General features: G+C 36.9%; 105 protein-coding genes and 1 tRNA gene (1 of these 106 running past the window's edge). 89 read left to right on the top strand and 17 right to left on the bottom strand.

The window, feature by feature from the left end; translation table 11 throughout:
* Both EGI26_RS12495 and EGI26_RS12490 read left to right on the top strand, forming a co-directional pair.
* Positions 1 to 256, top strand: a 256-nt coding sequence (locus EGI26_RS12495; RefSeq protein ID WP_255078766.1) for a tyrosine-type recombinase/integrase, incomplete at its 5' end; no start/stop codon positions are given.
* A complete protein-coding gene (locus EGI26_RS12490; protein WP_255078764.1) occupies positions 249 to 1,448 on the top strand; it encodes an IS91 family transposase in 1,200 nt (399 codons plus the stop codon). The genes EGI26_RS12495 and EGI26_RS12490, both read left to right, overlap by 8 nt.
* A 356-nt stretch (positions 1,449 to 1,804) precedes the next feature.
* Here EGI26_RS12490 and EGI26_RS12485 read toward each other — a convergent pair whose 3' ends face one another.
* From EGI26_RS12485 to EGI26_RS12460, 6 genes are all read right to left on the bottom strand, one after another.
* Positions 1,805 to 2,434, bottom strand: a complete 630-nt coding sequence (locus EGI26_RS12485; protein WP_255078763.1) for a type 1 glutamine amidotransferase domain-containing protein — start codon at positions 2,432 to 2,434, stop codon at positions 1,805 to 1,807.
* The gene (locus EGI26_RS12480; RefSeq protein ID WP_255078762.1) at positions 2,431 to 3,360 is read right to left on the bottom strand and encodes an NAD-dependent epimerase/dehydratase family protein; all 930 of its coding nucleotides are present in this window, start codon (positions 3,358 to 3,360) and stop codon (positions 2,431 to 2,433) included. The genes EGI26_RS12485 and EGI26_RS12480 overlap by 4 nt, the downstream gene beginning before the upstream one ends.
* 60 nt (positions 3,361 to 3,420) lie before the next feature.
* A complete protein-coding gene (locus EGI26_RS12475; protein WP_255078761.1) occupies positions 3,421 to 4,002 on the bottom strand; it encodes a Crp/Fnr family transcriptional regulator in 582 nt (193 codons plus the stop codon).
* A gap of 412 nt (positions 4,003 to 4,414) precedes the next feature.
* On the bottom strand, positions 4,415 to 4,804 hold the full coding sequence (locus EGI26_RS12470) for a hypothetical protein (protein WP_255078758.1): 390 nt from the start codon (positions 4,802 to 4,804) through the stop codon (positions 4,415 to 4,417).
* 108 nt (positions 4,805 to 4,912) lie between these two features.
* Positions 4,913 to 5,137 carry a hypothetical protein gene (locus EGI26_RS12465; protein WP_255078755.1) on the bottom strand — a complete coding sequence of 75 codons (225 nt, stop codon included), beginning with the start codon at positions 5,135 to 5,137 and terminating at the stop codon, positions 4,913 to 4,915.
* A gap of 67 nt (positions 5,138 to 5,204) precedes the next feature.
* The gene (locus EGI26_RS12460; RefSeq protein ID WP_255078753.1) at positions 5,205 to 7,556 is read right to left on the bottom strand and encodes a PQQ-binding-like beta-propeller repeat protein; all 2,352 of its coding nucleotides are present in this window, start codon (positions 7,554 to 7,556) and stop codon (positions 5,205 to 5,207) included.
* A 648-nt stretch (positions 7,557 to 8,204) separates the two neighbouring features.
* Here EGI26_RS12460 and EGI26_RS12455 point away from each other — a divergent pair.
* From EGI26_RS12455 to EGI26_RS12430, 6 genes are all read left to right on the top strand, one after another.
* Positions 8,205 to 9,650 carry a GntP family permease gene (locus EGI26_RS12455; protein ID WP_255078752.1) on the top strand — a complete coding sequence of 482 codons (1,446 nt, stop codon included), beginning with the start codon at positions 8,205 to 8,207 and terminating at the stop codon, positions 9,648 to 9,650.
* A 41-nt stretch (positions 9,651 to 9,691) separates the two neighbouring features.
* Complete coding sequence (garD, locus tag EGI26_RS12450) at positions 9,692 to 11,320, top strand: galactarate dehydratase (RefSeq protein WP_255078750.1); 1,629 nt, start codon at positions 9,692 to 9,694, stop codon at positions 11,318 to 11,320.
* Positions 11,321 to 11,453: 133 nt separating this feature from the next.
* Positions 11,454 to 11,837, top strand: a complete 384-nt coding sequence (locus EGI26_RS12445; protein ID WP_255078747.1) for a four helix bundle protein — start codon at positions 11,454 to 11,456, stop codon at positions 11,835 to 11,837.
* Between the two features lie 210 nt (positions 11,838 to 12,047).
* Positions 12,048 to 13,346, top strand: a complete 1,299-nt coding sequence (locus EGI26_RS12440; protein WP_255078746.1) for a glucarate dehydratase family protein — start codon at positions 12,048 to 12,050, stop codon at positions 13,344 to 13,346.
* Between the two features lie 112 nt (positions 13,347 to 13,458).
* Positions 13,459 to 14,364 carry a 5-dehydro-4-deoxyglucarate dehydratase gene (gene kdgD / locus EGI26_RS12435; protein ID WP_255078745.1) on the top strand — a complete coding sequence of 302 codons (906 nt, stop codon included), beginning with the start codon at positions 13,459 to 13,461 and terminating at the stop codon, positions 14,362 to 14,364.
* Positions 14,365 to 14,590: 226 nt separating this feature from the next.
* On the top strand, positions 14,591 to 15,844 hold the full coding sequence (locus EGI26_RS12430) for a site-specific integrase (RefSeq protein WP_255078744.1): 1,254 nt from the start codon (positions 14,591 to 14,593) through the stop codon (positions 15,842 to 15,844).
* Here the strand turns inward: EGI26_RS12430 and EGI26_RS12425 are convergent.
* On the bottom strand, positions 15,821 to 16,591 hold the full coding sequence (locus EGI26_RS12425) for a helix-turn-helix domain-containing protein (RefSeq protein ID WP_255078743.1): 771 nt from the start codon (positions 16,589 to 16,591) through the stop codon (positions 15,821 to 15,823). The genes EGI26_RS12430 and EGI26_RS12425 overlap by 24 nt on opposite strands.
* Positions 16,592 to 16,698: 107 nt before the next feature.
* Between EGI26_RS12425 and EGI26_RS12420 the strand changes: the two genes are divergently transcribed.
* The 4 genes from EGI26_RS12420 to EGI26_RS12405 all read left to right on the top strand — a co-directional run bounded on the left by EGI26_RS12420 (position 16,699) and on the right by EGI26_RS12405 (position 19,440).
* Entirely contained in the window at positions 16,699 to 16,959 is a 261-nt protein-coding gene (locus tag EGI26_RS12420) for a helix-turn-helix domain-containing protein (RefSeq protein ID WP_255078742.1), read from the top strand.
* Between the two features lie 90 nt (positions 16,960 to 17,049).
* On the top strand, positions 17,050 to 18,894 hold the full coding sequence (locus EGI26_RS12415; protein WP_255078740.1) for a hypothetical protein: 1,845 nt from the start codon (positions 17,050 to 17,052) through the stop codon (positions 18,892 to 18,894).
* Positions 18,895 to 19,128, top strand: a complete 234-nt coding sequence (locus EGI26_RS12410) for a hypothetical protein (protein ID WP_255078739.1) — start codon at positions 18,895 to 18,897, stop codon at positions 19,126 to 19,128.
* A gap of 15 nt (positions 19,129 to 19,143) precedes the next feature.
* A complete protein-coding gene (locus EGI26_RS12405; protein WP_255078738.1) occupies positions 19,144 to 19,440 on the top strand; it encodes a hypothetical protein in 297 nt (98 codons plus the stop codon).
* Between the two features lie 153 nt (positions 19,441 to 19,593).
* Here the strand turns inward: EGI26_RS12405 and EGI26_RS12400 are convergent, their stop codons facing one another.
* Complete coding sequence (locus EGI26_RS12400; RefSeq protein WP_255078737.1) at positions 19,594 to 19,743, bottom strand: hypothetical protein; 150 nt, start codon at positions 19,741 to 19,743, stop codon at positions 19,594 to 19,596.
* Positions 19,744 to 19,906: 163 nt separating this feature from the next.
* Here EGI26_RS12400 and EGI26_RS12395 point away from each other — a divergent pair, with 163 nt between their 5' ends.
* The 10 genes from EGI26_RS12395 (at position 19,907) to EGI26_RS12350 (ending at position 32,716) form a co-directional block, all read left to right on the top strand.
* Entirely contained in the window at positions 19,907 to 21,520 is a 1,614-nt protein-coding gene (locus tag EGI26_RS12395) for a type I restriction-modification system subunit M (RefSeq protein WP_255078736.1), read from the top strand.
* Between the two features lie 73 nt (positions 21,521 to 21,593).
* Entirely contained in the window at positions 21,594 to 22,622 is a 1,029-nt protein-coding gene (locus EGI26_RS12390) for a YhcG family protein (RefSeq protein ID WP_255078728.1), read from the top strand.
* A complete protein-coding gene (locus EGI26_RS12385) occupies positions 22,619 to 23,797 on the top strand; it encodes a restriction endonuclease subunit S (protein ID WP_255078725.1) in 1,179 nt (392 codons plus the stop codon). Before EGI26_RS12390 ends, EGI26_RS12385 begins: the two co-directional genes overlap by 4 nt.
* Entirely contained in the window at positions 23,794 to 24,342 is a 549-nt protein-coding gene (locus tag EGI26_RS12380) for a hypothetical protein (protein WP_255078723.1), read from the top strand. Before EGI26_RS12385 ends, EGI26_RS12380 begins: the two co-directional genes overlap by 4 nt.
* A 3-nt stretch (positions 24,343 to 24,345) precedes the next feature.
* A complete protein-coding gene (locus EGI26_RS12375; RefSeq protein ID WP_255078722.1) occupies positions 24,346 to 27,216 on the top strand; it encodes a type I restriction endonuclease subunit R in 2,871 nt (956 codons plus the stop codon).
* A gap of 1,007 nt (positions 27,217 to 28,223) precedes the next feature.
* The gene (locus EGI26_RS12370) at positions 28,224 to 29,327 is read left to right on the top strand and encodes a rhodanese-like domain-containing protein (RefSeq protein WP_255078720.1); all 1,104 of its coding nucleotides are present in this window, start codon (positions 28,224 to 28,226) and stop codon (positions 29,325 to 29,327) included.
* 7 nt (positions 29,328 to 29,334) lie between these two features.
* A complete protein-coding gene (locus EGI26_RS12365) occupies positions 29,335 to 30,543 on the top strand; it encodes an MFS transporter (RefSeq protein WP_255078771.1) in 1,209 nt (402 codons plus the stop codon).
* 246 nt (positions 30,544 to 30,789) lie between these two features.
* Entirely contained in the window at positions 30,790 to 31,317 is a 528-nt protein-coding gene (locus EGI26_RS12360) for a hypothetical protein (RefSeq protein WP_255078716.1), read from the top strand.
* Positions 31,318 to 31,905 (top strand): Crp/Fnr family transcriptional regulator, encoded by a 588-nt coding sequence (locus EGI26_RS12355; protein ID WP_255078715.1) that lies wholly within the window; start codon positions 31,318 to 31,320, stop codon positions 31,903 to 31,905.
* 58 nt (positions 31,906 to 31,963) lie between these two features.
* The gene (locus EGI26_RS12350; protein ID WP_255078713.1) at positions 31,964 to 32,716 is read left to right on the top strand and encodes a sterol desaturase family protein; all 753 of its coding nucleotides are present in this window, start codon (positions 31,964 to 31,966) and stop codon (positions 32,714 to 32,716) included.
* Between the two features lie 98 nt (positions 32,717 to 32,814).
* On the opposite strand, the gene EGI26_RS12345 is transcribed toward EGI26_RS12350, so the two are convergent.
* The gene (locus EGI26_RS12345; protein WP_255078712.1) at positions 32,815 to 33,207 is read right to left on the bottom strand and encodes a MerR family DNA-binding protein; all 393 of its coding nucleotides are present in this window, start codon (positions 33,205 to 33,207) and stop codon (positions 32,815 to 32,817) included.
* A 79-nt stretch (positions 33,208 to 33,286) separates the two neighbouring features.
* Between EGI26_RS12345 and EGI26_RS12340 the strand changes: the two genes are divergently transcribed.
* The 7 genes from EGI26_RS12340 to EGI26_RS12310 all read left to right on the top strand — a co-directional run bounded on the left by EGI26_RS12340 (position 33,287) and on the right by EGI26_RS12310 (position 36,244).
* Positions 33,287 to 33,568, top strand: coding sequence for a hypothetical protein (locus EGI26_RS12340; protein WP_255078711.1), 282 nt, complete (start codon positions 33,287 to 33,289; stop codon positions 33,566 to 33,568).
* A gap of 11 nt (positions 33,569 to 33,579) precedes the next feature.
* Positions 33,580 to 33,909 (top strand): YnfA family protein, encoded by a 330-nt coding sequence (locus EGI26_RS12335; protein WP_255078709.1) that lies wholly within the window; start codon positions 33,580 to 33,582, stop codon positions 33,907 to 33,909.
* A gap of 27 nt (positions 33,910 to 33,936) precedes the next feature.
* On the top strand, positions 33,937 to 34,317 hold the full coding sequence (locus EGI26_RS12330) for a hypothetical protein (protein WP_255078708.1): 381 nt from the start codon (positions 33,937 to 33,939) through the stop codon (positions 34,315 to 34,317).
* 33 nt (positions 34,318 to 34,350) lie between these two features.
* Positions 34,351 to 34,926, top strand: a complete 576-nt coding sequence (locus EGI26_RS12325; protein WP_255078707.1) for a redoxin domain-containing protein — start codon at positions 34,351 to 34,353, stop codon at positions 34,924 to 34,926.
* A 111-nt stretch (positions 34,927 to 35,037) separates the two neighbouring features.
* On the top strand, positions 35,038 to 35,412 hold the full coding sequence (locus tag EGI26_RS12320; RefSeq protein WP_255078706.1) for a metalloregulator ArsR/SmtB family transcription factor: 375 nt from the start codon (positions 35,038 to 35,040) through the stop codon (positions 35,410 to 35,412).
* On the top strand, positions 35,409 to 36,026 hold the full coding sequence (gene merTP / locus EGI26_RS12315) for a mercuric transport protein MerTP (protein WP_255078705.1): 618 nt from the start codon (positions 35,409 to 35,411) through the stop codon (positions 36,024 to 36,026). The genes EGI26_RS12320 and merTP overlap by 4 nt, the downstream gene beginning before the upstream one ends.
* Positions 36,026 to 36,244, top strand: coding sequence for a GDCCVxC domain-containing (seleno)protein (locus tag EGI26_RS12310; RefSeq protein ID WP_255078704.1), 219 nt, complete (start codon positions 36,026 to 36,028; stop codon positions 36,242 to 36,244). The genes merTP and EGI26_RS12310 overlap by 1 nt, the downstream gene beginning before the upstream one ends.
* A 123-nt stretch (positions 36,245 to 36,367) precedes the next feature.
* Here EGI26_RS12310 and EGI26_RS12305 read toward each other — a convergent pair whose 3' ends face one another.
* Complete coding sequence (locus tag EGI26_RS12305) at positions 36,368 to 37,384, bottom strand: YncE family protein (protein ID WP_255078703.1); 1,017 nt, start codon at positions 37,382 to 37,384, stop codon at positions 36,368 to 36,370.
* A 291-nt stretch (positions 37,385 to 37,675) separates the two neighbouring features.
* Here EGI26_RS12305 and EGI26_RS12300 point away from each other — a divergent pair, with 291 nt between their 5' ends.
* The 27 genes from EGI26_RS12300 to EGI26_RS12165 all read left to right on the top strand — a co-directional run bounded on the left by EGI26_RS12300 (position 37,676) and on the right by EGI26_RS12165 (position 68,332).
* Positions 37,676 to 39,853, top strand: a complete 2,178-nt coding sequence (locus tag EGI26_RS12300) for a TonB-dependent receptor domain-containing protein (RefSeq protein ID WP_255078702.1) — start codon at positions 37,676 to 37,678, stop codon at positions 39,851 to 39,853.
* 155 nt (positions 39,854 to 40,008) lie between these two features.
* Positions 40,009 to 40,338 (top strand): DUF6660 family protein, encoded by a 330-nt coding sequence (locus EGI26_RS12295; protein ID WP_255078701.1) that lies wholly within the window; start codon positions 40,009 to 40,011, stop codon positions 40,336 to 40,338.
* 98 nt (positions 40,339 to 40,436) lie between these two features.
* Positions 40,437 to 44,780 (top strand): CusA/CzcA family heavy metal efflux RND transporter, encoded by a 4,344-nt coding sequence (locus EGI26_RS12290; protein WP_255078700.1) that lies wholly within the window; start codon positions 40,437 to 40,439, stop codon positions 44,778 to 44,780.
* Positions 44,781 to 44,791: 11 nt separating this feature from the next.
* Entirely contained in the window at positions 44,792 to 46,030 is a 1,239-nt protein-coding gene (locus EGI26_RS12285; protein WP_255078699.1) for an efflux RND transporter periplasmic adaptor subunit, read from the top strand.
* Positions 46,031 to 46,048: 18 nt separating this feature from the next.
* Positions 46,049 to 46,414, top strand: coding sequence for a DUF3703 domain-containing protein (locus EGI26_RS12280; protein WP_255078697.1), 366 nt, complete (start codon positions 46,049 to 46,051; stop codon positions 46,412 to 46,414).
* 149 nt (positions 46,415 to 46,563) lie between these two features.
* Positions 46,564 to 47,241, top strand: a complete 678-nt coding sequence (locus EGI26_RS12275; RefSeq protein ID WP_409035368.1) for a HupE/UreJ family protein — start codon at positions 46,564 to 46,566, stop codon at positions 47,239 to 47,241.
* 13 nt (positions 47,242 to 47,254) lie between these two features.
* Positions 47,255 to 47,893 carry a hypothetical protein gene (locus EGI26_RS12270; RefSeq protein ID WP_255078695.1) on the top strand — a complete coding sequence of 213 codons (639 nt, stop codon included), beginning with the start codon at positions 47,255 to 47,257 and terminating at the stop codon, positions 47,891 to 47,893.
* A 25-nt stretch (positions 47,894 to 47,918) separates the two neighbouring features.
* A complete protein-coding gene (locus EGI26_RS12265; RefSeq protein WP_255078693.1) occupies positions 47,919 to 48,260 on the top strand; it encodes a heavy metal-binding domain-containing protein in 342 nt (113 codons plus the stop codon).
* A 45-nt stretch (positions 48,261 to 48,305) separates the two neighbouring features.
* Positions 48,306 to 50,354 carry a heavy metal translocating P-type ATPase gene (locus EGI26_RS12260; protein WP_255078692.1) on the top strand — a complete coding sequence of 683 codons (2,049 nt, stop codon included), beginning with the start codon at positions 48,306 to 48,308 and terminating at the stop codon, positions 50,352 to 50,354.
* A 163-nt stretch (positions 50,355 to 50,517) separates the two neighbouring features.
* Positions 50,518 to 51,711 (top strand): di-heme oxidoredictase family protein, encoded by a 1,194-nt coding sequence (locus tag EGI26_RS12255; RefSeq protein ID WP_255078691.1) that lies wholly within the window; start codon positions 50,518 to 50,520, stop codon positions 51,709 to 51,711.
* A gap of 87 nt (positions 51,712 to 51,798) precedes the next feature.
* Positions 51,799 to 52,242: a ubiquinol-cytochrome c reductase iron-sulfur subunit gene (locus EGI26_RS12250; RefSeq protein WP_255078690.1), complete on the top strand. Its 444-nt coding sequence runs from the start codon at positions 51,799 to 51,801 to the stop codon at positions 52,240 to 52,242.
* Positions 52,243 to 52,246: 4 nt separating this feature from the next.
* Positions 52,247 to 53,473, top strand: coding sequence for a porin (locus tag EGI26_RS12245; protein WP_255078689.1), 1,227 nt, complete (start codon positions 52,247 to 52,249; stop codon positions 53,471 to 53,473).
* Positions 53,474 to 53,676: 203 nt separating this feature from the next.
* The gene (locus tag EGI26_RS12240) at positions 53,677 to 54,048 is read left to right on the top strand and encodes a hypothetical protein (protein ID WP_255078688.1); all 372 of its coding nucleotides are present in this window, start codon (positions 53,677 to 53,679) and stop codon (positions 54,046 to 54,048) included.
* 78 nt (positions 54,049 to 54,126) lie between these two features.
* On the top strand, positions 54,127 to 54,993 hold the full coding sequence (locus tag EGI26_RS12235) for a DUF3347 domain-containing protein (RefSeq protein ID WP_255078687.1): 867 nt from the start codon (positions 54,127 to 54,129) through the stop codon (positions 54,991 to 54,993).
* Between the two features lie 80 nt (positions 54,994 to 55,073).
* A complete protein-coding gene (locus tag EGI26_RS12230; protein ID WP_255078686.1) occupies positions 55,074 to 56,504 on the top strand; it encodes a multicopper oxidase family protein in 1,431 nt (476 codons plus the stop codon).
* A gap of 3 nt (positions 56,505 to 56,507) precedes the next feature.
* Positions 56,508 to 57,068, top strand: coding sequence for an AraC family transcriptional regulator (locus EGI26_RS12225; protein ID WP_255078682.1), 561 nt, complete (start codon positions 56,508 to 56,510; stop codon positions 57,066 to 57,068).
* Positions 57,069 to 57,167: 99 nt separating this feature from the next.
* Entirely contained in the window at positions 57,168 to 57,473 is a 306-nt protein-coding gene (locus tag EGI26_RS12220) for a four-helix bundle copper-binding protein (protein ID WP_255078681.1), read from the top strand.
* 85 nt (positions 57,474 to 57,558) lie between these two features.
* Positions 57,559 to 57,972: a hypothetical protein gene (locus EGI26_RS12215; RefSeq protein ID WP_255078680.1), complete on the top strand. Its 414-nt coding sequence runs from the start codon at positions 57,559 to 57,561 to the stop codon at positions 57,970 to 57,972.
* A gap of 297 nt (positions 57,973 to 58,269) precedes the next feature.
* Positions 58,270 to 58,824 (top strand): 5-fold beta-flower protein, encoded by a 555-nt coding sequence (locus EGI26_RS12210; RefSeq protein WP_310587958.1) that lies wholly within the window; start codon positions 58,270 to 58,272, stop codon positions 58,822 to 58,824.
* A 4-nt stretch (positions 58,825 to 58,828) separates the two neighbouring features.
* On the top strand, positions 58,829 to 61,339 hold the full coding sequence (locus tag EGI26_RS12200; protein WP_255078679.1) for a heavy metal translocating P-type ATPase: 2,511 nt from the start codon (positions 58,829 to 58,831) through the stop codon (positions 61,337 to 61,339).
* Positions 61,340 to 61,372: 33 nt separating this feature from the next.
* Positions 61,373 to 62,104 (top strand): PepSY domain-containing protein, encoded by a 732-nt coding sequence (locus EGI26_RS12195; protein WP_255078678.1) that lies wholly within the window; start codon positions 61,373 to 61,375, stop codon positions 62,102 to 62,104.
* 18 nt (positions 62,105 to 62,122) lie between these two features.
* A complete protein-coding gene (locus EGI26_RS12190) occupies positions 62,123 to 62,683 on the top strand; it encodes a DUF2911 domain-containing protein (protein WP_255078677.1) in 561 nt (186 codons plus the stop codon).
* Positions 62,684 to 62,756: 73 nt separating this feature from the next.
* Complete coding sequence (locus EGI26_RS12185; protein ID WP_255078675.1) at positions 62,757 to 62,963, top strand: heavy metal-binding domain-containing protein; 207 nt, start codon at positions 62,757 to 62,759, stop codon at positions 62,961 to 62,963.
* 3 nt (positions 62,964 to 62,966) lie between these two features.
* Complete coding sequence (locus EGI26_RS12180) at positions 62,967 to 65,207, top strand: multicopper oxidase domain-containing protein (RefSeq protein WP_255078674.1); 2,241 nt, start codon at positions 62,967 to 62,969, stop codon at positions 65,205 to 65,207.
* 168 nt (positions 65,208 to 65,375) lie between these two features.
* On the top strand, positions 65,376 to 66,569 hold the full coding sequence (locus tag EGI26_RS12175; protein WP_255078672.1) for a di-heme oxidoredictase family protein: 1,194 nt from the start codon (positions 65,376 to 65,378) through the stop codon (positions 66,567 to 66,569).
* A gap of 87 nt (positions 66,570 to 66,656) precedes the next feature.
* A complete protein-coding gene (locus tag EGI26_RS12170) occupies positions 66,657 to 67,100 on the top strand; it encodes a ubiquinol-cytochrome c reductase iron-sulfur subunit (protein ID WP_255078671.1) in 444 nt (147 codons plus the stop codon).
* A gap of 5 nt (positions 67,101 to 67,105) precedes the next feature.
* Positions 67,106 to 68,332, top strand: a complete 1,227-nt coding sequence (locus EGI26_RS12165; protein ID WP_255078665.1) for a porin — start codon at positions 67,106 to 67,108, stop codon at positions 68,330 to 68,332.
* Positions 68,333 to 69,166: 834 nt separating this feature from the next.
* Here EGI26_RS12165 and EGI26_RS12160 read toward each other — a convergent pair.
* From EGI26_RS12160 to EGI26_RS12150, 3 genes are all read right to left on the bottom strand, one after another.
* Positions 69,167 to 69,251 (bottom strand) — tRNA-Ser (locus EGI26_RS12160).
* A gap of 38 nt (positions 69,252 to 69,289) precedes the next feature.
* On the bottom strand, positions 69,290 to 70,357 hold the full coding sequence (locus tag EGI26_RS12155; protein WP_255078662.1) for an asparaginase: 1,068 nt from the start codon (positions 70,355 to 70,357) through the stop codon (positions 69,290 to 69,292).
* Positions 70,350 to 70,676 (bottom strand): tetratricopeptide repeat protein, encoded by a 327-nt coding sequence (locus EGI26_RS12150; RefSeq protein WP_255078659.1) that lies wholly within the window; start codon positions 70,674 to 70,676, stop codon positions 70,350 to 70,352. The genes EGI26_RS12155 and EGI26_RS12150 overlap by 8 nt, the downstream gene beginning before the upstream one ends.
* A 120-nt stretch (positions 70,677 to 70,796) precedes the next feature.
* On the opposite strand from EGI26_RS12150, the gene EGI26_RS12145 reads away from it, so the two are divergent.
* From EGI26_RS12145 to EGI26_RS12035, 23 genes are all read left to right on the top strand, one after another.
* A complete protein-coding gene (locus tag EGI26_RS12145) occupies positions 70,797 to 71,531 on the top strand; it encodes an electron transfer flavoprotein subunit beta/FixA family protein (protein WP_255078653.1) in 735 nt (244 codons plus the stop codon).
* Between the two features lie 21 nt (positions 71,532 to 71,552).
* Positions 71,553 to 72,515, top strand: a complete 963-nt coding sequence (locus tag EGI26_RS12140; RefSeq protein ID WP_255078651.1) for an electron transfer flavoprotein subunit alpha/FixB family protein — start codon at positions 71,553 to 71,555, stop codon at positions 72,513 to 72,515.
* Between the two features lie 203 nt (positions 72,516 to 72,718).
* On the top strand, positions 72,719 to 74,800 hold the full coding sequence (locus EGI26_RS12135; protein ID WP_255078650.1) for an OmpA family protein: 2,082 nt from the start codon (positions 72,719 to 72,721) through the stop codon (positions 74,798 to 74,800).
* Between the two features lie 25 nt (positions 74,801 to 74,825).
* Positions 74,826 to 75,803: a glycosyltransferase family 2 protein gene (locus EGI26_RS12130; RefSeq protein ID WP_255078649.1), complete on the top strand. Its 978-nt coding sequence runs from the start codon at positions 74,826 to 74,828 to the stop codon at positions 75,801 to 75,803.
* The gene (locus EGI26_RS12125) at positions 75,800 to 77,527 is read left to right on the top strand and encodes a glycosyltransferase family 39 protein (RefSeq protein WP_255078648.1); all 1,728 of its coding nucleotides are present in this window, start codon (positions 75,800 to 75,802) and stop codon (positions 77,525 to 77,527) included. Before EGI26_RS12130 ends, EGI26_RS12125 begins: the two co-directional genes overlap by 4 nt.
* A complete protein-coding gene (locus EGI26_RS12120) occupies positions 77,527 to 78,453 on the top strand; it encodes a glycosyltransferase (RefSeq protein WP_255078647.1) in 927 nt (308 codons plus the stop codon). The genes EGI26_RS12125 and EGI26_RS12120 overlap by 1 nt, the downstream gene beginning before the upstream one ends.
* Entirely contained in the window at positions 78,453 to 78,641 is a 189-nt protein-coding gene (locus EGI26_RS12115) for a hypothetical protein (protein ID WP_255078646.1), read from the top strand. The genes EGI26_RS12120 and EGI26_RS12115 overlap by 1 nt, the downstream gene beginning before the upstream one ends.
* 128 nt (positions 78,642 to 78,769) lie before the next feature.
* Positions 78,770 to 81,193 (top strand): heavy metal translocating P-type ATPase metal-binding domain-containing protein, encoded by a 2,424-nt coding sequence (locus EGI26_RS12110; protein ID WP_255078644.1) that lies wholly within the window; start codon positions 78,770 to 78,772, stop codon positions 81,191 to 81,193.
* A 2-nt stretch (positions 81,194 to 81,195) separates the two neighbouring features.
* Entirely contained in the window at positions 81,196 to 81,357 is a 162-nt protein-coding gene (gene ccoS, locus EGI26_RS12105; RefSeq protein WP_255078642.1) for a cbb3-type cytochrome oxidase assembly protein CcoS, read from the top strand.
* 201 nt (positions 81,358 to 81,558) lie between these two features.
* Entirely contained in the window at positions 81,559 to 81,942 is a 384-nt protein-coding gene (gcvH, locus tag EGI26_RS12100; protein WP_255078636.1) for a glycine cleavage system protein GcvH, read from the top strand.
* A 102-nt stretch (positions 81,943 to 82,044) separates the two neighbouring features.
* Positions 82,045 to 83,328: a dihydroorotase family protein gene (locus tag EGI26_RS12095; protein ID WP_255078635.1), complete on the top strand. Its 1,284-nt coding sequence runs from the start codon at positions 82,045 to 82,047 to the stop codon at positions 83,326 to 83,328.
* A complete protein-coding gene (locus EGI26_RS12090; RefSeq protein WP_255078633.1) occupies positions 83,325 to 83,837 on the top strand; it encodes a DUF4199 domain-containing protein in 513 nt (170 codons plus the stop codon). The genes EGI26_RS12095 and EGI26_RS12090 overlap by 4 nt, the downstream gene beginning before the upstream one ends.
* Positions 83,838 to 83,841: 4 nt before the next feature.
* The gene (locus EGI26_RS12085) at positions 83,842 to 84,357 is read left to right on the top strand and encodes a DUF4199 domain-containing protein (protein WP_255078632.1); all 516 of its coding nucleotides are present in this window, start codon (positions 83,842 to 83,844) and stop codon (positions 84,355 to 84,357) included.
* Positions 84,358 to 84,367: 10 nt separating this feature from the next.
* Positions 84,368 to 85,093, top strand: a complete 726-nt coding sequence (gene gldF, locus EGI26_RS12080) for a gliding motility-associated ABC transporter permease subunit GldF (RefSeq protein ID WP_255078629.1) — start codon at positions 84,368 to 84,370, stop codon at positions 85,091 to 85,093.
* Between the two features lie 64 nt (positions 85,094 to 85,157).
* Positions 85,158 to 85,874 (top strand): PhzF family phenazine biosynthesis protein, encoded by a 717-nt coding sequence (locus EGI26_RS12075; protein WP_310587957.1) that lies wholly within the window; start codon positions 85,158 to 85,160, stop codon positions 85,872 to 85,874.
* A gap of 2 nt (positions 85,875 to 85,876) precedes the next feature.
* Positions 85,877 to 86,011, top strand: a complete 135-nt coding sequence (locus EGI26_RS12070) for a hypothetical protein (protein WP_255078628.1) — start codon at positions 85,877 to 85,879, stop codon at positions 86,009 to 86,011.
* Positions 86,012 to 86,087: 76 nt separating this feature from the next.
* Positions 86,088 to 87,140 carry a tRNA preQ1(34) S-adenosylmethionine ribosyltransferase-isomerase QueA gene (gene queA, locus EGI26_RS12065; RefSeq protein WP_255078626.1) on the top strand — a complete coding sequence of 351 codons (1,053 nt, stop codon included), beginning with the start codon at positions 86,088 to 86,090 and terminating at the stop codon, positions 87,138 to 87,140.
* A 66-nt stretch (positions 87,141 to 87,206) separates the two neighbouring features.
* On the top strand, positions 87,207 to 87,887 hold the full coding sequence (locus EGI26_RS12060) for a 2-C-methyl-D-erythritol 4-phosphate cytidylyltransferase (RefSeq protein WP_303626745.1): 681 nt from the start codon (positions 87,207 to 87,209) through the stop codon (positions 87,885 to 87,887).
* Positions 87,884 to 88,414 (top strand): inosine/xanthosine triphosphatase, encoded by a 531-nt coding sequence (gene yjjX / locus EGI26_RS12055; RefSeq protein ID WP_255078624.1) that lies wholly within the window; start codon positions 87,884 to 87,886, stop codon positions 88,412 to 88,414. Before EGI26_RS12060 ends, yjjX begins: the two co-directional genes overlap by 4 nt.
* Positions 88,414 to 89,403, top strand: a complete 990-nt coding sequence (meaB, locus tag EGI26_RS12050; protein ID WP_255078623.1) for a methylmalonyl Co-A mutase-associated GTPase MeaB — start codon at positions 88,414 to 88,416, stop codon at positions 89,401 to 89,403. Before yjjX ends, meaB begins: the two co-directional genes overlap by 1 nt.
* A gap of 190 nt (positions 89,404 to 89,593) precedes the next feature.
* Positions 89,594 to 91,864, top strand: a complete 2,271-nt coding sequence (locus EGI26_RS12045; RefSeq protein ID WP_255078622.1) for an RND family transporter — start codon at positions 89,594 to 89,596, stop codon at positions 91,862 to 91,864.
* On the top strand, positions 91,854 to 92,456 hold the full coding sequence (locus tag EGI26_RS12040) for a tRNA-(ms[2]io[6]A)-hydroxylase (protein ID WP_255078621.1): 603 nt from the start codon (positions 91,854 to 91,856) through the stop codon (positions 92,454 to 92,456). Before EGI26_RS12045 ends, EGI26_RS12040 begins: the two co-directional genes overlap by 11 nt.
* 101 nt (positions 92,457 to 92,557) lie before the next feature.
* Positions 92,558 to 93,595, top strand: a complete 1,038-nt coding sequence (locus EGI26_RS12035) for a hypothetical protein (RefSeq protein WP_255078620.1) — start codon at positions 92,558 to 92,560, stop codon at positions 93,593 to 93,595.
* A 92-nt stretch (positions 93,596 to 93,687) separates the two neighbouring features.
* Here EGI26_RS12035 and sprA read toward each other — a convergent pair whose 3' ends face one another.
* The 3 genes from sprA to EGI26_RS12020 form a co-directional block, all read right to left on the bottom strand.
* Positions 93,688 to 101,124, bottom strand: coding sequence for a cell surface protein SprA (sprA, locus tag EGI26_RS12030; protein ID WP_255078619.1), 7,437 nt, complete (start codon positions 101,122 to 101,124; stop codon positions 93,688 to 93,690).
* A 91-nt stretch (positions 101,125 to 101,215) separates the two neighbouring features.
* Complete coding sequence (ruvA, locus tag EGI26_RS12025) at positions 101,216 to 101,809, bottom strand: Holliday junction branch migration protein RuvA (protein WP_255078616.1); 594 nt, start codon at positions 101,807 to 101,809, stop codon at positions 101,216 to 101,218.
* 125 nt (positions 101,810 to 101,934) lie between these two features.
* On the bottom strand, positions 101,935 to 102,633 hold the full coding sequence (locus tag EGI26_RS12020) for a thioredoxin domain-containing protein (RefSeq protein WP_255078615.1): 699 nt from the start codon (positions 102,631 to 102,633) through the stop codon (positions 101,935 to 101,937).
* A gap of 208 nt (positions 102,634 to 102,841) precedes the next feature.
* On the opposite strand from EGI26_RS12020, the gene eno reads away from it, so the two are divergent.
* The 4 genes from eno (at position 102,842) to EGI26_RS12000 (ending at position 105,655) form a co-directional block, all read left to right on the top strand.
* Positions 102,842 to 104,119 carry a phosphopyruvate hydratase gene (gene eno, locus EGI26_RS12015; RefSeq protein WP_255078612.1) on the top strand — a complete coding sequence of 426 codons (1,278 nt, stop codon included), beginning with the start codon at positions 102,842 to 102,844 and terminating at the stop codon, positions 104,117 to 104,119.
* A 171-nt stretch (positions 104,120 to 104,290) separates the two neighbouring features.
* On the top strand, positions 104,291 to 104,614 hold the full coding sequence (locus tag EGI26_RS12010; RefSeq protein WP_255078611.1) for a septum formation initiator family protein: 324 nt from the start codon (positions 104,291 to 104,293) through the stop codon (positions 104,612 to 104,614).
* Between the two features lie 8 nt (positions 104,615 to 104,622).
* Entirely contained in the window at positions 104,623 to 105,135 is a 513-nt protein-coding gene (locus EGI26_RS12005) for a low molecular weight protein-tyrosine-phosphatase (RefSeq protein ID WP_255078609.1), read from the top strand.
* A 37-nt stretch (positions 105,136 to 105,172) separates the two neighbouring features.
* Positions 105,173 to 105,655, top strand: a complete 483-nt coding sequence (locus EGI26_RS12000; protein WP_255078608.1) for a hypothetical protein — start codon at positions 105,173 to 105,175, stop codon at positions 105,653 to 105,655.
* Here EGI26_RS12000 and EGI26_RS11995 read toward each other — a convergent pair.
* Positions 105,633 to 106,064: a MarR family winged helix-turn-helix transcriptional regulator gene (locus EGI26_RS11995; protein WP_255078605.1), complete on the bottom strand. Its 432-nt coding sequence runs from the start codon at positions 106,062 to 106,064 to the stop codon at positions 105,633 to 105,635. The genes EGI26_RS12000 and EGI26_RS11995 overlap by 23 nt on opposite strands.
* Before the next feature lie 143 nt (positions 106,065 to 106,207).
* Here EGI26_RS11995 and EGI26_RS11990 point away from each other — a divergent pair, with 143 nt between their 5' ends.
* The 6 genes from EGI26_RS11990 to EGI26_RS11965 all read left to right on the top strand — a co-directional run.
* Positions 106,208 to 107,539, top strand: coding sequence for a neutral/alkaline non-lysosomal ceramidase N-terminal domain-containing protein (locus tag EGI26_RS11990; RefSeq protein WP_255078603.1), 1,332 nt, complete (start codon positions 106,208 to 106,210; stop codon positions 107,537 to 107,539).
* A gap of 188 nt (positions 107,540 to 107,727) precedes the next feature.
* Positions 107,728 to 108,093: a hypothetical protein gene (locus EGI26_RS11985; protein ID WP_255078600.1), complete on the top strand. Its 366-nt coding sequence runs from the start codon at positions 107,728 to 107,730 to the stop codon at positions 108,091 to 108,093.
* Between the two features lie 95 nt (positions 108,094 to 108,188).
* Positions 108,189 to 110,693, top strand: coding sequence for a YbcC family protein (locus tag EGI26_RS11980; RefSeq protein WP_255078599.1), 2,505 nt, complete (start codon positions 108,189 to 108,191; stop codon positions 110,691 to 110,693).
* A gap of 1 nt (position 110,694) precedes the next feature.
* Positions 110,695 to 112,563, top strand: a complete 1,869-nt coding sequence (locus tag EGI26_RS11975) for a proton-conducting transporter membrane subunit (protein WP_255078597.1) — start codon at positions 110,695 to 110,697, stop codon at positions 112,561 to 112,563.
* Between the two features lie 36 nt (positions 112,564 to 112,599).
* A complete protein-coding gene (locus tag EGI26_RS11970) occupies positions 112,600 to 114,189 on the top strand; it encodes a SulP family inorganic anion transporter (RefSeq protein WP_255078595.1) in 1,590 nt (529 codons plus the stop codon).
* A 75-nt stretch (positions 114,190 to 114,264) separates the two neighbouring features.
* Positions 114,265 to 114,446 carry the beginning of a DUF2490 domain-containing protein gene (locus EGI26_RS11965; protein ID WP_255078592.1) on the top strand. It continues 574 nt past the right edge of the window, so 182 of the gene's 756 nt are visible here — the first part of the coding sequence; the start codon lies at positions 114,265 to 114,267; its stop codon lies beyond the right edge, outside the window.

The following is a 114,446-nucleotide window of genomic DNA, read 5'->3' as shown; positions in this document are numbered from 1 at the left end:
GCCGCTACATTCACGCAGTTTACAAACCACAGTAAATGCCGCCATGGAAAACGCTGGATTGGGCGGAAAAAGCTACACGGCTCATACTTTACGGCATAGTTTTGCAACTCATCTACTGGACGACGGGGTGGATTTACACACTATAAAAAGTCTTTTGGGTCACAGTAAAATCGAAACCACGATGGTTTATCTGCACCTGACCACTACCCGAAGGTCAACGTTGGTCTCGCCGCTCGACCGCCTGAAAAATGACTGAGGTAGCCCAAAAACTCCAGCAGGTGGTGTTTAACAAGGCAAGCAGAATGGTGAGTAATCAGTACAGCCGCAACATCTTCAAAAAACTGACCGATTGCCACACGGGCAATATGGGGGTGCATCACTACCGCTGTGAGAGTTCTGACTGTGGACATGAACGATACCAGTTTCATTCATGCGGAAACAGACATTGCCCTAACTGCGGAGGAACTAAACGTGACCAATGGATAGCCAACAAAGAAACAGAACTGCTACCTACTGCATACTACCACATTGTTTTCACTCTTCCACATGAGCTAAACGGTCTGATAATGGGCAACCGAGTGGCGATGTACAATCTGCTTTTTGAGTCCAGCAGCTATACGCTGCTCAAGCTCGGAGCCGACCCGAAGTTTCTGGGTGCTAGACCAGGGATAATAAGTGTGCTGCATACTTGGGGTCAAAACTTGAGTTTTCATCCACACATACACTGCATAGTGAGTGGTGGTGGCGAGAATAATGGCGAATGGGTGTCAGACAAGTCCCAAAACCAGAGCTATTTGTTTCCGAAGCCCATTATGCAGAAGATATACAAGGCGGTTTTTTTGAAAAACCTCAGAGCATTATTGGCATCAGGTAGCCTTCAGGTTGGTGAAACTGACACCACAAAGCTCATTGACGAAGTAGGCAAGAAACATTGGAATGTATATGCCAAACGCCCATTCAGTGGACCAAAAACGGTGCTAGAGTATCTTGGGCGTTACACGCATAAAACGGCCATAACACCGCACAGGATACTGGAAATCAACGAAAAAGAAGGAACTGTAACATTTAAATACAAAGACTACCGCTACCGAGGCACCGATGCCGAGCACAAAGAAATGACGATAAGCATTGATGAATTTATCAGGCGGTTTGAGCAGCACATATTGCCGTTCCGATACGTACGCATTCGTCATTTCGGTTATTTACAAAACCACGGCCGAGGCAAAAGGCTTAAAGAATTGTTTGAAAAACTCAATCTACCCGCACCACCCGCCAAGATGCGGATACCGGTGTATGTGACCATCAGAGAAAAGTACGGCATTGACATAAGAGTTTGTCCAAAATGCAAAGAACATCATCTGGAGTTGGTAGCCACGCATTACAGAAGTGGCGGAACGATTTCAATTGGAGAAAAACCCAAAAACAAAGCTTCGCCAATAGAGTTTTGAGGGTTCACACAACAGAAATAATAAAATAACTCAACTCATTCAATTCATTGGGTAAGGGAAGATTTATGCTTTTTTGAATAAAAAACGCAGCTTTTTAATAGAAAAACAAAAACGGAACTACAAAACCAGCTACTTATACACCTACAGACAATGCCGCTGAAATCTAATGAGTGTCTACTTTACGGACTTTGACACCGCACCAGTTTCGCCGAACACCAAATAGCAAAAAGACCCCAAATATAAAGGGGTCTTTAGTGGGGTCTTTCTTCTATTCTGCTAAATGTTGGCGGCTGCTTTTATTTTGTCAGTTGTCGCATTACCACTTTCGCAATTTCTTTTGAACTGAATGGATTTTGTCATGTTATCAAATTGCCGTCCACAAGCACTTTTGATGTCATTGGTATGAATGCTTTTTTGTAGTTTGACTTTCTCTTTTTCAGTTCTGCTTCAAGGTTGAAAGGCACTTCTTTTTTTCGTCTTGCTAAACTTTCTTCAAACCAATTAAATCCTGTAATTGTCTTGTCTTTGATTAAATATTCTCCGTTTGACAACTTCACATTTAAAAGTCCGCCAACTCCGTGACAAACTGCCGAAACTATTTTGTTGTTTTCGTAATGTTGTCTGATAATTTCTTGCAAAGTTGTGTCGTTAGGAAAGTCATACATAGTGCCGTGTCCGCCAGCCAAATAAACAACGTCAAATTGCTGTTCTGCAACTTCGCTCAAACTTTTTGTATGTTTCAGCAACTCTCTAAATGAACTGTCTGCCCAATAATTTTTGGTCATTTTATCCAATACCATTGGTTTTAGACTTTCGGGGTCAATAGGTGTGTTTCCACCTTTTGGACTTGCAATCGTTATATCATACCCTTGCTTTTTGGCAAGGTCGTAAATATGTGTCAGTTCGCTAAGCCACAAACCTGTTTCCAATTTACCGTTTTCATACATTGAAACGCTGGTAACTATAATTAAAATTTTCATCATCATTGTTTTTGTTCTTTTAAAATATGTGTAATGGCTTCCTGATAGGTTGTGATTTTGAAATCGGGAAATTGTTTTTTGAATTTATCGGAAATAAAAATGTTGTCATACTTGTATCGTGGCAAAAGTTCTTGCAATTCTTTTGCTTGTTTGTTGAACAAACTGCCCAACTTGAATTGCCACATTTTTATGACAGAATAATTAAGCTCTTTCTGGTAAATTTTTGAAGTAAGCTTTATCATTTCTTTGTAGGTAAACCTGTTGTCATCAGAAGGTAAGTGCCATGTTTGGTTATAGGCATTTCGCGTGTTTCCGATTAACGCCATTGCACGACTTGCGTCTGGTGTAAAAATTAAAGTCCTTTTTGTATTGTCTTTGATTGGAACTTTTAATTTTTTGCCTTGTTTGATGTTGTCAAAAATCAAAGTATTTGTTATGCTTTGCGTTTTTCCTGTTCCGTAAAATTCAGGTGCTCGGCAAATAACCGCTTCAATATTTTTTTTATTCATCTCGTCTAACAACATTGTTGCCATTTTTGCTCTCACGGTTGATTTTTGCCCAACAGGAACAAACGGACTTTCTTCGGTTTGCGGTTTGTTGTTTTTGGCATACATATAAGTATTGTCAAAAAATACCAACTTGGTTTTATGTTTTATACAGGCATCAATTACGTTTTTCATCATAATAGGAAATTGTTCTTCCCACATTTTAGCATTCATTGGTAAACCAACGGTTAGGTAAGCAATTTCGCTACCTGCAACGGCTTTGTCTGTTGCTTCTTTGTCCAATAAGTTTGCAGTAAACAGTTGGTCTGTTTCATTTATTTTTTTAGGATTTCTGCCTACCAACCGAATATCAGTTGTGTAATTTCTATGCAGTTCCTTTGCCAATTCGTCTGCTATTTGTCCGTTTGCTCCAAGTATTGTTTGCATATCTATTTCGTTTTGGTTGCAAAGGTCAAACTATTTGTAAGATGAAACAATGAACCCAAGTTAATAAATTCGTTTTCGTATTCTGCTCAATGCTTGCGGTGTAACACCAATGTAGGAAGCAATGTATTTCAGCGGAATTTGTTCTATAAGTTTTGGTTGTTCGCTGAATAAGTTTAGGTAACGTTGTTCGGCTGTGAGATTTAAAAGCGAAAGTTCCCGTTTTTGTTTTTTCAAAAATAATTCTTCGCTTGCTTGTCTGCCGATGATGTTTCCAAATTCTGTTTCGTTGTATATGGTTTGCAAGTCGTTGTATGTAAGTCGCAAAAGAGTAGTGTCCGTCAATGTTTCTATGTTATACGTTGATGGCTTTTGCGTTAAAAAAGAGTCGTAAGCACTTAAAAAACCGTTGCTGAAAACGATATTAAAAGTCAAGTCGTTTTCTTCTTTTGGAATATAAAATCGGGCAACTCCTTTTAGAATAAAATTGAGATAGTTTTCGGTTTGTCCTGCTTTCGTAAGAATTGTCTTTTTAGGAAAATCTTGTCTGACAAATTTCGACAAAATGATTTCCCAATCTTTTTCAGTCGGATTGTGTTCTGTCAGACGTGAATTGTCTTTTAAGTATGCTTTAAGTTCTTCCATTCTTGTCTATGCACACGGTTCGTTAAAGTTGCCGCCAACGAGTATGTTAACGAAACACATTTTCAGAGTTTCGTTAATATCGTTATTAAATTTTGATTGATTTTATTGTTAATGTGTTGCTAATGAGTGATTTGAGAAAACAGGGGAGTTTCGTTAATATTTTCATGTGCGTATTTGTGTTTTGATTTTTGTGTTTTACAAAATCAAATATATCGTCTAATGTTCTACTTTCCAACTATTCACTTGAGTTTTAATTTGTCCAAAGGACTAACTATTCGATCAAAGCCTTTGGTGGTTATATGGGTGTAGATTTCGGTAGTTTTGGAGCTTCAATAATCGAATAAAGATTAAAGACGTCTGAAGTCAGTTTCATTTTATATATAAAGACAATCTTTAGATCTAGTACGTAGGATTAAGTCATAGAAATTATGAAATTCGAACAGAAATTCGTCAAAATTGAACACAAAATCGTGAGCGGAACGCCGCCCGAATTGAGCACAAAATCGCCGACGGAACGCCGCCCGCTGTTCATCTCGACATCGCCGATGTTCATCTTGACATCGCCAATGTTGATGTTGACATTGCCAATGTTGATGTTGACATCGCCAATGTTTATCTTGACGGAGCCGATGTTGAGCTTGACATCGTCGATGTTGATGTTGACGGAGCCGATGTTGAGCTTGACATCGCCGATGTTGAACACAAAATCATGGATGTTGAACACAAAATCGCCGATGTTTAACACTAAATCGCCAATGAAGCATCGCCCTTGTTGAATCGGAAATGTGCTACCAAAAAACACCTCCTATAGAGCAAACGTAAATTCGACGAATTCGAGATCAAAATCGAGGAATTTGACATCAAATTCGTGGAATATGAGATCAGATTCGTGGAATCTGACATCAAACTCCTAGGCTACGATGTCAGATGAGGGTAATCCGACATCAAATTCAAGGAATCCAACATCAGATTCGGCTACTTTGCACACGCTTGGGGGGTAGTTTGATGTTAGATTCGAGGAATTCGACATCAAATTCATGGAATCTGAGAACATATTCGACACAAAGAGATAGCCCAAACGCACTCCAAACGATTCAGAAATGAGGAATATACCGTCGTCTCTGGCTTTCAACATAGATTTGTTGCCTATTCTTCGGTACGTGTATTTTCTGAACTAAATTGTCAGCGGGCGGCTGACATTTTCACAACGACAAAGCCACCAACTCTCCCGGATGGCCAACGGCTCCAACGGCTACTATGATGTACTGTTTGCCGTTTATGGAATAGGTCATCGGTACGCCTGTTTGGTTGGCAGGTAGGTTTATCTCTGAAATTATCTTCCCTGTGGCTTTATCATGGGCTCTAAAAACCTTGCCGCCACCGCCGTCAGAAGCATACAAGCCTGAGCCTTCACCAGCAAATAGTAGCGATTTGGTAAGCAACATGCCCACCCGCTCGGGAGAACCGGTTCTCGGTATCTTCAGCCCTTTGAGTGCCGGTATGTTCTTTACCCATTCGGGCGTGTCGGAGTTGGGTACCATCCATTGGTGTTCGCCTTTGTTGAGGTCTATTGCCGTTATTCTGCCATAGGGCGGCTTCACCAAGGGCAAGCCATAGGGCCCAATGCGTGAGGCACCCAAAAACGCCACATAATCCATGTCCCCAGCTCCTTTGGGTGCGGGTTCTATGCTCATGGGCCGCAAAACAGTACTCGAAGACACATATAAAACGCCTGTTTCGGGGTCAAAAACACCACCTTGCCAGTTGGCTCCGCCTACGGCGTCGGGTATCATCAAAGTACCCAGTTCTTTCGGTGGATTATATAGATTTACAGGCGTGTACAATGGCCCTTTGTGAAACTTGGCCGCAATCTTCTGGGCTTCTTTTTTTATTTCTGGCGTAAAATCCACCAGAATGTCGTCGGAATAACCTTGTCGGTCAAACGGAGCCGGCTTGGTGGGAAACGGCTGCGTAGGAGAGGTGATTTCGCCCGGTACTGTGCTTTTGGGTACAGGCTTTTCTTCTATTGGCCAAACTGGCTGCCCTGTAATTCTATCAAAAACAAAAGCAAAGGCCTGCTTGGTGACTTGCACCACGGCCTTTATAGGTTTTCCATCTACATTAATGTCAGCCAAAATGGGGGGAGCGGGCAAGTCATAATCCCAAATGTCGTGATGCACCAACTGATAATGCCAGACCCTTTCGCCAGTTTTGGCATTGAGGCAAACCAAACTCTGCGAAAACAGATTGTCTCCTGGACGATGACCGCCATAAAAATCGCCCGTAGGAGCTTCTATCGGCAGATATACATAGCCCAAGTCTGGGTCGGCGGTAAGGGGAGCCCATGCTCCGGCATTGCCCGTGTATTTCCAGCTTTCCGCTTTCCAAGTGTCGTTTCCTGCCTCGCCAGCCTGCGGAATGGTGTGGAAAGTCCAGATTTTTTTGCCTGTTTTTATGTCATAGCCCAAAATATCGCCTCGTACCTGACTTTTAGAGGTAGGAGCCAGTCCAACAGGAAAACTCGAACCTATCACGATAACATCATTCACGATAATGGGCGGTGAGGTAGAGCCAATGGTGGAGGTCAGGGGATCTATTTGGCTGTCCAAACCTTTTTTTAAATCCACAATGCCATTTTCACCAAAATCATTTACCAAATGACCTGTTTTGGCATCCAAAGCCACGAGCTGAAAACTGGGCGATACAAACACAATCTTGTCTAGACCGTTTACTTTGTCTTCCCAATAGGCCACGCCTCGGCCAGAGTTTTGCCTAGGCACGTAGGCTTTTCGTTCTTTTTCGTCAAGTCTAAAGGTCCAAAGTGTTTCGCCAGTTTCGCCATCTATGGCTGCCACACTTCTGCTCAAGCCCGCCGTGGTGTACACTATACCTTTGACCATCAGGGGTGTAGATTTAAAATAAAACTCAGGATTTGGGCCAAAATTGTCGGTTTTCCACCGCCAAGCTATTTTCATTTGACTTACGTTGCTTTCATTTATTTGGTCAAGCGGCGAATAGTTGGTGCTCGCAAAATCTCCCCGATGCTGTTTCCAATCTGCTTCTATGGTTTTGGGCCTGGTGTTTACGAGGGCAGGCTTGAAACCCATACTCACCCGCGACGGCGGAGCCATGCCCATCATAATTTTCTCCGAAGGATTCCTAAAGCTCAAAGGTTTTTCACCAGCCGGAAATCCGTTGGCGTTCAAAATGAATGCGATGAGTGCAGTATATGTTTTTTCGTCGAATGAGTTGGGTTGTGTTTTGGGCATGGTGGTTTTGGTATAAACATACAATTCCCTTAGGGTTTTGTTTTTCCATTTGCTTTGAAATCTCTCGCCCACCAAAGCCGTTCCGCCCTCGCTTCCTCTCAAATCTCTTCCGTGGCAAGCTGCACAGTTGTTGGCATATATTTCTGAGATAGCCGCCACCTGTTCGGTACTAAAGACGCCATTCAGAGCCGTTGGCAATTCGGGTTTTGTAGCAACTTTGACTTGTGAAAAGGCGATGATTTTGGCCAAAAACAAACAAAGGAACAGCATTATAGATCTCTTCATAGCAAGATTAGAGTTTGAACGTTTTCCAAAAATAGTAATAATGTCTGTGAATTGAAATGATTTATTTCGTTCTAAATAGCTCATGAATAATTTCATCAATTGAACTTAGCTTCAATTATTTGTTAAAGTTCATTTCCAAAATACTGTCATCCGACTAAAAATATTAATAAAATAATGATTCCTTATATCGCTCAGCACTGTTTGAACGCGGTCAAAATTCTGGTCTAGAATTTTTATTTTAACTAGTAGATATACAGAATTTTGACTGCGTGAGTTTGCTGATCGGACCGCCGATGCGGTGCAGTTTTTTTTGGTTCGTTTTTTCGACTGGGCCGGCAACCCGGAAAAAATGAACGCCTAGGCGGCAGCCGACACAAAGTTTAGATTGTAGGTGTTTTTTGAAAAACAAAAAAATAGGCCTTGAATGTTATTTAAGTTAGCTGTTTTTATCATTATTGTTTTTAGTCGGATGCCAGTATTTCCAAAATCACAAAAAGGATACTTTTTGCACGAAAAACATTTTCTAGGTTTATCATTCCGTAACAATAAATTTTATAAACCGAAAAAGTACCATATTTTGGCATTATATCAATAGTAAACAGGATTAAGTTTATATAATTTTGCTTTCTCAATCTATTCCTTGAATCTATGACTGACCCTATACTTATCATGCTCATCGGAATGTCCATCGTTGTGGGTGGCATTATAAAATTTAAGTTACATCCGGTACTTTCTTTGCTTTTAGCAGCTATAGCGGTGGCATTACTAACGCCAGTGGAATCTGTAGAGCAATTTTTTATTTCAAAAGGCGGTTTGGAGGCCGACGCCTTAAAAGCCGCCCACAAAAGTATTGGAGAGCGAATAGGGATAGAATTTGGCAATACTTGTGCTAAAATTGGTATTTTGATAGCCATGGCGGCCATCATAGGCAAAGCGATGCTCGACAGTGGTGCAGCCGAGAAGATTATCCGAGCCATGCTCAAAGTTACGGGCGAAAAAAATGCCCCTATCGGTTTTATTCTAAGTAGCTTTTTCCTGACGATTCCCGTTTTTGTAGATACCGTTATTTTCTTGATGATGCCGCTGGCCAAAGCCATGGGAATGCGATTAAAGAAAAATTATCTGCTTTTAGCACTTTCTGTAATTGCCGGAGCAGTGATGGCCAACTCTTATGTGCCGCCATCGCCTGGACCTTTGTATTTGATAACTGCCATGAACGTACCTATTGGCCTCATGATGGTTTGCGGCTCACTTCTTGGACTTTGTACCATCACAGTTGGTTATTTGATAGCAGTTTATCTGAATAAGAAATTTGATATTCCACTTCGAGATTCGCCCGATGCTCGTTTAGAAGACATAAAAGCCATTGCCGAAAAAGACGATAAAGAATTGCCTGCTTTGGGCTGGGCTTTACTACCCGCTCTGTTTCCTTTGGTTACTATTTGTATTCGTTCAGGTGTGGAGGCTTTTCACAAATCTGATGCACCACTAACAAGTTTTTCTATCATCAATAGCTTAATAGATTTCGTTTTATTCTTTGGAGATAAAAACATTGCCATATTGATGGGGGCTATTTTTGCATTGTTGGTTTTAGCCAGTCAGAAAAAAACTACCAAAGAGAAGCTAACCGCATTTGTAGGGACAGCTTTAATGAGCGGCGGAGGAATTATTTTAATTACAGCAGCAGGAGGTGCTTTTGGCGGAATGTTGCAGCAAACAGGTATCAGTAGCCGCATTGCCGATTTGACAAAAGACTACCAAATGGCTTTGATTCCTTTGGCGTTTTTTATCACGATGGTGGTGCGTACGGCTCAAGGCTCAGCAACGGTGGCCTTGATAACTGCTTCAGGCATTTTGGCAGGAATGGCTCAAAATGCAAACTTAGGTTTTCATCCAGTTTATTTATGTTTGGCCATCGGAAGCGGTGCAAAACTAATTCCGTGGATGAACGACGCAGGTTTTTGGATTATGTGTAAAACCTCTAACTTAACTGAGCAAGAAGCCCTAAAAACTATAGCCCCAATGCAAAGTTTAATGGGTCTGGCTGGGGTAATACTGACAATGATAGCTGCTTGGATTTTTCCGATGGTGTAAAGCCCCCTGACCCCCAAAGGGGGGATTTTAAACAGATAATTATGAATTTTAATACTCAATCAAATAATACTCAAACTCCCCCATCGGGGGTCGGGGGGCTTGTAATAAAAACAAACCCAAACGACAACGTAGCCATCGTAGCAAATCCAACAGGTTTGAAACGAGGTGCTATTGTATTGAATTCAATTGTTCTTGAAGAAGATATTCCGATGGGGCATAAAGTGGCTTTGCAAACTTTGAATGAGGGTTGTGAAGTGGTTCGCTACGGTCAAGTGATTGGCTATGCAAATAAAAACATTGAAAAAGGAAGTTGGATTAACGAAGGCAATTTAACAATGCCACAGCCCCCAAACTTAGAAGAAATTAAATACAGCCCCCTAACCCCCAATGGGGGAACTAAATCAGTTCTAAAAACTCCCCCATCGGGGGGCGGGGGGGCTCTTTTTCAGGGCTATAAAAACTCCGATGGAAGTGTAGGTACAAAGAACATTTTGGGCATAACTACAAGTGTTCAATGCGTGGCTGGCATTACAAATTTTATTGAAAACAAAATAAGAAAAGAGCTTTTACCACTATACCCAAATGTGGATGATGTGGTGGTTTTTAATCATAGTTATGGGTGCGGCATTGCGATTGATGCACCAGCCGCGATGATTCCGATTCGTACCATCAAGCACATCGCCCAAAACCCAAATTTTGGCGGTGAAATTATGATTATTGGTTTGGGTTGTGAGAAATTGAGGCCTGAAAGACTAGCCCCCCAACCCCCAGTGGGGGAGAATTTAGCACCCCCTTTGGGGGCGGGGGGGGCTTCTATTCTCTATCTCCAAGATGAATCTTTCGAGGGTTTCTACGAAATGGTGGACGGAATCATGGAAATGGCTGAAAGACATCTTAAAAAACTCAATCAGCGAAAAAGAGAAACTTGCTCGGTGGCTGATTTGGTGGTGGGAATGCAATGCGGAGGAAGCGACGCTTTTTCGGGTTTGACAGGAAATCCAGTTTCAGGTTTTGCCGCTGACTTGATTGTAAAAGCAGGTGGAACGGTGTTTTTCTCAGAAGTTACCGAAGTCCGTGATGCTGTACATTTGCTCGTTCCTCGCTGTGAAAGTGAAGAAGTTGCACAAAAACTCAAAGAGGAAATGGCATGGTACGATAATTATTTAAATCAAGGCAAAGCCGATAGAAGTGCCAACACAACCCCAGGAAATAAAGGCGGTGGATTGAGTAATATTGTAGAAAAAGCCCTCGGTTCGGTCGTGAAATCTGGTACAAGTCCGATTGTAGATGTGATTTCACCAGGGGAAAAGATTCGTAAAAAAGGATTGAATTTTGTGGCAACGCCCGCCAGTGATTTTGTCTGCGGAACACTCCAATTGGCGGCTGGAATGAATATGCACGTTTTTATCACAGGTCGAGGCACACCTTATGGTTTAAATATGGTTCCTGTCATAAAAGTAAGTTCAAACACAAAACTCGCCAACCGATGGCACGATTTAATAGATTTTGATGCTGGCCCAGTGGCTTTCGGACAAAAAACTATCGAAGAAATGGGCTGGGAATTGTTCCACCTAATTCTCGAAATTGCGAGTGGAAACCAAAAAGTGGCAACTGATAAACTGGGGCTTTATAATGATTTGGTTTTGTTTAATCCTGGACCTTTGACGTAATTGGTTATTGGTATACTGGTTACTAGTTACTAGTTACTGGTGTATTGGTTATTGTGTACTGGTTACTGTCAGATTATGTGGTGGGAAAAATGAAAGATAAATTAAAGAAACGGCGAATAATAAATTAACACATATGATAAAGAATTTCACAGACTTAGAGGTTTATAAAGAATCTCGACAATTACGAATTAGTATTTCAGTTCTGGTTAAAACTAAATTTCCAATTGAAGAAAAATACAAATTAGCCGACCAAGTACTAAGAAGTTCAAGAAGCTTAACAGCCAATTTAGCTGAAGGATTTGGTAGATTTTATTATAAAGAGAATATTCAGTATTGCCGTATTTCAAGAGGTTCATTGAACGAAACCTTAGAACATTTAATTACAGCATTTGATGAGAAATATATGAATGAAGATGAATTAATGAATTTTAAAACAAAAATTGACTCATGTGGGAGGTTACTCAACGGATACATTAATCACCTAAGAAAAACTCAAAAACCTAGAGAAGAGGATTAGGTAATTTTAGTTATTAGTTACTGGTAAATTGGTGATTGGTTTAAATGTTACTGACAAATAGATATTTTCTATTTCAAGTGTTAGATCTAGCCAATTTCCAGTCACCAGTTTACAAGTAACTAATCCACCAGAACCAATAACCAATAACCAGTCACCAATAACCAGTCACCAATAACCAGTCACCAATAACCAGTCACCCTTATTAACAAAATGCAACACTTTCCAAAAATCAAAGAATTCCATATCACACCCATTGCGGTGGTAGACCCTCCATTGCTCAATGCCGCTGGGCTTCATGCACCTTATGCTTTGCGAACAGTGGTAGAACTCGTAACCGAAGATGGTATAAGTGGCGTAAGCGAAATACCGGGCAATATCGAAATAGATAAAGCCCTCGAAAAAAGCCGACGGTTTGTAATAGGCCAAGACCCATTTCAACTGAATCAAATTCGGGATATTCTGTCCGCAAATTTCGATTCGGAAGATACCATCAAAAGAGGCGATACTCCTTGGGACCAACGTACTTTAGTCCATATTTTTAGCTCGATTGAGGTAGCTTGTTTGGATATTGTCGGTAAAATTATCAATCGTCCAGTAGTGGATTTATTGGGTGGCAAACGCCGTGACCGAGTGCCATTTTCGGCTTACCTTTTTTATAAATACGAAGGTGCTGGTGGCGAACTGGCATTCGGAACAAACCCCAACGCCACAGGTTGGGATGCTGCTCGACAAGCAAGTGCTTTGAACCCTACAGAGATTGTTGCCCAAGCAAAAGCCATGTGCAAAGAGTTTGGTTTTCAGTCGATTAAACTAAAAGGCGGCGTTTTTGAACCACGCCAAGAAGTAGATGCGATTTTTGCTCTATATGAAGCTTTTGGAAAAGATACACCTCTAAGAATTGACCCAAATGCCCTTTGGACAGTAGAAACTTCTATCAAGTACGGTAAAGAAATGGAAGGCGTTTTGGAATATTTAGAAGACCCATGTCGTGGTCAAGAAAACATGGCTGCAGTAAGAAAAGCCTTGAAAACGCCACTGGCGACCAATATGTGTACGACTTCGTTTGAAGATATTCCAAGAAGTATTCAATTAGGTGCGGAAGATATTATTTTATCCGACCATCATTTTTGGGGAGGCTTGCAGTCGTCAATGACTTTGGCGGGCGTTTGTCAGACTTTCGGGCGAGATTTATCTATGCACTCTAATTCTCATTTGGGTATTTCGTTGGCGGCAATGGTACATTTAGGAGCAGCCATCCCAAATTTTAGCTATGCTCTTGATACGCATTATCCGTGGCAATCTGACGAAATTATCGTTGGCGGACGCATGAAATTTGAAGACGGAGCAGTTGAAGTTCCGAAAGGCCCAGGTCTCGGTGTAGAACTCGACCGAGTAGCTTTAGCAAAACTGCACGAAAACTATAAAATGTGCGGTCTAACCAAACGGAATGACGAAATAGAAATGCAAAAAGTACAACCAGACTGGAAATTTAAAGCAACGAGGTGGTAGCCCCCCTGCCCCCAATGGGGGAGTTTATAGGGCGGGTTTATCAAAAAAATAGATGTTCATTTTTTAATTATTAAACTTTAATTTAATTCCCCCAATGGGGGTCAGGGGGCTTATGGAACTATCAAAAATCAAATCATCGCTCGAAGACGGGCTTCTTTCTTTTCCAATCACCGATTTTGATGAAAACGGTGAGTTTAATGCCAAGACCTTCGCTGACCGTGTAGAATGGTTTGTGAGCCATGATGTATCATCGGTATTTGTAGCAGGTGGAACTGGTGAGTTTTTCTCAATTACAGCGGCAGAATATGAGCAGATTGTAAATATTTCAGTCAAAGTTGTGGCCGAACGAGTGCCTGTAATAGCGAGTGCAGGGAAAAGTGTTGCCGAGGCAAAAATATTTACAAAAATTGCTGAAAAAGCAGGCATCCATGCCATTTTACTTTTTCCACCGTATCTGACCGAATGCCCCCAAGATGGCGTGTATGAATATGCCAAAGCCATCATGCAAAACACCTCATTGCCAGTCATTTATTATAATCGAGGCAATGGCGTTTTATCGGCAGATTATATAAAAAAATTGGCCGATGCTTGCCCGAATTTCATTGGTTTGAAAGACGGCACAGGCAATATGCAAGACCTCAACGATACCATCAAAACAGTTGGCAAACGACTTTCATACATTGGTGGAGTGCCTACGGCTGAAATTATTGCGGAGGCTTATTTGTCAATTGGTGTAAATACGTATTCATCGGCAGCTTTCAATTTTGTACCAGAATTGGCCAATAAATTCTATAAAGCTTTACGTGCAGGCGATAAAACGACGGTGGACGAAATCACGAAGAAGTTTTATATTCCTTTAGTCCGATTGCGTGGCAAAAAGAATGGTTATGCCGTAAGTTTAATCAAAGCAGGGGCAAAGTTGATTGGTAAAAGTGCCGGTGATGTACGTCCGCCACTTACGATGCCGACAGATGCTGAGGTTGATGAGTTGAAAAAGATTATTGATCAGAGTAGATAAAATAAAGATAAACCAAACACAGATAATAATAAAAGCCTCTTGAGATTAATCAAGAGGCTTTTTGGCAGAGAGGAAGAGATTCGAACCTGCTATAATTTGTAATAAAATACCGGTTAAATGTGCTTTATTATTACATTTAAGCCATATATTTGACCTATATTATCTCAATTAATTACAAAGTGTGGGGATAATGTGGGGATAGTATAAATTTCTAGAAATATAAAACATGGCATCATTAAGTTTTAGAATCAAAGGGAAAGGGGAGGTTGTACCAATCTTAGTTAGGTTTAGACCCTCAAGAGACACAGAGTTCTCAGCTGTGACACCATTTACCATAAAGCCTGAAAATTGGGACTCAGCGACAGGGTTTCCTGTCGAAAAGAAAACATCATTATTATCTCTAAAATCTAATCTATGGAAAATAAAAACAAGCATTCTTGAAAAATTCAAAGTGGACAGTGGTAAGATTAGAATTGATAAGGCTTGGCTTGAGGATGTTATTTCTTACAAGCCCGAAACCGAGATAAAAAGATCTGGGCCGTCTTCTGACTTAGTTGAATACTTTGACTTTTTTCTTAGTAAAAAGAAGCTTGAACTGACGTTAAGGTCTTACCAAAAGTATAGTGTAATAAAAGGGAATGTTATAAAATATGAGAACATAACAGGAGAGAAGCTAAAAGTGTCGGATGTTGGATTTGTATTTGCTGAGAAATATAAGAATATCATGTTGTCTAAAGGATATTCACCAAACACAGTTGAAAGGTCGATTATTTTCGTAAAGACCGTTTGTCGACATGCAAATAAACATGGACTAACACTCAGTAAAGATTTTATGGACATAAAGGTTCAAAGTCATAAAGTTACTTGGCCCTATTTAAGCTTTGATGAGATTGAGGCGATTGAAAATGCCATATATCCACACGATTATTTGCAAAATGCAGCTGATTGGCTGGTAATTAGTTGCAATACAGGGCAAAGAGTTTCTGATTTTATGAAATTTAGGAGGAAGGATTTGTTTATGGATATTGATAAAGATATTTCCATAAAAATGTTAGATATTACACAAAAGAAGACTGAGGTTCAAGTCCACGTACCAATTTTGCCAGCTGTTGAGCGAATTCTTGCTAAGAGAAACGGAGACTTTCCTCGACCAATTTCAGCTCAAAAGTATAATTTATATATCAAAGAAGTTTGTAAAATTGCTGGGCTAAACGAAAAAATAAGTGGTGCTATACGAGACCCAGTCACAGGAAAAAATATTGAAGGCGTGTTTCATAAATATGAATTGGTGTCATCACATATTGGAAGAAGGTCATTTGCTACCAATTATTATCTAAAAGGCAAATTTGATCTGAGGAATATGATGGAAATTACAGGACACACTACTGAGAAAGCCTTTTTGCAATACATCGGAAAGAAAAATAAAAGTGGTGCCAGAGGATTTTACCATAGCTATCTAGAACAGTTTGGTTCTTTGTAATTTAGAGCCATACTTTTGTTTTAGGGCTTGAATTCGGAAGCTTTGTAGTAAAGCAGTGTTTATTCTTTTGAATCTTTCTGTAAATCTTGGGTATTTATTTTTACAAAGGTCGTTTTCAAGAATTTGATAAACAATTTTACCTTCGGTCGAATTTAGTAGGTCATTTCCATTAAAAACGATCAATTCTTCTTCATCGCTAAGATATAAATAAATTTCGGTGCCTGGGTTTAGCAAGTAGGTATTTTGGTATTCTATCTTTACTACCTCCAAGCTAGATAGGTTTGAGATCCTAATTTCTTTTTCAAGAGTGTTTGTATCTTCATTTATTACTTTTAAGCTGCCTATTTTAAGCCTAAACATAATACTCATCATGAGTTCCTCGAATAAAGATAAAGTGAAGCTTTGATAGGTGACAAATTTTTGATTAGCATATTCTAGTAATTGGTCTTTATCCGCTAGTGTGCTTTTCGTTGCTCTTAACTCTTGTGTTAATACTTCATTCTTTGATATTAGCTCAAAATAGGAGCTTTCGGTTATTTCACTTGAGCTCGATTTGAAAACGATTATATCTTTTAAATCTACCTGAAGAGCTTTGGCGATACTTTCTATTTGTTCAATAGATAGTTTATTTCCTCTTTTTTCCAGTCTACTATAGCTTGACTGGTCTAGATTCATCCTATTTGCCATTTCCTGTTGAGAGATACTGTGCTTCTCTCTCAAGCTTTTTATGTTGTTTTTAATATCCATAATGCAAATATAGCAAATATTTTAAAAAAAATATTGTTAATGATTGTTAATGAATGTAAATATAATCATTTTTATATGCACATTTGTGCATAAATAAAAAAACAAAAATGAACTTATCAGCATTGTTCTCTCAAGAAATGGAGAATGTTATGTTAGAAACCTTTAAAAAAATTATAAAAGAAGCGGCTATTCAGCTCGCTGAGGAAAACTCCAAGCCATTAAGCCGAAAAGAAGCTGCTAGGTTTTTGGGAGTAGACGAAAGTAGTCTCAATAGGTATGAGCTTCAAGGAATCTTGAAGTTCCATTATCTAGGTGGGAAGAAATTGTATCTGAAGTCAGAATTGATTTCAGCCATAATTCAAAGCTGAGTAGGTGGGTTTTTTACGCCCTCTATATAGTTCGTTTATCTTAACATCGATTCTAAGTTTTTTTCATAACATTTTTAAATATCACCCCAAATGAGTTTTGACATATTCGGAAACCGCCTTCCTGAGCCTAAGAAGCCACTTTTGAGCCGCAAACAAGAGCTAGAAGCTCGTGCCGCAAAGATTCAGGCAGCCATAGAAGCCAAAGCGGCCAAGAAGAACGCCATCATGAATGGAATGGCCGAACGCACCACTACGCAGATAGCCACCATAGAGACAACGGCATCTTTCCGTAACCGTGGTTTGGTCATGGTTGATATTTATCGCAGAGAATCATCAGCTCCAATAAACCCAAATGCCGAAAAAAACCTGAACAACCTGAACGGCAACGATTCGGCATACAACGGATACCTATCACCAGCCACTAGGAGATATGTGGAACGCATGATGTCGGTTTGGCTCACAAGCATAGAGCTAAACAACGAACTCAGGAAAGGTAAAAAAGAAGTAAACCTAGAGAAAGTATTTCCAACGTTTGTAACGCTCACTTTGCCATCAGCTCAGGTGCATACAGACAACACCATTAAGGAAAAAGTGCTAAATCCTTTTATAAAATGGATTACAGCAGATTCGAGTGAAACTTATAAACAAGGTCCTAAAAAAGGACAAAAAATGGGGTTTGGTGTATCCGTATATTTTTGGAGAGCCGAACCCCAAAAAAACACAAACTTACACTTTCATATCATTGCCGACAAATATGTGCCTTGGGAGGCTATTCGTGAAAGGTGGAATCACTACTGTGAAAAGCTAGGTTATGTTAGCCGCTATGCATTGGTTCAAAAACGCAAATTCAAAGATGGCTTTGTGGCAGATCAAACAAAAGCTGCAGAAGATATGAAGTTGCTAAAGTCTATTTCAGAAACAGCACTAGCCACTGGCGAAATTCCCAACGACCTTAACGAAACATTTGCAAAGTACTTAGAAATATCTCTCAAATTCAAAGAGCCGCTTAACGATGCCATTTTAGCACAAGCAGCTCACGAAAAGCAAAAAGTCATATACGATAAAGCAGAAGCATGTGGCTTTATCAACCCACCATCTACCGAAATCAGAGCCATTCAGCATTTGGATATCGTAACGGCCTACGTGATAAAATACGTAGCAAAAAAACCCACCCAAAAGCCACTAAAGCCCAATCAAGAAGTAAAGTTCAACGAAACCCTTAACCGTGAATGTGTCTATACCTACGAAACCAAAGTAAATAATCTAACCGGAGAAGCAGAAAAAGTAGAAGTGGACATGCAGTACTACACTCCTACAGCCGAAGAAATGAAAAACAACCCAGCTGCTTGCTACAAAATTGAATTTGAAGAACGCAAGGTAAATGGCCGAATTTGGGGCTGTTCTGATAAGCTTCGTGGATTTAAACCAGCCGATGATGTAATAACCGAAACTGACGAAATAGGCCGCACGTATATTACAGGCCGAATAATAAAAGAAACCGACGCAGATGGCCAAGAGCATACCACAATGGTACCGACCGAGAAAATAGCGGTACCAGTAATGAAATACTTCACCAAAATAGTCAATTACCGAGAAGTGATATTGACAGAGCAGGAAGGTAAAACAAACATATTTGTATCAAACCCTATGGACGAAGACCAGGAGACCATGAAGTACATCGATAAAATAGTAAACTACATAGGTAAAGACGAAGTGGACCGTATCAGCAAAGAAGTTGGAGCCAGTTTTGAGAAAATGCGTGGTAAAATAATACCATTCAGACCCGAAAAAATGGGCTACCCCAAGAAACCAAATGGTAAACCAGCCGTGGTCAAGCATGCAAAGGTACTGCAGGATAACAGTCCTGAGCTATATCGCCAGTACATGTTGTATTTCACTCATATTTTCAATTGTTTATATAATCAAGCAGCATAAATGGAAAACCAAAAATTATTAGGAGGTATTTGGGTAGTTGAGAACAATGGCCATATGAAATATTTCCTTGATGGAAATATTCACTTCGATATAGAACCTGCATTATTGCCAAATCCTAACAGGTATCATGAATTTGCATGTATGGGAACTATAGATATGAAGGAATATCTAGATAGCTTCATTACAGCTTGTACTAAAAGTGGCTTAGATACAATAACTTTCAATTTAAAATAACTGAAACAGAAAATTATGCTTAACAAAAACGAAAAACTCAGTATTAGGCTTTCTAGTGACCTAAAAGACAAAATCATAAACCACTCCATGGAGAAGGAGATTTCAGTATCTAAGTTTCTAGAGCAAGTTCTAGAGGGTTATTTTGAACCTCCAGTTACCGAGAAGAAAGAAGAAATAGTTGCCAAAGATGAAGCAGGAACTCCGCAAGTGGAATCTTCAAAACCTAACTTTTGGGCTTGGTTGATTTCTTTGGGTTTTATCTCATTTATCTCAATTTTACTGGTGAAATTCTCCAAGAAAAAAGGGTTTTGAAGCCATCAAAACCTTTTTTCTTGTTTTTTCAGATCTACATAAAAAAAATGTCCGACAATTTGTGATACTGCCACTTTTCGTTGTTTACAAAAATGATTACATTTTCAAAACACCACCTGTTTACACCATAAACACCCCAAATTAAGCACCTGTTTACACCATGTTTACTCCCCTGTTTACACTGGTGTTTACGCCCTTCCAGTGCAATCTGAGGGTGTTTACACTATTTTTCTCAAAAGAAGAAGTATAGGTGTAATCAGCTTCCATGCAACATAGGTGTCCTACAAGACCCAAAAAGACCATTTTTTTGCTAAAAATTCTGAAACTAGCCCATCGTTGAGCTGAAAATATTAGGCATTTCCATATCAAACTAATCAATGGCTACCAAGGTCGGTTTCATCTGGCTCATTATTTTCTTATATTTGCCCAAAGCCTTACAAAATCATTATTTTTACAGAAAGAACCCATGTCAATTGACCAAAAAAAACAACTTGAACAGCAACTTTGGAACATCGCCAATACGCTCCGTGGCCTTATGGATGCTGATGAGTTCCGAGACTATATCCTAGGCTTTATTTTCTACAAGTATTTGTCCGAAAAAATGGAGCTTAATGCCAATAAAATTCTATCAGAATCTGGTGAAACTATCAAATACCGTGAAATCAACGAAAATACACTGGATGGTCAAGAGTTTCTTGAGGCCATAAAAGAGGAAACCGTTGAATCATTGGGCTATTTCCTTAAACCTAGTGAGCTTTTTAGCCAAATAGCTGCCCGTGGTAGCCAAAATGAGGAAGCAAGTGAAACAGATAATAATAATGCTTCTGAAAACAGCTCAGAAAGCTTTATTTTGGGTGATTTAACCATAATTCTTAGGAATATCGAGCAAAGTACTGCTGGTACTGACTCCGAAGACGACTTCAATAAGCTTTTTGAAGACCTTGACCTCACTTCTACCAAACTTGGAAGAACAGAGAAAGACAAAAACAAGGTAATTTCCAAGATTTTAGGGCATTTAGATAAAATTGACTTTGAACTTGAAAATACCGAATCTGATATTTTGGGTGATGCATACGAGTATCTGATTGGTCAGTTTGCTAGTGGAGCTGGTAAAAAGGCTGGTGAGTTCTATACTCCGCAAGAAGTTTCCAAAGTTCTCTCAAAAATCGTAACCACTGGTAAAACCAAGCTTAGGTCTGTATATGACCCAACGTGTGGTTCTGGGTCATTGCTATTGCGAGTAGCCAAAGAAGTGCAAGACGTGGCCTTTTTCTATGGCCAGGAGCGAAACCGTACTACGTATAACTTGGCTCGAATGAACATGATCCTTCATGATGTGCATTACTCCAAATTTGACATCAGAAAAGAGGATACTCTAGAAAGACCACAGCACCTTGACAAGAAATTTGAAGCAATTGTGGCTAATCCTCCATTCTCGGCTCAATGGTCGGCCAATGTTTTATTTCAAACTGACGATAGATTTAGCCAATATGGCAAATTAGCACCAGGAAGCAAGGCAGATTTTGCATTTATCCAGCACATGATTTATCAACTGGATGAAAACGGTGCCATGGCGGTAGTTATGCCACATGGTGTGTTGTTTAGGGGTGGTGCAGAAGGCCACATCAGACAATATTTGATTGAAGATTGCAATTATCTAGATGCGGTTATTGGCCTACCAGCCAATATTTTCTATGGTACTAGCATCCCTACCAGTATTTTGGTATTCAAAAAATGTCGTGAGAACCCCGATGATGTGCTTTTTATAGATGCGAGTCAACATTTTGAGAAGGTAAAAACCCAAAATATCCTCCAAGAAGAGCATATCGACAAAATAGTAAGTACTTACCGAGAACGAAAGCCCGAAGAAAAGTACAGTTATGTGGCCAAAATAAGCGAAATTAAGGAGAATGACTTCAACCTTAACATTCCTCGTTATGTGGACACTTTTGAAGCCGAAGAAAGCATTGATTTAGCCGAAATAGCTCAAAAATTAAAAGCAGTGGACAGTTCCATGTTAGAAATCGACAATACTATTTCGGCTTTTTGTAAAGAATTGGGCATTGAAACGCCGTTTTAAAAAAGCTTTTCTTAATCAATCGTTTGCTTGAGGTCAGGAAAACGTTATTTATACTAAAATCAAGGTTTTACAAATGAACTTAGAAGTATTACAGAACCAGTTTATTACCGATATCAAACTCAAGGTTAGGCAAGCTCAATATGAGGCTCTTAAAGCTGTAAATGTGCAGCTAATAAGCTTGTATTGGGAACTTGGCATGGCCATTGCCGAAAAACAAACCTTGGGTTGGGGAAAATCAATTGTTCCTACACTTTCAAAGGAACTTCAAAACGAGTTTCCTGAAATGTCAGGTTTTTCAGAAGGTAATTTATGGTTAATGGCTCAATTTTTTAATGAATACCACGTAGATGAAAATCTCGTACCATTGGTACGAGAAATTAGTTGGAGTAAACATATTGTCATTTTAAAAAAATGCAAAGACTCTCAAGAACGCCTTTTCTATACTGTTGCCACAAAAAAGTTTGGTTGGACGAAAGATGTACTGGTGCATCAAGTTGAAAATAAAACATATCAAAAGTATTTGCTCAATCAAACTAACTTTGATGAGGTTTTGCCCGAAAGCATAAAAAAACAAGCCCACTTGGCCGTAAAAGACCATTACAATTTTGAGTTTTTAGCAATGGCCGATGAACACAGCGAATACGAACTTGAACAGGCACTCATCAAAAACATCAGAGAGTTTTTGCAAGAAGTAGGTGCCGATTTTAGTTTTATTGGCAACCAATACAAAATCTATGTGGGTGCCAAAGAGTATAAAATAGATCTGTTGTTGTTTCATCGGAAATTGCAGTCACTGATAGCCGTGGAGTTGAAAATTGGAGATTTTGAGCCAGAATATAAGGGCAAAATGGAATTTTACTTGTCGGTATTGAACGATACCGTAAAACAGCCTCACGAAAACCCAGCAATTGGCATAATAATATGTAAAAGAAAAGATCGAACAGTAGTGGAATACGCACTAAAAACCAGTACAATGCCAATTGGTGTGGCTACTTACTCCATCACAGATAAACTTCCTGAAGAATACAAGGCTTTATTGCCAGCCACAGAAGAAATTAGTCAGAAATTAATGTCTCTGTACCAAAACCATGAAACCAAATGACCACACAAATACCAAAATTGCGTTTTCCTGAGTTTTCTGATTTAGGAAATAAATCGAACATAAAACACTCTTTCAGTGATATATTCCTTTTCTCTACGGGTAAAAACATAAAACAAAATGAAGCATCTCCAGATTTTGAAACCCCTTGCGTGAGATATGGAGAGTTGTATTACATGTATAATGAGGTAATTACTAAAGTTTTTAATAAAACAAACCTTGATAAATCTGAGCTACTACTAAGTAAAGGTGATGAGATTTTATTGCCATCTGCAGGCGAAGACCCACTTGATATTGGGTCAGCTTCAGCTTTAACAATTGAGAACGTTGCTATTGGTAGAACTATAAATATATTAAAACCATCTAAGAATAATGTTTACAGTCAAATTTATGTGGCTTACTATATCAATCATAAACTTAGAAAAAAGATTTCCACTTTAGCTAAAGGCTCAAGTATTAGTAATGTCTATAATTCTGATTTAAAAACGCTTGAAATTATACTTCCTACTCTTGCAGAACAAACAAAAATAGCCAATTTCCTAACCACTATTGAAGAAAAAATACAAGCATTAAAAGAAAAGAAAAGGCTCTCGGAAGAATACAAAAAAGGCTTGATGCAAAAGATTTTTAGCCAAGAAATTCGCTTCAAGAAAGATGATGGGTCTGATTTTGATGATTGGGAGCAGAAGAGTTTGGGGGAGATAGCATTAAAAAAATCCTCCAGTATTTCGGCAAATAAAATTGAAGAAAACTTTGGTGATTTTATTATTTATGGAGCATCTGGGGTGTTAAAAAGAGTTGATTTTTATGAAGAAGAAAATGATTATGTTAGCATTGTTAAAGATGGTGCAGGAGCGGGAAGGTTATTATTTTGTAAAGGGAAGTCTTCTGTTTTAGGAACAATGGAGATAATCAAACCAAAACTCAGCGTAAACACATATTTTCTTTTTTACCTATTAAGCACGTTTGATTTTACTAAATACATAACTGGAAGTACAATTCCACATATTTATTTCAAAGATTATTCTCTTGAATTATGCGAACTTCCATCAAGAGAAGAACAGGATAAAATAGCCCATTTTCTAACAGCAATTGATGAAAAAATTGAAAAGGTTATACACCTAATCGAAGAAGCCCAAACTTATAAAAAAGGACTTTTACAGCAGATGTTTGTATGAAAAATAGTAAACATGTATTTCTTGAGTCTCAATATTGGATGATGAGTATTCAAGCGGCATTTCAAAGGGCTAGCATTTATAACTCGGATGCAAGCGAGACATCGAAGAAAGCATTCCGAGATTATTTACATACTGTATTAATAGACATTTCATCTAATTATGAAGGGTTAGTTACTGAAGATGAGCATATTAAGAATATTGAAACAATATTAAACAGCTCTGTAGATAGCGAAGTTTTATCGGAAGGTCGACTCAATTTTGGAGTTTGCCAAAAAATACTGAATTTGTATTTGAAATACCTATGGTGTGCTGGATGGATACAAACCCCGCCGCATTTTCCAGTAGATCGTTTAATTCAAGAAAAATTAGGTTTCAAAGAAAGTGAAATTGTTTCATGGACAAATGGAATTCATTCAAGATTCAAATATATGGCAATCATTGATAGAGCAAAACGAATTTTAGTCAAAACTAACATACAATCATTGGCAGAGTTGGAACTAGAAATATATACCCATAGCAATCTAAAAAAAATTCTTACAAAATAGCTTATGCCACAACCCGAAGCCGAACTTGAAAACAAACTCATAGATGCACTTGTAAAACAAGGCTATAGTTTCGTGAATATTGGAAATGAAACCGACCTAGTGGCTAATCTCAAAACCCAAATAGAGAAGCATAATGGCGTTTCTTTGACTCAAAAAGAGTTTGGCCAAGTGATGGTTCACCTCAACAAAGGTAATATTTGGGACAGAGCCAAAATACTTCGTGACAAAATGCAGCTCACCAAAGAAGATGGCACCAGCGTGTATTTGGAGTTTATCAATCAAGAGTTTTGGTGTCAAAATCAATACCAAGTATGTAGCCAAATCAAAAACGAGGGCGATTATAAAAACCGTTACGATGTCACCATTTTGATAAATGGCTTACCACTTTGTCAAATCGAACTCAAACGCCGAGGATTGGAGCTAAAAGAAGCATTTAACCAAACTCACCGCTATCAACGACATTCTTACAGTGCCAATTATGGTTTGTTTCAATACATTCAGGTATTTGTGATATCAAACGGTGTGAATACCAAATATTACAGCAACAACCTCAAACAAAACTTCAAACAAACCTTTTATTGGTCTGACAAAAATAATAAACTCATCACCGACCTGTTCGCTTTTACCGATGATTTCCTAGAGCCTTGTCATTTATCAAAAATGATAACTCGTTACATAGTTCTTTCAGAAAAAGATAGCACATTGATGGTTTTGAGACCTTATCAGTACTTTGCAGTTGAGGCTATTTTAGACCGAGTTAAAAATACGCCAGCCAATGGGCCAACTAAAAACGGATACATTTGGCATACCACAGGATCAGGAAAAACTTTGACATCGTTCAAAGCTAGCCAAATATTGGTGACTAATCCAAACATACACAAAGTGGTGTTTGTGGTGGATAGAAAAGACCTTGACTACCAAACTACCAAAGAGTTCAATAGTTTTTCTGACGGAAGTGTCGATGGCACCGACAACACCCAGAAGCTCGTTGAGCAGTTTACCAATGACACCAAACTGATAGTAACCACCATCCAAAAGCTCAATACGGCCATTTCGAAAATCCGTCACTTGAGCCAAATGGAGAAGTTGAAAGATAAAAGAATCGTTTTCATCTTTGACGAATGCCACAGAACACAGTTTGGAGAAACCCATGCTCGGATAAAGAGCTATTTTACCAACAACCAAATGTTTGGTTTTACAGGGACACCCATTTTTGAGCAAAACGCAGCATCATTGGATGGACGTAAACGAACCACCAAAGAGCTTTTTGAGGAATGTTTGCACAAATATGTGATTACAGATGCCATAAAAGACGAAAACGTGTTGAAGTTCTCGGTGGAATATGTGGGTCGATATCGCCAAAAAGAAAGCCAGAATGAGCTTGATATAGAAGTCGAGGGCATTGACACCCAAGAACTGTTAGAGTCGCCCAAAAGGCTAGAAAAGATAGCTGATTACATCATAGTTCACCACGACCAAAAAACACACTCAAGAGCCTATACGGCTATGTTTTGTGTTGGTTCGGTGGATATTCTTACTCAGTATTATGACATTTTTGCCAAAAAGAAGTTAGAAGGTAAGCATAATTTGAGAATTGCTACTGTTTTCAGCTATGTGGCCAACGAAGATGTAAAAGATAGCAATGACAACATAGAACTGGATGAGCTAGATAACTTTGATTTCAACAAAGTGGCTGAGCCAGAAGAAAAGTACCAAAAACTAAGCTTGCACAACAGAGACAAGTTGGAAAAGTACATTGGGGACTACAATAAAATGTTTGGTACGAAACATACTACCAAAGACAGCCAATCTTTTTACAACTATTACAACGAGATATCAAAGCGAGTAAAGAACAAGGAGATAGACATTTTGTTGGTTGTAAACATGTTTTTGACGGGTTTTGACAGCAAAACGCTCAATACACTGTTTGTTGATAAGAATCTCAAGTACCATGGCCTAATTCAAGCCTTCTCACGCACAAACAGGATACTGGACGACAAGAAGTCGCATGGAAATATTGTGTGCTTCAGAAACCTTAAAAACGCCACAGATGACGCCATTGCTTTGTTTTCAAACAAAAATGCAAAGGAAGACATCATTCTGAAACCTTATGGAGACTATATTAGTCGTTTCAATGAGGTTTATGCCGAACTATTGAAAATAACTCCCACGGTAGACAGCGTAAATGATCTAGCATCAGAGGACGATATTTTAGAGTTTGTGCAGAAATTCAGAGAGCTGATACGGATAAAAAACACGCTCAGCACCTTTGCGGACTATGAAGAACAAGACTTAGTGATGCCAAGTCAAGATTTTGAAGATTACAAAAGCAAATATCTAGACATACACGACCGAGCCAAGATATCAGCAAAAGAAAAGGTATCGATCCTCAATGATGTAGATTTTGAGCTGGAGCTTATACACCGTGACGAGGTAAATGTGGCCTACATCTTAATGCTCTTGGCCAAACTCAATATTGGCACTACAGAAGACCTAGAGAAGAAGAAAAGGGAAATAAAGGAGCTATTAGAAGGTCAAATACAGCTAAGAAGTAAAAAAATACTGATAGAGAAATTTATCAACGAAAATCTCCCAAACATAACAGAGGCAGACCAAGTAGAAGGCCAATTTGAGGAGTTCTGGAGCCTAGAAAGAGCCAATGCACTAATTACTCTATCGAAAGCCGAAAACCTCGATTTAACGAAGCTTCAGGAGGTTATTGCTGAGTATTTGTTCTCACAAAAGCTACCTTTAGTAAACGAAATCAGGCCAATGCTAACAGTAATGCCAGGTCTAAAAGACCGAAACACCACCTTCACACGCATCAAAGACAAGATTTTAGGGTTTATAGAGACTTTTATTGAGGGGGTGTAGGGTTGTGTCGAAAATTAATAGGCATATTCCAGTAAAAAGTGAGCCTGCATATTCCATTGAAAGTGAACTACTTAAGTTGAAATATTTATCCTTATTTAAACTTGTGGGACTTCAAATGTTTTTGTTTTTTTAATGATGACCTTTGGCATCAACTTTTTTCTCCAAATTCTTATCTATTTCGGATTCTATCACTTGTATTTTTTTTTAGATTGTCTTAATCATCTGCATTTTGTCCGACAATCCAGTTGTGTGCAGGTTATGCTTAGTGTGTGAGGTTTCTAAAAATGGAGTGTGTGCGGCTAATTTTGCCATTTGCACACATTGTTTGTTCGGGGTGTGTGCAAAAGTGTGTGCATGGTGTGTAGGTCATTTTGAGCCGTATTTGGGGTGAACACACTGGGTGTGTGCGGCTCATGTTCTAAATAAGTATGTCGCTGTTGAAGTTTGATCTCTACCAAGTTGAGGTTTATTCACATTTTTAGCTTTGTGTTCATGCCTTTTAAGCCTTTACTTGGGTTTCTAAAGTTTGTATTTTTCCAATATCCTCATGATTTTCATTCTGGGTGGTTTTATATACTTGGTCGTTCTTCCATTTTGGTGGAATTGAGCCAGTCATTACAGTTCAAAGTGAACCAATTGGGCTATGATTATACAGTTTACTGATGCTAACCTAGTTGAAGGCGAATTTGTGAACGTCTTGGCTTCGAATGAGCCACCTATTCTTTAATTTATATTATCTCAAATATGCTAAAAAGGGGTTTGTAGCCAATAACATAGATAACTTCTATCAAGTTTGTTGTCAAACAGAAAAATCATTGAAATGGAAGCACAAAGAAGGGAGACATTTTTTTAATTATCTATTTAAGCGAAAACAAAGACTCATGGAGGGCAATTGTAAGTGGCGGCAGAATAATAATTTGATTTTTTTTGTTTAATACTCTGCTTTTTATCATTTGTTAATTTTTTCTAAAATAGAGGTCTCTACCTTTGTTTAAAATTTAAACATAATGGAAGCAATCAAAACTATTAATGTCAATACTTTACGTAATTGGTTGGAAATCGGGCAACCAGTTTCGATCCTCGATATACGTCCTATCTCGGAAAGAGCCGAATGGCATATTCCCAACAGTCTTCATTTTAACGCTTACGACAAGATAAAAAACAATGATTTTGGTGCCTTTAGTGACTTGTTTCTTGATAGAAGTGTACCTGTAGTGGCTTATTGTGGTGGTGGCAAAATGAGCTTGGTAGCGGCCGAAATGCTTCAGATTCAGGGTTATAACACCTATTCGTTGGAGGGAGGCTTGAAAGCATGGAGTTTGGCATGGAATACTGCAACCATTAATTTCCCAAATTTTGATTTGATTCAATTTCGGAGAACAGGAAAAGGATGTTTATCATACATGATAATTTCTAATAATGAAGCTATTGTAGTAGATGCTTCTTTGGATATAAACGTGTATGAGCAATATCTTAATGCCAATGATGCGGTTTTAAAATATGTAATAGAAACCCACACACACGCAGATCACCTCTCTAGGTCGAAGGAAATAGCTGAGAAAAACAGTGCGGCCTTATTTTTACCCGCTAACAATAACCTACGTTTCGAGTACCAACCCATCGAAAATGAAACCGTTTTCAAACTTGGAAATATTTCAGTTTCAGCCATTTCAACAGCAGGGCATACTTTGGAAAGTATGAGTTTTAACATTGATAATAAGGTATTACTAACTGGTGATACCTTATTTATAAATGGTGTTGGAAGACCCGATTTGAAGGCAGATACCGAAGGAATGAAAGTAAAAGCAAAACTTTTGTACCAATCACTTCAAAAATTATTAAGCCTCAATGACGAAATAATTGTATTACCTGCCCACACAAGTCAGCCAATTGATTTTGATAATCTTTTGATTCATAGTACATTAAAAAAAGTAAAATCAATTCCTCTCCTACAATTGAATGAAATAGATTTCATTGAAACTATCATTGGTCGAATTCCCGCTACACCAGCCAATTACCTTGTAATTGTTGAGAAAAACCTTCAAGGCGATTTTAGCGACATTAACCCAATAGACTTAGAAGCAGGTGCTAACCGATGTGCTATTTCATAAAATCAATATCATGGAAACAAAATTAGGACTTAAAGAAAATTGGAAGCAGTTTGGTTTGTTGGTCATCGTAAATGCCTTCGTAGGCGGCATGGTAGGTTTAGAACGTTCAATTATTCCACAATTGGCTGAAACAGAATTTGGTATATCCTCAAAATCCGCAATACTTTCATTTATCGTTGCATTTGGTATTACAAAAGCCATAGCAAATTATTTTACAGGAAAGTTAGCCAATAGAATTGGTCGAAGAAATTTGCTAATTATTGGTTGGCTTTTAGCACTACCGATACCTTTTGTTATCATATATGCAAACAATTGGTCTTGGATTATTTTTGCAAATATTCTACTGGGTATTAGTCAGGGACTTACTTGGAGTAGCACAGTTGTAATGAAAATGGATTTGGTTGGTGAAAAACAACGAGGTTTGGCAATGGGAATCAACGAGTTTGCAGGTTATTTGGCAGTTGGAATTGTTGCCTTTCTGACGGGTTTTATTGCTCAAAATTATGGTGTTCGTCCCTACCCTTTTTATATTGGAATCGTCATAGCTGTTTTGGGTTTTTTATTAACTATTATTTGGGTGAAGGATACTAAAACTCATGTTTCGCAAGAAGCAAAAAATTCAACGATTACAAATGCAGAAAATGTATTTATGACAACTACATTTACAGATAAGACATTGAGTTCGGTAACACAGGCTGGGCTTGTCAATAATCTAAACGATGGCATGATTTGGGGTCTTTTGCCAATTTTGTTACTGCAATTAAAGCTAAATAATCAGAATATAGGTATTATTACCGCAATATATCCTACGTTTTGGGGAATTGGGCAGCTTTTTACTGGAAAAATGTCGGATATTTACTCTAAGAAAAAAATGCTTTTTTGGGGAATGTTTTTGCAGGGCATAGCTATTATATTATTAATTTTTGCAAAGGATTTCTATTTTTTAGCCATCTTATCAGCTTTTTTAGGTATTGGTACAGCTTTGGTTTATCCTACTTTTCTATCAACAATTGCCCAAGCTACCAACCCCAACCAAAGAGCAGAAAGTATTGGAACCTTTAGACTTTGGCGTGATTTGGGGTATGCTTTTGGGGCTATTATTTCAGGAATAACTGCCGATATTTTCGGTATACAATATGCTATTCTTTTAATAGGAGTTATCACCATCTGCTCGTCAGTTATCATACAAATAAGAATGCCTGATTTAAAAAATTAGTTTGCACTTAACATCTGGCAATTGTTGCTTTCTGATTGGCAACAATTGCTCATGCAATTTTTTAAGTTATTTGATAATGAGGATTTCAAGGCTTGCAAATAAAACAATAAAATGAAGTAACTTTATCGGCTGAAATAAAGAAAGGTTTTGAGAAGATTCGCTGCATAACCGAAGACGATATAACCCCTTTTGAAACAACTCAAAATTTTCTGTTCTGTAGTTTTAAACGAAGCAATATCTGATTTTATGAAAAAAACATTTTTAATTGTTCTCTTTTTTCCAACTTTTTTAGTTGCACAAACATCAAAAAAAGACAGTATTTGGTTGCCTTTAAAGCCATTTTTGGGGCAATGGAAAGGCATTGGCGGTGGCGAACCTGGAACAGGTGTTTATGATAGAAGTTACAATTTAATTCTGAACAAAAATTTTATTGAGATAAAAAACAAATCGACTTACCCGCCAAGCGACAAAAACCCAAATGGCGAAATTCATGAAGATATTGGCTATTTTAGCTATGATAAAGGCATTAAAAATTTTAAACTTCGCCAATTTCACATGGAGGGTTTTGTAAACGAATTCTCACTCGACAGTATTTCGGCTGATAAAAAAACGCTGGTATTTGTTTCAACAGCCATTGAAAATATACCAAAAGGATACCGAGCAAAAGAAACTTATCATTTAATTAGTGAAACAGAAATTGAAGAAGTTTTTGAAATTGCTGAACCAAATAAAGGTTTTGAGGTTTATTCGAAAGTAAAATTGCAAAAACAATAAATGCTTGATAAGCTCAAAATATTTATACGCTCAAAAATTGAAATTTCAGACGAAGAAATTTTACAAATTCAACCATATATTTCTACCAAAAATTATTCAAAAAATGATTTTATCATCAAAGAAGGAGAATATTGTCATTTTATCGGCTTCCTTAATTCGGGGCTTATTCGTAGTTATTTGCACGATGACGGCAAGGAATTAACGACTCAATTTATTTTTGAAAATTGCTTTTTCACCTATTTGGAAGGTCTTTTACAAGAAATTTCATCACATAAAAACTTTGTGGCACTTGAAGATTGTGAAGCACTAATTTTGAAAAAAAACGACCTTCCAAAAATCCTCGAATTAAATCCAAAATTTGAATCCATTTTTAGGCATTTGCTTTTTGACGAATCTTTGATGCAAATAAAAGCCAACGAAGCAGAAAGAAAAGAAACACCTACTGAAAGATATTTGAAATTTTTAAACCAATATCCAACTGCAAATAATAGAATTTCTATCAAATTTATAGCTTCTTTTTTAGGTATTGAGCCACAAAGTTTAAGCAGAATAAGAAAAAGGCTTACACAAAACACGAAAGTAACCTGAGTTATTTTTATCTGTAAGGTACATTCCTACTTTTGACCAAAATTTTAAATATTCAAAAATGGAATGGTCAAAAATCATCGGAATTTTGTTAGAAAATGCACGAAATTATTTTCTTACGGCGAGTATTGCCTTTACGATTTTCTACATTTTTTTTAAAGAAAAGATAGAATTAAAAAAAATACAAAGCAAATTTCCGCAGAGCAAAGATTATCGAAGAGAAATATTCTATTCCATAATTTCTATTATCATTTTTTCATTTCCACCTGTTTTCATTCTTTTTAATGACGGTATCAGACCATACACCCTATATTATACCGACATTAACCAGCATAGTAAACTGTATTTTTTTTCAGCATTTATTTTGATGATTTTTATTCACGATGCTTATTTTTATTGGCTTCACAGGCTGATGCACAATAAATTGCTTTTCAAATTTGTGCATTTAATTCATCATAAATCTACAAATCCTTCACCTTGGGCAGCTTATGCTTTTCACCCAATCGAAGCAATTTTGGAGTCAGGAATTTTTGTTTTATTGCTTTTCATTATACCATTGCAAGATTGGCATTTGATAGTTTTCTTTATTTGTAGCTTAATTTATAACGTTTACGGGCATTTGGGCTTTGAACTTTATCCCAAAGGGTTCAGTAAAAATTGGTTTGGTAAATGGATAAACACTTCTGTAAATCACAATATGCACCACCAATATTTTGATGGCAATTATGGGCTTTATTTTACCTTTTGGGACAGAATTATGGGGACAATTCGCCCCGACTATGACGAACATTATGACAAAGCGAAAAGTAAATAGATAGAAATCTATTCGTTTGCTCTTTCGTATCAGCCTTTCTGAGTTATAGGCACTTTTATGATTTGGAAAATGAAAATAAACGCTGTTAAGCCTAATTACTATGAAAACATCTGACAATTATTACTATCTGATTCACAACAGCTACTTAAGCAAGCCTTCAAATTGCCCGAAAGTGAGGTTTTCAATTCCTGCAATTCTCTGATTTTTTCGTCAATTTCACACAGTTTTTTACTCATTTTCTCAGCAACATTTTCACAAGTTGCTGCATCTCTATCGAGCAAAGCTAAAAACTCTTCCGTTTCATTTAATGTAAAACCAAAACTCTTTATTCTCTTGATTGAAATGAGTTTTTGAAAAGTACCTTCGGAATACTCTTTATAATTATTCTCACGTCTCTCCTTTCTACCTATCGAAATCAGCCCTTGTTTTTCGTAAAACCTGATCGTATCCCTGGATAAACCAGTTTTGGTTGAAAGCTCTCCAATTAACATTTTTTTAAAAAGTTTTTAAAATTTCGCTTGACAGTGGACTATACTCCACGGTTTATATTTGCAAATATAAATTTAAAAGATGAAAAACAACATGGGCGAAAGTTCTTTAAAAGCAGCAAAAAAACTTGGAGTTGGAGGTATCCTACTTTGTGGAGTTTGTTGCACGTTTCCATTTATTGGGGCTTTTTTTGGTATTAGTTCATTGGGATTAATTGCTATGTATCTTGAAAAGGCAGGAGTTTTAGCAGTGTCTGTAGCTGCTTTGTTTTTAGTTTACTATTTTTACAAAAAGAAACAAAATTCAAAATCTTGTGCGACAGTATGTGATGTAAACTGCGATTGTAAAGGCAAGGAATCTTAAATCAAGTATTTATGGCATTTGTAAAGGTAATAGCTATTTATTTTCTTGCTGGTCTGTGCGAAATTGGCGGTGGATATTTGATATGGATTTGGTTGAAAAATGAAAAATCGGCATGGTATGGCTTTTCGGGTGCTATTTTGCTTATTTCTTATGGATTTGTAGCAACATTTCAACCCAATAACTTTGCAAGAACTTATGCAGCTTATGGTGGCGTTTTCATTATTATGTCGCTTATTTGGGCTTATGTTTTTGACGATTTCAAACCCACCAAGCATGACATCATCGGTTCATTAATAGTTTTCATCGGAATTTTAATCATTTTCTTTGCTAAAAGGCAATAAACTTATTAAAAATCAATTATTTAAGAAATGAAAAAATTAACGATTTTAGGACTCTTTCTTTGTAGTTTGCAAGGGATGGCTCAAAAAAAAGAAGCTTGTTGTGGAGAAAGCTCAACAATGGCGTGCAAATTAACATCTGCTGAATTTAGGGAGCGAAAAGAGACAGTAATTGCAAATTTGAAAAAGGAAATTGTCGAAAAAAAAGAACTTAAAAATGGCATAAAATATACTTTTAAAGATAGTGATGAAACCATAAGTATGTTGACAGACTTCATTAAAACTGAAAGACAGTGTTGCGACTTTTTCAATTTTGACATTTCGGTTTCGGCGGAAAAAAAGTACGTTTATCTGGCATTAACGGGCCCTAAGGGGGTCAAGGATTTTATCAAAACCGAACTTTCGTTATAAAAAATTAGTTCTCAAATTTTTAACAAAAATCTTATGAAAATTCTCGTATTGTTCCTTCTAAGTTTTATTTTTTCTGGTGGAGAAACTCCTGTTGACCCACCAATCAATAGTAAGGCCATTGATTTCAGTTTGAAAAATACGGATGGAAAAACGGTATCTTTAGATAGTTTTGAAGATTCTAAAGGGGTCATTCTTGTTTTTCTAACCAATAACTGCCCGATTGCAAAAATGTATCAAAACAGAGTTAAGGAACTGCAATCAAAATATGGGAAAATGGGATTTCCAGTTGTGGCTATTGATCCAACAGATTCAATGTCAGCTATGAAATCCGTTGCTAGTGAAAAGGGATTTAATTTTGAGTATTTGCAGGATGCAGACCAAAAGGTCTCATTTGCTTATGGAGCTGTTGTAAATACCCACACGGTCATTTTGGTAAAGAAAAGAGGAAGTTATAAAATTGCATACATTGGTGCAATAGACGACAACCGAGACGAGACCAAGATTACAACCAAATATGTGGAAACTGCTATTGGTTCTATTTTAGTAAAAGAAGAAATTAAGGTGAATTCCACTATTGCAAAAGGGTGTGTTATTACATATCGTAAATAAACCAAAATCCCACTGTAGTGCTTACGGTGGGATTTTTTTTATCTATCTAATTAAGCATTTGCTTAAATAATTATTTCATTATATATTTGTTACATAATTCAAAACTTGTAGATGGAAAAGAAAGAAATTAGGTGTATCAGGGTTTTTGCCGACCAAGCTCAGATTTTGAACTGCAAGGAACAAATTAAGGTGGCTGAAAACTCATTCGCAAATCTTGCTCAAGTGTTGAGTTTAGCAGGAAATGAAGTACGCTTGAAAATTCTGTTTTTACTTAACCAAGAAACTGAATTGTGTCCTTGTGATATTTCTGATATTTTAGAAATGACTGTGCCTGCTGTTTCCCAGCATCTTCGTAAACTCAAAGATGCAAACCTTATTCAGTTTCGCAAAGTTGGGCAAACAGTTTTTTACTCTCTAAAAACCAATCATTTAAAGGTAATAGAACCATTGTTTGAGCATATTCAACAAGCCAAATTAGCATTATGAAAACTATCACTTCGCTTCCAAATTTAAGTATTATTACAGCTGTGGCATCCTCATTATGTTGTATTATGCCTGTTTTAGCTATTCTGGCTGGCACAACTGGCATTGCTTCCACTTTTTCGTGGCTCGACCCCGCAAGGCCTTATTTTATTGGCTCAACAGCTTTTATTTTAGGTTTGGCTTGGTATCAAAAACTAAAACCACAAAAACAAGCAGGTGGCGAATCGCTTGAATGCAATTGTGAAACAGATAGTAAAGAATCATTTTTTCAAACTAAACTATTTTTAACGATGATAACCATTTTGTCAATTTTACTCTTATCATTTCCAAGTTACTCTCATTTATTTTTCCAAAAAACAGAAACTAACATTGGCGTAAACCAAATCGTAAAAAGTCAGAAAAGTGAGTTTATTATTAGTGGTATGACTTGTGCAGGTTGTGAGGCTCACATAAAATCAGAAATTGGTAAATTAAAAGGGATTGTGCTATCCCAAGTTTCTTATGAAAAAGGAAATGCAATTGTGAAATTTGATAACAAGAAGACTAATGTTGAGGAAATTACAAAGGCCATTAATTCAACTGGTTACAAAGTCGTGAATCACAAAAAACAATTATAATGGCAAATATTAGTATAGAATCAGAAATAACTTGTCCTCATTGTGGACACCAAAAAGTGGAAATAATGCCAACGGATGCTTGCCAATATTTTTATGATTGTGAATCGTGTAAAACAGTCTTTAAGCCTTTACAAGGTGATTGCTGCGTTTTTTGTAGTTATGGAACTGTGCCATGTCCGCCGATACAAGAAAATTCTGAGTCATGCTGTAGTAAGTAAAAGGGTATTTTATTTAAATTTCCTTTTTGAAAACCTGTCGCACTTGAATTTATCACTGTGTTAACTCTTAGCCTGCTTCTCTCATCCGTGCTATTTTTTTTTTTTTAACCCAGTAATTCAGACTTACTCCCAAACAGCAATTCCATTTGGTTTATCACTTGTGGTTATTCTTTTGATTTCTTTTTTGGTTTGTGCGTCGATAATTAAAACAGTGCTTTCAAACTGATTTATCAAAAGGGCTTTGGTGGACCCGTCAAAAAATGCTATCATGTGAGGTCCTCCAGATGATATAAATTTTTCGGTCTTTATCCATTTATGGTTTTTTTGTTTATAGATGTATACATTGTCGTCTGATTTTGAGCAAACCCAAATTTCACGATTTAGGACATTATAAACGGCAAATCCCGGTGTGAAATCAAAATCAATGAAGTCAATAACTTTTAGGCTGTTTAGGTCTATTATGTTTAACGTTTTTCGAAGAGAATTTTCAACGAAGATATTGTTTTCAAATCCTGCCCATACATTGCTTGGATTCGGATCAACTTTAATTTCTTTTATGATTTTTTTGCTGTGGACATCTATAATTGTAACAAAACTACTCTCTCCACAAGCTACAGCGGCATATTTTTCATCTTTTGAAAATATAATTTCTGAGGGGTCAGCATTAACCATAATCTGGTCTTTAAGTTTTCCTGTTCCTAAGTCGTAAACATATATTCGACCTTTATGACTCATGCCAGTAGTCCATACTTCTTTTTCATTCGGAGAGACAATTGCGTTGTGGTTCGCCGTTGGCACATCAATTTGAACTTTCACGTTGGCTTTCTTTGAATTCAGCACAACAATCCTCCCAGGGACATTCATCATGTGCATGCCATCATGCCCTTTTGAAAAATCTATAGCTGGTAATGCAATTGAGACAAATTCCTTTGATTTAGAAAAATACACATGGTGTGCAAAATAGTTTTTGTTCTCATCGACCTTTATTTTGCTTTTTATTCGAAGTCGTTTAAGATCAAGGATATCAAGGTTATTGTCAGCTCCATTGATAATTATGGCTGAATTACTTTTAATTACTTGAGTTTTGCAGGAAGAGAATAAAATAGAAAATAAAAAAATAGGTAGAAATTTAATAAACATGGGGAAATATTTAAATGAGTTTGAGCACCTTAACGAACACTTAGGAACATTAATACGTCTCAAATGTAAGTTTATTTCTTTTGGTTGAAGATAGAGAACAAATTCTGACTTCAAATGGTTTGCATAGAAGTTTTTAACTTTCAATTATTTCCTTTCTGACTCCCTGTTGCACTAATATTTTAAATACTTTTGTAGTATGCGATATTTTCACAATTCGACTCCCGTACCTTCTGAAAACTTAGGCGTAATGGTACATTACCAATAAAATGAAATATTGAAATTTAAAAAAAAATGAAAACTACATATATATTACCCCTTGTGTTTTTCACTGCTGCTGTTTCCGCACAGGAAAAAGTGGATTCAGTTAAGGTGTTGAATCTTAACGAAATACAAATAGTTGAGCAATTAAACAAGTTTAATATCCAAAGCCTACCTATTTTCAAAGGTACATTTTTGTACGCAGGTAAGAAGACCGAAGTTATCCATGTTTTAGGCTTAGATGCAAATGTTGCCGAAAAAACAGCACGTCAAATTTTTGCTAAAATCCCTGGTGTTTTTGTATATGATATGGACGGTTCGGGAAACCAAATAAATATATCTACTCGTGGGCTTGACCCGCATCGTGGTTGGGAGTTTAATGTCAGAAAGGATGGCGTTATTACAAATACTGATATGTATGGCTATCCTGCAAGCCATTATTCGATGCCAATGGAGGCAATTCAAAGTATCGAATTGGTTCGTGGAACAGGTTCTTTGCAATATGGAGCCCAATTTGGTGGAATGCTCAATTATATAGGAAAGCAAGTTGATTCAACAAAAGTATTTGATTTTGAAAGCACCAATAGTATTGGCTCGTTCGGTCTTTTGAGTACATACAATGCTGTTGGTGGACAAATTGGCAAGGTAAATTACTATGCTTATTATAGCAAGCGAGTGTCTGATGGCTATCGTAACAATAGCCGAAGTGATTATGAAGCACAATCAGCCCAAATTACTTATCGCCCGACATCAAGGCTATCTTTAAAAGCTGATTTTTCTCGCTCAAAATATGTTATTCAACTGGCAGGACAACAAACAGATGCTATGTTTAATATCGACCCAAGAGCATCTATTCGTTCGAGAAATTATTATAGTCCAGATATTTATGTCCCTTCTGTATCTTTAAATTGGACTTTAAATAATCGCACGAAACTTTCATGGGTTACGTCGGCAATTTTTGGAAGTAGGAATAGTGTAATGTTTGATAAAACAGCAGATGTTACTGATAAAATTGACTCTCAGACGCTTCAATATGCCAACCGTCAGGTAGATATTGATAATTATCACAGTTACACTTCTGAATTACGTGTTTTGCATGAATATCGTATTGGAAGACTTGCTTCGATATTGGCAGGTGGTGTGCAGTTAATGAATAACGATTTACACCGCCGTCAGCAAGGAAAAGGAACAACTGGTAGTGATTTCGATTTGAGTATTACAGGAAATTGGGGGCGAGATTTACACTTTAAAACTCAAAATATTGCAATTTTTATTGAAAATCGTGTAAATTTGAGTTCAAAATTAGCAATTGCACCAGGTTTTAGAATCGAATCAGGCCAATCAAAAATGTCAGGCGTGATTAGTTACTATGACCCTACAAAATTACAAAATGTTATTCCGCATCGTTTTCCATTGTTTGGTATAAATACAGATTATCAATTGTCAAAAAATCAAAACATATATGTTGGGTTTTCACAGGCTTATCGTCCAGTAATTTTCAAAGACATTATTCCAGCGTCAATTTATGAAAAGTCGGCGGATAATTTGAAAGATGCCAGTGGTTATAACTTTGAAGCAGGTTACAAAGGGAATTTTGAGAAAATAAGAGTTGAATTGACTTATTTCCAGTTGCTTTATAAAAATAGACTTGGTACACTGGCTCAAACCGATGCAAATGGAGTATTCCAAATTTTAAGAACCAATATAGGTAACTCTTTCACTCGTGGACTCGAAATGTTTTTGGAATATTATGCACGAATCAATGAAAAAACTAATTTTTCAATATTCACTTCAACATCATTGATGGAAGCTAAATATTTAAAAGCAGAAATTCGTTCAGGAGAAAAAAATATCAATATTGAAGGTAATTTCGTAGAAAGTACACCCCAATTTATTAGTCGAAATGGTGTTACATTTAGATATAGGAGATTAAGTTTTACAAGTCTTTTTAGCTATACAGCCAAAAGTTATGCAGATGCACTCAATACTTTACAACCTTCGGCAAATGGTAGCGTAGGACTTGTTCCAGCTTATGGTATTTTAGATTTTAATGCTACCTGTAGAGTTTCAAGCAAAATTATGCTCAAACTCAACCTAAATAATTCAACTAACAAACAGTATTTCACCAAACGTCCACAATTCTATCCAGGCCCAGGCATTTGGGCATCTGATGGACGTAGCTTAAATCTGACTATTTCTACTCATTTTTAAGGTGTGATTTGTTTTTTTCAAACGTTTGTGAATCTAAGCTCCAGCTATTGGTAAAAAACTTCAATAATTTGTGATAAATGCTTTAACAGACATCATAATAAAATTATTTCCTTTCTGACTCCCTGTTGCACGAATATTTTAAATACTTTTGTGGTATGCGATATTTTTCATTTTTATTTTCTTTGTACTTAACGGTTATTTCGTGTCTGCCTTGCGGAGATATGGATGAATGTAGAGTAGAAAAAAATGAAAAAATAGCAATTGCAGAAACCAATCATACCGAACATCAAGACGATACCGAAACGTGTTCGCCTTTTTGTATTTGTGCCTGTTGTGGCACAACGATGGTTTCCAGTTTCTTGTTTCCAACTTTGATTTCAGAAACATCCCATCAGTTGGTAACTGAAAAAGGCGATAATTTGGCCTACAATACTTCTTTCATTTCAGATTTCTACGGAAATATTTGGCAACCGCCCAAAATCTAATTCTTAAAATTATTGTCTTTGCTACTTGCTGAAATTTTACTCAGCTTGGTTCTTTGCTTATGGCTATCTGTGAATTTTTTCAAAATTAGATTCAAAATATGTTAGATAAAATCATTCATTTCTCGATAAAAAACAAATTTATCGTTGGCTTGTGTACAGCCGCTTTGGTATTGGTTGGTATTTATAATGTAAGCCGACTGCCCATTGATGCCCTGCCCGATATTACCAATAATCAGGTACAAGTCATTACTACTGCCCCCACTTTGGCCACCCAAGAGGTGGAGCAGTTTATTACTTATCCTATTGAACAAACCATGAAAACGATTCCCAAAATCGTAGAAATGCGTTCGTTTTCTCGCTTTGGGCTAAGTGTTATTACCCTCGTTTTTGAGGAAGATGTGGACATTTACTGGGCAAGGCAGCAAATGAGCGAAAAACTAAAAGATGCTGAAAGACTGATTCCTAAAGGTGCAGGGATTCCAGAATTAGCCCCCATAAGCACAGGATTGGGCGAAATTTACCAATATGTAATTTTTGCAAAAAAAGGCTTTGAAAGCCAATACGATGCTTCCAAACTCCGAAGTATTCAAGATTGGATAGTAAGACCACAATTGCTCGGCACACCTGGTGTTGCTGAAGTTACCACTTTGGGCGGAAATCTCAAACAGTACGAAATAGCTGTGCAGCCCGACCGATTGAAAAGTATGAATACCACCATCACTGATATTTTTGAGGCACTTGAAAAAAACAATGAAAATACAGGAGGTGCATACATCGACAAACAGCCTTATGTTTATTTTATCAGGGCTTTGGGTATGGTAAAAAGTATTGCTGATATTGAAAAAATAGTTGTAAAAACCAGTAACGGAGTGCCTATTCTCATTCGTGATGTGGCAAAAGTACAGGAAGGATCGGCATTGCGGTATGGAGCAGTAACCAAAGACGGCAAAGGAGAAGTAGTAGGCGGAATGGTACTGATGCTCAAAGGCGAAAATTCATCGGCAGTAGTGAATAGAACAAAGGCGAAAGTCGAACAAATTAGAAAATCATTGCCTGAAGGTGTAACTCTTGAACCATTTATAGACCGTACAAAATTGGTAAATAATGCCATCGGAACAGTAGAAACAAACCTTTTAGAAGGTGCTTTAATTGTCATTTTTGTTTTGGTATTATTACTTGGCAATTGGCGAGCAGGTTTGGTGGTGGCTTCTGTTATTCCATTGGCATTGCTTTTTGCCGTTATAATGATGAATTTATTTGGTGTAAGCGGTAATTTGATGAGTTTAGGAGCAATAGATTTTGGTTTGATTGTAGATGGTGCGGTTATTATAGTAGAAGCCGTCATTCACCGTTTGCATCTAAACAAAGAAGGAAGGCTCACCGCTCAACAAATGGATGAAGAAGTTTTACAGGCATCTACAAAAATACGGTCAAGTGCCGCATTTGGCGAGATTATTATTTTGATTGTTTATCTACCCATTTTGGCATTGGTTGGCACAGAAGGCAAGATGTTTAAACCAATGGCTCAAACCGTTTCGTTTGCTATTTTGGGAGCATTTATTTTGTCGCTCACCTACGTTCCGATGGCTTCGGCTTTGTTTTTAAGTAAAAATATTAGCCATAAAAAGAATATTTCAGATAAAATAATTGATTTTATTTATCGCTTTTACCAGCCTATTTTGGACAAAGCTCTGCAATTAAAAACCATCATATTAAGTGCTTCGGTTGCCTTATTTTTAATTGCCTTGTTTGTTTTTAGTAGAATGGGTGGCGAATTTATTCCAACTTTGGAAGAAGGAGACTATGCCATCAATTTTAGAAATGCAGGGGGTAGCTCATTGAATATGAGTATTGAAACAGCAACAAAATTGGAAAAACTCCTTAAAGCTAAGTTTCCTGAAGTTGTTGAAGTGGTTTCTAAAATTGGTTCTGCTGAGATTCCAACCGACCCAATGCCCATTGAAACAGGTGATTTGATTATCATTCTGAAAGACAAAAAAGAGTGGAAAACCACCAAAGATTTCTACGAATTGGCAGATTTGATGAAAGAAGAAATGGAGAAAATACCAGGCGTAGGTTTTGAGGTTTCTCAGCCGATTCAGATGCGTTTCAATGAATTAATGACGGGCGTAAGAAGCGATATTGCGATTAAGATTTTTGGGGAAGATTTAGAAAAATTAGCAGCTACAGCAAATAATGCAGTTGGTTTAATTGGTGATATTGAAGGCGTAGCCGATATAAAAGCCGAACAAGTGACAGGTATGCCACAAATTACGGTTCGATATAACCCCGACAAATTGGCTTTGTATGGCTTAAATGTGGGCGATTTGAACAAAGTTATCCGTACAGGTTTTGCAGGGGAAGCCACAGGCACAGTTTATGAAGGCGAAAAACGTTATGATTTGGTGGTGAGGCTGGACAAAGATTTTCGTCAGGATATTTCTAATGTGAAAAATATATTTGTAAGTCTACCCAATGGTAACCAAATTCCTTTGGAGCAAGTAGCCGACGTGAATTTTGAACAAGGACCTGCACAAATAAGCCGTGAAGATGGCAGACGTAGAATTGTAATTGGCCTAAATGTACGTGGACGTGATGTGAAAAGCGTAGTCAATGACATACAAGCAAAATTAGATGCAAAACTCAAACTCCCCGAAGGCTATTATGTAACCTATGGTGGTCAGTTTGAAAACTTGGTTGAAGCCAACAAACGCCTTGCCATAGCTGTACCCGTAGCTTTGCTTTTGATTTTTGTATTGCTCTATTTCACCTTTAATTCCATCAAGCAATCCATATTGATTTTTACGGCTATTCCACTTTCTGCTATTGGTGGTGTTTTTGCCCTTTGGTTGCGTGGTATGCCGTTCAGTATTTCGGCAGGCATTGGCTTTATTGCTTTGTTTGGCGTGGCAGTTTTGAACGGAATTGTATTGATTGGCTATTTCAATCAACTCAAAGCCGAAGGTTGGGACAATGTTTTGGAAAGAATTAAGGAAGGCACAAAAGTACGATTACGACCTGTGGTAATGACAGCCGCCGTAGCTTCGCTGGGCTTTTTGCCTATGGCTTTGAGTAGTGGTGCTGGAGCAGAAGTCCAAAAGCCGTTGGCTACTGTTGTGATTGGCGGTTTAATTACGGCAACACTGCTGACTTTGATAGTTTTACCCATACTTTATTTCCTTTTAGAAAAAGGGGTAAAAATTCCTAAAAAAACTATCAAAACTGCTTCTATCATTGTATTTGGCTTATTATTTAGCAATTTGGCAACGGCTCAAAACAAACTGACTTTGCAACAAGCCATAGATTTAGGCACGAAAAACAACCCTTCGATACAGGCCAAAGAATTGGCCGTAACCGTACAAAATCAACTATTGCCTACTGCAAAAGAATTAGCAAAAACCAATCTCAATGCTATGCTGGGGCAGTACAATACCCGAAGTTTTGACCAAAATTTTAGTATTTCGCAAGGATTTAGCCCCTTTCAGTTTCAAGCAAAAAAACAGCTTATCAGTGAAAACATCAAAAGTAGCGAGCTAAAATTGTTGATAACCAAACATGACCTATCTTTTCAAATTAGGCAGTCATGGAATGCAATATTATACCTTTCGGCTGTCAATCAGATTTTAATAAAGCAAGATGAATATTTGCAGAATTTTGTAAAAGCGGCAACTGTAAAGCTACGTACAGGCGAAAGTAATTTATTAGAAAAAACCACTGCCGAAACCAAACAGCAAGAGTTTTTGCAGGTTAGAAAACAAAATGAAGCCTTTATTCAAAACGAAAAAATCAAAATTAAATTCTTGATAAACCGGCAAGAAGATTTTGAATTGGATTCTAATGAATTTCAAGCACAAACTTCGATGCTTGCTGATTCAGGATTTATCAATCAAAATCCTTTGCTACAAATAGCAATGCAGCAAATAGCCATTGCTGCCGCCAATCGAAACATAGAAAAGGCCTTTGTAAAGCCTGATTTTTCGGCAGGTTATTTCTTGCAATCGCTCACCGGCAATCAGTTGGTTAATGATAAAACGGTTTTCTTCAATGGCGTTCCTCGTTTTCAAGGTGTTAATTTGGGCGTGAGTATTCCCATTTTAGGAAGAGCCGCTAACAAAGCCAAGATCCAAGCGGCTGAAACCCAAATTATGGTTGAACAGCGTAATGCAGATTTCCTGAAAAATCAATTGAATAGCCAATTATTACAGCAAATTCAAGAACAAAAAGCGAATCAATCTTTGCTAGAATTTTATACCCAAATGGCTCTGCCTAATGCAGAAATCATCACAAAAAATGCTACTAAAGCTTTTCAAAGTGGTGAAATCGGGTATGTGGAGTATTTGCAGAGTTTGGAAACAGTTTTGAGTATTCAACAAAATTATTTGCAAGTGATCAAAGGGTTCAATCAAAATAATATTAACATTAAATATTTGTTAAATAACTAACAATCAAGATAATGAAACAATCACATAAATATTTAAGCCTAGTTGTCGGATTTACTTTGATAATGGCTTGCAACAAAACCGTTAGTACCGAACAACCAGCCGCCGAAGAACACCACGAAGAAGAGAGTGTTTTAGAGCTTACCCCGATTCAAGTAAAAACGGCACAAATCGTTTTTGGTAATTTTGAAAAGAAGAACCTAAGTGAAGTTATCACTGCTAATGGCTATACCAAACTACCCCCACAGAATCAGGCAGATGTTTCCGTTTTTATGGGTGGTATTGTGAAAACTATTGGCGTAATCGAAGGACAGTATGTGAAAAAAGGGCAAGCCTTGGCTACATTTCAAAGTTTAGCATTTAATAATTTACGCCTAGAAAAAGCCAAGCTGACAGAAGAATTACAACAAGCCAAAGTCAATAAAGAATATTTAGATTTGGATTTTGCACGCCAAAAAGAACTGAGCGATGAAAACGTAACATCAAAAAAGGCTTTTCAGAAAGTTAGTTCTGATTTGGAATTGATAAAATCAAAAATGCTAAATACTTCAAATCAAATAAAGATTTTGGAACAGAATATTGCTCTTGGTGGTAGTGAGTCTTCGAATAGTTTGGCTGTTTTTGCCCCAATTTCTGGCTACATTACTTCGGTTAAAGTCAAAATTGGGAGTAATATTCAACCCGAAAATGTGCTTTTTTCGATTGTAGATAATAGCAAAATGCATGTGGATTTATTGATATACGAGAAAGACCTTTTCAAAATAAAAGTGGGGCAAAATGTTCGTTTTGTGTTGACTAATCAAGATAACAAAGAGGTTTTGGGTAGGATTTTTAGCATTGGAAAAGCCTTTCAAAATGAATCAAAATCGGTGGCTGTACATGCCGACATCAATAATTCCAATATAGGTTTGATTTCAGGAATGTATGTAAATGCATTAATTGATATTGGTAAAAACGAGGTGCAAACTTTACCAATTGATGCCATTGCACAATCGGGTGGAAAAGATTACATTTTCATCCAAGAAGCCGAAAAAGAAGAAGTTTCCAAAAAGGCTACTGATAAAGAAGCAGGACATGATGATGGCATACATTTCAAGCGAATTGAGGTAAAAACGGGAACAACTCAATTGGGTTTTGTGCAAGTAACGCCTTTGCAAGAAATACCTGCTGGAGCAAAAATAGTAGCAAAAGGAGCGTATTATTTGCAATCGACTATGTCGAATTCGGAAGGCGGAGATGACCAAGGACATTGATTTATTAAATGAAAAACGATGAAATTCTATTTTAATATTCCCCAAAGCTTGTATCCATTTTATAAATCAGAATTGGACTCAGCAGCAAAATTATTACATGAAGGAAAACTTCAAGAGTGTTGGAGGCATTATGAGAGAGCACACATTATTGGGCAACGTTATCCTTTGCACCATTCTCATGTTCATTGGCAAATGCTCAAGTTTGGAATAAAAATAAAAAGTACCAAAGAAGTAATGGGGCAAATTACAAGACTAATTTTTGGTGGTGTAAAGTCTTTTGTGGGAAAAGTTCCTATTGGCAATACAGGAGGTGCAAATGTTCCTCCTTTAAAACCAATGGAAATTCCTGCTGACCTATTGTCAATTCTCAGTAAATACGCTTGATAATTTAACATAAACACATATACGTCAAACGATTTGGCTATTATTTGCAAGCCACTTTGTCGAATTGAGAAGTTGAAGAAAACTAGGAGCATTGATTATGGAAAGTAAAATGAAAAAAAATAATTGAAAAATAAATGAAGAAACAAAACATGAAGCAGTACATTTTTGCCTGTCTGCTTACCATTTTATGGGGGACAAATCTATATGCCCACGGTGTAGATGACGAAACCAAAGTGTTTTTGATGGATAATAATGGCTCTGCTTTTATGCCTTTTTTGTACATCGGTGCAAAGCACATGATTACGGGTTACGACCACCTGCTGTTTTTGGTAGGCGTTATTTTCTTTCTTTACAAACCTAAAGAAATATTGCTATACGTTAGCTTTTTCACTTTGGGTCATAGCCTTACATTGTTGGGAGGTGTCTTGCTCAACATTCGGATAAATGCTTATTTGATAGATGCTATCATAGCCCTGTCAATCGTTTATAAGGGCTTTGAAAATTTGGGCGGTTTTCAGAAAGTGTTTGGTGTTCAGCCCAATACCAAGTTGGCAGTGCTAATTTTTGGGTTGTTTCATGGTTTGGGCTTGGCTACCAAACTTCAAGAATTTAACTTCAACAAAAACGGCTTATTGACTAACCTAATTGGTTTCAATATCGGTGTTGAAATCGGGCAATTTTTAGCACTTTTATATGTGCTGATTTTAATAAGTATTTGGCGGAAATATGATTCTTTTGCTCGTTTTTCAACCATTACCAATGTTTTGCTCATGATTGCGGGCTTTGTATTGATGGTTTTTCAACTTACAGGTTTCTTTAATTCTTAAAATAATATTCAAAATGGAAAATAACAATTCTCAACCCAATCTCAGTGCTTCACAAATAAAAAAAGCAACCATTATTGCTTTGATTTCCTCATTAATCATTGCAATTGTAGCCGTTTTGCCAGCCGAATACGGCAAAGATTATACAGGTTTAGGCAAAATTTTGGGTTTTTCTCGATTATATCAAAATGAGAATGCCGTAGATGCAAAACTTGTCGAAAAACAAGTAAACTTACCAGTTTTCAAAGAACTTACACTCGATAATGTGGGTTCAGAACCATCAGCACAAAAGCCAGTAGAAGCCAATAATCCTGCCCCCACAAAACAATACGAAAGCAGAATAGATAGTGTCAAAATCACGATTCCTGTGGGCAAAGGTTTAGAATACAAAATTGCTGTGTTGAAACACGGACAAGTAAAATATGCTTGGAAAAGCACCGATATTTTGTTTGTTGATTTACACGGTGATGTAAAAACTGCAAGCAAAAAAAATGACTATTATGAAAGTTATGCGGTAGCCAATTCCAAAAATATGGCAGGTTCGTTTATTGCTCCTTTTGAAGGCAAACATGGTTGGTATTTCAAAAACAAAACCAGCAAACCCATCGAAGTAAGTATCACATTGTCAGGAGAATATCAACTTATCGATAATTAAACAAAACAATTAAAATTCAAAAAAAATGAAAGTAAAATCAACCATAGTAGCGGCAATTATTGCCAGTGTTTCGTTTGTATCTTGTAATAATCAAACAAGCGAAACCAAAGAAGCCACAGCAACCACAACCGACTCAACAGCCGTAAAAGCAAGCGTTACCCATACAGAATACGTATGTGAAATGGATTGTGAAAAAGGTAAAAAATACGAAACGGCAGGAAAATGCCCAGTTTGCAAAATGGATTTGGTGGCAAAAACACATGAACACAATGAAGACCACGAAAAAGCCAAACAAGATTCTGTAGATAAAGAACACGGTCATTCGCATGGCGATGAGGGTCATTCGCACGATAAAGAGGCAAAATAATTTAACCCTAACTTTTATAAATAGGGTAATAAAATAGCATCAATTATGGAACATAAGCATATTTACGACAAAGATGGCAAACAGCTTTGTTGCACGCAAGAAGAAAAAATAAATGCAATTGTCAATAAACAATTAAAGAAAGAACACAAAGAAGTAGGTTGTTGTGCAGTTGATGAACCAAAACACGATGAACATACCGATGATGATGAGCACGGCCATTCGGGAGGAAATGAAAGTACTTTCAAAATGTTTTTGCCAGCCATTATTAGCTTGATTTTATTGTTAATTGCCATTGCATTAGATAATTATATTCCTCAATCTTGGTTTACAGGTTGGCTTCGTATTTTATGGTATGTAATAGCGTATGCACCTGTAGGTTTTCCAGTTCTTATGGAAGCATTTGAAAGCATTCGCAAAGGCGAAATCTTCTCAGAATTTTTGTTGATGTCTATCGCCACCGTTGGGGCTTTTGCCATCGGTGAATATCCCGAAGGTGTAGCAGTGATGTTATTTTATTCCGTGGGGGAGGTTTTTCAAGGATTGGCCGTAAAAAGAGCCAAGGCCAATATTAAAAGTTTGCTCGATCAAAGACCAGATGAAGTTACGATTTTGCAAAACAACGAAGCCAAAACCATAAAAGCCGCCAAAGCAAATATTGGTGATATAATTCAACTAAAAGCGGGTGAAAAACTGGGTTTGGATGGCGAACTATTATCCGAAACGGCCTCATTTAATACAGCGGCTCTCACAGGCGAAAGTAAGCCAGATACCAAAGCCAAAGGCGAAACGGTGTTGGCAGGAATGATAAACCTCAATACGGTTTCACAAGTTAAAGTAACGACAGCCTATAAAGATAGCAAATTGAGCAAAATTTTGGAAATGGTGCAAAACGCCACAGCTCAAAAAGCACCAACAGAGCTTTTTATTAGAAAATTTGCAAAAATCTATACACCGATTGTGGTGTTGTTGGCTATCTTAATTACAGTTTTGCCTTACTTTTTCGTAGAAAATTATCAGTTTAGCCAGTGGCTTTACCGAGCTTTGGTTTTCTTAGTTATTTCATGCCCTTGTGCTTTGGTTATTTCAATTCCTTTGGGCTATTTTGGTGGAATTGGTGCAGCTAGTAAGAATGGTATTTTGTTCAAAGGAAGTAACTTTTTAGACATTATCGCCAATATTCAAAACGTGGTGATGGACAAAACAGGTACAATGACTGAAGGGGTGTTTAAAGTACAAGAATTTATCATAAAGCAAGATTTTAATAAAGATGAAATCTTAAAAATGGTTAATGCCTTAGAAAGTCAAAGTACACATCCAGTGGCTACTGCCATTCATGATTTTGTTGGTGGGATTGACTCGACCATCAAACTGAAAAATGTAGAAGAAATTTCAGGACATGGACTTAAAGCTGAAATAAATGACAAAGAATTATTAGTAGGCAATTTCAAATTGATGGATAAATTTTCAATCGCTTATGATATTGACCCAACAACCATTGTTTACACCCTTATTGCCATTGCTTATGATAAAAAGTTTGTGGGCTACCTCACTATTGCTGATAGTATCAAAGAAGATGCCCAAGATACTGTGAATAAGCTAAAAGCATTGGGAGTAAATACCGTAATGCTTAGTGGTGATAAGACCAATGTTGTAAAATTTGTTGCTGAGAAATTGGGAATAGTAAATTCGTTTGGCGATTTGTTGCCTGAAGACAAGGTAAACAAAGTAAAAGAACTCAAAGCTAAAGGTGAGTCGGTTGCCTTCGTTGGTGATGGTGTAAACGATGCCCCAGTGGTGGCTCTCAGTGATGTGGGCATTGCTATGGGTGGCTTAGGCAGCGATGCCACCATTGAAACGGCAGACGTAGTAATACAAGACGATATGCCTTCAAAAATACCGATGGCTATAAATATAGGAAAACAGACCAAGAAAATTGTTTGGCAAAACATCGTATTAGCTTTTGGTGTAAAAGCTATAGTATTGGGACTTGGGGCAGGCGGTTTAGCCACGATGTGGGAGGCCGTTTTTGCAGATGTGGGAGTTGCACTTTTAGCAATTTTGAATGCTATTAGGATTCAGAATATGAAGTTTTAAAGAGGCAGGAATGTATTATTTTAAAAATCAAATGAATTCAACTTGATAAATTGAATCTATGGAGAGATAATTAAAATAAAAAAGTTAGATTATTCTAACAAATATTTTAGTATATTCTAAAATTTTATATCTTTGTGTTCTAATCATGAATACAAGGGATAAAATGAATATACTTTTTCGAGCATTACTGATTTCTGCAATTGGTTTTTTATCAGCCTCTTGCGAAAAAATATTGCCCAGTTCACCAGAAGAAAATGAAGTTTTGGATGGAACCATAGACGCACTCTCTACAGCCGAAACCGCTAAGTTTTTGCGAGGAGATGGGGCCTTCACAAGAGTATTTACTTCGTCCACAGGCCTCGGGCCACTTTTTGTTTCTAACTCATGCATCAGTTGTCATGCAGGCGACGGAAAAGGGCATCCATCGACAAGCTTGGTTCGTTTTGGCCAAATCAATGAAATGGGCAATCAATTTATGAATCAAGGTGGCCCACAATTACAACACAGAGCTATTGTGGGATTTATGCCTGAAACCATACCATCCGGTGCTACGCATTCTACATTTATTGCTCCTGCAAATACTGGCTTAGGGTTTTTAGAGGCCGTCTCAGATGCTGACATTTTGGCTCTTTCTGACCCAGAAGATAAAAATAATGATGGTATTTCGGGTGTACCCAACTGGATAGAATTAGCAGATTTTGTAAAACCAAAATCGAACTCAATTAGTAAAAATGGGAAGTATATTGGCCGTTTTGGAAGAAAAGCTGGAGCATACAATCTCCTGAATCAAACGGTTAATGCCTACAATCAAGATATGGGCATAGTAAGTTCGTTTTCTGCTAAGGACACTTTTAGCGGAGAAAACCAAGAACCTGAGGTAAGCGATAATGAAATCATGGATTTGGTGCTTTACCTACAAACTCTGAAAGCCCCTTTACAGCGAAATGTAGCAAATCAGGACATAAAAGATGGTAAAGTCCTTTTTGTAAAAAGCCAATGTAGCTCTTGTCATATTCCTCAAATGACAACGGGGTCATCGAGCATTGCGGGACTAAATAACAAAACATTTGCGGCTTACACCGACCTGCTAATGCACGACATGGGCAAGGCTCTGGACGATAATTATACGGAAGGTACTGCCAAAACTTACGAATGGCGAACTACGCCTCTTTGGGGCTTAGGTCTATCCAAAGATTCGCAAGGCGGCAAGGTGCATTTGTTGCACGATGGCCGAGCAAAAAGCATAGACGAAGCCATCACATTGCATGGAGGAGAAGCGGTTAACAGCCGTGAGAAATATTCGGCACTTTCTACAAACGAAAAACAATTACTGATTAAATTTTTAGAAAGCCTTTAGTATGAAACAAACAGGAAAGGTCTTTAGACACGCTGGGAAACGATTATTTCTTTGCGGCTTAGCGATCTGGCAGTAAAATATAAAAATATGAAAAGAAGAGATTTTTTTAAAGCTGGTTGTCTTACTTGTTTGGGTGGAGGTGCCATGCTCATGACTTTGCAGGCATGTAGCAAATCTTATTATGCCCAACAGGTAGATTTGAAAGAGAATAAATTGATTATCAAGAAAAGGGAGTTTATTGAAATCAAGAAAGAGGTACAAAGTTTGCGAAACGTGGTGGTAGCCAAATATGAAAAATTGGGGTTTCCAATCGCTGTTTTTCGAATCGGCGAAGACCAATACTCGGCCATTTATTTAGAATGCACCCACCAAGGCAATGAGGTTCGTCCACATGGTAACTTTCTAATTTGCGAAGGCCATGGGAGTGAATTTGATAATCAAGGAAAAGTGATTCAAGGGCCAGCAGAGAAGGCATTGCGAACTTTCAATGTAACTACAGATAGTGACAATATTTACATAAACTTAGCTTGAGCAGATGGTAAAACAGTACATATTGGTTATATTATTTTCTCTTATTTCGCACAGTGTTTTTGCCCAAATCGACAGCACTTTATTTAAGCGTAAACCCAAAGCAGATTCGAGCAAAATGAATATTGATGCGGTTTATAATCGACCATTTTTGCAGGTGGGTCGCACACCCTTGGGCATTGGAGGATACGCCGAACTGAATACCAACTATGGTGTTATTGACGGTGTAAGTGAGGGGCTTTCCTTTCAGATGCGGAGAATGACCCTGTTTTTGGGTGGAAGTTTGCATTCCAAAATCAAGTTTATGTCAGAAATAGAATTTGAGGATGGCACAAAAGAAATAAATATTGAGTTTGCAGCTCTCGATTTTCAGTTCGACAATTTTTTCAATTTTAGAGGGGGCATAGTTGTAAATCCTATTGGGGCTTTTAATCAGAATCACGATGGCCCTAAATGGGAATTTATAGATCGCCCAATTTCTGCTACACAGCTACTTCCTGCCACGTTCTCAAACGTTGGAATGGGCATTTATGGCAAAAAATACACCAAGCAATGGGTATTGGCATACGAAGCTTACCTGACAAATGGTTTTGATGAAACTATTATTGACAATGAATTCAGCCGAACATCACTGTCTGCCGCAAAAGCAAACAAAGACCGCTTTGAAGAAAGTAGTAATGGCAAACCATTGTTCACAGGCAAAGTGGCCATCAGACACAGAAAAATTGGAGAACTAGGTCTTTCCTACATGGGTGGTATTTATAATAAATTTCAAGACGATGGTTTTGTTTTAGCACCCAAAAGAGCCTTGAATGTTTTTGCAATTGACTTCAATACCGTTCTTAAAAAGACAAAGACTACTATAACAGCCGAGTGGGCCTGGATAAATGTCGATTTACCGAGCAGTTATGCAGTACAATATGGGAGTAAACAAAATGGTGGTTTTGTAGACGTGGTGCAACCTGTCTTCAAAAAACCAATCATTGGTTTTTCCAACTCCACATTTTATGTGTCATGTCGTTTGGAGCAGGTAGACTGGAACACTGGGAAGTTTATCGAAACCTCAGCAAAAATGTATGACGAAACTTTTTCCATTATGCCTGCACTTAGTTGGAGACCCATATCGTCCACAGTAATTAGGCTCAATTACCGCAGACAAAAGCAAAGAGATTTCTTAGGAAATCCACCAGCCAATGCGGGTGTTATTCAATTTGGGTTATCTAGCTATTTTTGAAGAATAATTTAATATCAAAATTACTTTTAATTATCTTTGAACTGTTCATTAGTGGTTAGCTTTAATACTAGTTTTTAATTTGGAGAATTTTTAGCTTGAATTTTATGTTACTGTAAATTCCACATATATTTTGATATGAGTTTACAGGTTTTTTTATTAATTTTTGGAAACATTTTTTATTTTTGCTCGTTATTCCTTTCAAAATGACTAAATTTTTCAAAATACTGTTCGCTCTTATAATTCTGGGGACTTCTTTTAGTTCTTTAGATGCTGTAGCTTGTGGTAAAATGAAAAATACTTATGAAAAAAAGTCTTGTTGCAAATCTGGAAAGAAAGATTGCTGCAAAGCTAAGAAAGTAGCTGAAAATCAAAAAAAGCAAGATCATTGCGGTGATAAATGTAACCATCCGTCTTGTAAATGCATGACTCTAATTACGCTCTCCGTATTACCCGCCACATTAGAATTCAAATACGATTCGCAATTTACTTACAAACAAATCCCGAATTCACTTCTTCAAGTTTTAGAAACTACTGCTGGCTTTTATAGCAATTGGCAACGTCCCAAAATAAGCTGATTAATTCGATTTAAGGGATAATTACGTCTTTTTGAGACTGTCCCCCATTTTTTTTCTTTCACTATTTTAATTTATCAAATGAAATCAATATCAAAAATATTGTTAACAACTATTATTTTGTTAGCATTCTTAGCTTGTAAAGCTCAAATAAAAAACGCACAATCCGAGTCCATGAAAATTTATGGAAACTGCGAAATGTGTGAAGCAACGATTGAAAAAGCAGGTAACATAAAAAAAATTGCTGAGGTAGACTGGAACGAAGATACCAAAATAGCGACCCTTACTTTCGATGCAAAAAAGACGAACGTAGACGAAATATTAAAACGGATAGCTTTGGCAGGTTATGATAGCGAAACCTATCTCGCACCTAAAGATGTTTACTCACAGCTACCTTCGTGTTGTCAATATGAAAGAAATGCCAAATCATTGGTAAACAAGGAATCAGAAATGACTGCCTCGGTTTCTAAAACTGACAAGCACGACCACGCAGCTATGCCGATTCAAAATCAGGAAATATTACAGCTGAAAGCGGTTTTTGATAATTATTTTGCCCTAAAAGATGCACTAGTAAAAACCGATGGAGGCTTAGCGTCGACTAAAGCTAAATCACTTTTAGCGGCTATCACTGCTGTAAAGATGGAAAAACTACAGGCTGATGAACATACAGTATGGATGAAAGTTGTAAAGGATTTGGGTGTTGATGCTGAGCATATTGTAGACACCAAAGACCCTGCTCATCAAAGAGAGCATTTTATTCCACTTTCAAAAAACATTTATCAGCTCATAAAAGTATCAAAGCAGGAGTCGCCCGTTTATTACCAATTCTGTCCAATGGCAAACGACGGAAAAGGAGCCAACTGGTTAAGTAAGGAAAACTCAGTTAAAAATCCGTATTATGGTTCCATGATGTTAACATGTGGTAGCGTTGTTGAGGTTATCAAATGAGATATTCATTAAGTTATCAAGACCTTTATTAAAGTTCCTTGCCTTGAGGCCTTCTGCCTAATTGGCAAATTATTGAAAATATGAAAAGAATAGAATTTTTAAAAACATTGGGACTAGGGCTAAGTGCTGGAGGCATATTGTCTAGCTGCATGGGCGATGGTGACGTAGTACCTGTTAGTGAAATTGCAGATTTTGGAAACGCTCTGAAAATTCCTGAAACTATTTATAACGCAACTAGCTTGGCTTCCAAGTCATTAAAAGATACAATAATAAATGGTAAATCAAGCAGTTATTTGGGTTATGGGCCAGGTATTTTAGGCCCTACAATAAGGATAAAAAGCGGCAATAGTTTGAATTTGAATTTCAAAAATCAACTTTCAGAGCATACAAATATACATTGGCATGGCTTGGTTATACCCGCTGAAATGGACGGGCATCCGGACCAAATGGTTATGGCAAACAATAGTTTTGATTATAAATTTGCTGTAAATCAGGCCGCTGGCACCAATTGGTATCATCCGCATATTCACGAAATTACAGGCAGACAGGTTACGCAAGGTTTGGCTGGGTTATTTATTGTAGAAAGTAATGAAGAAAAAGCTTTGAATTTGCCAACTGAAAGCTTTGAAATTCCGCTAATAATTCAAGATAAGCGATTTAATGACGACGGTACAATAAAGTACAAACCCAATATGGACGAAAAAATGAACGGTTATATGGGAGAAACCATTTTAGTAAATGGCACATTTTCGCCGTTTTTGAAAGTTTCGTCAAATCTTTATCGCTTCCGAGTTCTCAATGGCTCATCAGCCCGAATTTATAATTTGGCACTAAGTAATGCCGCCAGTTTTTATATAATTGGGTCAGATGGTGGAATTCTAGAAAAACCTGAAGTGGTTAGTTCAGTACTTTTATCATCAGGTGAAAGATTAGATATTTTGATAGATTTTTCAAAAGTGCCGCTCAATTCTGAAATATTTTTGGAAAGCAACCAATTTTCAGGAATGGGTACCGCCCAAGGAACGCAAAAATTCAAGATCTTAAAATTTATAGTAAATAAGCAAGGTGAAAGTAATTTCAAAGTACCCTTAAGCTTAATTCCTATTCAAAAATTAAGTGGTTCCACACAAAATAGAAATTTTTCATTAAAAATGAAAATGTTAAGTCTAAATGGTGGAATGCACCGAATCAATAATAAGGTATATAAATCAGGGCGAATCGATGAGACGGTGTCGTTAGGAGCAACAGAAACATGGGAATTCGACAATTCAACTGGTGACGAACCTCACCCTATGCATATACATGGTGTTCATTTTCAGGTAGTTGCTCGTTCGGGAGGCCGTAATGAAATACAGCCGCACGAAAAAGGCTGGAAAGATACTGTACTGGTGGCTCCAAAAGAAAAAGTTCAAGTAATCATAAAATTCACACAAAAAGGGAAATTCGTTTTTCATTGCCATAATCTTGAGCATGAGGATGATGGCATGATGCTAAACTTTGAAGTTAAATAAACTATGAAACTATATATAAAAAACATGGTCTGCCCAAGGTGCATAATGGCAGTGAGGGCTGAGTTGGAAAAACTTGGCCTTTATTTCAGTTCTATAGAATTGGGTGAAATAGTTTTAACAAAAAATTTAACAATTGACCAAAAAGAACAATTGAATTTAAACCTAAATCTTATTGGTTTTCAATTACTTGAGGATGCAAAATTGGTAACGGTTCAAAAAATCAAAAATTTAATATTAGACTTGGTTCAAAATCAAAGTAATGATTTGAAAGTAAACCTTTCAGTTTATTTGGTAAGTAATCTTAGGCAAGATTATAATACACTCAGTAGCCTATTTTCTGAAATTGAAGATAAAACAATCGAACATTTTTTTATTCAACAAAAAATTGAAAAAGTAAAAGAACTTTTGACTTACAACGAATTGAATTTGAATGAGATAGCCGACCAAATGAATTACAGCAGCGTCGCATATTTGAGTAACCAATTCAAAAAAGTAACTGGCATTACTCCGAGTGAATTTAAGCTTTCAAAGAACGTTAAACGCCTACAAATCAACGAAGTGTGAATTATGAAATACATATATAGAATTCTGTAAATAAAAGCATAGGTAATAATTGGAGTTTTGTGCTGTAGAAATTCTTCTACTAAAAAACATATATTTATTATGAAAGATCGTCAAAGTTGTATTGCTGCTTGCTTAGCTTGTTTGATTGAATGTGAAAAGTGTTGTACCATGTGTGCTACTATGCCAGGACACGAGGCTTGTGTAAAAGTATGTAGAGATTGTGCTGATATTTGTGCCCTTTGTGCTAGATTATGTGCCAGAGATTCTCAGTTTGCTGATGCACTATGCGAATTATGTGTGAAATGTTGTGAAGCTTGTGCACAAGAATGTGAAAGCCATGATATGGAATGTTGCAAAAAATGTGCTGAGGCTTGTTTGAAATGTGCCGAAGCTTGTAAAATGTAATTTATCACTTTGGTAAGCGGTCAAACCTTTTTAGGCTGCTTACTATTTTAAGAACAATTTTCTAAATTTTTAAAACAAACCAATCATGCAAATATTAAATAAAACTTTAAGTGTCATCAGTCTTTTTGTTCTTTTTTCAGCATGCCAACCAAGCACTGATATAAAACAAGTGCTTTCAAAATCAGAAACACGAATGGCAATGATGGACACCATTGCTAATAACAACGAGATGTCGAAAGAAATGATGGAGGCCATGATGAAAAGCGAAATGGCTATGCAAGGAAATCCTGAAATGCATAAAATGATGATGGAAGATCGTGGTGCAATGATGAAAATGATGAAAGAAGACCCTGAAATGATGAAAAGCATGATGAACGACATGATGGAAGTTTGCAAAACTGATACTTCTATGATGGCCTCCATGTGTAAAACTATGATGACAAACAAGCCTATGATGGACATGATGGGAAAAATGAAAGGCAAAAATATGGATCATTAATCACTTTAGATGTTAAGGTTATGATGCACAACAGTGATTATTATTCATTTGGAGGGATGCACATCTTCTTGTGGTTGTTTTTTCTCTTGTTTTTTTTAGTAATACTGGGTTGGTTTTATAGATTCAAAAAAAGAAAGTAGAAAATATAATCAAATGAAGTTTTTGCTAATAAGAGGTTATTCTATGTCTCTTCTTGAAAAATAGGAAATTTTACAACATTTGGGTGAAATATTGTAACAGAAACACTAAAAACCCAGAGTAAATTTGAATCATAAAAACTAAAATATTAGTAAGAAAATGAAAAGTTTAAAAAACACAGTCGGTTTGCTCATGGTAGCAATCGTTTTCGTTCAACTAAGTGTAATTGCTCAAGTTGCAAACTATAAGCATCCAGTAAGTATTGATAACAAAGGAATTATCAAGAAGGACGGTATTAAAGTAGGCTACATTTCGAAAAAAAATACGGTCTATGATGTTAAAGGAAAAAAAATCGCCTACATGGATGGTCAGGGAAACCTAGTAGATGCGAACGGAAAAAAGATGGGTAGAATGGGTAAAGACGGCAAAACATTTGAGAATGTAAACGGAGATGTAGTTCTTAATGTAAAAGACAACGGAACCACTTGCGATATTTTTGATGCCGATGGTCACAAAGTAGGCAATGTGCATTCAAGTTACAAAGGCATGGCTTGTGTTTTATACTGTTTTCAAAATGGCATGGATATGAAAGATCATACAAAAATGACTGGAGATGCAAAATTTGCTTGCCCTATGCATCCTGAGGTTACAGGAAAAGAAGGTGATAAATGTCATAAGTGTGGTATGAAGTTAACAAAATCAAGCAAAAAATAATAGCATGACCCATAACTATCAAATAACAGGAATGTCATGTAATGGTTGTCGAACAAAAGTAGAAAACACCCTTAACGCAATTGAGGGTGTTTCTGCCGTTGTAATATTATCGCCACCAACGGCAGTCATTACTATGCAGAAACACATTTCTACCAAACTGTTTCAGACTTCACTTTCCGCTGTCGGAAATTATATAATTGAGGATGCTAATTCGGTGAATTTCAATTCCCAAATTGAAGTTAAGAAAAATTCCGATTTAGCTAATGTTGAAAAAAAACTATCCCACAATAGTGGCAATGGCAAATTCTACTGCCCAATGCATTGTGAGGGTGAAAAATTATACGATAAAGCTGGGGATTGCCCTGTATGTGGTATGGATTTGGTACAACAAGCGAGTATTTCGCAAATAACTGAATATACTTGTCCAATGCACCCCGAAATCATACGTGATGAACCCGGTGCTTGCCCGATTTGTGGGATGGATTTGGTACCGAAATCCGTAAGCGAAACAGAAGATAACAAGACCTACAAAGACTTGCTAAGAAAAATGAAAATTGCTGTGGCATTTACAATCCCAGTATTTGCAATAGCTATGTCAGCCATGTTACCCAATGACCCATTAATAAAAATAATGGAACATGCAGAGTGGAATTGGGTGCAATTTCTACTAACACTTCCTGTAGTTTTTTATGCATGTTGGATGTTTTTCGTGCGTGCTTGGAAATCCATTATTACATGGAATCTGAATATGTTTACCCTTGTGGGTATCGGAACGGGGGTGGCCTTTTTGTTTAGTGTTGTCGGAATGCTGTTTCCCAATCTTTTTCCAAACGAATTCAAAAGCGAAACTGGAACTGTCCATCTGTATTTTGAAGCCACTACTGTTATCTTAACATTGGTACTATTAGGACAATTGTTGGAAGCACGAGCCCATAGCCAAACTAGCGGTGCTATAAAAGAATTACTAAAATTAGCCCCAACTGAAGCCACTTTGGTGATAGACGGAAAAGATAAAATAATTTCAATTCACGACATTAAAAAGGGTGATTTGCTACGCTTAAAACCTGGCGATAAAATTCCTGTAGATGGAAAAATAACAAACGGTGAAGGCTCGATTGACGAATCAATGATTACGGGCGAACCAATTCCTGTTGATAAAAAAGTAGGCGATTCTGTAAGTTCGGGAACAATCAATGGCAACAAATCATTTGTAATGGTTGCTGAAAAAATAGGTTCTGAAACCTTACTTTCTCAGATAATTCAAATGGTAAATGAAGCCAGCCGCTCAAAAGCACCCATCCAAAAATTAGCGGATAGTATTTCTAAATATTTTGTACCAATTGTTGTAGTTATTTCCATCTTTACATTTTTGGTTTGGGCAAAATTTGGGCCTGAGCCGGCCTTAGTTTATGGTTTCATAAATGCCATAGCAGTTTTAATTATTGCTTGTCCTTGTGCATTGGGATTGGCTACTCCCATGTCAGTCATGGTAGGTGTTGGCAAGGGTGCATCGTCAGGTGTTTTAATAAAAAATGCCGAAGCTTTAGAAAATTTAAACAAAGTAAATGTTTTAATCATTGATAAAACAGGCACCATTACCGAAGGCAAACCTTCGGTCGAAAAGATATATGCAACCCAACAAAATGAAGATTTGTTACAAGACATCGCTTCTTTAAATCAATACAGTGAGCATCCATTAGCTGAAGCAGTAGTAAAATTTGCCCAAGAAAAAAAGATTTCGTTGATTGAGGTAAAAGACTTCGAGGCAATTGCAGGAAAAGGAGTCATAGGAACAGTTAATAATAAAAAGGTAGCTCTTGGTAATAAAGCCCTCATGGCACAAGTTGCAGCAAGTGTATCTGAGGAATTAGAAAACAATATTATTGTAGAGCAGAAATTAGGTAAAACGGTGTCTTACATTGCTGTTAATGGCATTGCAGAAGGATTTGTATCCATTACTGATGCTATCAAAATAACTAGTAAAGCAGCCATACAAGAACTTATGCAACAAGGTGTGGAAGTTATCATGCTGACTGGAGATAACGAAAATACGGCAAAATCGGTGGCGACTGAGCTGAGTTTAAGTGCATACAAAGCTGGTTGTTTGCCTGAAGATAAATTGAAAGAAATAAAACGCCTTCAAGAATTAGGAAAAGTAGTAGCGATGGCTGGCGATGGTATCAATGATGCCCCTGCATTGGCTCAGGCGGATATTGGAATCGCAATGGGAACAGGAACGGATGTAGCCATAGAAAGTGCCAAAATAACTTTGGTAAAGGGTGATTTACAAGGAATTGTTAAAGCTAAGAATTTAAGCCATGCTGTGATGAAAAACATAAAGCAAAACTTATTTTTTGCCTTTATTTACAACACACTTGGTGTACCAATTGCCGCAGGGGTTTTATTTCCCTTTTTTGGTATTTTATTATCTCCCATGATTGCGGCATTGGCCATGAGTTTTAGTTCAGTTTCTGTTATTGCAAATGCACTGAGGTTGAGGAGTGTTAAAATCTAAAGTATTTTGAAAGTATTATTTTAAACCATTATAATGAAAAAAGGAGAGTTTCACAGAAAAATCAGAAAAACACACCGTTGGCTTGGGCTTATTTTGGGCATCCAATTTCTATTTTGGACAATTGGGGGGCTTTATTTCAGCTGGTCTGACATGGACGAAATTCATGGCGACCATCAAAAGGCACATATTCATCCCCTTGGGTCAAATTTAAAACTGGTCAGCCCACAAAATGTTATTGATAAATTAAAAGAAAAAGATACCGTCAATTATTTATTTGACGTCAAACTAATCCAGATTTTAGGAGAACCTTTTTATCAAATTGTGTTTTCAAAAGAGCACGATCGAGCCAAACAAATCCAACTAGCCAACGCCCAAACAGGTAGCCTTCGTCCACCTTTGAGTAAGTCTGAGGCCATCGTGATTGCTCAAAAAAGCTTTTCAGATACTGCTAAACCAAAGGTTGTAGAATATCTAACCAATACAAACGGGCATCATGAATATCGTAAAAGCCCCTTGCCAGCCTATGCTATTACTTTTGAACATCCTTCCAACACCACTGTTTATGTTTCAACAGAATTGGGGACAGTTCAAAAATTCAGAAATAACAAATGGAGAGTTTTTGATTTTTTATGGATGATGCACACCATGGACTACCAAAGCAGAGACAATATCTCTAATTGGTTATTGAGAGCGTTTTCTGTGTTCGGTCTATTTTCTATCCTTTCTGGATTCATTCTGTTTTTTGTAAGTCGTAAAAGAAAATAATATTTAAATACTAAGAAAATGAGAAAAAACATCTTGATTGTTTTGAGCTTAATTTTATCAAACTATGTGTTTGCTCAGCACGAAAACCATCAGCCCAAAGCCGATACTGCCAAAACAGCCGCAAAGCCCAAAAGCCCCAAAATGACAGCCATGGCAATGGTAGGTGGCAATCATGTACATATTGAATACGGCTCACCAAGTGTAAGAGGGAGGTCAATTTGGAACGGACTGGTGGCCTACAACCAAGTATGGGCAACGGGAGCCCACCATGCCACTTGGATTGATTTCTCGCAAGATGTAATGATTCAAGGCAAGCATATTCCAAAAGGTAGATATGGATTTTTTACTATTCCCAACAATAAAACTTGGACGATTATTCTTAGCAAAACTTGGGATATGCACCTTGCGGATGATTACAAACAGGAAAACGATATTTTAAGATTGAATGTGAAGCCAAGCAAAAGTAAGAAAATAACCGAGGCATTGACTTATGAAGTGTTGGCTACAAATGACAAAAAAGGAAAAATAAAAATGAGTTGGGAATATTTAAGCGTAGCCTTTGATTTTGAGAATATGTAATGAAAAAAATAGTGGATATGTTCAAATGGATTTTAAAGAAAATGTTTATTAAAAATTGTTGTAAATAATTGAAATGAAAAATTTAATAATTGTTGCCTTAGTATTACTGCTGGGGTCTTGTAATTCAGCCAAAAACGAATCTACAAAAGTGACCCAGTCTTATTCTTGCCCAATGCATCCCGAAATCACCGGCAAAGAAGGCGAAAAGTGCTCAGATTGTGGAATGGATTTGACCGAGTTTGTTACACAAAACCCAGATTCCACAACTTTAAAAAAATAAAAGATGAAGGTTAAATATCTGATAGTATTGTTGTTAGTTTCTATTGCGGTTGCAGGTCAAAAAGTGGTTCGGTACGATTTGTATGTCAGAGACACCATTGTCAATTTTAATGGTAAGCAAAAACGTGCAATTGCTGTAAATGGACAAATACCTATGCCCACACTCACTTTTACGGAAGGTGACACGGCAGAAATCCATGTCTATAATGAGTTAAAGGAAACCACCTCGCTTCATTGGCATGGTTTGTTATTGCCCAACAAAGAAGATGGTGTGCCGAATTTGACACAAATGCCCATAAAACCCAATACCACACATATTTATAGATTTCCAATTATTCAGCACGGCACGCACTGGTACCACAGCCACAGTGGTTTGCAGGAGCAAATAGGCATGTATGGAAACTTTGTGATGCTAAAAAAACCAAAAGACCCAACATTTCGAAAAGGTATAGATGATTTGCCAACCGTTCCGATAGTACTGAGCGAATGGACAGACTATAAACCCGAAAACGTGCATAGAATGTTGCATAATGCCACGGATTGGTTTGCAATTAGAAAAAATGCCACACAAAGTTACGCGGAGGCTATTAGAGCGGGGCATCTAAAAACCAAACTGCTCAATGAGGGTAAACGAATGTTGGCCATGGACGTAAGTGATGTGTATTACGACAAAATTTTCATGAATGGAAAACCATCAACTGACATAAAAATCATAGATGGAAAGCCTTTGAAAGCTGGAGATAAAGTACGCTTGAGAATTTCTAATGGAGGGGCTTCTTCCTATTTTTGGTTGAAATATGCCGGAGGTAAAATGACCGTAGTGGCCAACGATGGCAACGATGTAGAACCTGTAGAAGTAGATAGATTCCTCATTGCGGTTTCAGAAACTTACGATGTGGTGATTAGCATTCCAGCCGAAAGCACGGCTTTTGAATTTTTGGCTACCACCGAAGATCGAACAAATTCGGCATCTATATATTTTGGAGATGGAGTGAAACAACTCATTTCGCCCATGCCACGACTCAAATATTTTGAGGGAATGAAGATGATGAATTCTATGATGAAAAAGAATGGTGATTTGGATGATATGGGTATGAAAATGAGCCTCAACCAAATGGATATGAACGTCGTAATGTACCCTGAAATTACTGGAAATTCTAAACCAAAACAGACAGAGGATGACCCAAACAGGTACAATGCCAATAGCCTTGCAGACATCGTTACCCTCAACTATGCAATGCTAAAATCTCCAACAAAAACCAGTTTGCCCAATAATGTGCCTGTCAAAGAACTAAAGTTTGAACTCACCGGCAACATGAATCGGTACGTCTGGAGCATGGATAACAAGGTTGTTTCTGAATCCGACAAGATATTGATTAAAAAAGGAGAAAACGTAAAAATCATAATTTACAACGGCTCTATGATGCGTCATCCCATGCATTTGCATGGCCATGATTTCAGGCTTTTGAATGGAAAAGCAAATCATGCACCGCTTAAAAACATCGTGGATATTATGCCGATGGAAACAGATACGCTTGAATTTAATGCCAATGCTGAGGGTGATTGGTTTTTTCATTGCCATATTTTATACCACATGATGAGCGGAATGGGAAGGGTTTTTAGCTATGAAAATCAAGCTCCAAATCCTTTAATTCCAAATCCTAAATTGGCTCAACGAAAATTATTTGCAGACGATAGAGGGTTTCATCTAATGGCCGAAAACGATTTTGCTACAAATGGCAACGATGGCATGTGGATGATTCAAAATACCCGGTGGATGCTGGGAACAGAATGGAGACTCGGATATCATGATCAACACGGCTATGAGACCGAAACGCATTTAGGTCGATATTTGGGCAAAATGCAATGGGTCATGCCATTTATAGGATTTGATTGGCGTTACCGAAAGTTTGACATGGATGAAATGGGTATGATCAAGTATGAAAAGAATGTATTTGGGCAAACCAATACAAAAGACAATCGCCAACAATTTAGCTTGGGTTTAGCCTACACTTTGCCCATGTTGTTTATTTTGCAAACAGAGGTTTACCACGATGGAAACCTGAGAGTACAATTGATGCGTGAGGATATTCCGATTGCTAAACGTCTCAGAGCCAGTCTGATGGTAAATACAGACAAAGAATATATGGCAGGTCTCAAATATATTATAAACAAAAATTTAGGAACAAATTTACATTATGACAGCGATATGGGGCTTGGTGTAGGTATAATACTGAATTATTAATTGGAAGCTGATTTTCTTAAATTATTTGCAACAAGGTATTGAGAGTTTACACCTTAAGACTTTGCGAAAAGATATTTAAAATAAAAAAGTTAGATTATTCTAACAAATATTTTAGTATATTCTAAAATTTTATATCTTTGTACTCTAATCATGAATACAAAGGATAAAATGAATATACTTTTTCGAGCATTACTGATTTCAGCAATTGGTTTTTTATCAGCCTCTTGCGAAAAAATATTGCCCAGTTCACCAGAAGAAAATGAAGTTTTGGATGGAACCATAGACGCTCTCTCTACTGCCGAAACTGCAAAGTTTTTGCGAGGAGATGGGGCCTTCACAAGAGTATTTACTTCGTCCACAGGCCTTGGGCCACTTTTTGTTTCTAACTCATGCATCAGTTGTCATGCAGGCGACGGAAAAGGGCATCCATCGACAAGCCTGGTACGTTTTGGCCAAATCAATGAAATGGGCAATCAATTTATGAATCAAGGTGGCCCACAATTACAACACAGAGCTGTTGTGGGATTTATGCCTGAAACCATACCATCTGGTGCTACGCATTCTACATTTATTGCTCCTGCAAATACTGGCTTAGGGTTTTTAGAGGCCGTCTCTGATGCTGACATTTTGGCTCTTTCTGACCCAGAAGATAAAAACAACGATGGCATTTCGGGTGTACCCAACTGGATAGAATTAGCAGATTTTGTAAAACCAAAATCGAACGCAATTAGTAAAAATGGGAAGTATATTGGCCGTTTTGGAAGAAAAGCTGGGGCATACAATCTCCTGAATCAAACGGTTAATGCCTACAATCAAGATATGGGCATAGTAAGTTCGTTTTCTGCTAAGGACACTTTTAGCGGAGAAAACCAAGAACCTGAGGTAAGCGATAATGAAATCATGGATTTGGTGCTATATCTACAAACTCTGAAAGCCCCTTTACAGCGAAATGTAGCAAATCAGGACATAAAAGATGGTAAAGCTCTTTTTGTAAAAAGCCAATGTAGCTCTTGTCATATTCCACAAATGACAACGGGGTCATCGAGCATTGCAGGACTAAACAACAAAACGTTTGCGGCTTACACCGACCTGCTAATGCACGACATGGGCAAGGCTCTGGACGATAATTATACGGAAGGTACCGCCAAAACCTACGAATGGAGAACTACGCCTCTTTGGGGCTTAGGTCTATCCAAAGATTCGCAAGGCGGCAAGGTGCATTTATTGCACGACGGCCGAGCAAAAAGCATAGACGAAGCCATCTCATTGCATGGAGGAGAAGCGGTTAACAGCCGTGAGAAATATTCGGCACTTTCTACAAACGAAAAACAATTACTGATTAAATTTTTAGAAAGCCTTTAGTATGAAACAAACAGGAAAGGTCTTTAGACACGCTGGGAAACGATTATTTCTTTGCGGCTTAGCGATCTGGCAGTAAAATATAAAAATATGAAAAGAAGAGATTTTTTTAAAGCTGGTTGTCTTACTTGTTTGGGTGGAGGTGCCATGCTCATGACTTTGCAGGCATGTAGCAAATCTTATTATGCCCAACAGGTAGATTTGAAAGAGAATAAATTGATTATCAAGAAAAGTGAGTTTATTGAAATCAAGAAAGAGGTACAAAGTTTGCGAAACGTGGTGGTAGCCAAATATGAAAAATTGGGGTTTCCAATCGCTGTTTTTCGAATCGCCGAAGACCAATACTCGGCCATTTATTTAGAATGCACCCACCAAGGAAATGAGGTTCGTCCACATGGGAACTTCCTAGTTTGTGATGGACATGGGAGTGAATTTGATAATCAAGGAAAAGTGCTTCAAGGGCCAGCAGAGAAGGCATTGCGAACTTTCAATGTAACTACAGATAGTGACAATATTTACATAAACTTAGCTTGAAAAAGATGGTAAAACAGTACATATCAGTTATATTAGTTTCGCTTATTTCGCACAGTGTTTTTGCCCAAATCGACAGCACTTTATTTAAGCGTAAACCAAAGGCAGACTCTGGCAAAATGAATATTGATGCGGTTTATAATCGACCATTTTTGCAGGTGGGTCGTACGCCTTTGGGCATTGGAGGTTACGCCGAACTGAATACCAACTATGGTGTTACTGACGGTATAAGTGAAGGACTTTCCTTCCAGATGCGGAGAATGACGCTGTTTTTGGGTGGAAGTTTGCATTCTAAAATCAAATTTATGTCAGAAATAGAATTTGAGGATGGCACAAAAGAAATAAATATAGAGTTTGCGGCTCTCGATTTTCAGTTCGACAATTTTTTCAATTTTAGAGGGGGCATAGTTGTAAATCCTATTGGGGCTTTTAATCAAAATCACGATGGTCCTAAATGGGAATTTATAGATCGACCAATTTCTGCTACTCAGCTGCTTCCTGCCACGTTCTCAAACGTTGGAATGGGCATTTATGGCAAAAAATACACCAAGCAATGGGTATTGGCATACGAAGCTTACCTGACAAATGGTTTTGATGAAACTATTATTGACAATGAATTCAGCCGAACATCTCTGTCTGCCGCAAAAGCAAACAAAGACCGCTTTGAAGAAAGTAGTAATGGCAAACCATTGTTCACAGGTAAAGTGGCCATTAGAAACCGAAAGATTGGAGAATTGGGACTTTCGTATATGGGTGGTATTTATAATAAATTTCAAGATGATGGTTTTGTTTTAGCACCCAAAAGAGCCTTGAATGTTTTTGCAATTGACTTCAATACCGTTCTTAAAAAAACAAAGACTACTATAACAGCCGAGTGGGCCTGGATAAATGTCGATTTACCGAGCAGTTATGCGGTACAATATGGGAGTAAACAAAATGGTGGTTTTGTAGACGTGGTGCAACCTGTCTTCAAAAAACCAATCATTGGTTTTTCCAACTCCACATTTTATGTGTCATGTCGCTTGGAGCGGGTAGACTGGAATACTGGGAAGTTTATCGAAACCTCGACAAAAATGTATGACGAAACTTTCTCTATCATGCCTGCACTTAGTTGGAGACCCATATCGTCCACAGTAATTAGGCTCAATTACCGCAGACAAAAGCAAAGAGATTTCTTAGGAAATCCACCAGCCAATATCGGGATTATTCAATTTGGGGTTTCAAGTTATTTTTGAAAAGGCATAATTGTGTGATTTTATTTTTGATTCTTAGCGTATTTTGATGATGTCATTATTTCAATCGCCATGCCCTTCGACATGCTCAGGTTGACTTCACATACCTTTGTGCAAATTTCAATGAAAGTGAACCACCTGAGCTAGAAAATATTAGTATTGTCGACAAAGTAGAAGGCCAATTAGAGGGTTTTTGGAGTATCGACTTGGTCTACGGCCTTGTTGCTAGAAATTATTTGTAAGAAGCGACAAAAATCACTCTAAATAGCCTATAGATATGATTAACTTCTTAGTTAGCTCTTGATTTCATTGCATTGAGTTCTGAAAGCTTTTGGCAGAAAAGAAGAGGGAGTCAGAAGATATGGTGCTGCATCTTATGCAGACAACAATGGGGATTACCTAGAAAACCTAATAGAAGCATTTAAAGAAATGGTACATTGAATTGAACCGAAAAGTTTAAAACTATCATGCGAATTTAGTGATATACAACAGGTAGTCCAATCAAGCTCAAAAATGGCTTGAAAATAATTCTTGGTCAACTTATCGATACCCAGCAAAAAAAACGTTCCATTCGACATAGCCGAATTGGAATAAGAAAAGGAAGTATGCTAAGATTTCGAGGTGCCGAATACCAAATGAAAGAATTTTATTTTCGAATACTGCAGGTTATTCTAGAGGCTTCAAGTCATTGTTTAAATATTGAGAACGTGAGATGTGCCTCAAAATCAGAATTTTATATAAGTATGTGAGCATAAATGCCTTGTGGGGATATTGAGGGGATGTTGTGATGAAAATGTTCTTAACTATTTAATATTCAAATAGTTAAGAACGGAAAAGCAGAGAGGAAGAGATTCGAACTCTCGGTGCCTTGCGACACACACGCTTTCCAAGCGTGCTCCTTAAGCCACTCGGACACCTCTCTGTTTTGGGATTGCAAAGTAAAGTATAAATATTGAGGTTTTATATACTACGCTCTCCAGAAATGTCTTTTTCAAGTGCATTTTTTACCTCCAAACCTCCATTCCCATTCCCCAAAGCCCACATCAATTTAGTTATAGCGGCCTCCAAAGTCATGTCAGATCCAGAAATTATGCCCATCTCTTTCATTTTTTGACTGGTTTGATATTTGCCCATAATCACCCTGCCACCCGTACATTGAGATACATTCAAAATAATAATATTGTTCCGCAATGCTTTTTCCAAAATCTCCAAAAACCAAACATTTGAAAGTGCATTTCCAGATCCGTATGTTTCTAAAACTACTCCTTTTAAAGATTTTTGGTTGAAAAAATTATCGACAAATGCCTGATTAATGCCTGGGAAAAGTTTTAGTATTCCGACATTATCATCAATGTTTTTAAAGAATTTTGGTGCTTGGTTTTCATCTTGTATTTTTATATTCAGAAAGTTATAATCTATGTTTACCCCAATTTCAGCCAAATAAGGGAAGTTTTCGGAATCAAAAGCATCAAACTGGCTGCTTTCTCTTTTCTTAGCTCGGTTTCCTCTCAAAAGTCTGCCATTGAAATAAATACAAACCTCTGGTACAATAGATTTCTCATTTAAAGCTGAACCAGCAATCTGAATGGAGGTAATGAGGTTTTCTCTGGCGTCGGTTCTCGGAATTCCAATCGGCAGTTGGGCACCCGTAAATACCACCGTTTTGTTGAGATTTTGAATCATAAAGCTCAGTGCAGAAGCCGAATAGGCCATGGTGTCTGTGCCATGCAGAATTACAAACCCTTGAAAATTGCTGTAGTTTTTCTCTATTATTTCTACCAATTCAATCCATATTTTGGGCGAAACATTGGAAGAGTCTATCGGTTTGGGAAGAGCCAAGAAACAGAGTTCGAGATTGAGCCGGTTGAGCTCGGGAATTTTTTCAACAATCTGCTCAAACTTAAAAGGCACCAAACTGCCGGTGTGGTTGTCGTAAACCATGCCCAGCGTGCCGCCAGTGTAAATGATAAGCACTTTGGGGGCGTTTTCGGCCAGCGAATTTATTTTCAGTATTTGATATTTATTCATCTATTTCGTCCAAAAACATTTGATAAGCACTTTTTAACTCCCGTAAAGTCTTCTCCTTATTTAATTTTTCGGCCAAATCAATACCTAGTTTGTAAGTAGTTTCTGCATTGAAATTATCTCCTATTTCAAAAAATGATGCAGCGGCATGGTAGTAAGTTGGTAGATATTCAGGAAATTCAGATAACAATTTCTTAAAATAATCTAAGGCCTTATCTGGCTGGTTGTCTTTATATTCTATTGCCAGGGCATAGTAATTAAAAGGTTCGTTTGGGTCTGATTCTTTCTGTTCTAGTAAAAATTTAATTCGTTCGGCTTGCATACTATTTTTCTAGCTTTTACATTTGTAATTGTTATGCATGCATACTATTATTTGTGTTTCGAAAGTATAAATGCGTACATTGTTTAGGTTTTCAAAATTAACAATATAAATTCAATCTTTATGAAAATACTGGTTTGTATTTCGAGTGTGCCAGACACTACCTCAAAGATTTCTTTTGAAGAAAACGACACAAAATTTAGCAAAGGAGGTATTCAATACATCATTGGGCCTTATGACGACTACGCTCTTGCGAGAGGAGTGGAGTTAAGGGAAACCTTGGGCGGTACGCTTACGGTACTTAACGTAGGTCTTGCCGATGCGGAGCCGCAAATTAGAAAAGCGTTGGCAATCGGGGCAGACGATGCGGTTAGAATTGATGCAGAACCAACCGACTCATTTTTTGTTGCTTCTGAAATCGCCAATTATGCCAAAGACAAAGGTTTTGACCTGATTTTAATGGGTCGTGAAACTACAGACTATAACTCTGGCGTAGTGCATGGCATAGTAGGCGAGTTGTTAGGAATTCCTTCTTTTTCTCCAGTTATGGAATTAAAATTGGAGGGAAATACTGCTACTTTGGCCAGAGAGATAGAAGGCGGAAAAGAAAAATTGGAAGCCAATTTACCTTTGGTGTTGGGTTGTCAAGAACCGATTGCTGAATGGAAAATACCCAATATGAGAGGTATAATGTCAGCTCGAACAAAGCCTTTGGCCGTGATAGCACCTAGTTCTGATGCTTTAACGAGTATAGATAAATACGAATTGCCTGCTCCCAAGGGTGCTTGTAAGATGATATCGGCAGAAGATGCTGGCTCGTTGATAAAATTATTGCAAACCGAAGCTAAAGTTTTGTAAAACCTTAAAAAAGAAAATATTATGTCAGTTTTAGTATATACCGAATTGGCCGATGGCCAGTTTAAAAAATCATCTTTAGAAGCCATTTTTTATGGTTCAAAAGTTGCCGCCCAAGTTGGTGGCTCCATGACAGTTTTAGCCATTGGAAGTGCCTCAGACGACGAATTGGCGAAAGCTGGAAACTTTGGAGCAAGCAAGGTTTTACATGCCAATGCCCAAAACTTGGCATCTGAAAACATCATGGCTTACAGCAAAGTGTTGTCAGAAACTGCGAAATCTCTTTCTGCCAAAGTAGTGATTTCTGCTAAATCATCCTTGGCAGATGCCGTAATGGCCAGAGCCGCTGGTGCTTTGAAAGCAGGATTGGTTGGGAATGTGGTAGAATTGCCAAATACAACTATCGGTTTTAAGGTTAAAAGAAGCATTTTTACTGGAAAAGCTTTTGCAGAAACTTCAATCACCAGTGACATTAAGTTCATTGCAATAAAGAAAAATGTTTTGCCTTTAGAAGAAACTACGAACTCGGCCACCGTCGAAAAACTTTCAGTTGACACCGGAAGTCTTACGGAAAGCTCGAAAGTGTTAGAAACCATAAAAGCTACTGGTGCAGTTTCATTGCCCGAGGCAGATCTTGTAGTTTCGGGAGGAAGAGGGATGAAAGGTCCAGAAAATTGGCAACCATTGTTAGATTTGGCAGAAGCATTGGGAGCGGCCACAGCTTGTTCGAAGCCCGTTTCGGATTTAGACTGGAGACCTCATCATGAGCATGTGGGACAAACAGGTGTTAAAGTTGCTCCAAACCTTTACATCGCTTGTGGAATTTCTGGAGCTATTCAGCATTTGGCGGGTGTAAACTCCTCAAAAGTGATTGTAGTAATCAACAAGGACCCCGAGGCTCCATTCTTCAAAGCTGCAGATTACGGCATTGTTGGGGATGTTTTTGATGTTTTGCCGAAATTGACTGCGGCTGTTAAGGCATTGTAAGAGCATTGAAAGATATTTTTTATTTTTAGGCCTCCTTTTGGAGGCTTTTTTGTTTTTCCACCGTCTAATTGAAAATGAACGTTGTTACTTTTTTATATTTTCAAAATTCTATTCATTTAAAAATTTTAATAACCGAAATAAAAATTAAATTTGTAGTTGGTTATTTGCGTTATTGTGTTTTGGTGTACATCTTATTCTTAAAAATGAAATTCAGAGGTTTTATACTTCTATTCTTTTGTACAAGCCATTTTATCTATTCACAAGAGGTATTATGGGCGACTAAGGTATTAGAAAAATCCTCAGAAACGGTTGATGAAATTTATTCTCCTAAGAACCGAGCCATCCAGATTTTAAACAAACCTAATGTATTGCCTCAGACCGTTAGCTCTCCTTGCAGTTGGCGACCAACGGGGTCTGGATTTGGAGAAGATTACATAAAGGTTGGGTTCGAAAAAGCGATAAAGGTTAAGCAGATTATAATAGGAGAAACCGTAACTCCAGGGGCTATTGGAAGGATTTTCGGATATACAAAAGATAATGCTGAAATATTGCTTTACGAAAATCGAGATCCAGCTCCAAGGCTTAGCGGGAGGGTTTGGAATATTATAATTCCGGAAACCCAACAAGAAGTAAATGCTATTAAGATTTTGATTGTGCATTCGCTGAACAAAGGCCTTAAGGAGTATGATGCAATCGGAATTTCAAATAGTGACCATCCATTTGTGGCCAAAATAAATGTAGCTGCTAATTTACCTCCAAATCTTGAAAAGGAAAACTTGGGAATAAACATAAACTCAAAATTCGGAGAAGTAGCTCCAATAGTTTCTCCAGATGGAAAGTTTTTGTATTTCACAAGGTTGAATCATCCTGAAAATACTAAGGATAAAGCTGGAAAAAACGATAAGATTTTGGAGGTTCCACAAGATGTTTGGGTTTCAAAATTGAGTAAAAATGGAGCTTGGGATGTAGCAAGCAACATAGGAGAGCCCATAAATAATTCGGCCAACAACGCCGCTGCCACTATCTCTGCCGATGGGAAGAGTTTATTTGTTTTGAATGTATATCTTCCTAATGGTAAGTATGTGGCGGGCTTATCAAAAGCCACTATGAAAAATAAAAAGTGGGAGCTGCCCAAGCAAATAAGAATTGTTGATTTTCAAGCATTGGAAGTTTATGATGAGAAGGTTAAAGTAAAGAAAACCGTAACTGAATATGCTATCAGTTCCGATGAAAAATATTTAGTGATGGGTCTTAGAAGATCTGAGACTTTTGGCGACAAAGATCTTTATGTTTCTTTCAAGTCATCAGATAATACTTATGCAAAACCCATAAATCTTGGCCATATTATAAACTCTGCTGGAAATGAAGGGTCTCCGTTTTTAGCGGCTGACAATAAAACCTTGTATTTTAATTCAAATGGACATCCAGGATATGGCGACGCCGATATTTATGTGACTACAAGGCTAGATGATACTTGGACTAATTGGTCTGAGCCTGTCAATCTTGGCCCCGCTATTAATTCTCCCGAATGGGATGGATACATCACTATTCCGGCATCAGGCGAGTTTGCATATTTTAGTTCCCTAAAAAATTCACTTGGCTCAGACGATATTTTTAAGATAAAACTCTTCCCAAGTATTAAGCCTGAGGTGGTGGTAATGTATGATTTCCAGTTTAAGGACAAGGTGACGAACAAGGTTGTGATGCCAAAAATTACATTCGAAAGTTTGGATCAGTTGAAAGACAGCACAAGTTTAATCAATTGGACGTTTGACGAGGAAACATTGTTGAATAAATCAATTCTTAATATCGGGAAAAAGTACGAAATAACAGCTACACTTGAAACTTATGGTGACTTTAAAAGTATAATAGACTTGTCGAAAGAAACCAAATACAAAGAGATAAAGGCTACTTTTGAAATGTTGCCCTTGGTGGAAGGTCAAAAAATGGTTCTTCATAACCTGTTTTTTGACCAAGGAAAGTCCATCATAAAGGAAGAATCATTCGAAGAATTAGAGAAAGTTAGAAAAATGATGACTGAAAATCCAAGTATGGAAATTCTTCTTGAAGGACATACTGATAATCAGGGAGATATGTTTAAAAATATTAGACTGGCTGAGGATAGGGTTCAGGCTGTAAAAGATTACATCACAAAAGACGGAGCCATTGACCCTAAAAGAATAGCAATTAAATCCTGGGGACCGTATAAACCTGTAGTAAGAAATTCAACAGAAGAAGCACGAAAGAAAAACAGAAGAGTGGAATTTACAATCACTAAAATGTAGTATTTTTGTGAGCTAAACGATTTTTATGAGCCCAAAACTCTTACTGGTAGTTCCTTGTTATAACGAACAAGAAATTTTACATCAAACAAATCAAAAACTAAATACTTACTTTGATCAACTTCTCGAGCAAAATATTATTGACTCGGAGAGTAAAATCTGCTATATAAACGATGGAAGTAAGGACTCTACTTGGACAATAATAGACCAATTGACCAAGATTAATCCAAGAGTTCTGGGAATCAAATTAGCCAAAAACTTCGGTCATCAAAATGCCGTTTTAGCAGGTCTTTTTAGTTTTATTGACCAATATGATTGCTACGTGTCTATAGATGCCGACCTTCAAGACGACATAAATGCCATAGGTGATATGCTAGTTAAGTATAATGAAGGTAATTCTGTCGTTTACGGTGTTAGAGAAGATAGATCTACGGATACATTTTTTAAGAAATTTACAGCAGAGCTTTTTTATAAAATTATGGATAAGCTAGGGGTTCCAGTTGTTTTTAACCACGCAGATTTTAGATTAATAGACAACAAGGTTCTTAGAGAGTTTGCCAATTTTAAGGAATATAACATGTTCATTCGCGGTATTATTCCTACCATTGGATTTCCGTCTGAGAAGGTTTATTACAAAAGGTTAGAAAGAGAGGCAGGTGAAAGCAAATACCCTTTTAGCAAAATGTTGGCCTTCGCATGGAAAGGAATAACCTCGTTTTCTACTGTGCCAATGAGAATGGTGCTGTGGTTTGGAGTCATTAATTTTATCATTTCTGTAATTATAGGCCTTTTTGTACTTTCAAGTAAGTTGAGAGGCGTGGCTGTTTCTGGTTGGACTTCCATTGTGCTACCGATGGCGTTTTTTAGTGGATCAAATATGATAGCTATCGGTCTAATTGGCGAGTATGTTGGCAAAATTTACGAGGAGGTAAAAGGAAGGCCAAGGTACATAATAGAGAAAATCACTGGTACGGGCTATCCTCAAAACGATAAGTCCATCAAATGAGAAAATACGGATTGTTGGTTATTTTAATTGTTTTAGCTTCTTATTTTAGATTTTCAAAATTAGACAATAGAGGGCTTTTTACTGACGAAAAATTCACGTTGCTTAATGCAAATGGTATCTGGGTTGGTGGAGGTAATCAACAAGAAATATTTAATAAGCCATTTTTTACACCTCAAGATTTTTGGGCTTCAAAAAGCATCAAAGATTATTTTGAGGCAGTTGCTCATTCAGATTTCGGTACACATATAGTTTATAATGCATTTCTTCACTATTGGATGCAGGTTTTTGGTAATTCTGACTATCCGATAAGATTTTTAAGTGCGATTTTTAGTCTGCTTACAGTAGTTTTTGTTTATTGGTTTTCATTAAAGATTTTTAAAAAAAATGCGGTTGCATTTTTTGCGGGTTTTTTGCTGGCACTAGATCCATTAAACATTGCTCAGAGCCACATAGCTAGAAGTTATACCCTTTCTTTTTTGTTGGTTATATGTGCTACTTACTGTTTTATTGAAATATTCAAGGGCAACAAAAAGGCAAAGTATTTTATTATTTATGCCGTTCTGATAGGACTTTCTTTGCTTAATCACTATTTGAATTTTCTGGTTCCTCTAAGCCATGGCTTGGTATTTTTGTTTACAAAAAACAAAAAACATCTTTGGTTTGGATTTATATCTGCTGCTGTTTTCAATGGTTTTTTGATGTTGTATTGGTTCAACTGGGGCGGAGGATATTTAGCGATGGATTTTTTGAAAGACAAGAATGAAAAACACCTAAAGTTAGCTGAGTTAAATATAAAGACCCCTGAAGCAGCTATCCAACTCAGCACCCCAAGTTTGGTAACAAAGAAAACAATCGAATTGGTTTATGATTCAAGTATCATAACCCAAGGCTTGTTTTTAAGACTAAATTCAGGCATCAAGAATGTAGTCATTACAATATTGGTTTTTATGTTGCTTCTCGGTGCCTACTATTTCAAGAAAAAACAAAAAGTGTATGTTTCGTTAGTAGTGATTTCAATTGGTTTGCTGGCCATTAATCATGCCATTATGGAAGATATTGTGCTTGCAAATATCTTTTATTTTATGTTGTTTTTTGCAGCAGAGTATATTTTCAAACAACCTAAAGAATCTTTCAGCCAATCTCAGTTTATTTTGGTATCAGTTTCGCTTTTAATGTTCCTTTTGCCCATATTTTTTGTTTTGAATGATGCCCTAAAAAATGGTCATACTACAAGCCTCACTCACAGGTATATCGGTGTGGCTTCTCCCTTTGTGGCCATTTTGTTGGGTTTTGGTATTTACCGATTCATGAAGTTTTCAAAACTTGCCATTGTGCTAATAATTTTTGTTTTTGTTCATCAATATAAGCCTGTTAAATATGAAATCATGTCTTATTTTGCTGATAAATCTACAATGAACGCTTGGTTTGAGCCTGCTAGAATTCCAAATCCTTACGCACAAGCAGCTATAACGATCTCGAATAAATACATAAAAAACGATACGCTTTATATTCCTGGTGCTTATAGTGAGTTTTATGATAAAGTATTTGAAAACAAGAAAGTTGTATCATATAATGACGCTCAATATCTGAATCTATATTTGCCAAAACAGTCAGATATTCCGCAAAAAATTGATGTAAACGAACCCGATAAAGTATTTTTAAAAAAAGGAAATGGAGAAAAACTTCTTATTTTTGATTTTGAAGGTACAAAATACAGATATTGATGAAAATAAAAATCGTTTATCCAGTCTATAATGATTGGGAAGCACTCAAACTTCTAGTAACAAAAACGGAGTCTATTTTTAAAGATAAAAATGTTCAATTATCGTATTTGGCAGTAGACGATTGTTCTAGCTTGCCTTTTCTTGCCTCTGATTTTAAGGAATTTAATTTAAATGTCATCCACCTCATAAGTAATCAAGGGCATCAAAGAGCTATAGCTATTGGGCTTTCATACTTGGCAGATAACAACGATAGTGACGTGGTTATAGTAATGGATTCTGACGGAGAGGATCAACCGGAACATATTTTGGATTTGATAGAGAAATCTAAGTCGGCTCCTGATAAAATAATTTTTGCTCAAAGAAAAAAACGTACCGAGTCACTTGCGTTTAAGTTGTTCTATCTTGTTTATAAATTTATATTTAAGTTTTTGACAGGCAACGTAATTACTTTTGGGAATTACAGTCTAGTGCCGGCATCAAAAATCAAGAAACTGGCAAACGTTTCGGAAATATGGAATAATTATCCTGGGGGTGTAATTAGATCTAAATTACCTTTTGACTCCGTTCCTTTGGATAGAGGAGTAAGGTTAGCAGGAAAGTCAAAGATGAATTTCACCTCATTGATTTTACATGGGATGAGTGCAATTTCTGTTTTTTTAGATTTCACCGCTGTAAGAATTCTCATATTTGCGAGTGTGATGGTCTCGTTTTCTGTTGTAGGAGCAGCCATTGCTCTGTATCTCAAATTTGTGATGCATCAGGCTACGCCAGGGTGGGCTTCAAATCTAGTAATGGGCTTTTTTATAGTGTTTATTCAAGGTTTTTTCATAGCACTGTTTATTTTGTTCATGGTTTTGAGTTCTAGGCGATACAATAGTTTTATACCATATTTTGGCTATAACAAATTCATCGATTTTGTAGAATAATGGAAAATAACACATTTGAAGAGTTTCTTGCCTCAAAGAAAATAGACTACAAACGTTTTTTGAAGCACGAGCCTATTGTTTTTTCGCAATGGAAACAAGACTTCGTGCAGATGCATCAGGAGAGTTTTGTTATGCAAAAAAAATTCTTGATCAATTCAATCAGAAGGAAATACAATTTAGTTTCATGAAAATTCCGTTTCTCCGCTATTTGTTCTCAGAAATTCTATATTATGATTAGAATCATTTTTTTCGATGATGTTATATAGGTTTTAATTCATCAATAATTGGGAGTTTTGTCCTCTGTAAAACCCGATTGATGAACAATACAATTTCAGCTGTAGATTCTAAAGTTAGTTGCTATCATTGTGGAAATGATTGTAAAGACGAAGATATCAAAGAGGATGAGAAACATTTTTGTTGTTCCGGTTGCTTTACTGTTTATGATATTCTTAAAGATAATAACCTCTGCGGTTATTATGACCTCAATACAAATGCTGGAATAAGCCTCAAATCGAAGAATTTTAAAGGTAAATTTAACTATCTGGCCGAAAAAAATATTGAGGCCGAATTACTATCTTTTCATGATGAACACATCGCCAAGGTAATTTTAAATGTGCCTTCCATTCACTGCAGTTCATGTGTTTGGTTGTTAGAAAATTTTCCAAAAATCCTGAAGGGCGTTATTTCAGCCAGATTAAACTTTGTCAAGAAAGAATTGGCTTTAGACTTTGATCCGAATCTAGTTTCTCTAAAGGAGATTGTCGAGTTGATGACCACATTAGGTTACGAGCCCCAAATTAATCTTGAAAGCACAGGAAAACCAAAGGTGATTGATTACGAAACACGGCGTTTGCTTTTTAAAATAGGTGTAACTGGTTTCTGTGCGGGCAATATCATGATGATGAGTTTTCCGGAATATTTTAATTTGGATTTGGCCAACCAGCTAGATGCTACTTATCAGAAATTCTTTTTATACTTCAATTTCATTCTTGCTCTACCTGTATTTTTTTACGGAGCAAGCGATTATCTCAAAGGTGCTTATTATAGCATCGTTGAAAATTCAAAAGGAAATAGTAAAATCCTAAGTGTAGATATTCCAATTGCTTTGGGAATTTCCGCCTTGTTTTTAAGAAGTACTTTCCAAACTTTAGTATTGCAAACGGCTGGTTATTGGGACAGTATGGCTGGCCTGGTTCTGTTTTTATTGGTTGGAAAATGGGTTCAAAAAGTTACTTTTAATTATTTGTCATTTGACAGAAGTTTTAAGTCCTATTTCCCGTTGGCAGTAAAAGTAAAAAACGAGTCTTTACAATATAAAAATGTAAATGATTTGGCCAAGGGAGATATCTTCATTATCCATCATCAAGAGCTGATACCGACAGATGCCGTACTTTTGAACGGCAACGCCCTGATTGACTATAGTTTTGTTACTGGAGAAGCAAAACCAATAAAAAAACTTAAAGGTGAAACGGTATTTGCTGGAGGTAGGCAAGTAGCGGAGCAAATAGAATTGTTGGTGCAGAAACCCGTTTCAACCAGTTATTTAACACAGCTATGGAACAACGAAAGTTTCTTGAAAGAAAAGAAAATTCCTACCACAGAACTGGCCAACGCTTTTAGTAAGTATTTTACTTATTTAACAATATCAATTGCTATTTTGGTAGGTATTTATTGGAAATTCAATGACCCATCTTTGATTTGGCCCTCGGTTACAGCCGTTTTGATGGTGGCTTGCCCTTGTGCACTTACACTGTCCTTGCCATTTACAATGAACGCCACAATGAGCATTTTTGGGAAAAATAGGTTTTTTGTAAAAAATCAAGGAGTAATTCAACAATTATCGGAAATAGATACCATTGTTTTTGATAAAACCGGGACGCTAACTGAGGCAAACAAAGGAGAAGTAAGGTGGGTGGGTGATTTAAATAAGCAGGATGAAAGGCTTGTTTATACCGTAGTTTCGCAGTCAGTTCATCCTTTGAGTAAGCTGGTTGCTAGTCATTTGTCTCAGAATTCTCCTCTCGAGATTAATTATATATTTGAAGTAAAAGGGCAAGGAATTGAAGCCATTGTGGCAGGCATTTCTGTAAAAGTCGGAAGGTTAGATTTTGTGAATGGCCAAGCCAATGATGCTCAAGATTCTGAAGTACACGTTTCGATTGCAGATGATTACAAAGGGTTTTTTACCATAGAACCTAGGTTTAGACCAAATTGGAAAGTATTGTTAGCCAATTTTAAAAAAACCTTTGAGTTAGCACTCCTTTCTGGTGACAACAACAAAATGCAGGATTTTCTAAAACCTATTTTTGGACTAAATATGAGGTTTAATCAAACTCCTCAGGATAAGCTGGATTACATCAAAGAATTACAATCCGAAGGCAATAAGGTACTGATGATAGGTGATGGTTTAAACGATGCCGGTGCTTTGCGTGAATCTAAAATTGGTATTGCCCTTACAGAGGATGTTCAAGCATTTTCTCCATCATGTGATGCTATTTTAGATGCTAATAAATTTGAAAATTTGGCTGAATATGTTGGTTTTAGTAAAACAGCTTTGAATATCGTAAAACTGAGCTTTTTGCTTTCGGTAGTTTATAATATTATAGGTGTTGGTTGGGCAGCTAGTGGCAATTTGTCGCCAGTATTGGCCGCCATATTTATGCCTCTCAGTACACTTTCTGTAGTGTTTTTTGCTGTAGGACTTACTTGGCTAATGGCTCATATAAGAAAATTGATATAGATATGGAAGTAATAATAATATTGGTCATTTTGGCGATTTTGATAGCAGGGAGTTTTCTAGTAGCCTTTTTTTGGGCCACAAAAGATGGTCAGTTCGATGATACTTTTTCTCCATCAGTAAGGATATTGATAGATAATGAAAGGGACGAAAATAAAAAACATTAAAGAAGCTGAAAAGCGATTCCAATCAATTAGGGTTTAAATACTCTTCCAGCTAAAGGTGGTGACTTTGTTGCCACCTTTACTTATTCTTTAAAGAATACCATTTAGGCTTTATCCAAAAAAACAAAATATAATCAATGTTCATTTTTTGAGAAATAAATCTTTAGATGTAACTTGCAAACACTTTTAAACAAATATAGATAAATGAATTTTCCTGCGGATTTAAGATATACAGAAGAACACGAGTGGATAAAGATTGAGAGCGGAAATGTAGCCTTAGTGGGTATCACCGATTTTGCTCAGAGCGAACTTGGTGACATAGTGTTTGTAGAAATAGAAACCGAAGGGGACAATTTAGAAGAAAATGATATTTTCGGTACCATTGAGGCCGTAAAGACTGTTTCTGATTTGTTTTTGCCGGTTGCGGGAAAAGTATTAGAAGTTAACCCAAGTTTAAGTGATGAGCCAGAACTGGTAAATAATTCTCCTTATGAAGGAGGTTGGTTGATTAGAATGGAAGTGTCTGATATGTCAGATTTGGAAAAATTGATGGATGCAGATTCATATAAATCATCAATAGGACATTAATAAAAACGGATGAAGAATTTATTGGATCAATCGATTTTAACATTTTCTTTTTAGTATTTATATTGATTTTTAGCCCATTAGGGCTTTTTTTTTATATATCAAATGAAAGTTTTAGTAAAAAATGCTTACATACTAGACCCAAGTTCGTCTTTCCACAAAAAGACATTGGATGTGGCAGTTGTGGATGGTTTGATTTCAGCCATAAGTCAAAAAATAGATTTTTTTGATTTTGATGAAGTTATAGATGGTGAAAATATTTGTATTTCCACTGGATGGGTAGATGGTGGTGTTCATTATAAAGACCCTGGTGAGGAATGGCTAGAGAATCTTGAAAGTTTACAAGAAGCTGCTTTAGCAGGTGGAATTACTACCGTGATTGGCTTTCCGAATACACATCCAACAGTTCAAAGTAAAGAGTCTCTTTCTTATTTTAAGAATTTTTCTAAGTATAACCTCCTTCAGCTTCTTAATCTGGGGGCTGTAACTAAGGGTTGTGAAGGAAAGGATTTTACTGACATGATTGACTTGCACTACAACGGAGCGGTAGGGTTTTCAGATGGCAAAAATTCGATTCAAAGTTCAGATATTTTGTTGAAGACTCTGCAATATTTAGAGCCGTTGGGCACTTTATTGGTCAATAAATCTGAAGATAAGTACTTGAGTATGTTTGGGCAAATGCACGAAGGCATAACCAGTACCATGCTTGGTTTGAAAGGTATACCATCTGCCGCTGAGGAAATTATGATTATGCGTGATTTGAAACTACTTGAGTATTCAGGTATAAGGTCTACTAAATCACTTCTGCATTTTTCGACAATTTCTACTGAAGAATCGGTAAATTTGATTCGAGAGGCTAAGAAAAAGGGATTGCCAGTTAGCTGCGACATTGCTGCTCACCAGCTTGCCTTTACAGATGAATCATTGATTGGTTTTGATACTGACCTTAAAGTTTTTCCTCCATTTAGGAGCAAAAGTGACATTGAAGCTTTAAAGAAAGGTTTGCAAGATGACACCATCGATATGATTGTGTCTGACCATAATCCTTTGGATGCTGAGCATAAGAATGTCGAGTTTGATGTAGCAGATTTTGGAGTTATTGGTACTCAAACTCTTTTTTCTGTAATTAATACCTTTTCTGATTTAGATTTGGAGGTGATTATTGAAAAAATTACTACTAACCCAAGAAGATTGTTCGGCTTAGAGAGTCCTGGCATAGAAGTCGGAAAAGCAGCAAATCTTACTGTTTTTCAGCCTAGGAATACTTCAGTCTTTTCTGAAAGTGGTATAAAATCCATCAGTAAAAATTCCCATTTTAAAGATAAGGTATTGAATGGTAGTGTGTTGGCTGTATTTAATAACGGAAAGTATAAAGTATTAGGCAAGTGAAAAGAAAACAAATACTAAATTATTCAATGATTTTTGGTGGATTAGCAGGGGTTGGATGCTTTTTGTTTTTTTTAGGAATGTATGCCACAAAGCCCAATCCTTTGGCGTTCAGAAGGCCAGATATTGGTATAAATATCATAATGATTTGGGCTTCTATTTGGTATTTTAAAAGAAACAATGGAGGATTTTTGCATTTTTATGAAGCATTTTCAATCGGCTTTCTAACTAACATCATCGGAGCGTTAATTTCAGGAGTTTTGGTGTACTTATTTATAGAATTTATTGATGCAAAGCCATTTACAGATTGGATGATTCATGGTAAAGCTTTACTTTTGAAAGATAAAGAAATGTTTGAAAAGATTTTAAATGAAAAATCTTACAGGCAGAGTTTACTTTCGTTTGATACCCAAAAACACGCTGTTATCATCACAGATGATTTGTTGTTCAAACAAATTGCAATTGTCGCCATAAGTTTGTTTGGCATGTCTATGAGAAAACTTAAAAACTAAAAATATGGAAAAAGTATCTTCTGCAAGAATTGCCTTGAAATGGGGCTTAATTTATGGCATAGTAGGAATTGTTTACAACACAGTGGCCTACAATACAGGCATCTGGAAAAATTGGATATTAGGCCTTTTGGCCATGTTGATTATGCTTTTTGGGGTATTGTATTTGGCTTTCAATGAGTTTAAAACACTCAACGGGGGCTTTATGGTTTTTAAGGATGGTCTAGGATTGGGCATGCTTACAGTTACAACTGGTGCAATTTTATCAGTCCTTTTTGATAATTTTTATAGAAAGTATATTGATCCGTCTTTGATTGAACAACAAATAGAAATGATTACCGAGCAGTATGAATCTATGGGGCTCTCAGAAGCACAAATAGAAGAGGCAGTTCAGAAAGTCGAGAGTACTGCAAATTCAGGATTAGGCTTCTTATGGGGAGTAATTGGAGCGATATTCGTAGGTTTCATAGCTTCTCTCATCATGTCGGCCATTATGAAAAAAGATAAACCCGTATTTTCTTAAAAAAGCATTTATGTTTAGTATTTTCAAAAAAGAAATTTCTACTTTTTTTAATTCACTTATAGCTTATATAGTTATAGGAGTGTTTTTGCTGGTGACCAGTCTGATGCTTTGGATGTATCCCAACTCTAATGTATTGGACTATGGTTATGCCGAAATGACGACATTCTTTGATTTTTGTCCATATATTTTCTTGTTTTTGATTCCTGCAGTAACAATGCGTATGTTTTCAGAAGAATTTAGAACTGGTACATTAGAGTTGCTTTTTACAAAGCCCATAACGCTTTGGGGGATTATTTTTGGAAAATACTTTGCTTCTTTATGCATCATTCTCCTTGCTTTGATTCCTACTATTATCTATTATATCTCTATTTATGCTTTAGGAAATCCTAAAGGAAATATTGACTCAGCTGCTATTGTTGGATCATATTTTGGTTTATTGCTTTTGTCAGCTGCCTACGCAGCAATAGGAATTTTCACTTCTGCTATTTCCAAAAATCAAGTGGTGGCATTTATACTTGCAGCTATTGTATGTTATTTTTTTTATGATGGAATCGGTCAGCTGTCCAATTTATTCACAGGAAGTATTCAGTACTATTTAAATTATTTAGGTTTAGATTTTCATTATGCTTCCTTGGGAAAAGGAATGTTAGATAGCAGGAATTTTGTTTTTCTTATTAGTTTTTCAGCTTTGTTTTTGGTTTTTACTCAGATGGTTTTAAATAAAATCAGAAAGTGACTTCACTGAAAATTTATCACGTCAACGCATTTTCCTCAATCCATTCACAGGAAATCCTGCTGCAGTGGTTCCTTTAGATTTTTGGCTTTCTGAAACAATAATGCAACAGATTGCTAGTCAAAACAATTTATCAGAGACCGCATTTTTTGTTAAAACTTCTGAAGACTTTCATATCAGATGGTTTACACCTACTGTGGAGGTTAATCTATGTGGTCATGCTACTTTGGCAAGTGCTTATGTGATTTTTGAAATATTGGGATTTCAAGGAGATATTATCACCTTTGAATCGAAGAGTGGGCCACTTTATGTTTCAACAAATGGTCAGGAGATATTTTTGAATTTTCCGGTTGTAGTTGCAGAAGAATTAAAAATCTTGACGGGGATTGAAGAAGCAATGAATGCTATTCCGATTCAAATCTATGAAGTAGGAGACGATGTTTTACTGATATTTGAAAACGAAACCACCGTTGCCAATCTGAATCCTGATTTTGGTTTGTTGTCGAAAATAAATGCAAGAGGAGTTATAGCTTCTTCAAAATCAGAGACCTATGATTTTGTGTGTAGGTTTTTTGCACCAAAGGTGGGAGTTAATGAAGACCCAGTCACAGGTTCGGCATTTACAAAGTTGATTCCTTATTGGTCAGCTATTCTTGAAAAAACCAAAATGAATGCCTGTCAAATATCTCAAAGAAGGGGAGACGTTAGATGCGAACTGCTCGGTGACAGAGTTCTTATTGGTGGTAAAGCAAATCTGTACCTCCAAGGTGAAATTTCTTTTTAGCAATGCCAAATATTTTGAAAAGCTTTAGCAATTGTCTGATTTTCAGTATTTATTTCAAGATAAATGCCAAATCACTTGACAACGGCCTATTGGATTTTGTACCTTTGCAGCCCGATAAAGATTTGGAAGGAAATTAAAAATACATTATGTTATTTTTAATTTTTCATAAATATTCGGTTTAAATAATTCTTTAATATTTGAAATATATAATAAATGAAATTATCTGCTTTTAAATTTGACCTTCCTCACAGCCTTATTGCACAATATCCACTTGACGACCGCGACGGTGCCCGCATGATGGTATTGCACCGTAAGACTGGAAAAATAGAACACAAAATGTTCAAAGATATAGTAGATTATTTTGGTGAAGGTGACGTAATGGTTTCAAATAATACCAAAGTATTTCCTGCAAGATTATATGGCTCAAAAGAAAAAACAGGTGCTAAGATTGAGGTTTTTTTATTAAGAGAATTAAACCGTGAAATGCGTCTTTGGGACGTTTTGGTAGATCCAGCTCGTAAAATTCGAGTAGGCAACAAACTTTATTTTGGAGATAGTGATTTGGTGGCTGAAGTTATAGACAACACGACTTCACGTGGAAGAACAATACGGTTTCTTTTTGATGGAAATCATGAAGAGATGATGCAAGCAATTTATGAACTTGGTGAGACGCCGATTCCTAAAGATGTGTTGCAAAGAGAAGTTGCTGATGTTGACAATGAGCGTTATCAAACCATATTTGCCGATGTAGAAGGTGCCGTAGCTGCTCCTACAGCTGGTATACATTTTACAAAGAACATTGTTAGAAGAATGGAAATCAATGGGGTAGATTTTTCTCCATTGACATTGCATATCGGTATAGGTACTTTCAGACAGGTTGAGGTAGAAGATTTGACCAAGCACAAGACTGATTCAGAAAACTTTTTTATACCTGAGGAAACTTGCAAGATTGTAAATCAGGCATTGGAAAACAAAAAGAGAGTGTGTGCTATTGGGAGTACTACTTTGAGGGCTATGGAATCTTCGGTGTCGGCCAACGATAGGGTAAAACCCATCAATAATGCTTGGACAGATAAATTCATTTTCCCTCCTTACGATTTTAAAATTACCAACGCCCTTTTGACTAACTTCCATTTGCCAGAATCTATTTTGTTGATGACAACTTGTGCATTTGGTGGATATGAAACCATCACAGAGGCCTATCAGGTGGCTATTAAGGAGAAATATAAATTCTTTACTTATGGCGATTGTATGTTGATTATCTAATTAGTTTTCGATATTAGATTTTAGAAACTATATTTGAAGTGTCGTGCCTAGTACGACACTTTTTTTATGATTAAAAAATACGCAATAATTGTAGCAGGCGGCTCAGGAAGTAGAATGAAATCGTCAGTTCCTAAGCAGTTTCTTCCACTGAGCAATAAGCCAATTCTTGTGCATACCATTGAGAAGTTTTTTAAAATTACTGATTTAACGATCATACTTGCACTTCCAGTAGATGCGATGGTTTATTGGGAAAAGATTGCCAGTTTATATTTTTCAGATTTGTCTAGATTAAAAGTAGTGGAAGGGGGTAAAAGTAGATTTCAATCCGTAAAAAATGCCCTTTTTTCTATTGAAGAAAACACTGGATTAGTGGCTGTTCATGATGGTGTTAGACCTTTTGTAAGCACTGAAGTTATAGGAAAATCTTTTGATATGGCAGCCCTAAATTCAAGTGCGGTGGTGTGTGTAGATTCGAAAGACTCAGTCAGATTTTTGAGTGAAACAGGGAATAAGGCTGTTGATAGGAAAAATGTAAAATTGATACAAACCCCGCAAACTTTTGATTTAGAGATGTTAAAGAAGGCATATGAAGTCGAAGACAATGAAGTTTTTACAGATGATGCCTCAGTATTCGAGTATTTTGGAAAGACTATCTATTTGATGGAAGGCGACTATAAAAATATAAAAATCACCAGTCCCGAGGATATGGAAATCGCGGAGATATTTTTAAAAAATAGTATCGAATGAAGAGAGTAATTGTGGCATCAAAGAATCCTGTCAAAATTAAGTCTACACAGATAGGATTTGAAAGTATGTTTAATGAAGATAAGTTTGTTTTTGAGGGTGTTGAGGTCGGATCAGATGTAAGCGACCAACCAATGGGAGATGAAGAAACTTTTAAAGGGGCATACAATAGGGCATTCAAAGCTAGAGAACAATTTGTAGCGGCTGATTTTTGGGTGGGAATTGAAGGTGGAAACATTGAACATGAACATTCAGAGGTGGAAGCTATGGCGTGGATTGTGGTTTTAGGTCAATCAAAAATGGGTAAAGCAAGAACAGCCGGTTTTTTTCTGCCACAGAGAGTTATAGAATTAATAAAACAAGGATATGAATTGGGGCATGCCGACGAGATTGTTTTTGGATTGAGCAATACCAAACAAAAAATGGGTACGACTGGACTTTTAACCAATAATGTCATTGACAGAACTCAATACTATACCCAGGCTGTTATTTTGGCTTTGATTCCTTTTCTAAAAACAGATTTATACTGATGCTAAAAAATAGACTATCTACCCAAGAACTCAAGGATGGCGTTTTGGCGTCGGATAAGGCTGTTCTGGGCAGAGCTATTACATTGGTAGAGAGCCAGTCTGTAAAAGATAGGCCCAATGCACTTTCATTGGTAAACGAAATCTTACCGTATTCGGGCAATAGCTTTAGAATGGGAATTACGGGTGCTCCGGGAGTTGGTAAAAGCACATTTATTGACGGATTTGGGGATTTTCTTCTTAGTCAAGGTAAAAAGGTAGCAATTCTGGCCATAGACCCAAGCAGTAAAGTCAGTGGCGGAAGCATTTTGGGTGATAAAACTCGGATGGAAAAACTGGTTGGTAAAAAAGACGTATTTATACGTCCTAGTCCAGCTGGATTTGAGTTGGGTGGGGTTGCTCAAAGCACATTGGAGAGTATTTTACTTTGCGAAGCCGCGGGTTATGATTTTATTATTGTAGAAACAGTGGGTGTTGGACAATCAGAAACTGCTGTCAAAGAAATGACAGATATGTTGATGTTTCTGACTATTGCTGGTGCCGGAGATTACCTTCAAGGTATCAAGAGAGGCATTATGGAAATGATTGATTTGGTGGTTATTAACAAATCAGACCAGATTGATAGTCAAGTTTTAAGTAAGTTAATTGGGAATTTTAATCATGCTTTGCATCTTTTCCCTGCAAGGGAATTTAGGCCGACGGTAGAAATATTAAATTGCTCGGCATTAAATAGTGTAGGATTTGATCAGATTTGGGATTTTGTGATAAAATATGAGACTCACGTGAAGGAAAATGGTTCTTTTGCTGAAAACCGGAATTTGCAAAATTTAAATTGGATGAGCAGAAGCCTACTTAATATGATTCAAAATCATTTACAAAAAAATGAGTTGTTAAAATCAAATATTGAAAAGTTTGAAAGCTTAGTTACTTCCAAAAGTTTAAGTCCGCTAGATGCGGCTAAGCAGATCTTTGATTTGCTTAATTTGGGATAGAAAGCTCGTAATCTGGCCTAAATATTTCCTCACACAAACTTAAATCCGTATTTTTGTACAAACGTTTCAATTATAATTATATATGTCCTTTCTGAATAATTTGTTTTCTGGGTTTTGGAAAAGTGTGGCTGGACTCATTTTAAATCATCGCCTAAAATTTTTAAGCTTGATTGGTTTGATAACTGTTTTTATGGGATATCAAATTGCAGGTTTGGAGCTTTCTTATGAACTCCCTAAAATTTTACCACAAAACGACGATAGTTTTAAGGTTTATGAGGACTTCAAGAAACAATTTGGCGAAGACGGAAACGTAATGGTTATTGCCATAGAATCAGAAAAAATTTATGAATTAGAAGTTTTTGGTGATTGGTATGATTTGACCCAAAAAATTAAGAAAATTGAGGGCATAAAAAATGTACTTTCGGTAGCCAGTTTGGCCGAAATTCAAAAAAATGAAACAGAGAAAAAGTTTGAATTTAGACCGCTTCTTACCACAAAGCCTTCTACGCAAGTTGAATTAGATTCCTTAAAAAGTAAAATTTCTAGTTTACCGTTTTATGAAGGATTGGTTTATCAAGGAAATGCACACATAATGGCGGTTACTTTTGATCAAACCAAACTAAATAGCAAAGATAGAATTTCGCTTAGTAAGCTTGTGGAAACTGAGGCTGAGGCTTTTGGTGAAAAGAATAACATCGACATACATTTTTCGGGTATGCCCTTTATTCGAACCAACTTCATGTCTAAGGTTAGAGAAGAGTTGAGTTTGTTTATGGGTTTAGCCTTTTTAGTAACCACACTTATTCTTTATCTTTTTTTCAAGTCTGTCAGAGTTGTATTTTATTCTATTTCTGTAATCATCATTGCGGTTATTTGGTCTGTAGGTTTAATAGCTCTTTTTGGCTATAAAATTTCGATTCTAACCGGCATGATACCGCCACTGATTATCGTTATCGGTATTCCTAATTCCATTTTCTTGATTAATAAATATCAAGAGGAATACCTAAGGATTGGAAATAAACGAGAGGCTTTGTTTATTTCGATCGAGAAAATAGGCAAAACCACTTTCATAGCAAACGTTACTACATTTATCGGCTTTTTTGTATTTTATTTCACAGGGAGTCCATTATTGCTTGAATTTGGTTTGGTCGCAGCAATTGCTGTGATAGCTACATGGGCCATTTCTTTGATTCTGATTCCTACTATCTTTAGTTACGTGGCTGATCCTAAACCTAAGCATGTAAGGCATTTAGAGAACAAAGCCATTTCGAATATTCTGAAAAAAATAGATTTTTTCGTCCATAGCAGAAGAACTGTTACTTATTGGGTAGTAGCAGCCATCGTTTTAGTTTCTGTTTATGGAGCTACTAAAATCAAAGCAATTGGCTTTGTTGTGGACGATTTGCCAGAAAAAGATCCAATTTTTGCCGATTTAAAGTTTGTAGAGAAAAATTTTAAAGGGATTGTGCCTTTTGAAGTAATGATTGATACCAAAGAAGATAACGGAGTTTTCAATCCAGCTATATTAACACAAATAAAACTTTTACAAAGAGAGTTTGCCAAGTATCCAGAGTTTACAAAACCGCTCTCGATAGTAGAAGGCTTAAAGTTTGTATATCAAGGCTATAGAGGCGGTGATCCAAAGTATTTTGTACTTCCTCCGGCTTTAGAATTACAAAAAATGGCTGAATATGTGAAAGGAACTGGAAAGGGAGAAAACATGCTCACGGCATTTTTGGATGCTAAAAAACAAAAAACAAGAGTAAGTTTTCAAAGTGCTGATGTTGGGACTGTTAGAATGCGAGAGATGTTTACTGCCTTGCAAGCGAAAGCTGATACTATTTTCAATTTTGATAAAGAAATCAATCAATGGAAGCCAAATGAACAGCAGGTTATAGTAAAACTTACTGGAAATGGTGTGGTTTTTACAAAAGGCAATGATTATTTGTTGGGCAATCTAGGAGAAAGCACACTTTTGGCTATCATATTAGTTTCTATGGTTATGGCCTCTCAGTTTTTAAACTTCCGAACTGTCATGATTTCTACAATACCAAGTATCATTCCGCTGATTATTACTGCAGGAATTATGGGTTATTTTGGCATTCCGTTAAAGCCATCCACTACACTTATTTTCAGTATAGCTTTTGGAATAGCTAGCGACGGTACCATCTATTTTTTAACCAAATACAAAGAAGAAATTTTAAATGGTAAAACTATATCGAAGGCTGTATCAGAAACAATAAAATTCACGGGAATAAGTATGTTCTACACTGCCATCATATTATTTTTCGGCTTTGGTATCTTTGTAGCTTCGGGTTTTAAAGGAACCGTGTTCTTAGGATTGTTGGTATCTATAACGCTTTTAATTGGCATGATTTCTAATCTGATTTTGCTCCCGTGTTTTTTAATGACTTTGGACAAAAGGCAGAGTTTAAAACAATTGAAAAATATTGGAAAATAACCAGTTGACAACGCTTGGCCTAAAATTGCCCTCAGATCCAAGATGGGTAAATATTGCTGAAATGAATATCGCAGATATTTTGATAGACCATGCATTTTGCGAACAAAAAGCGGCCACAAAATGCATTACTTTAATCGTAAAATATCCTGACTGTGAATTTCTCGTAGATACACTTTCACCCGTTGTGACAGAAGAATGGGGACATTTCCAAGCTGTTTTGAAAGAAATGAAGAAAAGAAATATTCAGCTCACCAACAAGCGGAAAGATGAATATGTTATCCAATTGGATAAGTGCAAACGAGGTGGTGGTTCGAGATACGACCAATTAATGGAGGATACTTTGGTATTTGCATTGATAGAAGCACGTAGTGCTGAACGTTTTAAGCTTCTTTCTGAACATATCTCAGACCAAACACTGAGTAAGTTTTACCATGAATTGATGATTGCAGAGGCACTTCACTATAGGAATTTCATAGAAATTGCTGAGCAATATAATCCAAAAGAAAAAGTAAGAGTTAGGTGGGAAGAATTATTGATTCAGGAGGCCGAAATTATGAAGAATTTAGAAGTTAGAGAAGATAGATTTCATTGATATTTGTCGAACAAAGTTTGTGTCCCACAAACTTCAAGTCGGCCAAAGGTTGTGTCCTCATAAACTTCAACAACAATAAAAAATAATTTAATTTACTTAATATGAACCGTTTAGTTTTCTTGCTGACATTGATTTCTTATAATCTTTGGGCACAAGGTGTTGACGAAAAACACTTAAAAAATGTTAGGCAATTGACTTTTGGCGGCAACAATGCCGAGGCGTATTTCAGTAGAAATGACAAATACATCAGTTTTCAGTCTGACAATAAACAGTGGGGCTTAGAATGTGACCAAATCTTTTATTTAGATGTAAAAAAAGACACTAAAACCGAGAAGCCGAACTTGATAAGCACGGGATTGGGAAGAACGACCTGTAGTTTTTTTATGCCAAATGGCAAAAGCGTGGTTTATGCCAGTACCCATGAAGCGGGCGGACATGCTTGTCCTATGCCGCCTGATATGGGCAAAAAGTACCTTTGGGCAGTCTATGAAACTTTTGATATCTATGTAGCTGATTTGAAAGGTAAAATAAAAAAGCAACTGACAAATACACCAGGTTATGATGCCGAAGCCACCATTTCACCCGATGGCAAAAGCATAGTTTTTACCAGTACAAGAAACGGAGACTTGGATTTGTACATTATGGATATTGACGGCAAGAATGTTCGTCAAATCACACATGAGTTGGGTTATGACGGTGGTGCATTCTTTTCCCCAGATAGCAAGAAATTGGTTTTTAGAGCTTCGAGATTTAGCAGTGAGGCAGAAAGAGAGGAATATAAAGAGAACTTAAAAAAGAATTTGGTGGCACCCACCAATATGGAGATTTTTACGTGTAATGTGGATGGCTCGGATTTAAAACAGATTACGAATTTGGGAAAAGCCAATTGGGCTCCGTATTTTACACCAAAAGGCGATAAGATTATTTTTGCTTCGAATCACCATTCGCAAAGAGGATATGATTTTCAGTTATATGTTATAAATGCGGATGGTACAAATCTTCAAAAAATCACCACAGAAAGTAATTTCAATGCCTTTCCAATGTTTTCTTATGATGGTAAAAAGCTTATTTTTAGCTCGAATAGAGACAATGGCGGTACGAGAGATACCAATCTTTTTATTGCAGATTGGGTAGATTGATATCGGGTTTTCGATATAAAAAGAAGCTCCTCAGGCATTTGCTTGAGGAGCTTCTTTAGTTTTAAAGGATTAGTGCTGAAGCTGGAAAAACCTTAATCACTTAAATTAAACCTCGCATTCATACCGAATATGGATGAAGTTCTTTCATAAGATAAGGATGTGAATGGCGTGTTAACCAGTCTTTCCCAATACATGCCCATGTTTATCTTTTTGTTGATTTGGTATTGTAGCTGTGGTCTTATTTGAAGGTTATAATTACCTTGAATAGGAACAACATCACCATCCAATCTTCTTTGAAGTACTTTCAAATCTCTGCTTGTTACATCCATTCTGAAATTCAAGTCGTTCTTCAAAACGACCAAGTTTCCGTCTCTACCTCTAAACGGAAGCTTCACGTTGTTACGTTTGAAACCTACTCCAAAAACGAAATCACGGCTATTGTATTCAGCTACCTGAGCGTTAGATAAATTTAATGCTGCCCTACGCTCTTTATTCCAGTTAAACGATCCAGTGAAGTTCTTTTTGGTAGTGAATTGGACACCAATAACGGGCGAGAATTTCTCTTCCATGGTAATTGTACTCATGATAAATGCTGGTGCAAATAGTGGTGTATTATTATTCATCATTGGGATACTTGTATAATTCTCAATAGTTTTATCGCCTAAAGGATAATCTCTGATGGCTAAGTTGAGCAATTGAGAGCCATATTCAAGCGAAGAAGTAAAATTCCCAACGCTGTAAGTTGACGAATATTGGTGACTGAGGGTAATAGAGTTGAACACTTTTTTGAAACCTGGTAGCTTCTCTAAACCCTGATAGTCCAACCGCCAGTTGGGCATCGGGAATGATAAAAATGGATTGAAAGTCTTGCCACCTTTCTTGATGGATTTGGCAAAAATTTTATCCAAAGATTGACCTGAATATGCTGAGAAAAAAGCAGGAATCAGAACATCCTGAGAATTTAGGTCATATTTACCTTCTAGTACCCCTTCACTGTTTGTATTTATACTATTCAACCTATCCACTACTTTTTGGCGGTTGGCCACCATATCGTCAAATATTTGGTATTGGTACAAACTCGCCGAATCATTACTCATTTTTTGAAAGCCCGTTTTAAATGACCAAAATGACATACTAAAATTGCCATTTCTTACAGGGTTCAAGGTATTAAATCCTCCGCCTACGGTTTCTGGTCGGTACATTTCTTGATAACTATCACCACGTGTTAAATTGCCCTTAATTTGCATGGTTAAGCCTTTGAATGGTTCAAGTCTTGTTCCGAAGTTAAACTTCACTCCGCGAGTTTGCGTGAATGGATTGTTTTGAACTATGCTCTTCGAAAGCCAATCTTTTTGGGCTGCTATTTTGTGTATGTTTCTATTTTGACTTCCCATCACAAATTCAATACCTGGAGCAAATTCATTGTTGTTGTCCAATCCAAACAATTTTGGAGTAGGCAAAAATCCAGGCAATAAGGTCGTTTCAAACAAAGCAAAGTCAAAATTTATTCCTCTTAAAGTCATCAGAAGTCGAGTAACACTTTTAGTTACGCTGGTCGACTGAAGTTTAATTTCTTCGTCATCCCCAGGTGCTCTGGTAAATCTTTGTTTTGGTGGGGCAGGCGTGTTGGCGGCTTTTAGAAATCTTATTTTGTTATAAAGCTTTACTAAATCTACCTGTCCGTTTATGGCAATTTCTCTACCGTTTTCTAGCATATTGCCAAAAGCATCACCATTTTCATCTTCAATTTTAAACGAACCAGCCGTATAGCCAAAGTTATTGTTAAATCTTGAATCGGCTTTCATCCAATCTAAAAGGAAGAATTTGTCCAGTGGCAAGCGATAAGTTGCTTGCATTTTTTGGTTATAATTCTTTGCTCTACCCAAAGTTTTTAGGCCTTGGAAAAACTTGATTTCTTCAGTGCCTATTGAATCCACATCGTCTTGAATGGAAGTCATTTGAGCATTGTAAGAGAATACTATTGATTTGGTTAGATTCCATTGGGCATCATAATATCTGTTTCCCAAGAAATATTTGATAATGTTTGGCGAAATGTCTGAGGTCTCAAGTTTGGCGTTTCTATATTGCGTCAAGAAATAACTCTTATCATAATCACCTCTGAAGGCTATCAAATTAGGAATAGGCGAAAGGTTAAACTCTTTTAAGTTTTTGAGAATTGGCCTATCAAAATTTTTGGCTTTTTTGAAAGGTTCCCAAGTAAAGCCCTTTGGCGAATATTGGTAACTCAAGGCGGCCCTTGTTTGTGTCTGCAAGTTCTGATCCAATAAAATGCTTCGTCTCTCTATGCGATTTTGAGCATACGAAACTGTGAAGTTCTCCACATCATAAAAGTGGTCTTTTCTATCAGTTTTTGTTTTGGTTTTTCTTACGTTCGTAAAGTTAAAACCTTTCGTAACAGCATCTTCCTCTACGATTTCTCTGCTAAGGTTTTCTTGAAAAATACTTCTATTAAGCAGAGCGTCCTCTAATCTAATGTCTGGGTCCAGTGGATTGAAAGTTGGGGTAACTATTTGATGGTCGTAATTGGCAAAAAATGGAATGCTCAATCCCCATTTCATCGGGAAAAACTTATCTATGGCAATATTTGATGCTATGCCAAATCCTTTGGAAACCTCACGAGAACGAGTAGATATTCTATCTTGCACTCCACCAAAACCATAATTTTTGAAGTTTCCGTTTAGCATTAATGTTCCTACATCTGCTAGTTTAATATCTGCTGAGAAAATCCCTGCCTCACCATTTTCTTGGTCAAATCCAAACGCTCTAAGCTCATCACACCAAACGGTGAATTCTCTTCCTATGAATTTGTTGATGGTATCGTTGTTTTTAACACCAATCATCATGGTCAGCACATTGCTAAAATCGGGATTTCCAACAACACTTATTTTGTATTTTCTTACAATGCTCTCTTCAATATTGTTATCTCCACTCGCTCCTGAAGCCGTTCCTAAAACGTCAATTAATTTATCTCCGCCATATTTTTGGTTCATCGAGAACATGTTTCTATTTCGCTCTAGCTTTAAGTTTCGAAGCATATCCAAGGGAATATCCAGTTCGTTTTCTTTGGGCCAAATAGAAAATACATCTTGAGAACCGTTTACAGTGGTTTTTAAATTTGGAATTTCAATTTCATAATAGTTGCTTTTCAAGTCTGTTCCAATTCTTACAAAAACACTTGCGATTCCGTCTTGATTATCCTTGTTTTGGGTATGTACAAACATTTTTATGCGTTTGTACATGTTCAAGTCTAATTTAGTGTTTTTAAATACCGCTCTGGCCTCACCACCCTTCAAGTCTTCTACCGACATACTCAAGGATTGCTCGTTCATTTGAGTAAGTATTTGCGTAGTGAAGTCTCTGTCTCTGATGAATCCTGGAGGTACTACATACGGAGTTGTACCCGGTTTTATATTACAATCCCCATCGAGCGGACATCCATTTTCTTCGACGTTAACTGATGAGGTTTTAAAAACTGCAGTGCTAGAGCTATCCTGAGGTACTTCAAATGCACTTTTATCAGTCAAACTGTTGGCATATACCCTATATTGATTCGAAACCAACTGTAAAGATGCAAATCTAAGTACAACGGGTTGTTCCCATTCTGTGGTCACCATTCTAACAAATCTGATAGATTTGAAGCCTTCTTTTCCAACAGGAAAACTTCTGGTTGGTTTTCTGATCGGAATTCTGTGCAAATACCAAGTAGCTCCGTTGGTCGTTACTTGATCTACAATGTAATTGTTTTTTGAAAGAACGCCTGAGTTTGGTGTATTACCTGTAGAAGGATTTAGGTCAATTTCATATTCGAAGTAATCTTCTACCTGATTGATGGTATTGTCTTGATTGATATCTTCTTTATCCGCTAAATTGGTTGACGCTTGGTTGATATTAGAAGAACTATTCAGGTTGGTGGTGTTGGTGCTAATGGGCGGTGCATTATTTTCCATTCCCAAATAATTCTTAAAACGCTCAAGGAATGTCGCATTAGTTTCGTCCCAAATGGGATCAAGAAAATAGTTAAAGTCATCTTTGGAAGGGTCTCTTTTGATGCTTTCTAGTGCTTGTGGGTCGATGTTTTTGCCGTCAAGTGTCGTTAAAAATCCTTTAATTCCTTCCTTATTGTTGATGCTATTGGTGTTTTTATATTCACGCTCTTCGGCATTCGAAAGACCATCCAAGCCCACGTCTTGTTTCAATCTTATGCTTTCGGAATTATCAAATGCATCGGTAATAAACTGCGTCCGAGGAGCCAAACCCCAATCTGTATTTACTGGATTCGACAAACCAGTGGCAGATTCCTTAATTCCATTTTCGAAATTGAATCTGCTATCTGGAACCACATCTTCTGAAATGTCTCCCAATTGTATAAGAAGTTTTCCTCCAGTCGTATTTCTGACGGCTTCGTTTCGATTTGCCCTAACAACATCTGAAAAAGGATCTAATAACCAAAATTCCAAATATTCAATATTAGAGTTATCAAAATCAGCATCGAAAGTTATTCCTCTCATCACTGCACCAAAGTTTTTCTTTGGGTCGGGTAGTTTTCCTTGAGGGTTTAAGTTCGGGTTGTAATTGTACATTCCCGGCTCAGAGGGGAAGTATGATAAGTCAAAAATGGCAGAAGGCAACTGTTGAGCAAATACTTGGCGACTTCTTCCTGGGAAGATATCTTGAATTTGAAAACCTTTGGTATAAATATTACCATTCGCCTCATTTTTTAATTCTTCAGGAATGATGCTGTTTGATCCAAAACCTTGAGAAATGTAGGCGGACATATCCACCGTATAAGCTGAAATTTTGGCTCGGTTATAATTATATGCGTATTGATTTTTTGGAAAATCAGGATTGGTCTTTAAGATAGCATCCGGCGTTGAGGCCAGTCTCCATTTGGTAGGCTGTCTGCTTAGATCATTTATGTTTCTGGCAAACTCAAAATCATCAATCATAGAGTTGCCTTTTACCTTCTTATTGTTTACTCCTGGTCGCAATTGAGCAAATTCTGCATTCAGAATAATTGTTGATGGTTCTTTGGTTTGAATTCCAGGCAAGGCATCCAACATTTTGGTTAATCCCATGAAGTCTCTTTTGAGGTTCATGTCCAATCCCCACATGGTATTGTTTACGGGCTCATTGCCAATCGCTGTTCTGGTAATAAATCCAGGAGTATTTTCTTTCAAGGAAAGCACTGTACCGCCGATTCTCAAATATCTACTAACCGTATAGTCAAACCGCATGCCGAACAAACGGCGAATTTGAGCCTGAAAAATATCTGGTTTTTCATAATCGATTCTTATTTGTCTTCCCGAGCTTAGAATACTTTGATTGGTAATTATTATGGTACCCTGTTGGGTATCAACGGTATAATCTACGCCTTGTTTTAGCTCATTGCCTCCTGCGTAGACCCTTACCGATGCTCCCGATGCTCCCAAGGGAAGAGAAATTTCTGATCCACCCGATTGAACGCTTCCAGAGATGAAAAACTTGTTTTTTAGACTCACTTGCTGGGCATCCATCAAGGTCTTTTTGTAAAGTTCTTCGAAAACGTATTTTTTCTGTAAATCTGGTTCGCCTTCAAATAGCTTACTGATATGACTTCCGAAGGGCTCCAAAACTGGAAAAATTATCCTTCCGTATTTTTCATTGATGGTGACATTCTCAACATAGTCAAAGTTGCCATCTTTTTTGGGGTCGTTGTTAAAATTGAGTTTGTCTAATCTCAAAGCCTCAATCAAAGGCACGTTGGCAAAGTTTTTACCTTCTTTAAGATTGGGCGTGTCCATGCCCGTTTGATCGTCTTTGTAAACAATTCTTAGCTGGAAACCTTCCTTTTTGATTTGTCCCTGGGCTAAAGAATATACGTTTTTCATCATCAGATTCCACATCGGGTTGTTCAGGCGGTTTCTGATGGTTGAAGACTTCAGCATTTTCAAAATGATAACTTCGTCTTCTTTTCTGCTCACATAATCTTCTGTTAACTCACCAACTTTGTAGGCACGTCCTTGGTAGGTATATTCATAGGCTACCGAAAGAATCTCGTCGTTTCTTAAGGGAGAAAGCAGTGAAATATATCCCAACTCAGGCTGGATTTCAAACTCTCTGTCTGTTAGTTTTTTTGCTCCTCTTAATAATTCAAAATCTTCTCCATTTTTAAGGCCCATTCCCGAAAGTATATTTCCACTGTTGTCTATTCTTCTGAAAGATTCATTGTTTACCAAGCCAGTAAACAGGTTATTAGACTTATTGTCAGCAGCAGGAATGCTGTTGTTCGGAATAACAATGTCTGTTCGGTATGGATTTTTCTCTGCCAAGTCACTCAATCCAACCAGATTTCTCATCGAACTCACATTGTTGGTTCTGTTGGTTACATATACCTCTATTCTAGTTATTCTTACACCTGACGTAACCATGGGCAGGTTTTTCAAAGATTTCTCAAACTGGTCTCTGAAAAAATGAGAAAGGAAAAAGTGTCGATTTTCGTCGTAATTATCGCACCGAAGCTCAAATCCTCTGCTCTGGCTTCCACCATTGATTATGATTGATTCTGTTCTGGAGTTTTGTTGGGCAAAAACCGTAGTAACATCAAGTTTGCCAAACTTCATTCCGAGTTTTACACCCATCAAGTTTTGCACTCCGGGTATTAATTGGCTTCTATTCGGCATAGAGATATTACCCAATTCAACCTTTTGTAAAATATCCTCTGGTTCGTTTTTGAAATTCAGTTTAAATTTATTCTCCATCCCAAAAGAAGACTTGGTATCAAAATTCCCAAGAATGTTCATTTTCTCTTTGGTCTGACCAGCTTTTCTAAGAATATTGGTCAGATCTTGAAGTCGAGGACTGCTGTTCGGGTTTTGGGTGTTTGAATTCTCAAAATCTTCGGCATTGGGATTGTTATTTTGACCTCCCCCAAAAAGATTGTTAAAGTTTATCGCAATTTGTTGGTCCCAATCAAAAATCGGTTGTCTTCTTAGAGCCAATGGCGTCATTGGATTGTTGGTAAACTGCGTTCCTGCTCTCAAGTCAACACTTACATAGCCATTGGGTTTAAATTCTGGCACTTTGTCACCAAAAATCCGGTCCATGATAGGGTTTTTCTCCAAAAGCGGGTTTATCCTCTTTCCAGAAGTTGAGGTATTGCCATCTTGAGCCCTTTCAATATCTCTTATAATGCTTTGCCTAAGCATGGCATTTTGAATGCTTGAATACTCATTAAAAGTCAGGGATTGAGGAATTTTGACATTTACCGAATTGCTGAGTTTTTCATCAATACTAAAGTTGTTCTTTTCAGAATTGTACAAAACCTTGGTTTTGAGACTGTCAGGACTAATAGTAAGTAAAGGAGATAGCTTATAGTTGAATCTGTTAAGGTAAGTGTCTTTCCAAGTATTTAAATAGTTGTTGGTTTTCTTACTCGCGAGTGAATCAGTAACAGTTAACTGGGCTTTCGCAGAAAATGCGAAGCTTAAAAGCGTTAGGAGTACGAGTTTATAAGGTATTTTTAGGTGCATAAAAAGAGAATGCAATTCAGAGATTTATAGCTTTAAACGTCTAAAATCTTGCCATTATTCTAAAAACGAAGATTTTTTATTGAACGTTATTCTATCTTAAAGACAGTTTTATCAATTCTTCAAGGGTAATGTCGCCCCCAGTGCGTTTTAGTAGATTATCAATACTTTTTTCAGCAGCCGCTTTTGGAATACCCAAAGTCACTAAAGCAGACAAAGCTTCAGAGCGTAAAGTATGGTTGGCAGATGTAAACATACTTGGGTTTATTCCTTCAGCCATTATGTCTTTTTTGAGCTTATCCTTCAATTCAATAACAGCCCTCTGAGCAGTTTTGGCACCGATTCCCTTAATGTTTTGAATCGTTTTTACGTCTTCAGATATGATGGCTTGCTTTATTTCCATAGAGTCCATACTCGACAAAAACACCAAAGCTATGCTAGGCCCAATGCCAGAAACACTAATGAGGTTTTCGAATAATTCTCTTTCAGATTTTGTAAAAAAACCAAAAAGCTGATGAGAGTCTTCTCTTATTATTTGGACAGTATGCAAAAGGCAATTTTCTGCCGAGTTTTGAAGTGCAGAATACGTTTGAAGTGATATTTTTACCCAATAACCAACTCCGGAGACATCAATTATTACGTGTGTGGGTTCTTTTTCTACGAGTCTGCCTTTAAGAAATGCAATCATATTTATAATTTAAGTGCCATTCAAACCCAAAAATACCTAAAAAATGCCAAATTCGACAATATTGACACCAAAAACTCCTATTTGGCCCTCCAAATTAAATCAAAATCAAACCAGCCTAACAACCATCAATAAATCTTAGATTTTATCTCAGCCTCTGAAATTACTCCCGTGTGACGCCAAACTTGCTTGCCATTTTTGTAGAGAATCATGGTTGGGATTTCCGAAACTTCAAGATTTTCGGTCATACTGGTGTTTTTGTCTGCATCTATTTTGAGCAGATTTAACTCTTTATATTCTTGGTCTATTTTATAGAGAATGGGGGCCATTTTTTTGCAAGGGCCACACCAGTCAGCATAAAAATCGACCAAAACCCATTTGTTATTTCTGATAAGCGTGTAGTAGTTGTCACTAGAAATAAAACCCAAAGGTTCGAAAGTCTTCTTGCTGGAAGTATAAGGTTTGGAGTTGGATATCCATTTTTCAAATCCACCTTTTAGAATTGTGATATTTTCATAACCCAACTCAGAAAGATATGAAGCGGCATCTTCACTATTTTTTCCAGATTGGCAATATAGTATAAGTTGAGTTTTTTTTGAGTAAATGCTCTTCATATAATCCTCGAAATCAGCCCTTAAGTAGTCAATATGAATGGCTTTTTTAATGTGTCCAGCCTCGAATTCTCCTTTCGTACGAAGGTCTATTAAATGGAGTGGATTTGCTAACTTTATGGTCTTATCGAATTCATTTGGAGCCAGAGAGAGGTGGTTACCTTGTGAAAAAGAACAGAATGAAATCAATAAAAAAAATAGCGTCGTCTTTTGCATTTAATTACAATGGTTTTTCTAAAGAAACGTATGCAAATATTGTACTAATATAAATTTGGAATATAAATTTATTGCAAATTTTGATTTTTAATTTATGGCAATACGCCAAATAATCCTTTAATTTGCAGTGTTTTTTCAAGTTATTTCATTTTGTAATGCTTGCTTTACGCTATGAATAAGCCAAAATTTTACATTTAATTTTAAGAAAATGAGTCAAATCGTTAAAATTCATGCCAGACAAATCTTGGATTCAAGAGGCAATCCTACTGTAGAAGTAGATGTATTAACAGAAAATGGGTATTTGGGTCGTGCAGCGGTACCTTCTGGTGCTTCTACAGGTGTTCACGAGGCTGTTGAGCTTCGTGATGACGACGACAAAGTATATGTAGGTAAAGGTGTTTTGAAAGCTGTAAAAAATGTTAATGAAGAAATTGCAGCCGAGCTTTTGGGTGTAAATGTTTTCGAACAAAATTACATCGACAAAACGATGATAGAATTGGACGGAACTGCCAATAAAGGTAATTTGGGTGCCAACGCTATTTTGGGTGTTTCTTTGGCAGTTGCCAAAGCTGCTTGTCAAGAGGCTGGTTTACCATTGTACAGATATTTGGGTGGTGTTAATGCTAACACATTGCCTGTTCCGATGATGAACATCTTGAACGGTGGTTCACATGCGGACAATTCAATTGATTTTCAAGAGTTTATGGTAATGCCAGCTGGTGCTGCTACATTCTCTGATTCATTGAGAATGGGTACTGAGATTTTCCATAATCTTAAAAAAGTATTGAAATCAAAAGGATATTCTACCAACGTAGGTGATGAGGGTGGATTTGCTCCAAACATTGGATCTAATGAAGAAGCAATTGAAATCGTTTTGACTTCAATCGAAAAAGCAGGTTTCAAACCAGGTGAAGACGTATTCATCGCTATGGATGCCGCTGCTTCTGAGTTTTATGATGCCAAAACAGGTCTTTACACATTCAAGAAATCAAGTGGTAAGTCGTTGAACTCTATGGAAATGGCTGCTTATTGGAATGAGTGGGTTGACAAATATCCAATCAAATCTATTGAAGACGGTATGGCAGAAGATGACTGGGCTGGATGGGCTGAATTGACTAGATTGTCTGGTAAGAAAATTCAGTTGGTAGGTGACGATTTGTTCGTAACCAACGTGAAAAGATTACAAGAAGGTATTGATCAAGACATTGCAAACGCTATTTTGGTGAAAGTAAACCAAATCGGTTCTTTGACAGAAACTATCGATGCTGTAAACTTGGCTCACAGAAATAAATACAAGAGTATCATGTCGCACCGTTCTGGTGAAACTGAAGATGCTACCATTGCTGACTTGGCTGTTGCATTGAACTGTGGTCAAATCAAAACTGGTTCGGCTTCGCGTTCGGACAGAATGGCAAAATACAATCAATTATTGAGAATCGAGGAAGAATTGGGTGACTTGGCTTATTTCCCTGGTCTAAAATTCTAAGTCGGCACTTCGGTTTCGCTCAGTGACCAAGGGTTTCGCTCAGTGACCGAGGGTGCTAATTGATTATTTTGTAAATAAATATTGAAGCGTTGGAGATTTTTTCTCCAACGTTTTTTTGTTTGTTAGGACTTTTTTATATTTGAGTGATTTTAAAATTTATGCCTTCCTAAAATGAAAAAAATATCTTCATCCTTCTTTGTGAAATATCGATTTTATGTCATTTCTTCGTTGGTACTAGCTGTTTGGTTAATTTTTTTTGACAGGTCAAATCTTATCAAACAATTTGACATGGCACTAGAATTGAGGCATTTACAATCTCAACGAGTTTTTTTTGAGCAAGAACTTGAAAATATCAAACAAGAAGAAAAAGAGGTTCTTGGTAGTTATACCTCCCTTGAAAAGTATGCAAGAGAAAAATACCTGATGAAAAAGGAAGGCGAAACAGTATTTGTTTTGGTAGACGAAAATGATAAACCTTTGTCTGAAAAAGAATAAAAATTCGCATGAGAAAAGTGCTTTTTGTATGCTTAGGTAATATTTGTAGAAGCCCAATAGGCGAAGCTACTTTCAATGAAATAGCTAGAGAAAAGGGTGTTTCTGAAAATTTATGGGCAGATTCTGCGGGAGTTATGGGATGGCATGTTGGCAAAAAGGCTGATCAAAGAACCATTAAAAATGCCGCAAAACACAATATAGAAATCACACATTTGGGTCGAAAATTGAGTACCAAAGATTTAGATGATTTTGACCATATTGTGGTGATGGACGAGCAAAATTTTGAAGATGTCCATAAGTTCTATTATGACAATAAGAAAACCCCGCCTTCGGCCGAAAAATTGTTTTTAATCAGAGATTTTGATCCAACAGTTAGAGGTGTGCATGATGTCAAAGATCCTTATTATGAGGGAGAAGAGGTTTTTGAAGAAGTTTTTCAAACACTTTGGAGAAGCAATGAATCCCTTGTTGAGCATTTAATTGAAAAACATGACATCCAATCAAAAGAGGATACTCAATAGTTTAAATCGTAGGATTTCTAAATTCGAATCAACTGAATTGGCGAAAGAAATATATGCTGATGAAGCATTTGCCTCCAGTATTTTTAAAAAACTAGAATCTGGAAATGCGAAAGTAGCCTCTAATATATTGTGGTCATTTAGAAGTTTAAAACGGCAAGAATTACCAATAGTTCACAATCTTTGTCACAAGATTTTATGCTTAATTGAGGAATTTCCTGAGGAAGAGGGAATTCTAAGAGACGGAACTGCTTTGCTTCAAGAAATTCAAATTCCAGAAGATTTGCAAAGTAAAGTCTTCGATATGTGCTTTGGGTTTCTTCAGAATAGCACATCTTCAATAGCTTCTAAAGCATTTTTAATGACAGTTTGTTATCGAATTGCTGAATCATTTCCGGAACTTTTAAAGGAGCTGGCATTGCAAATTCAAGAAAATATTTTTCTACAAGGCAGTACTTCACCCGGGATTTACACAAGAGGAAATGCGGTATTGAAAAAAATCAATCAACGTTTGCGTAAATAGTGTCCATAATCCTCACAAGATCTTCGTAGTCTTTGTCGCTCAAGTTTTCCCATGATTTTTTTCTTCCTTTAGCTATGATTGCAAAAGCTTTCTTGTGTAAGTCTTTTCCCAAAGGTGTAAGTTCCAAAATGAATTTTCGGCGATCACTGACAGACATTTTTCTGACTATAAACTCTTTCTTTACCAAAATATCGAGAATCCTAGTAACAGTTGGAGCATCTTTGCATGTAAGAGCCCCAAGTTCATTTTGGCTAATACCTACATTAGGCATAATGTGATCTAAAACTACCCATTGGTCTACTGTAAGGTCAATTTGTGCTTCAGTTAGGTTCTTTTGCATAAACGATCTTATACGTTTAATAGTAGAATCTATTTTAAAAAAATAGGCTCTTTTGTCAGAATGGGTCATAGGTTTTTATAGGTTTGTGCGAATATAAGAATAATTATTTGGTCAAATATTGTTAAGGCAACTATTTTTTTGACTTAAATTACCCTTAACTTTGGAATTACCCTTAAAAGTTTCCAGGATATAAAATGTTTAATTAAAAAACCATGAAGAAGATTCTTAAGTTTTTTGCTTATTTATTACTATTTGTATTTATAGTCTTTGTTATTTCAATTGAAAGGATTGATAGAGTTCCTTTTGAAAAAACTGAACATTTTAAAAAATGGCAAAAACAATTCGCTGAGCAAAAGTTTTCTATGAGTGAAGGAGATGTGTCTGTCGGCTGGTCGAAAATAAACATTACACCATCAGTACATGGTCCTATGGCTGGCTATGGATCACGTAAAGGAAAGGCATTTGAGGTAATTCATGATTCTGTATTTGTGAGAGTTTTGGCTGTGGAGAATGGGAACAGAATCGCATATTTTTTATCGGCTGATATGTTAATTATTCCTCCAAATGTAACAGAAAAGCTTCAAAGTTTATTAAAATCAAAGTCTATCAGCTTAAAAGATGTGCATCTCTCTGCTACTCATACCCACAATAGTTTGGGAGGATGGGGAAATAGTCTTACAGGAAGGTTATTTGCGGGTTCATATGACCCAAAAATTGAGCAAAATTTAGCAGGTAAATTCCTGAAAGCCATTCTGAATTCAAAGAGCAACCTCAAACCTGCAAAATTGTATTATTCTGAAAGCGTTGATAAAGAGGATATTAGAAATAGATTAGGTATTGATGATGGTTGGGTGGATTCAGAGATTAGATCGATTATTTTCAAGCGGAATGATGGATCTAAAGCCAATTTGATAACCTATGGAGCCCATTCTACGGTTTTGAATTCCAAAACTATGGCTATTTCTAGAGATTATCCTGGTGTAGTTATGGATTCTTTGGAAAAGGGAAATAAGACTTTCGGGATATTTATGGCTGGTGCAGTAGGCAGCATGGGACCTATTGAAAAAGGAAAAGATGATTTTGATGAAGTCAATAATCAGGCAAAAGGTGTTCTAAAGCATCTATCTTTTTCTGAAAACCGCGAAATCGTAGGTGCATTAATAAGTGAATATCTGGAAGTTCCGATGAATAAACCGTCTGCAAGGTTAACGCAGAATTACGCTTTGAGACCATGGGCTTTTAAGTATTTATTTGGTGATTATCCCACATTTGTTAAAATCACAAAACTGGGTAATACACTTATTTTAGGGATGCCTTGTGATTTTTCCGGAGAATTAATGATTGAGTTGGATGCTTATGCAAAGTCTAAAGGTATCGATCTCATTATCACGAGTTTTAATGGTAGCTATGTGGGATATATTACCTCAGACAGACTTTATGACAGAGACCTTTACGAAACGACCACGATGTCGTGGTATGGTTATCAAAATGGTGCATACTTTTCTAGAATAGTGAAGGATATCGTAGATAAAGTGAGCAAATAGAAAAAAAAGAATATCATTTTTCAACTTCTACCCGGATACAAATAAAGAAATTGACTTAATTTTTTAAAAAATTATATTATTCCATTTTTGCTAAGGCTCAAAAGCTTTTTTTAAGAAATTATTAATGGCTCAGAAGCTTTTTTTGAAAAATTATTGTTTGATTTACGGGAATTAATCAAATTGTCACCTTGGAAAGATTCAAGAAAATATTGATTCTGGTAATTATCCTGCTGCTTGGAATAAGCACTGGAGACAGCTATGCTAGAAGTCTATTTTCAAATGAAAAGGCCCACGCCAGAGATGGTTATAACGAATTTGATTCTAAAAAGACCGCACTAAATATTTTCCTTTTTTCTTCAGAAATTGAAGATGTTTCGGAGGAATCTTCTGATGAAGATACAGATTCTAACGAGGAGTTTTGTATCTTCTATTCGGCTGGTACAAATTATTTCACACAAACTTTCAAGAGCGGTTCTAATTCAGCCACTCGTACTTCATCACAATTATTTACAAAACTTTCACTCTTTATAATCTTCAGAAATCTCAGAATATGAGATGTTTAACATTAATTGATTGATTTGAAAAAATCAAAAATTTAAGCGTTAACCTCACAAGCAAGAAGCCATTTTGCTTGCTAAAATTCTGAAATATGATATCAAAAACTGATATTGCTGGATTTGATGAGCAACATTTGTTGCATCAACTGGCACACTATTTACCAGCACAAGCTCCGCTCAAGGATTTTGTGCATCACAATACTTTACATGGTTTTCAGCATCTAAAATTTGAAGATGCTTTAAGAACTGCAAGAACAATTTTTGGTTATAAAACCTCACTTTCCATAAAGGAATTTAGGTCGTTTTATGAAGAAGGAAAAATTTCCGAGTCTGCTTTGTTTAAGGTTATCGTGAAAGAAAAAGGAGACGAAAATCTTGGTTATTGGTTAGATACGCTCAAAAATAAATATTTGGACAACAACGCCAATGAGCGGATTGGTGCTGTTAGAAATTATTGGAAAGAAATATATCAAATAGATCTGGATTCGGTCATTCAACCTATTTTGTTCCGACTTCTATGTAGTTATTTAGACCAAGGAATTGCCATTTGGAGGTTTCCGATAGACAAGTTGGGCTTTCTAGAATCTCTTCAAGAGCTAGAGAAAAATGGAGTTTCTTCTATTTTTAAAACTTCAAAAATCAAGAAAATCTTTCTAGATGGCAATTATACCTTGTCTGAATTATTGCTCAACTTAGTAGGTGATGAAAGTCTCTATGAGCAGTATGTTTTTGACCAACAGTTTTCACATCAAGGTTGGTCAGGGATGGTTTCCGTAATAGAAAATCTTCCTGAAACGCTACTTGAAACGCGTCGAATTAGTTTGTTAGAGTTGATAAAGTTAGAATGTTTACTCGAATTGGACGCCATTGAGGACAAAATGGGGGAGAATTGGAAGCCTTTGAGCTCGACCATTATTCATAAACCCACTCCTCTTTTTAGTGAAATTCCTCTGACCGAGTATTTTGAAGCCATACATATTTGGCAGAAGGCGTTTGAGTGGACTTACTACGATGAAGTTTTAAATGGTCTTAGGGAAAACACAAAATTTGAAAATGCTGAAAAGGTTTTTGAAAAGACTTTTCAGGCCATGTTTTGCATTGATGACAGAGAGTGTTCTTTTCGCCGATATTTAGAACTCGAAGACCCCAATTGTGAAACATTCGGCACGCCTGGTTTTTTTGGAGTCGAGTTTTTTTTCAAGCCAATTGAAGGTAAATTCTATACAAAAGTTTGCCCAGCACCTGTCACTCCCAAATTCTTGATAAAAGAGGATGGCTTAGTTAGAAAAATGGAAAAGGACGCTCATTTCTCTAAACACAGCCATAACTTCATAAGTGGCTGGCTAATAGCTCAAACCTTGGGATTTTGGTCGGCATTTAAGTTGTTTCTCAATATCTTTAAACCATCCATGGGGCCGATGGTAAGTCACTCTTTTAAGCACATGGATAGCAATTCTAATTTGTCTATCGACCATAATTTTGAATTTGAAACTGACCTTCAAGTTGGATTTAAAGTAGAAGAAATGGTGGACAGAGTAGAGAATGTTTTAAAGAGCATTGGCTTAGTTAAGAATTTTGCCCCATTGGTTTATGTTGTTGGACACGGAGCCAGCAGTATAAATAATCCCCATTATGCCGCATACGACTGCGGTGCATGTTCGGGTAGGGCAGGGTCTGTAAATTCAAGGGTTTTTTCTTATATGGCTAATAAATCTGAGGTTAGACGAGAACTTTCAAATAGAGGAATTCTGATTCCAGAAGGAACTAGATTTATTGGAGGATTAAGAGACACTACCAGGGATGAAATTATGTTTTATGATGAAGAAAGTCTTTCTGAATCTCAAAAGGTTTTACATAAAGCAAATTTAAGAAAGTTTTCTTACGCCTCTAAAAGCAATTCAAAAGAGCGTTCTAGAAGATTTGAGTCAATCAATACCAAAAGTACTTCTGACGATATTCATCATAGAATATTGGAAAGATCTGTTTCACTTTTTGAACCAAGACCAGAACTCAATCATGCCACCAATGCACTTTGTATTGTTGGTAAACGAACCTTAACCAAGGGTTTGTTTTTGGACAGAAGGTCGTTCCTGAATTCTTATGATGCCAGCATTGACCCTGATGGAAAGCGATTGTTAGGGATTTTAAATGCCGCAGTGCCAGTTTGTGGGGGTATAAACTTGGAGTATTATTTCTCCAGGGTGGATAATCAAAAATTGGGTGCTGGCTCTAAGTTGCCGCACAATGTGATGGGACTCTTTGGGGTAGCCAACGGTATAGACGGTGATTTGCGTCCAGGATTACCCAATCAAATGATTGAAGTCCACGACCCCGTTCGACTTTTGATGGTGATTGAGCAGAATGCAGCCATTGTGCTAGATGTCATTCAACGTAATAATGCGACCTATGAATGGATTAAAAACGGATGGGTTATGATGGCCACAATAGATCCCAATACTTCGGAGATTTCGGTTTTTGAGGACGAAAAAATGGTTTCATACAGCCCACCGGAAGTAATTATTGATGGAGTCATTAATTTTGATGAGGTCATTGAGAGTAGTATGGACAATTTGAGAATATTTAAATATGAGAATTGATATGGAAATAGTACTGCAGATTTTTATTTTAATTCCATTTGTCGGATTCTTATTAAGTCTTTTGATACCTGAAAACAAAGAGAGTTTTTTGTCGTGGTTAGCTGTAACTGTTATCGGGCTACAATTAATTCTGTCAATTTGTTTTACGATTCTTTGGCTTTTCAAAGGCAGAGTTTCGGTCGGTTTTGATTCATTTAGTCTTTATCAAACAAATGGATATAGTTTTTTTCTTTCCTTTTATTTTGACAAAATCTCTGCAATATATTTACTGGTTGGGGGCATCTTGGTTTCGTTGGTAACGCGTTTCAGTAGGTATTATTTACACAGAGAGCCTGGCTATAAAAGGTTTTTTAATACTGTTTTGTTTTTCTATACGGGGTATAGCTTAACTGTCTTATCAGGGAACTTGGAAACCTTGTTTATAGGATGGGAAATTTTGGGTATTTGTTCATTTCTGCTTATTGCCTTTTATCGTAACAGATATTTACCAGTTAAAAATGCGGTCAAGGTTTTTTCAGTGTATAGAATCGGCGATATTGGAATCATTTTGGCCATGTGGATGAGCCATCATTTGTGGCATGAAAATATAACTTTTCAAAAGCTGAATAATTACGAGTTGGTTCATGAGCATTTGTTAAGTCATTCATCTATAGGTGTTTTTATAGCTATGATGTTGGTTTTGGCTGCAGCTGTTAAATCGGCCCAATTACCTTTTTCGAGTTGGTTGCCCAGAGCCATGGAAGGTCCCACACCATCGAGTGCTATTTTTTATGGTTCACTTTCGGTACATATTGGTGTGTTTTTGTTGCTTAGGACATTCCATTTTATTGAGCAACAAACATCCGTTAGGGTATTTATCGCCATTCTGGGTTTAGTAACTGCTTTGGTAGCAACCGGAATAGGAAGGGTTCAATCGTCCATTAAAAGCCAGATTGCTTATGGCTCAATTGCACAAATCGGTGTGATTTTCATTGAAGTAGCCTTAGGCTTTCAAAATCTGGCATTATTTCATTTTGCAGGTAATGCATTTTTGCGAACTTATCAATTGTTGGTCTCTCCATCGGTGGTTACTTACCTAATTAGAGAGCAATTTTACAGATACTCCCCAGACGATAAATCGATTGAGTCAAAATATCCAATCAAAATGGCCAATTCTCTTTATATTCTTTGTTTGAAAGAATTTAATCTGGACAATATGATGTATAAATTTCTATGGAATCCGATGAAAATTCTTGGAAAAAAAATACGCTTTTTGAGTCTGAATCAGCTTATCATGATATTTGTTCCACTGTATTTTGGAGGAATATTACTTTGGGTTTATCAAGCTAATTTTTCCGCTTTTTTCATCCATTTATTGCCCATAGTCTTTTCATTAATTGGGCTCTTGATGGTACTTAAGGCTTTCACAGAAAGATATAGAGCCAGGATGTCATGGGTTTTAATCTTGTTAAATCATGCTTGGGTGGCTTTGTCTATATCCTTCAATGAGCATTTTAGCTTGGGCCACGTATTGCTTTATTTGAGTGGAATTCTTGTGATGGGGTTGTTTGGGTACTTAACGCTCAGGAGAATTAAACGCCTTGAAGGCAATATCGATTTGGACAGATTTCATGGCTACGTTTATGAGCATCCCAAAATTGCCTTTGCATTCTTTTTGGCATGTTTAGGGGTCAGCGGTTTCCCTATCACCCCGTCTTTCATTGGTGAAGACCTCATTTTTTCTCATATACATGAGGATCAACTACTGTTAGCTTTTCTTACGGCATTAAGCCTGATTATTGACGGTTTGGCTATTATCAGGATTTTCGCCAGGGTATTTTTTGGGCCGCATACAAAAACCTACCATGAGGTGGCCTATCGTTCGTCATGATTAATCTTTAATTCTTTTTTGGAAAAAAATATTAAAATGAATACTGAAAATAAAAAATTAAAACTTCCTTTAGAAGGCTTAGCCGGATTAAAGGAAAACTTCTCAACCGACGCTATTTCGGGTTTTATAGTTTTTTTATTGGCTTTGCCATTAAGTTTGGGAATCGCCAAAGCCTCTGAGTTTCCGCCAATTATGGGTTTGGTTTCTGCCATTATCGGTGGCTTGGTTGTAAGCTTTTTTATGGGATCAAGATTAACGATTAAAGGCCCAGCTGCAGGATTAATAGTGATAGTTGCAGGTGCTGTGAATGAGTTTGGCGGTGGAGAAACAGGCTGGCATTTGGCGTTGGGTGCAATGGTTGTTTCAGGTGTTATCCAGATTTTGTTTGGCGTTTTCAAACTAGGAAAACTTGCAGACTTTTTTCCTTTGTCTGCCATTCATGGGATGTTAGCTGCTATTGGTATCATTATCATAGCCAAGCAAATTCCTATTTTATTGGACATTAACCCAGCACTTTTAAAAGGAAAATCTCCTTTAGAGCTTTTGGCTTCTATTCCGCATTTTATTATGCACATGGATCCAAAGGCAACATTGGTTGGTTTGGTCAGCTTCAGTATTATGATGATTTGGCCGCTTCTGGACAGTCCGATAAAGAAAATACCAGCTCCATTGATGGTTTTATTATTTGCTATTCCGGCAGAATTGATGTTGGATTTTCAAACAACAGAACCAGCTTATGCCTTGGTGCACATCGGAAATCTTTTGGAAAACATAAAAATAAACGTTGATTTTGGAGGTTTTGCTCACACCGGTATTTTTATCAAATATGTGATTATGTTTGCTTTGGTAGGGTCATTAGAATCATTGTTGACGGTAAAAGCCATAGATATGCTAGATCCTTTTAAACGCAAGTCGAACACCAATAAAGATTTGATAGCCATCGGAATCGGCAATACGCTTTCTGCTATTTTGGGAGGTTTGCCGATGATCTCAGAGGTGGCGAGGAGTTCTTCAAATGTAAGTAACGGAGCAAAAACGAGGTGGGCTAACTTTTTCCATGGATTTTTTATACTTGCTTTTGTGTTGTTGGCTTCGCATTTAATAGAATTAATTCCAAACACAGCTTTGGCGGCCATGTTGATCACTGTCGGAATAAAACTGGCTCATCCAAGAGAGTTTATTCATACTTTCAAAATTGGAAAAGAACAACTTGCTATTTTCTTGGTAACCATATTTTTTACTTTGTTTGAGGATCTTTTGGTAGGAATAGCAGCAGGTATGATTCTGAAGCTTATCATTCACGCTTATCATGGAGCACCGATTTTAGCTCTTTTTAAAGCTCCTGTGATAGTATCTTTTACAGACAATGAATATCTGGTTGAAATAGACAAAGCTGCTGTTTTTTCTAATTTTTTAGGAATAAAAAGTAAACTGGAGGCCATTCCTCCTGGTTTCAAAGTGGTTATTGATTTGAAAAATACCAAGTTGGTAGACCACTCCGTGATGGAGAGTTTACACAATTTTGAACGCGAATATACTGAACATGGAGGCACAGTATCCATAGTTGGTCATGAGGAACATGAGCCTGCTTCTAGTCATGCTTTTGCTGCAAGACGCAAGAAATAATTAAAATTCATTTTTTTTTCACACCTATTTTTTTGAAAAAATAGGTGTGAAAATCTATTCCCAAAAATCAAGATCATGAAAAAGATAATCGCAGTAAGCGTATTCATTTTATTTTCGATACAACCTGCAATTTTTGCACAAATTAAAAGTCAAAATAATGATGTCTGGCTTCATTATGTGGGTAAGAATAAAGTTTCGAAGAAAACATTTTTAACACTTGAGGCCACCATGCGTTATGCAAATGGTTTTAAAGAAAA

The organism is Lacihabitans sp. CCS-44, from assembly GCF_024343735.1.
Classification (GTDB): Bacteria; Bacteroidota; Bacteroidia; order Cytophagales; family Spirosomataceae; genus Leadbetterella.
The sequence above is the reverse complement of the archived record's forward strand: the minus strand, read 5'-3'. Positions and strand labels throughout refer to the sequence as shown.

Bases quoted from the DNA above. Each gene is read 5' to 3' on its own strand.
- EGI26_RS12490 (WP_255078764.1), top strand. From the start codon at position 249: ATGACTGAGGTAGCCCAAAAACTCCAGCAGGTGGTGTTTAACAAGGCA.
- EGI26_RS12485 (WP_255078763.1), bottom strand. From the start codon at position 2,434: ATGATGATGAAAATTTTAATTATAGTTACCAGCGTTTCAATGTATGAA.
- EGI26_RS12480 (WP_255078762.1), bottom strand. From the start codon at position 3,360: ATGCAAACAATACTTGGAGCAAACGGACAAATAGCAGACGAATTGGCA.
- EGI26_RS12475 (WP_255078761.1), bottom strand. From the start codon at position 4,002: ATGGAAGAACTTAAAGCATACTTAAAAGACAATTCACGTCTGACAGAA.
- EGI26_RS12465 (WP_255078755.1), bottom strand. From the start codon at position 5,137: ATGTTGAAAGCCAGAGACGACGGTATATTCCTCATTTCTGAATCGTTT.
- EGI26_RS12460 (WP_255078753.1), bottom strand. From the start codon at position 7,556: ATGAAGAGATCTATAATGCTGTTCCTTTGTTTGTTTTTGGCCAAAATC.
- EGI26_RS12455 (WP_255078752.1), top strand. From the start codon at position 8,205: ATGACTGACCCTATACTTATCATGCTCATCGGAATGTCCATCGTTGTG.
- garD (WP_255078750.1), top strand. From the start codon at position 9,692: ATGAATTTTAATACTCAATCAAATAATACTCAAACTCCCCCATCGGGG.
- EGI26_RS12445 (WP_255078747.1), top strand. From the start codon at position 11,454: ATGATAAAGAATTTCACAGACTTAGAGGTTTATAAAGAATCTCGACAA.
- EGI26_RS12440 (WP_255078746.1), top strand. From the start codon at position 12,048: ATGCAACACTTTCCAAAAATCAAAGAATTCCATATCACACCCATTGCG.
- kdgD (WP_255078745.1), top strand. From the start codon at position 13,459: ATGGAACTATCAAAAATCAAATCATCGCTCGAAGACGGGCTTCTTTCT.
- EGI26_RS12430 (WP_255078744.1), top strand. From the start codon at position 14,591: ATGGCATCATTAAGTTTTAGAATCAAAGGGAAAGGGGAGGTTGTACCA.
- EGI26_RS12425 (WP_255078743.1), bottom strand. From the start codon at position 16,591: ATGGATATTAAAAACAACATAAAAAGCTTGAGAGAGAAGCACAGTATC.
- EGI26_RS12420 (WP_255078742.1), top strand. From the start codon at position 16,699: ATGAACTTATCAGCATTGTTCTCTCAAGAAATGGAGAATGTTATGTTA.
- EGI26_RS12415 (WP_255078740.1), top strand. From the start codon at position 17,050: ATGAGTTTTGACATATTCGGAAACCGCCTTCCTGAGCCTAAGAAGCCA.
- EGI26_RS12410 (WP_255078739.1), top strand. From the start codon at position 18,895: ATGGAAAACCAAAAATTATTAGGAGGTATTTGGGTAGTTGAGAACAAT.
- EGI26_RS12405 (WP_255078738.1), top strand. From the start codon at position 19,144: ATGCTTAACAAAAACGAAAAACTCAGTATTAGGCTTTCTAGTGACCTA.
- EGI26_RS12400 (WP_255078737.1), bottom strand. From the start codon at position 19,743: ATGGTCTTTTTGGGTCTTGTAGGACACCTATGTTGCATGGAAGCTGAT.
- EGI26_RS12395 (WP_255078736.1), top strand. From the start codon at position 19,907: ATGTCAATTGACCAAAAAAAACAACTTGAACAGCAACTTTGGAACATC.
- EGI26_RS12390 (WP_255078728.1), top strand. From the start codon at position 21,594: ATGAACTTAGAAGTATTACAGAACCAGTTTATTACCGATATCAAACTC.
- EGI26_RS12385 (WP_255078725.1), top strand. From the start codon at position 22,619: ATGACCACACAAATACCAAAATTGCGTTTTCCTGAGTTTTCTGATTTA.
- EGI26_RS12380 (WP_255078723.1), top strand. From the start codon at position 23,794: ATGAAAAATAGTAAACATGTATTTCTTGAGTCTCAATATTGGATGATG.
- EGI26_RS12375 (WP_255078722.1), top strand. From the start codon at position 24,346: ATGCCACAACCCGAAGCCGAACTTGAAAACAAACTCATAGATGCACTT.
- EGI26_RS12370 (WP_255078720.1), top strand. From the start codon at position 28,224: ATGGAAGCAATCAAAACTATTAATGTCAATACTTTACGTAATTGGTTG.
- EGI26_RS12360 (WP_255078716.1), top strand. From the start codon at position 30,790: ATGAAAAAAACATTTTTAATTGTTCTCTTTTTTCCAACTTTTTTAGTT.
- EGI26_RS12355 (WP_255078715.1), top strand. From the start codon at position 31,318: ATGCTTGATAAGCTCAAAATATTTATACGCTCAAAAATTGAAATTTCA.
- EGI26_RS12350 (WP_255078713.1), top strand. From the start codon at position 31,964: ATGGAATGGTCAAAAATCATCGGAATTTTGTTAGAAAATGCACGAAAT.
- EGI26_RS12345 (WP_255078712.1), bottom strand. From the start codon at position 33,207: ATGTTAATTGGAGAGCTTTCAACCAAAACTGGTTTATCCAGGGATACG.
- EGI26_RS12340 (WP_255078711.1), top strand. From the start codon at position 33,287: ATGAAAAACAACATGGGCGAAAGTTCTTTAAAAGCAGCAAAAAAACTT.
- EGI26_RS12335 (WP_255078709.1), top strand. From the start codon at position 33,580: ATGGCATTTGTAAAGGTAATAGCTATTTATTTTCTTGCTGGTCTGTGC.
- EGI26_RS12330 (WP_255078708.1), top strand. From the start codon at position 33,937: ATGAAAAAATTAACGATTTTAGGACTCTTTCTTTGTAGTTTGCAAGGG.
- EGI26_RS12325 (WP_255078707.1), top strand. From the start codon at position 34,351: ATGAAAATTCTCGTATTGTTCCTTCTAAGTTTTATTTTTTCTGGTGGA.
- EGI26_RS12320 (WP_255078706.1), top strand. From the start codon at position 35,038: ATGGAAAAGAAAGAAATTAGGTGTATCAGGGTTTTTGCCGACCAAGCT.
- merTP (WP_255078705.1), top strand. From the start codon at position 35,409: ATGAAAACTATCACTTCGCTTCCAAATTTAAGTATTATTACAGCTGTG.
- EGI26_RS12310 (WP_255078704.1), top strand. From the start codon at position 36,026: ATGGCAAATATTAGTATAGAATCAGAAATAACTTGTCCTCATTGTGGA.
- EGI26_RS12305 (WP_255078703.1), bottom strand. From the start codon at position 37,384: ATGTTTATTAAATTTCTACCTATTTTTTTATTTTCTATTTTATTCTCT.
- EGI26_RS12300 (WP_255078702.1), top strand. From the start codon at position 37,676: ATGAAAACTACATATATATTACCCCTTGTGTTTTTCACTGCTGCTGTT.
- EGI26_RS12295 (WP_255078701.1), top strand. From the start codon at position 40,009: ATGCGATATTTTTCATTTTTATTTTCTTTGTACTTAACGGTTATTTCG.
- EGI26_RS12290 (WP_255078700.1), top strand. From the start codon at position 40,437: ATGTTAGATAAAATCATTCATTTCTCGATAAAAAACAAATTTATCGTT.
- EGI26_RS12285 (WP_255078699.1), top strand. From the start codon at position 44,792: ATGAAACAATCACATAAATATTTAAGCCTAGTTGTCGGATTTACTTTG.
- EGI26_RS12280 (WP_255078697.1), top strand. From the start codon at position 46,049: ATGAAATTCTATTTTAATATTCCCCAAAGCTTGTATCCATTTTATAAA.
- EGI26_RS12275 (WP_409035368.1), top strand. From the start codon at position 46,564: ATGAAGCAGTACATTTTTGCCTGTCTGCTTACCATTTTATGGGGGACA.
- EGI26_RS12270 (WP_255078695.1), top strand. From the start codon at position 47,255: ATGGAAAATAACAATTCTCAACCCAATCTCAGTGCTTCACAAATAAAA.
- EGI26_RS12265 (WP_255078693.1), top strand. From the start codon at position 47,919: ATGAAAGTAAAATCAACCATAGTAGCGGCAATTATTGCCAGTGTTTCG.
- EGI26_RS12260 (WP_255078692.1), top strand. From the start codon at position 48,306: ATGGAACATAAGCATATTTACGACAAAGATGGCAAACAGCTTTGTTGC.
- EGI26_RS12255 (WP_255078691.1), top strand. From the start codon at position 50,518: ATGAATATACTTTTTCGAGCATTACTGATTTCTGCAATTGGTTTTTTA.
- EGI26_RS12250 (WP_255078690.1), top strand. From the start codon at position 51,799: ATGAAAAGAAGAGATTTTTTTAAAGCTGGTTGTCTTACTTGTTTGGGT.
- EGI26_RS12245 (WP_255078689.1), top strand. From the start codon at position 52,247: ATGGTAAAACAGTACATATTGGTTATATTATTTTCTCTTATTTCGCAC.
- EGI26_RS12240 (WP_255078688.1), top strand. From the start codon at position 53,677: ATGACTAAATTTTTCAAAATACTGTTCGCTCTTATAATTCTGGGGACT.
- EGI26_RS12235 (WP_255078687.1), top strand. From the start codon at position 54,127: ATGAAATCAATATCAAAAATATTGTTAACAACTATTATTTTGTTAGCA.
- EGI26_RS12230 (WP_255078686.1), top strand. From the start codon at position 55,074: ATGAAAAGAATAGAATTTTTAAAAACATTGGGACTAGGGCTAAGTGCT.
- EGI26_RS12225 (WP_255078682.1), top strand. From the start codon at position 56,508: ATGAAACTATATATAAAAAACATGGTCTGCCCAAGGTGCATAATGGCA.
- EGI26_RS12220 (WP_255078681.1), top strand. From the start codon at position 57,168: ATGAAAGATCGTCAAAGTTGTATTGCTGCTTGCTTAGCTTGTTTGATT.
- EGI26_RS12215 (WP_255078680.1), top strand. From the start codon at position 57,559: ATGCAAATATTAAATAAAACTTTAAGTGTCATCAGTCTTTTTGTTCTT.
- EGI26_RS12210 (WP_310587958.1), top strand. From the start codon at position 58,270: ATGAAAAGTTTAAAAAACACAGTCGGTTTGCTCATGGTAGCAATCGTT.
- EGI26_RS12200 (WP_255078679.1), top strand. From the start codon at position 58,829: ATGACCCATAACTATCAAATAACAGGAATGTCATGTAATGGTTGTCGA.
- EGI26_RS12195 (WP_255078678.1), top strand. From the start codon at position 61,373: ATGAAAAAAGGAGAGTTTCACAGAAAAATCAGAAAAACACACCGTTGG.
- EGI26_RS12190 (WP_255078677.1), top strand. From the start codon at position 62,123: ATGAGAAAAAACATCTTGATTGTTTTGAGCTTAATTTTATCAAACTAT.
- EGI26_RS12185 (WP_255078675.1), top strand. From the start codon at position 62,757: ATGAAAAATTTAATAATTGTTGCCTTAGTATTACTGCTGGGGTCTTGT.
- EGI26_RS12180 (WP_255078674.1), top strand. From the start codon at position 62,967: ATGAAGGTTAAATATCTGATAGTATTGTTGTTAGTTTCTATTGCGGTT.
- EGI26_RS12175 (WP_255078672.1), top strand. From the start codon at position 65,376: ATGAATATACTTTTTCGAGCATTACTGATTTCAGCAATTGGTTTTTTA.
- EGI26_RS12170 (WP_255078671.1), top strand. From the start codon at position 66,657: ATGAAAAGAAGAGATTTTTTTAAAGCTGGTTGTCTTACTTGTTTGGGT.
- EGI26_RS12165 (WP_255078665.1), top strand. From the start codon at position 67,106: ATGGTAAAACAGTACATATCAGTTATATTAGTTTCGCTTATTTCGCAC.
- EGI26_RS12155 (WP_255078662.1), bottom strand. From the start codon at position 70,357: ATGAATAAATATCAAATACTGAAAATAAATTCGCTGGCCGAAAACGCC.
- EGI26_RS12150 (WP_255078659.1), bottom strand. From the start codon at position 70,676: ATGCAAGCCGAACGAATTAAATTTTTACTAGAACAGAAAGAATCAGAC.
- EGI26_RS12145 (WP_255078653.1), top strand. From the start codon at position 70,797: ATGAAAATACTGGTTTGTATTTCGAGTGTGCCAGACACTACCTCAAAG.
- EGI26_RS12140 (WP_255078651.1), top strand. From the start codon at position 71,553: ATGTCAGTTTTAGTATATACCGAATTGGCCGATGGCCAGTTTAAAAAA.
- EGI26_RS12135 (WP_255078650.1), top strand. From the start codon at position 72,719: ATGAAATTCAGAGGTTTTATACTTCTATTCTTTTGTACAAGCCATTTT.
- EGI26_RS12130 (WP_255078649.1), top strand. From the start codon at position 74,826: ATGAGCCCAAAACTCTTACTGGTAGTTCCTTGTTATAACGAACAAGAA.
- EGI26_RS12125 (WP_255078648.1), top strand. From the start codon at position 75,800: ATGAGAAAATACGGATTGTTGGTTATTTTAATTGTTTTAGCTTCTTAT.
- EGI26_RS12120 (WP_255078647.1), top strand. From the start codon at position 77,527: ATGAAAATAAAAATCGTTTATCCAGTCTATAATGATTGGGAAGCACTC.
- EGI26_RS12115 (WP_255078646.1), top strand. From the start codon at position 78,453: ATGGAAAATAACACATTTGAAGAGTTTCTTGCCTCAAAGAAAATAGAC.
- EGI26_RS12110 (WP_255078644.1), top strand. From the start codon at position 78,770: ATGAACAATACAATTTCAGCTGTAGATTCTAAAGTTAGTTGCTATCAT.
- ccoS (WP_255078642.1), top strand. From the start codon at position 81,196: ATGGAAGTAATAATAATATTGGTCATTTTGGCGATTTTGATAGCAGGG.
- gcvH (WP_255078636.1), top strand. From the start codon at position 81,559: ATGAATTTTCCTGCGGATTTAAGATATACAGAAGAACACGAGTGGATA.
- EGI26_RS12095 (WP_255078635.1), top strand. From the start codon at position 82,045: ATGAAAGTTTTAGTAAAAAATGCTTACATACTAGACCCAAGTTCGTCT.
- EGI26_RS12085 (WP_255078632.1), top strand. From the start codon at position 83,842: ATGGAAAAAGTATCTTCTGCAAGAATTGCCTTGAAATGGGGCTTAATT.
- gldF (WP_255078629.1), top strand. From the start codon at position 84,368: ATGTTTAGTATTTTCAAAAAAGAAATTTCTACTTTTTTTAATTCACTT.
- EGI26_RS12070 (WP_255078628.1), top strand. From the start codon at position 85,877: ATGCCAAATATTTTGAAAAGCTTTAGCAATTGTCTGATTTTCAGTATT.
- queA (WP_255078626.1), top strand. From the start codon at position 86,088: ATGAAATTATCTGCTTTTAAATTTGACCTTCCTCACAGCCTTATTGCA.
- EGI26_RS12060 (WP_303626745.1), top strand. From the start codon at position 87,207: ATGATTAAAAAATACGCAATAATTGTAGCAGGCGGCTCAGGAAGTAGA.
- yjjX (WP_255078624.1), top strand. From the start codon at position 87,884: ATGAAGAGAGTAATTGTGGCATCAAAGAATCCTGTCAAAATTAAGTCT.
- meaB (WP_255078623.1), top strand. From the start codon at position 88,414: ATGCTAAAAAATAGACTATCTACCCAAGAACTCAAGGATGGCGTTTTG.
- EGI26_RS12045 (WP_255078622.1), top strand. From the start codon at position 89,594: ATGGGATATCAAATTGCAGGTTTGGAGCTTTCTTATGAACTCCCTAAA.
- EGI26_RS12035 (WP_255078620.1), top strand. From the start codon at position 92,558: ATGAACCGTTTAGTTTTCTTGCTGACATTGATTTCTTATAATCTTTGG.
- sprA (WP_255078619.1), bottom strand. From the start codon at position 101,124: ATGCACCTAAAAATACCTTATAAACTCGTACTCCTAACGCTTTTAAGC.
- ruvA (WP_255078616.1), bottom strand. From the start codon at position 101,809: ATGATTGCATTTCTTAAAGGCAGACTCGTAGAAAAAGAACCCACACAC.
- EGI26_RS12020 (WP_255078615.1), bottom strand. From the start codon at position 102,633: ATGCAAAAGACGACGCTATTTTTTTTATTGATTTCATTCTGTTCTTTT.
- eno (WP_255078612.1), top strand. From the start codon at position 102,842: ATGAGTCAAATCGTTAAAATTCATGCCAGACAAATCTTGGATTCAAGA.
- EGI26_RS12010 (WP_255078611.1), top strand. From the start codon at position 104,291: ATGAAAAAAATATCTTCATCCTTCTTTGTGAAATATCGATTTTATGTC.
- EGI26_RS12005 (WP_255078609.1), top strand. From the start codon at position 104,623: ATGAGAAAAGTGCTTTTTGTATGCTTAGGTAATATTTGTAGAAGCCCA.
- EGI26_RS11995 (WP_255078605.1), bottom strand. From the start codon at position 106,064: ATGACCCATTCTGACAAAAGAGCCTATTTTTTTAAAATAGATTCTACT.
- EGI26_RS11990 (WP_255078603.1), top strand. From the start codon at position 106,208: ATGAAGAAGATTCTTAAGTTTTTTGCTTATTTATTACTATTTGTATTT.
- EGI26_RS11980 (WP_255078599.1), top strand. From the start codon at position 108,189: ATGATATCAAAAACTGATATTGCTGGATTTGATGAGCAACATTTGTTG.
- EGI26_RS11975 (WP_255078597.1), top strand. From the start codon at position 110,695: ATGGAAATAGTACTGCAGATTTTTATTTTAATTCCATTTGTCGGATTC.
- EGI26_RS11970 (WP_255078595.1), top strand. From the start codon at position 112,600: ATGAATACTGAAAATAAAAAATTAAAACTTCCTTTAGAAGGCTTAGCC.